Genomic DNA, 112135 nt, shown 5'->3' with positions numbered 1-112135 from the left:
CATGGACCACTACGAGCCGGACCTGCACGACGTCCCGCCGGGCGACCCGGCCGACACCACCACCCCGCAGGCGATCGGCACCGACCTACGGCTGCTCCTGCTCGGCACCGCCCTGCCCGCCCGCGAGCGCGCCCTGCTGACGGACTGGCTCTCCCGCAACGCCACCGACGTCGGCGCCCGACGCATCCGGGCGGGTCTGCCCGCCGGCTGGACGGCGGCCGACAAGACCGGCACGGGCGACTGGGGCCCCGCCAACGACGTCGCCGTGCTGCACCCGCCGCGCGCCGAGCCGATCGTCCTGGCCGTGCTGACCGACCGCCCCGGCCGCGGCACCGAGCCCTCCGACGCCCTGGTCGCCGAGGCCACCCGCAGGGCCCTCGCCGCCCTGGGGCGCTGACGCCCGCGCGGGCTATAACGGGGCCATGATCTATCACGCCGTACCGCACGCCGTCTGGCACACCGACACCGGCCGGCCGTACGCGCCCGCCTCCCTCGCCGAGGAGGGCTTCGTGCACTGCTCCCCGGACGAGGCGACGACGCTGGCCGTGGTCGACGCCTTCTACCGGGACGCGCCCCGGCCCCTGCTGGTGCTCGCCCTGGATGAGACGCGGCTGACCGCGCGGGTGGAGCGCGAGGCCGCCGCGCCCGCCCCGCCGCCCGGGGTGGCCGCGGACGTCCTGTTCCCGCACGTCTTCGGCCCGCTCGACCGGGCGGCGGTCGACCACGTCCTCCAGGTGCGGTGGGACGACGAGGGACGGGCGGTGGGGCTGGACCCGACCCGGTGACCGGATGCCCGGACGCTCGACCGGATGCCCGGGTGAGCGTCCGGACGATCGCGTGCGACCGTCGGCCACCTCCGGGCGCACGGCGCCCCCGTCAGTGGCCCGGCGTCCCCTCCCCGTCCGTGGCCGGGCGGGCCGTCGGGGCGACGGGCCGGGCCGGGGTGGGAGTGGCCGACGGGGCACGGGACGGGTCCGCGGGGGTGGGGCGCTCCCCGCGGTCGGGGACACCGGGGCGCGACGGCTCGGCGGAGGCGGTGGGACGGGGGGACTCGGCGGGCGCGTCGGACTGGCGGGGCGCCCGGGACGGGGCGGGCGCGGGAGTCGCCGGCGGGGCCGGGGACGCCGGACCCGGGTCGGGCGGAGCCATGGGAACCGTCGTCCTCGGGGCCGCCGGGGCGTCGGGCGCGGCGAGGCGCAGCGGCAGGGCGACCAGCGCGGCCACCGCGCAGCACACCCCCGCACCCGCCGCCGTGCGCAGCAGGCGCCGGCGGGCCGCCCTGCGCCGGACCACCGCGAACCGGCCGTCGGGCGCGCCGAGGTAGTCGGGCGAGGAGGGCCGCAGCAGCACCGCGAGGGGGTCGTCGGGACCGCACCGCTCGTCGCCCGGGTCGCCGTCAAGCCGTGTGGTCAAGGCTCCTCCTCAGATGGACGCGGAGCAGTTCGCGGGCCGCGTGCAGGTCGGCCTTGACGGTCCCTTCCTTGCGCCCGGTCAGCACGGACACCTCCCGGATCGGCATGTCAGCGTAGTAGTGCAGCAGGATCGGCACGCGCAGCCGTTCGGGCAGCGACTGCACGAGCATCCGCACCGACGGATCGGGCTGGTCCGGGTGCGGACGTACGGCGGCCTCCGAGGTGACGCGGTGCAGGGCCCGGCGTTCGCGCTCCAGCTTGCGCCAGTGGTCGCGGACGAGGTTGGCGGCGGTGACGTAGAGGAAGCCGCGGGGCTCCTCCACCTTCGTCCAGCGGGCCCACAGCCGGGTGAAGGCCTCCGAGGCGATCTCGTGGGCCGTCTCGTCGTCGTCGACGAGGCGGCGGCACCAGCCGGCCAGGCGCGGGTAGAGGGCGGCGAACAGGTCGGACGCCGCCTTCTCACGGGACCGTTTCAACGCTCTCCAGAAGTGGGGGAGTCGGTGCCGGCCGGCGCCGCGAACACGATCACGTTGCCGGCGTAGCCGTCACCGGTACGCGCGCCACCGCACGTGATCAGCCGCAGCTCGGGACGGTCCACGTTTCCGTAGACGTCGTCGACGGGGAACGCGTTCTTGGGGACGGTCCGGACCGCCGTGACGGCGAACCACGCCGCCGTGCCGTTCTCCAGGCGCGCCACGATCCGCTCGCCCCGGCGCAGCCGGGCCAGGTGCCGGAAGACGCCGTCGCCGTACGGGCCGACCGTGACGTGGCCGAGGATCACCGACGGGCCGGTGCTGCCGGGGGTGGGCGAGTGCCGGTACCAGCCGGCCCGGTCGTGGGCCGTCACCGGTGGCACCTCGACGGTGCCGTCGGCCGCCAGGCCCAGCCGGATGACGGGGGTGTCCACGCCGATCGCCGGGATCTGCAGCCGGACCGGCACCGACCGGGCCGCGCCGCGCCGCCGCCCGGCCGGCACCGGCGAGGACCCGGCCCGGGACCCGCCGCCGGCCCGGGACCCGGCGCCGGCCCGGGATCCGCTTCCGGCCCCGCCTCCGGCCTCCGCCTCGGGCCCGGCTGTGCTTCCGGCCCCGCCGGCGGCCTCGGAGGTCCCGGACCCACCGGCGCCCGCCGGCCGGGACGACCCGCCCCCGGGCCCGCCCGCCCCCGGCCCGCCGCACGCCGTCAGCAGCGACACCGCGGCAGCGGTCGTGAACGCGCGCCTGGAGAACGCGGTCATGCCCCGCTCGCCCGGCGGCGCCGTACGACGAGGACCGTGCCGCCGCCGAGGGCGAGCACCGCGGCGGCACCCGCGCCGGCCGCCGTGCCGGTACCGGCCGGGTCCGTGTCCGCCGTCGTGACCCCGGTGTCGGGCGCCCCGCTCGGCACGACCGGCACCTGCCGGTCGGCCGGTGCCCGGGTCGGCTCGGGCCGCGCCGGGGCGGGCCGTGCCGGGGTGGGAGCGGCCGACTCGTCCCGGGGCGCCGGCGCGGCGCTCTCGGCGGGCGCGGCGGTGGGCCGCTCCGCCGCCGGGACGGGGGAGGGGGAGGCCCCGCCCCCGTGGGCGAACGCGGGCCCCGAGCCCACGGCGACGGCGGTGCCGGCCAGGGCCAGCAGGCTGAGAACAGTTCGGCGCATCGAGTCGCACTCCTTCGTCGAGAACGGATCGTGCGCAGAGACGAGGCACCAGGACGCCGGGTTGTAAAGGGACGGCAAAGTCGCCGCGGGGCCCGGGGCCCGGGCCCGGGGCGCCACCCCGGGGGCGGCACGGCGAAAGCCCCGGCCGCCTGCCGCCGTGGCGGGGCGTCCGGGGCTTCCGGGTCGGCCGGTCGGGCGGCCGAGGGCTCGTGCCGCCCGCTCAGCGCGGGGTCGTGCCGAGCAGGTCGTGCTTCTCGTTCACGCCGTTGCGCAGTTCCGCCAGGGTCGTGCCCGTGGGGGCCTTCCTGGGCGTGGCGGCCGGCGGCTGGGTCTCGTCCTCGCAGGTCGTGCCGCGCGCCGGGACCGTGCCGTCGACGAGGTAGCCCGTCACGGCGTCCGTGGCGCAGGCGCTGCGCCCGAACGCGGTGTGCCCCTCGGCCCGGAACGTCAGCAGCCTGCCGTTGTCGAGCTGCCGGGACAGGGCCACGGCGTCCTGGTACGGGGTGTCCGGGTCGCCGGTGGTGCCGAGGACCAGGATCGGCGCGGACCCCTTCGCCCGGAAGGACCCGGCGTAGCGGCTGGGCTTGTCGCCGGTCCACTGGGCGCACGTGGTGGCGTGCTGGTGGTCGTAGAGCGGCGGGCCGTAGGCCAGGGCCGGGCCGAGCAGCGGGGACGCCTCGGCGTTGCGGGTGACCTGCCGCTTCAGCCGGTCCGGGCTGCGCGGGTAGTCCTTGTCGACGCACTCGACCGCGATGTTCGGGTTGAGGAAGTCGTAGCTGGCCGGGGACGGGGGCCGCAGCAGGAAGGACGTGGTGTCCCGCTGCTGCGCCTTGCGCAGGGCCTGACCGAGGGAGGGCCAGATGACCTTGCCCTCGTTGAGGTTGAACATCAGGCGGTAGACGAGGGTGTAGCCGTTGGCCTGGCCGCCGTTGGCGGTCGGCACGGGGTTCGCGTCGAGGTCCGCCTTGAGCTTCTCGAACGCGGCCCGCGGGTCGCCGTCGCCGAAGCCGCAGCCGGCCTGGTCCGTGCGGCACCAGTCGAGGAAGCGGCTCATCGCGCCGTCCAGGGCCCGGTACTGCGGGCGGTCGTAGGCGTAGGGCCGGTGCGCGTAGTGCTGCGGGTCGTAGGCGCCGTCGAGCACCAGGGCGCGGACCCGGTCGGGGAACATCGCCGCGTAGACGGTGCCGATGTAGCTGCCGAACGACCGCCCGTAGTAGGTGAGTTGCTCCTCGCCCAGGGCCTGGCGCAGCAGGTCGATGTCCTGGGCGACGTACCCGGTCCCGATGTACGGCCGCAGGTCGCCCGCCCGGTCCTGGCAGGCCTGGTCGAACGCGGCGCCCTGGCGCACGGCCTCCTCGTAGGCGCCCGGCCCGGGCACGCCCTTGGCGGCCCTGATGGCGGCGGTGTACGTCGCGTCGTCCCAGCACTCCACCTGCGCACTGCGGGCGACGCCCCGTACGTCGTACCCGAAGACGTCGAAGGAGTCCTTCAACCGGGCGGGCAGGTCGTCGTAGTTGTTGCGGACGAAGTCGACGCCGGAGTTGCCCGGTCCTCCCGGCTGGAGGAACAGGGTGCCCTGCTTCCGGCCCTGGTCGGGGGCCTTCTTGCGGATGACCGCGAGGGTGAGCTTCCGGCCCTGCGGATCGCGGTGGTCCAGCGGCACTGCGGCGTCGGCGCACTCGAAGCCGCCCTGGCAGTCGGACCAGGCCAGGTTCGGTACGGCGGGCTGCGCCGGTGCCGGGTCCGGCTGGACGGCCGTCGCCTGGACCCCGCTCCCGGCGACGACGAAGGCGGCCGCGGTGGCCAGGGCGATCCTGATGCGGGGGACGCGTCTGCGCCCCCCGGTGCCGGAACGGCCCGTCATGTGGTCGTGTGTGGTCACTCTTTCTGTTCCCCCTCGGACGGACGTGCCTGCGGGCATGTCCGGATGCCGACGTGTTTCCGCCGCATGTCTAGCCCAATCCGAGAGGGCGCGCGACCGGATCCGGCAACTCCTCGCAGGTATCTGCACATCTCCTGACCGGAGTTGAGCTTCCGGTCAGTCGCGGAGGGACGAAGTCCGGCCGCCGAAGCGGTCGGTGGCCGCCAGCACGGCGCGGGTCGTACGGCCGGACAGGCCGTGGCCCTCGTCGCCGATCAGCACCAGTTCGGCGTCCGGCCACTTCTGCGCCAGCCGCCACGCGACGTCCACGGGCCCGCTGATGTCCAGCCGCCCGTGGACGAGCACGCCGGGGATCCCGGCGAGCCTCCCCGCGTCGCGCAGCAGCACCCCGTCGTCCAGGAAGGCGGCGTGCCGCCAGTAGTGGGTGACGAGGCGGGCGAAGCGCATCCGGAAGCGCGGGTCCTCGAAGCGGGGGTCGGGCCGGTGCCCCGGGTGGGTGGAGACGTGCACGTCCTCCCACCGGCACCACTCCCGGGCGGCCCGCTCCCGTACGGCCGGATCGGGGTCGGCGAGCATCCGGGCGTAGGCGTCCACCAGGCTGCCGTCGCGCTCCGCCTCCGGTACGGCGTCCCGGAACCGGGCCCATGCGGCGGGGAAGATCCGCCCCATGTCCCGTGTCACCCAGTCCACTTCGCGGCGGGTGGTGTTCGTGACGCTGAACAGCACCATCTCGGAGACGGCCCCGGGGTGCCGCTGGGCGTAGGCGAGGGCGAGGGTCACGCCCCAGGAACCGCCGAGGACGAGCCACGTGTCGATGCCGAGGTGCCGTCGCAGCCGCTCGATGTCTGCGACGAGGTGGGATGTGGTGTTGGCGGCGAGCGAGGTGGCCGGGTCGGCGGCGTCGGGGGTGCTGCGGCCGCAGCCGCGCTGGTCGAACAGCACGATCCGGTACGTCCGCGGGTCGAACAGCCGGCGCCAGAACGGCCCCGCACCCGACCCGGGCCCGCCGTGCAGCACGAGGGCGGGCTTGCCCGCCGGATCGCCGCAGGTCTCCCAGTGGACGAGGTTGCCGTCGCCGACGTCGAGCATGCCCTGCTCGTACGGCTCGACGGGCGGATGGAGTTCCCCGCTCACGTCCCTCGCCCTCCCGCCCCGGCGGCGTCCTCGCCGCCCCTCCCGCCGACCTGACAGTGCTGTTAGATTAACAGCGTGACCGGTCACCCCGACCCCTGCGCCGTCGGCACGCTGCTGCGTCACGTCCTGGACCTGCTGGACGGCGACGTGGCCAGGGTCTACGCGGAGCAGGGCGTCCCCGAGTACCGCCCCCGCTTCTCCCCGGCGGTCCGGGCCCTGGTGGCCGAAGGCCCGCTGTCGGTGCGGGACTTGGCGGCGGCCACGGGCGTCACGCACTCGGCGGCGAGCCAGACGGCCGCCCAGATGGCCCGCGCGGGCCTGGTCACCCACACCCCCGACCCCGCCGACGGTCGCCGCCGGCTGGTGGGCCTCACCGCGAAGGCCCGGGCGCTGCTCCCGCGCATCGAGGCGGAATGGGAGGCGACGAGGACGGCGATGGCGGAGCTGGACGCGGAACTCTCCCTGCCGCTGGCCCGGGTGCTGACGGAGGTGGCGGAGGCGGTCACCCGCCGCCCGTTCCGCGACCGCATCGCCTCGGCGCAGGAGCGGCACGGCTGAGCGGCGGGCCGCCCAGGGCGTCGAGCGGGGTGACCGCGCCGGCGGGAGCGCTCATACCCACCTTTTTGTGCGTACTTGGCAGGGCGCGGCCCTGCGGGGAGTCTGGTGAGCGGAGGCCGCCGGCGCTGAGGGCACGAGGAAGGACGGAGGTGGGCAGCGCTCAGGACACCGGCCGGCCGGCGTCGGTGAGCCGTTCCAGGCGGCGGTGCCCCCAGTCGGACAACGGGGCCAGCGCGTCGGAGAGTTCGCGGCCGAACGCGGTCAGGGAGTAGACCGTCTTCGGCGGCAGCACGTCGTACACCCGCCGGTGCACCAGCCCGTCCTCCTCCATCTCCCGCAGCGCCTCGGTGAGCACCTTCTCGGTGAGGCCGGGCAGCTTGCGGCGCAGTTCCGCCGGCCGGTGCGCGCCCGACTCCAGCAGCCACAGCAGGGCCGTCTTCCACTTGCCGTCGATCACGGCGATCGCGGCGGTCACCCCGCACACGTCCGTGTCCTGGCGTCGGCGCGTCATCCGGACCCCGTTCCCGTTCCCAAGTTCCCGAGGAGTTCCCCCGTGTCCACGTACAGCACGTCCGCGTCCCCCGCGCATTCCGCCTCCCCGCTCCCCGCCCCCGACGGCGGCACCGTCACGGTCCTCGGCCTGGGGCCGATGGGCCGCGCCCTGGCCGGGGCGTTCCTGGCGGCGGGCCTGCGCACCACCGTCTGGAACCGCACCCCGGGCCGCGAACGCGACCTCCTCGAGCGGGGCGCGCGGGGTGCCGGGACGGTGGCGGAGGCGGTGTCGGCCAGTGCCGTGACCGTCGTCTGCGTGGTCGACTACGACGCCGCCGACGCCGTCCTGCGCCAGGACGGGGCCGCCGCCGCGCTCCGGGGCCGTACGGTCGTGAACCTGACCGCCGACACCCCGGCCCGGGCCCGCTCCACCGCCGCCTGGGCCGCCGCGCACGGCGTCCGCTACCTCGACGGCGCGATCATGACGCCGACCGACACCATCGGCACGGCCGGCGCGGTCCTGCTGTACAGCGGACCGCCGGACCTGTACGAGGAGACGGCCCCGGTGCGCAGGGCGCTGGGCGGCAGCCAGACCCACCTCGGCGAGGACGTGGGCCGGGCCGCCGCCTACGACATCGCCCTGCTGGACATCTTCTGGACGGCGATGGCGGGGTACGCGCACGCGGTGGCCCTGGCCCGGGCGGAGGGCGTCACCGCGAGCGAACTGGCGCCGTTCGCCCAGGGCATCGGGGCGATCCTGCCGCCGGTGTTCGCGCAGACCGCCGCGGACGCCGACGCCGGCACCTACAGCGGCGAGGGCAACCCGCTGACCTCGGCCGTGTCGTCGATGGCCCACATCGTGCACGTCTCGGAGGAGCACGGCATCGACGCGGGCGTCATGCGCGCGGCCGAGGGCATGGCCCGCCGCGCCGTCGGCCTCGGCCACGGCGGCGATGGCTTCCTCCGCGTCGCGGAGGTCATCGGCCGCCGGTGACGACGGGCGCGGTGCTCCCCTGCGCCACCGGCCGCCTCGCGACCGCCGAGCCGCCCGGGCCCCGGCCGGGGCCCGGGCCCGGGCTCAGCGGCGGCGCCGGCGGGACGGGCCGCCGCGGCGGGCGCCCTGGGCGGAGCCCGTGCGGGCGGGGCGGTTCGCGGCGGGCGGCGGGGTGAGGACGACCGGCACGCCGGACGGCTCCCGCGCGCCGGTGATGCGGCTCAGCTCCGCCTCGTCGGGGCGGACCCGGGTGACCTGCGGGGTGATGCCCGCGTCGGCCATCAGCCGGTTCATCTCGCGCCGCTGGTGCGGCAGGACCAGCGTCACGACGGTGCCGGACTCGCCGGCCCGGGCCGTACGGCCGCCGCGGTGCAGGTAGTCCTTGTGGTCGCCGGGCGGATCCACGTTGACCACGAGGTCCAGGTTGTCGACGTGGATGCCGCGGGCCGCCACGTTGGTCGCCACCAGGACCGTGACCTGTCCGTCCTTGAAGCGCTCCAGGGTCTTGGTGCGCTGCGACTGGGTCTTGCCGCCGTGCAGCGCCGAGGCGCGCACGCCGACCGCGAGCAGCTTCTTCGCCAGCCGGTCGGCGGCGTGCTTGGTGTCCAGGAACATGATCACCCGGCCGTCGCGGGCGGCGATCCGGGTCGTCGTGGCGTGCTTGTCGTCGTCCTCGACGTGCAGCAGGTGGTGATCCATCGTGCTGACCGCGCCCGCGGACGGGTCGACCGAGTGCACCACCGGGTCGTGCAGGTACGTGCGGACCAGCTTGTCGACGTTGCGGTCCAGGGTCGCCGAGAACAGCATCCGCTGACCTCCGGGACGCACCTGGTCGAGCAGCGCGGTGACCTGCGGCATGAAGCCCATGTCGGTCATCTGGTCGGCCTCGTCCAGCACGGTCACACCGACCTGGTCCAGCTTGCAGTCGCCCCGGTCCAGGAGGTCCTTCAGACGGCCGGGCGTGGCGACGACGACCTCGGCGCCGGAGCGCAGGGCGTGCGCCTGCCGGCCGATCGACAGGCCGCCGACCACCGTGGCGAGCCGGATGCGCAGCGCGCGGGCGAACGGGGTGAGGGCGTCGGTGACCTGCTGGGCCAGCTCCCGCGTGGGCACCAGGACCAGCGCCAGCGGCTGCCGCGGCTCGGCGCGCGTGCCGTCGATCCGGGCCAGCAGGGCGAGACCGAAGGCGAGCGTCTTGCCCGAGCCGGTGCGGCCGCGGCCGAGGACGTCCCGGCCGGCCAGCGAGTTCGGCAGGGTCGCCGCCTGGATCGGGAAGGGCGCGGTCATGCCCTCGGCGGCCAGCGCGGTGAGCAGCGGCGCGGGCAGGTCGAGGTCGGCGAACGCCTCGACGGCCGGGAGGGCGGGGGTGACGGTGACGGGAGCGGCGAACTCCCGGGTGCCGGCCGGGCGGCGGCCGCCGCCGGAGCGGGGCGCGGGGGCGCGGCCCGTGTTCTTGCGGGCGCGGTTCCCGTGGTCGCGGGAGCGGGTGGGATTGTTCCTGCGAGCGGTGCGGTCCATGGGGGAGCCTTCCTCGATGCGGCACGTATCGGGGAATGCACGACGGCGCCGGAGGGCCGCGGATTCGCAAGAGCGAGCCGGAACGGACGAAACGAACCGGGGCCCGCACCGCAGGGGTGCGGGCCCCGGTCAGGGCATGCGCGTCAGCGTCAGGCGGGAACGATGTTCTCGGCCTGCGGGCCCTTCTGGCCCTGCGTGACGTCGAAGGTCACCTTCTGGCCTTCCTGGAGCTCACGGAAGCCCGAGGTGGCGATGTTCGAGTAGTGGGCGAAGACGTCGGGGCCGCCGCCCTCCTGCTCGATGAAGCCGAAGCCCTTTTCCGAGTTGAACCACTTCACGGTGCCGGTAGCCATATGAATCTCCCTTGAGGGCAGTACTCAGATCCGCACCTCGCGGACCCGTAGTCGCCGAAATGATCACCCTGTGGAGAGATCCGAAAATCCTCGGAAACAAAAAGAGTGCTCGTCGACGGAGGTCGAAAGAGCACTCGAAGTCTCTGGGAACCAAAACTGCAACGTCATCGAAGGTAGCACAGGCGTCGGCACACGGCCCGGGTTTGTCGTACCCGTGGCTGATCCTCAACCCTGCTTCCCCTGGGGTCCGAGTACCGCGGATGGACGGCAGCCGTACGGCCAGGGGACGGCAGGCGAACGGACACGCCGGGCGGATGATCGACACCGGATCGGGGGTCGTTCCGCCGTGGCCGAATTCTGTATCGCGCCGGCCGCTGCGGGGCTGGGCGCCCCCGGTCACGGACGGCCGTACACCGCGACCATGATCTTCTCCGCGACCCGGTTCATGTCCTGACCCTTGGCGTCGGTGGAGTTGACGCTGTAGACGAGGGTGCGCGAGCCGTCGCGGGTGGAGCCGATCGCCGCGTTGTAGCCCCAGCGGCCGCCCGTCTTCCCCCACACCTCCCGGCCGCCGAGGACCGTCCTGGACAGCCCGGCGGAGTGGGCGGCGGGCCTGCCGGTCGCGGCGTCGGTGACGCGGGGCACCGTGAACATCTCCCGCAGCACCGGCCCGCGCACGACCCGCCCCCGGAAGAGGGCGGTGGTGAACCGCTCCAGGTCGGCGGTGGTCGAGACGATGTCCCCGGCCGCCCAGGCGTCCGTGGCCCCCCACACCGTCACGTCGCGCAGCCCGGTCGTGCCGTCGTCGAGGCGCATCCGCTGGTAGCCGTGGTTGTGCGGCCCCGTGATGCGCGGGTCGGCCCCCGGGAAGTACGTGCCCCGCAGCCCCAGCGGCCGGAGCACCCGGCGGGCGACCTGGTGCTCGTAGGTGTCCCCGGTGACGTGCTCGACGAGGAGGCCGGCGAGCGTGTACCCGATGTTGAGGTAGTGCTGCCGCTCGCCCGGTGCGAACTCGCGCTCCTTCGCCAGCGCCGCCCGCACCGTCTCCCGGGGGTCGTGGATCCGGAACCGGTCCGCGTACCGCTCCTCGACCGTCCCGCCCGGCACGCCGGCGGCCGGTATCCCGTGCGTGTGGTTCAGCAGCTGCCGCACGGTGACGCCCTCGTACGCCGCCGGGACCAGGCCGGGGAGGTAGGAGCGGACGCTGCGGCCGAGGTCCAGCCTCCCCTCGGCGGCCAGCTGGAGGACGACCGCGGCGGTGAACACCTTCGTCACCGACCCGGCGCGGAACCGCCCGGCGGGGTCGGCCGGGCGCCCGGACAGCAGGTCGTGCACCCCCGCACTGCCCTGCCAGGCGCCCTCCTCGCCCCGGACCCGGACGAGCGCCGCCGTCGCGTCGCCGTCCGGCAGACCGGCGAGGGCGGCCTCCAGGGCGGGGTACGGGGCGGAGCGCGGGGCCGGGGCGGCCGCCACGGCGGCGGGCGCGGACGCGGCGGCCGGCAGGGCGGGCGGTCCGGCCACCGCCCCGGCGACGAGGGCGGCGAGCAGGCTGATGCGGACGTTCACGGGCAACTCCGGTGCGGGGAAGCGGTGGTGTGGACGTCTCCATCCTGTGCACCGGCCGTCCCGCGCGGATCACCCGCGCGGGCGGTCCCGCCCGGTCACGTCCTCGCCGGCCAGGGGGAGGGGCCGCCCGTGCCGGGTCCCCCGGGCGGGGGATCCCCGGCCGTGACCAGGCCGGTCTCGTAGGCGCAGATCACGGCCTGGATCCGGTCGCGCAGACCGAGTTTGGCCAGCACGTTGCCCACGTGGGTCTTCACCGTGTGGTCGCTGACCACCAGCGCGGCGGCGATCTCGGCGTTCGACAGCCCCCGCGCGAGCAGCAGCAGCGTCTCCCGCTCCCGCCCGGTGAGCACGTCCAGCCGGGGATCGGCCCGCCGCGGCCGGGCGGCGGGCCGGGTGTACTGCTCCACCAGGCGCCGCGCCACCGACGGCGCGAGCAGCGAGTCGCCCCGGGCCACGACCCGCACCGCGTGCACCAGGTCGTCCCGCCGGACGTCCTTGAGCAGGAAGCCGCTCGCGCCCGCGTGCAGCGCCTCGTACACGTACTCGTCGGAGTCGAACGTCGTCAGCATGACGGTCCGGCAGCCGCCCGCCGCGCTGATCGCGCGGCAGGCCGCGATGCCGTCCACGCGTGGCATCCGGATGTCCAGCAGCGCCACGTCGGGCGCGTGCCGCCGTACCGCGTCGACGGCCGCGGCGCCGTCACCGGCCTCCGCGACGACCTCGATGTCCGGCTGCGCGTCCAGGATCATCGCGAAGCCGCTGCGCACGAGTTCCTGGTCGTCCGCGACGACCACCCGCAGGGTCATCGCCCCGCCTCCGCCACGGCGGCGGCCGGTGCCGGGATCCGGGCCCGCACCTCGAAGCCGCGGCCGTCCGGCCCCGGCCCGGCGACCGCGCTGCCCCCGTGGGCCGCCGCCCGCTCCCGGATCCCGGTCAGACCGTGCCCGCCGGCGGCGTGCCCGCGCGGCCCGCGCCCGTCGTCGGTGACCCGGACCTCCACGTCGGACGCGCCGTAGACCAGCCGGACGGTCGCGGTGTGCGCGCGGGCGTGCCGGACGGTGTTGGTGAGGGCCTCCTGCACCACGCGGTGGACGGTGGCGCCGACCGGCCCGGGCAGCGGCCGCACGGCCCCGGCCGTCTCGTGCACCACGTCCAGCCCGCTGCCGCGCACCCGGTCCAGCAGGGCGGGCAGGTCGGCGAGGCCGGGCTGGGGTGAGCGCGGGGAGCCGTCCGGGTCGTCGCCGTCGCGCAGGACGCCCAGCATGTGGCGCAGCTGCGCCATGGCCTCGCGTCCGGTGGCGGAGATGGCGTCGAAGGCGGCCTCGGCCCGCTCGGGCGCGGCCCGCACCGCCACGGGCCCGGCCTCCGCCTGCACGATCATCAGGCTCACGGCGTGGGAGAGGACGTCGTGCATCTCCCGTGCGATGCGGGCCCGTTCACGGGCCGCGGCCCGCTCGGCCTCCACGCGGTGCGCCCGCTGCCGGGTGTCGGTGAGGCGGCCGAAGGCGTAGGCGGCGGCCAGGACGAAGAAGGAGAAGGTCAGTTCGCGCAGCGAGCGGGTGTTGAACCACACGCCCACGGGCACGGCCACGGCCAGCACCAGCGCGGCGGTGGCCCGGGTGCGCGCGGGCGAGACGACCGCGATCGTGTACGCGACGACGAGCCCGGTGTACGGCAGGGGCTGCCCGGGCCCGTCCACGGTCAGCCGGTACAGCGCGTTGGCGGCCAGCACCGCGAACAGCACGGCGAGGGGCGCCCGCCGCCGCCACACCAGCGGTACGACGGTGAGGGTGCTCAGCCCGTAGGCGGCCCAGGTCGCCGGGGGCAGGCCGGCCGCCCGCGGCACCACGAACGGCAGGGTCATGGCGGCCTGGACGAGCAGGGCGACCCCGATGTCGACGAGCAGCGGACGGGACGCGGCGAGGACCCGTCCCCGCTGCCACCACCCGCGCACCATGCCCCGTACGCCCGTCACCTGTCACGACCCCCGTCCCGTGCCGGCCGCTCACACCGTAGCGGGGCGGGGCCGGTTCACGCCCCGGGTGCGCGGAAGGCGACCTGGCGGTGGGTGGCCTCGTCGATCTCGTCGAGGGTGAGCAGGGGGGTGGCGCGGGTGCGCAGCGCGCCGCTGGCCTTGACCGTGAGGCTGACGGCGGCCATGGAGACGGCGTCGGGGAAGTCCACGATGAGCACGATGTCGTCGCCGCCGAAGGAGAAGTACATCGCCTCGACCCGGCCCCCCAGCCCGGTCACGACCTGCTCGACGGCGTCCCGCCGCCCGCTCGCGCCTTCCCTGAGCAGCCCTCTGGTGCCCTCGGGCGTGTAGGTGGCCTGGATGAGGAACTTCGGCATGGAGGAACCGTCCTGCCCGTCGAAGGTGCGGTACGCCCCACCCTTCCCCGGCCCCCGCCCCCCGCTCACACCCCCGCCCCACGATTCACCCGTCGGCCCCCAGCCGGCTACCGCATCTGGGACAACCGGGGGCGGCGCGGGCGGGGTGACCTCTACGAGCTGTGCCCCGACGACCTCCTGACGGAGTTCGACGGACCGGCCGGGAGGAGCGCGGCGAGGGCGCCGGCCAGGGGGAGGACGAGCGCGGGGGCGCGCGGCGGCCGGGCGGTGAGGGCAGGGGTGACGGGGCGGTTGGCGGGCACGGTGTCGGGGTTTCTCTCGTCGGACGGGTCGCTCGCGCGGAGCGGGTGGGCGGTGGTGGCTACGGGATGAGGACGACCTTCCCGGCGACCGTGCCGGACTCGGCCAGCCGCAATGCCTCGGCGGCCCGCTCCAGGGGCAGGCGCGCGGCGACACGGGCACTGACCTCGCCGCGTCCCAGGGCGGCGAAGACCTGCGTGAGGTCGGCGTGCAGCCGGGCGCGGAAGCGGTCGCGGGACAGCGCCCGCCCGGCCCAGACGTTGTAGAAGCAGGCGCGGCGGCGGTTCGGCAGCGCGTTCCACAGCCACACCCGACCCAGCAGCTTCAGCACGGGCCACTGCTTGGAGCCCTCGGCGTCCCGGGTGGAGGCGCTGCCGTAGGAGACCAGCGTGCCGCCGGGGGCGAGGAGCCGCCAGGAGCCGACGATGCCGCGGCCGCCGACGTGGTCGAAGACGGCGTCGGCCCCCTGGGGCGCCAGCGCGCGGATGCGGGCGGCGAGGTCGTCCGCGCGGTAGTCGACGGGCAGGACGCCCTGGGCGCGCAGGGCCTCGTGATGGCGGGGGGACGCCGTGCCGATCACACGGGCCCCCGCCGCCAGGGCGAGCTGGACCAGCACGGAACCGACGCCGCCGTTCGCCCCGAGGACCACGACGGTGTGGCCGGCGCGCACGCGGGCCTTGCGGTGCAGCATCTGCCAGGCCGTGACGCCGTTGACGACCAGGGTCTCGGCCTCGGCCGCCCCGACCCCGGCGGGCACGGGCACCGCGTCGGCCGCGTCGGCCACGACGTGGCTCGCCCAGCCGCCGACCTTGACCAGGGCGGCGACCCGGGTCCCGGCCAGCGCGGGATCGACGCCCTCGCCGGTGGTCAGGACCGTGCCGACGAGGTCGTAGCCCGGGACGAACGGGAACGGCGGCTGGTCGTAGTAGCGGCCGCGCCGCATCTGCTGCTCGGCGAAGGAGACGCCGGTGGCCTCGGTGCGGATCAGCACCTGCCCGGGGCCGGGGGCGGGGACGGGACCGCGCCGCGTGACCAGTCCCTCGGGCTCGACCTTGCCCGGCAGGACGATCTCGACGAGTTCCCCGGTGCGGTTCATGACGGCCTCCGTACGGCTTGGGCTACTGCTTCTTGTGTTCGTTATAGGTTGTAACGCATTGCGGAAGTGAGTGTCAATAACGTGAGTGATAACCTCTCACCATGACGGAGGCAGAGAAGGGCGCGACGCCCCGCGAGCGGTACCGCGCCCAGGTCCGGGCGGAGATCAAGCAGCGCGCGTGGGAGCAGATCGCCACGGCCGGGGCGTCCGCGCTCTCCCTGAACGCGATCGCCAAGCAGATGGGCATGAGCGGTCCGGCGCTGTACCGCTACTTCGGCGGCCGGGACGAGCTGATCACCGCACTCGTCCGGGACGCGTACCGCAGCCTCGCCGACACGATCGGCGCGGCAGCCGCCGACGGGGGCGCCGACGTGACCGCCCTGGCCCACGCCCTGCGCGCATGGGCCCTGGCGGACCCGCAGCGCTACTTCCTCGTCTACGGCACGCCGATCCCCGGCTACCACGCGCCCGACGACATCACGGCGATCGCGTCGGAGATCATGGCCCACCTGCTGGACGCCTGCGCGGAGCCGCCGGCGGACGGCCCGGAGACCGGCTTCGCCGCCCACCTCGCCGACCACCGCGACTGGGCCGCGGACCACCCCGCCCCGCCCGCGGTCCTCCACCGGGCCCTGACCTTGTGGACCCGCCTGCACGGTGCCCTGTCCCTCGAACTGGCGGGCCACTTCACGGGCATGGGATTCGACCCGGCCCGGCTCTACGAGGCCGAAGTCGCCGCCCTCACGCACCGGACCCCGTCCGACGGCACCGCCTGAGGAACGACGGCGCAAACGTGGCCGGGGACGGGCCCTGCCCGCCTCCCGGGCTGGCCGGTTCGGCCGTTCCGCCCGGCACGGGGTGCTGGCACCCTGGCGAGCACCCGGCAACCGGCCGCCGGAGCCGGCCGGACCGGCCGGGGGGACAATTCCCGTCCAGGAGGAGCGGAAGGGAGTACCGGCATGATCGAGTGGAAGCCGCTGGGAGCCGGAGCCAGACCCGTGCCGCAGCCCGTGGCCACCCCGCTGGTCTGGGCCGGGGCGGGTGTCGGCGCCCTGCTGCTGGTGGCGGTCCTCAACACGGTGGCCGGGCCGGGCCGTCCGGACCTCGCCCTGGCCGCGCTGTCGCTGCTCGCCGCGGTACTGGGCCTGTGCGCCCGCTTCACGGCCGCCCCGGGCACGGCCCTGCTGTGCTGGCTGTTCCTCAACGGGTTCGCCATCCCGCCCGCCGGGGTGCTCACCTGGACCGGACACCGGGACACCCCCTGGCTGGTCTGCCTCTTCACCGCGGCCCTCGTCGGCACCGGCCTGGCCCGTCTCGTGCACGCCCGGGCCGCCTACCGCCGCCTCGCCCCCGCGCGCCCCGCACCGGGCGCCCGCGGCGCGGACGGCCCGTACGACGCCTGAAACCGCCCGGGTCCCCGGCCGGGCGGCGGGCACCGCACGGTCCCGGCCGGGGCGCACCCGAGCGCGGGAGCGCAGGCCACCGCCCCGTAAAGTGCCTCGAAGCCGTCCCCCGAGACCCGAGGAACCGAGCCGTGACCCGCGAACGCCCCGCCGACCCCGCCGCGCCGGCCGCCGTGACCGTCGTCGGGATCGGTGCCGATGGCTGGGCGGGACTCCCGGACGGCTCCCGTGCCGTGCTGCTCGACGCCGAGGTCCTCGTCGGCGGCCCCCGCCAGCTGGACCTGCTGCCGCCCGAGTGCGCCGGGAGACGCGTCGCCTGGCCCTCGCCGCTGCGCCCGGCCGTGCCCGGCCTGCTCGCCGCGCACGCCGGCCGCAGGATCGCCGTCCTGGCCAGCGGCGACCCCATGTTCCACGGCATCGGACGCACCCTCACCGAGGTGCACGGGCCCGTCCGCGTGCTGCCGCACCCCTCCTCGGTGTCCCACGCCTGCGCCCGGCTCGGCTGGCCCGTCGAGGAGACCGAGGTGGTCACACTGGTGGGCCGCCCGGCGGCCCGCCTCGCCGCCGCCCTGCACGAGGGGCGGCGCATCCTCGTCCTGAGCGCCGGCGCGGACACCCCCGCCGAGGTCGCGGCCCTGCTGCGCAACCGCGGCTTCGGGCCCAGCCGCCTGCGGGCGCTGGAGCAGCTCGGCGGCCCGGGGGAGCGGGTGAGCGGCCCCGTCACCGCCGACGGCTGGGCCCTCCCGCCCGGAGACCCCCTGAACATCGTCGCCGTGGAGTGCCGCCGCGCCCCGGACGCCCCGCGCCTGGGTGCCGTTCCGGGCCTGCCGGACGAGGCGTACGAGCACGACGGGCAGCTCACCAAGCGGCACGTCCGGGCCGTCACCCTGGGCGTTCTCGCCCCCGCCCCCGGCGAACTGCTGTGGGACGTCGGCGGCGGGTCGGGCTCCATCGCCGTCGAGTGGATGCGCACCCACCCCTCCTGCCGGGCGGTCAGCGTGGAGCGCGACCCGGTGCGGGCCGCGCGCATCGAGCGCAACGCCGAGCGGCTCGGCGTGCCCGGCCTGCGGGTCGTCACCGGTGCCGCGCCGGACGCGCTGGCCGAACTGCCGCCCCCGGACGCGGTGTTCATCGGCGGCGGGCTCACCGCGCCCGGGCTTCTCGACGCCTGCTGGGCGGCCCTGCCCGCCGGCGGGCGGCTCGTGGCCAACACCGTGACGCTGGAGTCGGAGGCGCTGCTCGCGGACGCCTGCCGGCGCCACGGCGGCGAGCTGGTGCGGCTCGCCGTGTCCCACGCGGTGCCCGTGGGCGGCTTCACCGGGTGGCGGCAGGCGATGCCGGTGACCCAGTGGGCCGTGCGCAAGGACGCGTAGGAACCCTCCGACCCTTCCAGGAGCAGACAGATGACCGTGTACTTCATCGGTGCCGGCCCCGGCGCCGCCGACCTGATCACGGTGCGCGGCGCCCGGACGCTCGCCGCCTGCCGGGTCTGCCTGTACGCGGGCAGCCTGGTGCCGCGCGAACTGCTGGCCGAGTGCCCGCCCGGCGCGCGCCTGGTGGACACCGCGCGGCTCGACCTGGACCAGATCACCGCCGAGCTGGTGCGCGCCCACGAGGAGGGCCACGACGTGGCCCGGCTGCACTCCGGGGACCCCTCGGTGTTCAGCGCGGTCGCCGAGCAGATGCGGCGGCTGGACGCGGCCGGGGTCCCCTACGAGGTGGTGCCCGGCGTGCCGGCCTTCGCCGCCGCCGCGGCCGCGCTGAAGCGGGAGCTGACGGTGCCGACCGTCGGCCAGACCGTCATCCTCACCCGCATCGCCCAGCAGGCCACCGCCATGCCCGAGGGCGAGGACCTGGCCACCCTCGGCCGCAGCGGCGCGCTCATCGTGCTGCACCTGGCCGCCCGGTACGTGGACCGCGTCGTGGCGGAGCTGCTGCCGCACTACGGCGCCGACTGCCCCGCCGCCGTCGTCGCCTACGCCTCCCGCCCCGAGGAACTGGTCCTGCGGGGCACGCTCGACGAGATCGCGGGGCAGGTGAAGGAGGCCGGGGTGCTGCGCACGGCCGTCATCATGGTCGGCCGCACCCTGGGCGCGGAGCACTTCCGCGACAGCCACCTGTACTCACCGGAACGCGACCGCCACACCTGCTGAGGCACCCGGGCGGAATCCGGGACGGCCGGGGGGACGGCCACGCGCGGAGTGCCGGCTCCGGGCCGCGGCCGGGATGCGGGAGCGGGTCGGGATTCGGGGTCGGGTGGGGGATCGGGCCGCAGGCAACGGCCGGGACGCCGGCCGGGGTTCAGGACCGGCCGGAGCCCGGGCCCGCCACCTCGCTGCGTCCCACCACCGTCCCGGCCCGGTCGATGCACAGGACGTCGACCGCCACCGGGGCGCCGCGCAGGACCGCCAGGGCCTCGTCGCGGGCCGTCGCCGCGACCAGGTCGCCCAGCGGGACCCCCGCCGCCTGGCACAACTGCAGGGCGGCGAGACCGGTGTTGGCGTCGGCGATCCGCGCGGCCAGCGCCTCGTCCGCCCCGCCCCGGCGGGCCAGCCCCGCCAGGAAGCCCTTGTCGACCTGGGAGCGGGCCGAGTGCAGGTCCAGGTGGCCCGCCGCCAGCTTGGACAGCTTGGCGAAGCCGCCGCAGAGGGTGAGCCGGTCCACGGGGTGGCGGCGGACGTACTTCAGCACCGCGCCCGCGAAGTCGCCCATGTCGAGCAGCGCGTCCAGGGGCAGCCCGTACTCGGCGACGACGGTCTTCTCCGAGGTCGAGCCCGTGCAGCCGGCCACGTGCCTGCGCCCCGCCGCCCGGGCCACGTCCACGCCGCGCCGGATGGAGTCGATCCACGCCGAGCAGGAGTACGGCACGACGATGCCGGTCGTGCCGAGGATGGACAGCCCGCCCAGGATGCCCAGCCGGGGGTTCCACGTGGAGCGGGCGATCTCCTCGCCGTGGTCGACGGAGAGCGTGATCTCCACGTCCCCGGTGCCGCCGTGCCGGCCGGCGACCTCCGCGACGTGGTCGCGCATCATCCGGCGCGGCACCGGGTTCACGGCCGGTTCGCCGACGGCCAGCGGCAGGCCCGGACGGGTGACCGTGCCCACCCCGGGGCCCGCCCGGAAGACCACCCCGGACCCCGCGGGCAGCAGCCGCACGGTCGACCGCACCAGCGCGCCGTGCGTGACGTCCGGGTCGTCACCGGCGTCCTTCACGACGCCCGCCATCGCCGACGCCCCGGTCAGCTCCTCCGCCGCCAGCGCGAACGCCGGGGTCTGCCCCTTGGGCAGGGTGATCGTCACCGGGTCGGGGAACTCGCCGGTGAGCAGGGCGGTGTACGCGGCCGTCGTCGCGGCGGTCGCGCAGGCACCGGTCGTCCAGCCGGCCCGCAGACCGGTGTGCTTGAGTTGGGCGCTGCGACCGCCCTCTGCCTGGCCGGTCACGGCCTGCTCCTCGGAAGGGACAGCACTGTCGTGCACGTACTCATTCTCGGCGGGACCACGGAGGCCCGCCGCCTCGCCGAGCTCCTCGCGGCGGGCGCGCCGCCCGGCACGCGGGTGACGAACTCCCTGGCCGGACGGGTCGCCGCGCCCCGGCTGCCGCCCGGCGAGGTGCGGGTGGGCGGGTTCGGCGGGGCCGAGGGGCTCGCCGCCTGGCTGCGCGAGCATGAGGTGGACGCGCTCATCGACGCCACGCACCCTTTCGCCGGGACGATCAGTTTCCACGCGGCGCGGGCCGCCGCCACCGCCCATGTTCCCCTGCTCGCGCTCCGGCGTCCCGGCTGGGTCCCCGTGCCGGGCGACGACTGGCACGAGGCCGCCTCCCTGGACGAGGCCGCGGCGCTGCTGCCCGCGCTGGGCCGGCGGGTGTTCCTCACCACCGGCCGGATGGGCCTGGCCGCCTTCGCGGACCTGGACGGCCCGTGGTTCCTCGTACGGTCCGTCGACCCGCCCGCGCCGCCGCACCCGCCCCGCATGGAGGTGCTGCTCGACCGGGGCCCGTTCACCCTCGACGGGGAACGCGCGCTGCTGCGCCGGCACCGGATCGACGTGGTGGTGACGAAGGACAGCGGGGGCACGGCCACGGCACCGAAACTGACCGCGGCGCGGGAGGCGGGCGTCCCCGTGGTGGTGGTCCGCAGACCTCCGGTCCCCGAGGACGTCCCGGTGGTCGCGGACGCCCCCGCGGCCGCCGCCTGGATCACCCGGCGGGCGGCCGGGGACCGCAACGACAGACCCTAGGTCGCCGGTGTCAGTCCTCCGGGTAGCGGCGGGGTGTCCAGGCGATCTCCTCGCCGTCGCCCCGGCGGACCACCCTGGTCTGCGTGGAGCCGACCAGCAGGATCGTGCGCATGTCGACCTCCTCCGGGACCAGTTCGCCGAGCGGGACGACGCGGACCCGCTCGCCGGGACCGCCGACGTCCCGGGCCACGACCACGGGCGTCTGCGGGTCCCGGTACTCCAGCAGCAGGTCGCGGGCCTTGCCCACCTGCCAGGTGCGGCTGCGCGAGCCCGGGTTGTACAGCGCCAGCACCAGGTCCGCCGAGGCCGCCGCGCGCAGCCGCTCGGCGATCACCTCCCACGGCTTGAGCCGGTCGGACAGGGAGAGGGTGGCGTAGTCGTGGCCGAGCGGCGCCCCGGCCCGGGCGGCGGCGGCGTTCGCCGCGGTCACCCCGGGCAGCACCCGCACCGGCACGTCCGCATACTCCTTCTGCGAGGCGACCTCCAGCACCGCCGTCGCCATCGCGAACACCCCGGGGTCGCCGCCGGAGACCACGGCCACCCGCCGCCCCCGCTGCGCCAGTTGCAGCGCGAACTCGGCACGCTCGGACTCGACCCGGTTGTCGGAGCCGTGCCGCCGCTGCCCGGGCCGCACCGGCACCCGGTCGAGGTAGGTGGTGTACCCGACGAGGTCGTCGGCGGCGGCGAGCGCCCCCCGCGACTCCGGCGTCAGCCACAGCGGCCCGGCGGGCCCGGTGCCCACCACGACGACCTCGCCCCGCTCCCGCGCGACGGGCTCGGCGTCGACCTGGCTCGGCAGCACCGCGACCGAGAAGTACGGCACCGACTCCGGGTCCACGTCGGCCAGTTCGGCCAGCCGCTCCCCGCCCATGGTGGCCCGCTCGACGTACCGCGTCCGCGCCAGCCGCCCCGAGGCCTCCAGCGCGCGCCGCACCTTGGGGAAGGTGCGGCCCAGCTTCATCACGACCGCCACGTCCGTCGCGGCGAGCCTGGCCGTCAGCTCCTCCTCGGGCAGCGTGCCCGGCAGGATCGTCAGCACCTCCTCGCCCTCGGCCAGCGGTGTGCCCAGCCGGGCCGCGGCGGCGGAGACCGAGGTGACGCCGGGGATCACCTCGGTGTCGTAGCGGCCGACGAGCCGCTTGTGCATGTGCATGTAGGAGCCGTAGAACAGCGGGTCGCCCTCGGCGAGGACCGCGACCGTGCGCCCGGCGTCCAGATGGGCCGCGAGCCGCTCGGACGCCTCGGCGTAGAAGTCGTCCATGGCGCCCTGGTAGCCGCCGGGATGGTCGGTGGTCTCGGTGGTGACCGGGTAGACCAGCTTCTCCTCGATGTGGTCGGCGCGGATGTGCCGCGCCGCGATCGAGCGGGCGATGGACCGCCCGTGCCGGGCGCTGTGATACGCGATCACGTCCGCCTCGGCGATGACCTCGACGGCCCGTACGGTCATCAGGGACGGGTCACCGGGGCCGAGCCCCACCCCGTACAGCTTCCCGCTCACTCTTCCTCACTCGCGATCGCGTTGAGCGCGGCGGCGGCGATGGCGCTGCCTCCGCGACGGCCCCGGACGACCAGGTGCTCCAGGCCGGACGGGTGCGCGGCCAGGGCCTCCTTGGACTCGGCGGCCCCGATGAACCCGACCGGGACACCGATGACGGCGGCGGGCTTCGGCGCCCCCGCGTCGATCATCTCCAGCAGCCGGAACAGCGCGGTGGGCGCGTTGCCCACGGCGACGACCGAGCCCTCCAGCCGGTCCCGCCACAGCTCCATCGCGGCGGCGCTGCGCGTGGTGCCCAGCTTCGCGGCGAGTTCGGGGACCGACGGGTCGGACAGGGTGCACAGCACGTCGTTGCCGGCGGGCAGCCGCTTGCGGGTCACGCCGCTGGCCACCATCTGCACGTCGCAGAAGATGGGCGCCCCGGCGCGCAGCGCCTCCCGGGCCCGGGCCACCACCGCGGGCGAGTAGGCCAGGTCCCGCACCAGGTCCACCATGCCGCAGGCGTGGATCATCCGGACCGCGACCTGGCTGACGTCGGCGGGCAGTCCCGCGAGGTCCGACTCCGCGCGGATGGTGGCGAAGGACCGGCGGTAGATGGCCGCGCCGTCCTTCTCGTAGTCGTACGTGGTCACGGTGGTGTTCTCGCTGCTCTCGGTCGTCGGCATACGGCTCATGGGGTGATCGCCGCCAGGGCGGTGGCGAGGTCGGACGGATCGTCCAGCAGGGCGGTGCGCGCCGGCCGGCCGGGCTCGGCGGCGGTCAGCTCGTAGCCGCCGCCGGGCGCGGCCACCACGTCGATCCGGCCGCCCCGGGGGTGCCCGCACCGGCGTTCGCAGCCCGACCAGTACAAGGGGAGGGCGGACCGGCCGGCGGCGGCCAGCGTGCGGGCGGCGTCGGCCCGGACGTCCGCCCGGGACCTGGCGCATCCGGGCCGGCCGATGCACGCCCCGACCCGCAGCCAGGGCGAGCCGGGATCGGTGACCAGGCCGGTGTCCGCCAGCCGGGACAGGGCGGCCGCCGGGTCGCCCGTACCGGCGGGCACGACCACCGAGCGCCACGGCGTGAGCCGCAGCTCCCCGTCGGCCACCTCCGTCACCTCCCGCCACTGCGCGGCCGTCAGACGGCCGAGGGGGACGTGCACGATCAGGGCGGACCCGACGGCCCCCGGCGACGGCGGCCCCGCGCCCTCGGCGGCCTCCCGCACCCCGTCCCGGAAGCCGACTCCCGACCCGGCCAGCCGGTCGCGGACCGCACGAAGCAACACCTCCCGCCCGCAAGGGAGTTCGTCCACCCGCCACACCCGGGCCCCACTGTCGCGCACGACGTCGACGAACGCCTCCGCCGCGAGCAGCGCGGCCCGCGCCGCGTCGTCCCCGGACACGTACAGCACCTCGTCGCCCGAACCCGGCGCGAGCACCGCCTCGTTGCCGGGCAGGGCCCGCACGGTCACGTCGGCGCCGAGCCCGGCCACGTCCCCGCGCCCGTCGTCGAGCGCGAACAGGAAACGGCCCGACAGCGCGGTCGCGGACACGCTCGCGCACAGCGCCGCGTCCAGTTCCGTCAGCCAGGACCGCACGTCCCGCGAGCCGCGCCCGTCCAGCCCCGACAGCGGCGAGGCGACGACGTTGCGCACCCGCTCGTGCGCGTACGACGGCAGCAGCCCGGCCGCGTCCAGCAGTTCGGCCAGTTCCGCTCCGCACGCCTCCCGCAGGCCGCGCAACTGCACGTTGCCGCGCGAGGTCAGATGCACCTCCCCGTCGCCCAGCCGCCCGGCCGCCTCCGCGAGGGCACGGGCCTGCGGGGCGGTGAGCACACCGCCGGGGACCCGGACCCGGGCCAGCGCCCCGTCGTCCGCCTCGTGCAGCCGCAGGGTGCCCGGGCATGCGTCACCGCGGACCCGTGAGGCCGCTGTGGCCTGGGGCGATGGACGGGGGGCAGCCGTGGACATGGCGGCGAGCATACCGACCATCACACCGGCTGTACGCTCTGCCCTTTTCCCCTGCCCCTTACTATGCTCGTCGGCGGATCATCAGGTCCGTCACCACCGCCACCACGGCGACCAGGGGAGGAAGCCCGGTGTGATTCCGGCGCGGTCCCGCCACTGTGAACCCGGCCACAACCCGGGCAAGTCAGGAACTCCCTTCCCCCGGCTCCCCCCTCCGCAGGAGCCAGGGCCCCACACCACCACCCGGGGCGCGGACACCCCGAGGAAGGCCGACGCCGCATGATCCTCCTGCTGTCGACGTCCGACACCGACCTGCTCAGCGCCCGTGCGGCGAACGGCCCGGTGCCCTACCGCTTCGCCAACCCCTCCCGCCTGCCCCTGGAGGACCTGCCCGGCCTCCTCGACGGCGCCGACCTCGTCGTCGTCCGCCTCCTCGGCGGCATCCGCGCCTGGCAGGACGGCCTCGACCTGCTCCTCGCCGACGGCCGCCCGGTGGTCGTCCTCACCGGTGAACAGGCCCCGGACGCCCAGCTGATGGCCGCCTCCACGGTCCCCGTCGGCATCGCCGCCGAGGCCCACGCCTACCTCGCCCACGGCGGCCCGGCCAACCTGGAGCAGCTCGCCCGCTTCCTGTCCGACACGGTCCTGCTCACCGGCCACGGCTTCGAGGCCCCGGCGGCCGCCCCGACCTGGGGCCCGCTGGAGCGCGAGGCCCGCCCCGGCGACGGCCCGACCGTCGCCGTGCTCTACTACCGCGCCCACCACATGAGCGGCAACACCGCGTTCGTCGCCGCCCTGTGCGACGCCGTCGAGGACGCGGGCGGGCGCCCCCTGCCGCTGTACGTGGCGTCCCTGCGGGCCCCCGAGCCCGAACTGGTCGACGCCCTGCGCTCCGCCGACGCCGTCGTCACCACCGTCCTCGCCGCCGGCGGCACCAAGCCGGCCACCGCCTCCGCGGGCGGGGACGACGAGTCCTGGGACGCGGGCGCGCTCGCCGCCCTGGACGTGCCGATCCTCCAGGCCCTGTGCCTGACCGGCTCCCGCGCCTCCTGGGAGGAGAACGACGAGGGCGTCTCCCCGCTCGACGCCGCCACCCAGATCGCCGTCCCCGAGTTCGACGGCCGCCTCATCACCGTCCCGTTCTCCTTCAAGGAGATCGACGCCGACGGCCTGCCCGCCTACGTGCCCGACCCGGAGCGCGCGGCCCGCGTCGCCGGCATCGCCGTACGCCACGCCCGGCTGAGGCACATCCCGGCCGCGGACAAGCGCCTGGCGCTGGTGCTGTCCGCCTACCCGACCAAGCACTCCCGCATCGGCAACGCGGTGGGCCTGGACACCCCCGCCAGCGCCGTCGCCCTGCTGCGCCGGCTGAAGGCGGAGGGCTACGACTTCGGCGACGCCGACATCCCCGGCCTGGTCTCCGGCGACGGCGACGAGCTGATCCGCGCCCTCATCGAGGCCGGCGGACACGACCAGGAGTGGCTCACCGAGGAGCAGCTCGCCCGCAACCCGGTGCGCATCCCGGCCGCCGACTACCGCCGCTGGTTCGCCACGCTGCCGAAGGAACTGCGCACGGCGGTCGAGGAGCACTGGGGCCCGGCGCCCGGCGAGATGTTCGTCGACCGCAGCAGCAACCCGGAGGGCGACATCGTCCTGGCCGCCCTGCGGTTCGGGAACCTGCTGATCCTCATCCAGCCGCCGCGCGGCTTCGGCGAGAACCCCATCGCCATCTACCACGACCCGGACCTGCCGCCGTCGCACCACTACCTCGCCGCCTACCGCTGGATCGCGGCCCGCGCCGAGGACGGCGGCTTCGGCGCCGACGCGATGATCCACCTCGGCAAGCACGGCAACCTGGAGTGGCTGCCCGGCAAGAACGCCGGCCTGTCCGCCGCCTGCGGCCCCGACGCGGCCCTCGGCGACCTGCCGCTGATCTACCCCTTCCTGGTCAACGACCCGGGCGAGGGCACCCAGGCCAAGCGCCGCGTGCACGCCACCCTCGTCGACCACCTCGTGCCGCCCATGGCCCGCGCCGACTCCTACGGCGACATCGCGCGCCTGGAGCAACTCCTCGACGAGTACGCCCAGATCTCCGCCATGGACCCGGCCAAGCTCCCCGCGATCCGCGCCCAGATCTGGACCCTCATCCAGGCCGCCCGGCTCGACCACGACCTCGGCCTGGAGGACCGCCCGGACGACGACGGCTTCGACGACTTCCTGCTGCACGTCGACGGCTGGCTCTGCGAGGTCAAGGACGCCCAGATCCGCGACGGCCTGCACGTCCTGGGCAACCCGCCGGCCGGCGCCGACCGCGTCAACCTCGTCCTGGCCATCCTGCGCGCCCGCCAGATCTGGGGCGGCACCACCGCCCTGCCCGGTCTGCGCGAGGCCCTCGGCCTGGACGAGTCCGCCGCGACCCGCACCACCGCCGACGCGGCCGAGGAGCAGGCCCGCGCCCTGGTCCAGGCCATGGAGGACGCGGACTGGGACCCGGCCGCCGTCCCCGCCGTGGTGGCAGCCGGAGTCGACGCCGGGCGCGCCGAACAGGTCGCGGCCATCCTGCGGTTCGCGGCCGACGAGGTCGTCCCCCGCCTGTCGGCCACCACCGGCGAGATCGACCACGCCGTGCACGCCCTGAACGGCGGCTTCGTCCCCGCGGGCCCGTCCGGCTCCCCGCTGCGCGGCCTGGTCAACGTCCTGCCGACCGGCCGCAACTTCTACTCCGTCGACCCCAAGGCCGTCCCCTCCCGCCTGGCCTGGGAGACCGGCCAGGCCCTCGCGGACTCCCTCCTGGAGCGCTACCGCACGGACAACGGCGAGTGGCCCACGTCCGTCGGCCTGTCCCTGTGGGGCACCAGCGCCATGCGCACCGCCGGCGACGACGTGGCCGAGGCCCTCGCCCTGCTGGGCGTGCGCCCCGTCTGGGACGACGCCTCCCGCCGCGTCACGGGCCTGGAGCCCGTCCCGTACGAGGAGCTGGGCCGCCCGCGCATCGACGTCACGCTGCGCATCTCCGGCTTCTTCCGCGACGCGTTCCCGCACACCGTGGGCCTGCTGGACGACGCGGTCCGCCTGGCCGCCTCCCTGGACGAACCGGCCGAGGCCAACCACGTGCGCGCCCACGTCCGGGCCGACCTCGCGGAGCACGGCGACGAACGCCGCGCCACCACCCGCATCTTCGGCTCCCGCCCCGGCACCTACGGCGCGGGCCTGCTGCAGCTGATCGACTCCCGCGACTGGCGCACCGACGCCGACCTCGCCGAGGTGTACACGGTGTGGGGCGGCTACGCCTACGGCCGTGAACTGGACGGCCGCCCGGCCCGGGAGGAGATGGAGACGGCGTACAAGAGGATCGCGGTCGCGGCGAAGAACACCGACACCCGCGAGCACGACATCGCCGACTCCGACGACTACTTCCAGTACCACGGCGGCATGGTCGCCACCGTCCGCGCGCTGCGCGGCACGGCGCCCGAGGCGTACATCGGCGACTCCACGCGGCCGGAGACGGTCCGCACCCGCACCCTGGTCGAGGAGACCTCGCGCGTCTTCCGCGCCCGGGTCGTCAACCCCAAGTGGATCGAGGCGATGCGCCGCCACGGCTACAAGGGCGCCTTCGAACTCGCCGCCACGGTCGACTACCTCTTCGGCTACGACGCCACGACCGGCGTGGTCGCCGACTGGATGTACGACAAGCTCACCGAGGCGTACGTCCTGGACCCGGCCAACCGCGAGTTCCTCCAGGAGGCCAACCCCTGGGCGCTGCACGGCATCGCCGAGCGGCTGCTGGAGGCGGAGTCGCGCGGCATGTGGGAGAAGCCGGACCCGGCGGTGCTGGACGCGCTGCGGCAGGTCTACCTGGAGACCGAGGGCGACCTGGAGGGCGAGGACTGAACCGGCCCGGGCGGCGGCACGCGCGTTGACGGTGGAGCGCCGGCACGCACCGGCGCCCGTCCGCCGCGCGGTCGTCGCGGGGCTGCTCTCGGCGCCGCGCTGGTGTTTTCGTCCGCTCCGCGGTCGTCGTCCCGCTGTTCTGGCGTGCCGTGCCGCTGCGTCAGGCGTTCAGCGGCGGTGCGCCGGGCCGAACGGCGTTCCGCGCCGCCCCGTTCGGTGGCCACGGGGCCGCTCGGCCGCGCCGCGCGTCAGCGCAGGGCCTGCACCGCGTACAGCGCGCCGACCGACGCGGCGAGGGTGCCGAGCAGGAGCCTCAGGGACCGCTCGGGCAGGCGGGGCTGGAGGCGGGCGCCGAGGTAGCCGCCCGTCAGGCCGCCCAGCCCGCAGGCGATCCCGAGCAGCCAGTCGGGCGCGATGTCCTCACCGCCGGTCAGCGACAGCAGGGCGTACGTGCCCGCGCCGGCCAGCGAGGTCACGAAGGTCGCGGCGAGCGCCGCCGGGGCGACCCGGGCCACGGGCATGCCCCGGCCCACCAGCAGCGGCCCGAGCAGGGAACCGCCGCCGATGCCGTACACGCCGCCGACCACGCCGACCGCCACGGCCATCGCGCTCACCGACCCGGCGGACGGCTCCCCGGACCCGCGCCGCCGGGCCGGGCGCAGCGTGCGCGCGACCAGCCACAGCCCGAGAGGGAGCAGCAGCACGGCGACCAGGATCCGGAAGACGGCCGGGCCGGGCAGCGCGAAGACGCGGACGACCGCGCCGAGGACGACGCCCGGCACGGTCCCCGCGACGAGCCGCCGGGTGAGCGGGCCGCCGAGCACCCCGTCCCGGCGGTAGCGCAGCAGCGCGCCGGGGCCGGCGACGACGTTGTACAGCAGGTTGGTCGGGGTGACGGCGGGGCTCGGCACGGCGAGCACGCTGAGCTGCACGGGCAGCAGGAACACCGCCCCGGAGACCCCGACGGGCGCGGTGACCAGCGAGATCACCACGCCGGCGGCGAACCCCAGTGCTCCGGTTCCCCACTCCACCGCGCCTCCCGCACCGACCGGGCGCCCGGGGCCGTGCGCGCCCGGGTCGTCCGGCCAGTATCGGCGGCGGTGCGCCGCGGCCCGCCGCCGGGAGGGGAGCCGTCGGACGGCGACCGCGCGCCGAGCTCGATACGCAGCACCGCGGGTCCGCAGGACTCCGTCCGCGGACCCGACCACTGTCACCCGTCCAGCCGGTGTCGGTTCCTCGCATCTGCGAGGTGCAATCTGTGAAGTCACCGTCTTGACCGGTGACGGAAGGCGTGCCACAGTCAGGGTGACGCACCAGTCGAGCCCCCTCGATCCGGACCACCCCCCTGCATGTACGAGGACCGCGGCCTGCCGGGGGTCGGCCGCAACGGCCCCAAGGGGCGCCCGTCGCCTTCGCCCGGGCGGTCGGCGATTTCGAACCACCTGCTCGACAGGTGACGCTCCGGCTTCACCCGCTCGCTCCACCGAGAAGGGAGTCCACGTCATGGACCAGCTCACCACCGACACCACCGGCACGGACATCGACGTAGGCGTCACCGGCACTGGCCCCGGCGACCGTGCCGCGGCGGCCCGCCGTGCTCGTTTCGGTTCGCTGCCGGCGCGCATCCGGACGGAGGACCTGGTCGAGGAGAGGCCCGCCGCCCCGAACGACCCGGCCAGGTACGGCCACGATCCCGAGGCGTCCTGGCGGGTCTTCGCGTGCCTCGCGGCCGACCTGGGTCTTTGATCCCCCGCCTTGCCACCGGCAACGCTCACCGGCCAGGATGGTGATGTGAACCTCGACCATGTCTTCGTGTGCGGGAACCCGGCCCTCGACTTCGCGGCCACGCTCCGGGCGCGCCGGACGGTGCGGTTCGAGATGTTCGCGACGCCGGACCGGCTGAACGCCTGGCACGTGGAGTCCGGCGTCGTCGACGCGGTCTCCCCGTGCCGCGAGGCGGACGTCGAGGAGGCGAAGACCGTACGGGAGGCGGTCTACCGGCTGGTCACGGCCCGCCGGCTCGGTGAGGAGTACGAGAAGACGGCGCTCACCGTGCTGAACAACGCGGCGCGCAAGCCGCCCGCCGTCCCGCAGCTCACCCCGGCGGGCCGGTGGACGCAGGCGACGCCCGAGGAGGCGCTGTCCACGGTGGCCCGGCTCGCCGTCGAGCTGCTGAGCGGCGAGGACGTGCCGCTGCTGAAGGAGTGCGGCAACCCGGAGTGCACCCGGGTCTACATCGACCGCTCACGCGGGATGCGCCGGCAGTGGTGCGGAATGGACTCCTGCGGCAACAAGATCAAGGCGGCGGCCTACCGGGCGCGCAAGAAGACAGCCGCGGCCCACTGACGGACCTGGTTCGGCCCGTCCGTGACCGCGGCTGCCGGGTGGTGCGGGGGGCGGCCGGTCTCCGGCCCGCGCCCGCCCGCGCACCCGGGTCTGCCGAGCGCTGCGTCAGCCGCCCACGTACCAGCTGAATCCGCCGTTGTTGGCGGCGACGGCGAGCAGGATCAGCCACAGGACCACGTCGACGACACCGAGGATGATGCCGGCCTTGGCCATGCCCGCGCCGTTGCCGGCGGAGCGGCGGGCGATGGCACCGAAGACGATGGCCAGCGGGCCCAGGATGATGTTCAGGAAGAACAGGCCGATGATGCCGCAGCACAGGCTCGCGATCGCCAGGCCGTTGGTGCGCGATCCGGACGCGGCGGAGGAACCACCATAAGTCGCCATTGGATACTCCCAGTTGTCGGTTGCACGGACCGAACGGGCCGCACTCTCCTCACTCTTGACGCCTTTCGAATGCCCCTGTGTGACGGTCCCATGTCCGTGGATCCTCACCTGTGGAGCCCGTGTGCTGCTCGGCCCCGAGGAGCATCCGAGGTATCCGAGGAGCACCCAAGAAGCACCTAAGGGGCACCGGCGACGATCCGTGCCGGTGCGGGATCTACGGGGCACTGCCGCCGAATGCACACCGCCGTTAGCATGTTCGAGCTTGCGATGGTGACACCATCGCTTCGCATCCGTCACACCAGCCGTTCGCATGCGGCGGCCCTCGGACCACAGCGGGAGCATCGCGCGTGTATTCGCGAATAGGCGGCACAGCTTCGTCGGACACGGGGCGGTACGGGCGCGCGGTGCTCTGGGGCACGGCCGCCGTGGTGGCACTCGGCTTCCTCACCGCGCTGGAGATCGCCGCCCGCCGGTACGGCGAACCGGGGCCGCTCACCACCCAGGCCGCGGCCCTGGTCCTCGCCCCCAAGCCGGGACCGCTGTACGGCGGCCTGGTGCTGATGATGGTGGTGCTCACCTGGCGGCAGCGGTTCCTCGCGGCCGGCGCGGCACTCGGCATCGACGCCGTCCTGCTGCTGGTGCGCTGGGCGGCCGGCGCGGAGGCGCCCGACGGCCACTCCGCGGGCACCGGCGCCCTGTGGGTGATGCTGGCCACGGCCTTCGTCGCCGTCACCCGCCGCACCGGCGAGGAACGCGTCCTGCTCCTGAAGGGCGTGGGTCTGGGCCTGCTCCTGGTGGCCGCCCGCAAGACCGGTGACACCTGGCTGTTCATCACCGCCAAGACCCGCCCGACCGTGCTCGACCAGTACGTCGCGACCGCCGACCACGCCCTGGGCAACCCGTCCTGGCTGGCGGGCCGGATCGTCGAGGCGACCCACCCGGTCAGCACACACGTCCTCCAGCTGGTCTACGCCCAGCTCGCCGTCGCGGCCGTCGTCGTCGCCGCGTACCAGCTGCGCCACGTCACCGTCGAACGCCGCTTCCCGAGCCACCACCTGGTCCGCACCTTCCTGCTGATCGGCCTCCTCGGACCCGCCGTCTACATGCTCTTCCCGGTCGTCGGACCCGTCTTCGCCTACGGCCCGGGCGCCTCGGGCACGGGCGGCGTCGAGTGGGCCGTGGCCGACCTGTGGCCGCACACGTCACCGCAGCTCACGGCCCCGCAGCCCATGACGTACGACGGGATCACCCCGCGCAACTGCATGCCCAGCCTGCACACGGCGTGGGCGGTCGCGATCTTCGTCCACACCCGCAAAGCGCCGCGGGCGCTGCGCTACGCCGGCACGTTCTGGCTGGTCACCACGCTCGCCGCGACCCTCGGCTTCGGCTACCACTACGGCGTCGACCTCATCGCCGGCGTGGTGTTCGCGCTCACCGTCGAGGCGGCCCTGCGTGCGACGCGGCACGGCTGGGACCGGCGCGGCGTCCAGCTCGTCGCCTACGGCTCGGTCGTCTTCGTCGCCCTGCTGCTGTCGTACCGCTACCTGCCGATGCAGCTGGCCCGCTACCCGGAGCTGTCCGGCCCCGTCCTCCTCCTGGCGATGCTGTCCGTCGTCCACGGCTACGTCCGCACCACCAGGAAGTGGGAGCCGGCCCCCGCCCCGGCCCCGCGCCCGGAACCCCAGCCGGAACCCGTCTGACGCGCCCCGCGCCGCGCCCCGGCTCCCGCTGGCCCCAAAAATCGAACACATGATTGAATTCGAGCATGCGAACGTTTCCCGACGACCTCGTCCGGGTGCAGCGGGAGTGGAGCGCCACCTACCGTCAGCTCGCCGACCGCCCCGGCCGCCCGGAACTGCGCCGGCGCCTGCACCGCCTCTCGGTCCGGGCGTTCTTCCACCCCTACTGGCGGCAGCGACGCCCCACCCCCGCGGCCTGGTGGGAACTGCGCGAACTGGCCCGCCGGCCCGCGGACACCTCCGCCCGGACCGCCCGATGACGCGCCGGCATGCGGGTGAACACGCCCAGGACGATCCTGAAGACATGGCCGGACCGATCCGGGTGATCGTGCACCCCCCGTCACCCACCGGGGGCCGGCGCGTGCGCGTGGACGGCGAGATCCTCGGCCTCGCCCACAACCTGGCCGACGTGGCGGAGTTCCTGCGCCGGGCCGGCCTGGACATAGAACCGTCGGACGTGGCGCGGGCCCCGTGGATCGACTGGCGCGGCGCGGGCCCGGACACCTGGGGCCCGGACCCGACGGCCTGACCCCGGCCGGCCTACGGACGGCGGGGGTCGGAGTCCCCGGGCAGGAACCCGTTCACGGCGACGCCGGTGATCCTCGCCCGCTCCTCCTGGGCGTGGATGCGCCGGGCCTGCTCGACGAGCAGCCCGTCGGCGTTCTCGGTCGGGCGGTTGCCGCGCCGCAGCAGCACGACGACGAGCACGGCCACGATCCCCGCAAGCCCACCGAACAGAAGGCCAATCTCCAGCACGACGCCTCCGACCGGTCCGGCGCCGCCCTGGACGACGGCGCAAGGGCTTCCTTCCCGGCGGACGGGACGGCCACGCCGGGACAAGCGAAGGCGCGACAGGCCGTCCGGCCCGCCGCACGGGGAGGTGTCCGCCGTCCTAGTCGGCGTCCTCGACACCGAGGTCGGCGCGCATGGCGTCCTTCTGCGCCCCCACGCACGGCCAGACCTGCTCGTGCAGCTCGTCCTCCAGCGCCTGCAGCTCGGCCGCGGCCCCGGACAGGGCGGGCGCTTGCTGCTTGATCTTCCGGTAGGCGCCGTTCAGCCGGTGCTTGGCCACACCGCAGGCGTTCAGCACGGGCCGTGGCGCGATCATCTGGGCTTCCGAGTAGCGGTCCCGGTAGGCCAGCCGGACGGCCTCCAACTCCGCCAGCGCCGCATCGACATCGCCGTCGTGCCGAAGGGCGTGCAGGTAGCTGTTCATGGTGGTCAGGAACTGCCGGGAAGCGGTGTTCAGCTCGATGTAGCACCGCCGCCTCGACTCGAGGCCCTCCCGCTGACGCACCTGGGCCTGCTCGGCCTGCAGCAGCGCCTCGGCGTGCTGCCGTTCCTCACGCCGCTGCTCGGCGGCGGCCCGCAACTCCAGCCGCTTGGTGCGATCGGCCCGGTTCTGCGTCAGCAACGCAGCGCCCAGGGTCCCCACCACACCCACCACGGCAACGACCAGTCCGGCCCAACTCCCGCCCACGGCCCCTGCCTTCCTCGCACGAAGACCCGCCAGAAGACTCAAAGCTAGCGCTTCGACGGCCGGCCGCGCCGCACCGATGCAGGCCGCGCGCGAACGGCCCACGTGTACACGGCCAGACCGAGTGCGCCCCGCACCATGGCATCGGCCCACGCCGGCCACAGCCGGCTCCAGGGGCCCCATCCAAGGCTCAGGAACACGACCAGGCCGAGGGCGCCCGCCACCAGAACCGCACAGGCGTACTGAACGAACGCCGTGCGACTCCCGCCCCACCACGCGCCCGCGAGCCCGGCCGGTATCTGCACGAGCACGTGGAAACCGAGGCAGGCGAGCGGCACGGCGAGGAGCAGAGCAAAGGGAGCGTCGCCGGTGGGATCACTGCCCGAGACCGCGTAACCGGCATCCACCATCCACAGCGGCGGCACCAGGAAGGTGAGCAGCAGGACGATCCCGCTCAGATGCATGGCCCCCAGGTGCCGCCAAGCGGACGGCGACGCGCCCGTACCACGCCCTCCCGGAACCGGTCGGACAGCCCTGACGCGCATCGTCCCCTCCCTCCCCCCGCCGCACACAACCGGTCCATTCACTCCTGACAGCGGCGCACGCCACAGTAGTCAGTGGTGGGCACTGCCGCATCGATGTACACCTGGACCACGTGGCGACGCGTGAACTCGGCCGGGATGCCGCCCTCAGCGCGGTCGACGACCTGCGGCGCTGGATGAGCCGAGGCCGTGTCGTCGTGCCGGAGATCACGGAGGACCACCTCGGTGCCGCCCAGTCGGTCCGCGTCCGCCACCGCGCGCTGGACCTCGACCTCGCCGACGCGGTGAACGTGGCGCTTGCCGCCGACTACGACACGGACGCGATCCTGACCCTCGACCGACGAGACTTCCGGGCCGTACGCCCGTTGGGCCGCCACAAGTCGTTCCGGGTACTCCCCGACGACCTTCCCCTCTGACGCGGCTCCCGCGGGCACGGATAGATGGTTGCAACTCCGCCTGCCGCAGGGGCTGGCTCGGTACATGCAGTCGCCGTCGGTGTGCTGTCTCGCATCGCATACGCGCAGTGCGACTGACGACGACGCTGACTTCCCGCCCGGCGACAGATCGAGCCGGACAACTTCGACAAGCTGCTCGCGGACTTCGACGCGTTCAACGGCCCGGCCGCCCTGAAGCCATGGCTGCCGAGCGCGCCCAGCTGGCCGACGGCGCATGCGAACGCCGGGGCAGCGGCGAGAGCGGTGCGCTGGCTAGCTGCTCACTGCCGAGCATCCACCGTACGAGCGGAGAAGGTCTGAGTCACCGCCCCGGAGGCATGGACCTTGAACTTGTGTCGCGTTCCCCTGATCACCGAGGCTGCCGGGTGGCGAGCCGGTAGATCACGTACGTGAGAGCCAGGATGAAGTCGACAGCCACCCACAGGCCGATGACCAGGCCCACCCCGATCGTCGTGCCGACGTCGTGCGCGTCGTTGCACAGATCCTGGTCGTCGCCTGTCAGACCACGGCACTCGGCGGGCGTGCCGTCGGCCGTCGTGGCGCCCCAGATGACCCAGGCCAGGAACAGCAGTTGGACCGCGAGGAAGACCCAGAAGAAGACGCGGCGCCGCTTCTCCGGAGGCGGGGCCACCGGCGGGTTCTCGTAAGTGGGTCGGCCCGGAGGTAAACCCTGGGGTGGTCCGGGCCACGCGGCGGGCGGGGGTCCGGAGCTTCGCGCACCGCGGGGACCCCACGACTGTGGTTCCGGAGCGCGACGGTTCTTGCTCATAGCGCGCCTCCTTGCCGCTGACTCCATGGTGCGCTCAGAACCGCAGGGCCGCTCGTCGGCAAGGTGAAGATCACGGCCACTCTGCCACTGGGTCAGAATGCATCGTCAGGCCGTCCAGCTCAGCGTCGGTGGCCTCCGGCCGTAGGCGAACGTCGAAGGTGTAGCCCTCGTCGCAGAACACCACGTCATGGTGCGTTGGCGGCTGCCTATCACTCGCGCGCCGGCCGCCCCTCAACCCCGCGCGCCGGTTCGGGCGCACGCTTTCCATCTGTGGTGGTGGGGTGGTGACGCTCACTCCTCCCCAGGCGGGATGAGGCGATCAGCGCTCTCGGCGTCGTCCACGTGTCCGTGAGCATCGACGGTGATGGGTGTTGCTCGTCCCTTCGCCGTGACCAGCCATGCAAGCACCTGCTCGGTCAACCGCCCGTTGTGCGGTCCCTCGTCGTGCCAATATGCGCGCCATCCGCCTCCTGGGATGGCTGCCACGACCTGGTCAGCTTGCTCAAGGTGGGAGAAGTCTGGGTAGTCGGTCACCGGGCGGCGCGTACCGCGCTTGGGATCGACCACAAGTGCATTGCCCGTTGCCTCGTCCCAGGCGTCCACGTGCACTGTCCGCCCGATCGTCGTCTCCGTGCCGGTGAAGATCGCGAGCCAGCCTGTCCCGTTGAAGTAGCGCATGCGGTCATCGTCCACGACTGTGGTCGGCCTCGACGCGGCAATGACCTTCTTCGATGCGCTGATGGGACTTCAGCTGGGAAGGCTCAGGTCTTCTGGAGGCGGTCACCGTTCTGACCTGCGGTGGGCCTGGAGAGGAGGTCCGGGCGGTTGCCCACTTGTTCCCCACTGCTCCCCTTGGTTCTCCGCGGGACCTGGCACGCATCCGTCACGTCCGTCCGGTGCCGCAACAGCCGCCGGCGAGGGACGAGTCATCCTCCTACGGCCCTACGATGCACGCCATGGTAACGTCCGATTCGGTACCGCTCATACGCGCCTGTTGGCTCTCATGGCTCGCGGTCGAGACCGTCGATCAGGCAAGGGTGGTGAAGGCCCTTGGCCTGACGGATGTACGGGAGACCACATGGGGCGACGCCGTGGAGCTCATCGACGAGGTGGCGCACGAGGAGGAGCAGCCGTTCTCCACAGTCGTCGTTACTCCATCCGTGCGGGGATGGACCCTGGTGATCGGACCGTACTTCGGCCTGCCCTATCCGCAGCAGACAACGCACGTCACTGACCTGTGCCGAGAGTTGAGCACGCACTTCGGCAAAGCTCAACTCTTTTTCCACAGTGAGCAGAACGATGGGGAGGCGTGGCTGATCGCCGAGCGCGGACGGATTGTCAGACGTTGGATAAGTGAGTACCCGGAGCTCGCCCTGGGCGAACCGTTCGGAGTCGAGCGACGACTCCTCGACGCTTACGGCCTCACGGGGAAGCCGGAGGAACTCGATCCCGACAGTGACCTGGCCGGCGACTGGGCGGCGACCTTCGGTGATTGCTGGGCGACGACGGTCGCAGAGGAAGCCAGCATCAACCCGACCACAGCTGCCGCCGACAAGTGGTCAGACAGCACCATGTTGGTGGCAGTCGCTCCCACTTTCGAGTAGGTGCACCGGCCAGCCACCGGAGGGGCAGTCTGGCGGCTGGCGACCCACACTGGAGGAGTTCGATCTCAGCTTGCTCTGGCTGCCCCTTCTCCCCGACACGACGGATGGACAGAGACGCTCGGTACGCCTCCGTCCGGCGCCGTTGATGCCAGCCGTGGAAATCGTGCCCTTGCCGAGTTCATCCCTTCCTACACCGTCGAGCCGGTCAAGCTTCGTCGCCCTGCACTTCGGAGGGCCGCCTGGTGGCGAACAAGAAGGGGAGGCGCCGCCGCTTCGGTGCGGTGCGGCAGTGAAGGTACCTGAGCCGCGGGGACTGGCGCGCCCCATACGCAGGAGCAGTCAACTTCCGCGTGTAGGTAGGAAAGTGGGTCGAGGAGCAGGAGCTGTCCGTGCGCACCGACGACCTGTACAGGCATCTCCTTCGCCTGTACATCCTCCCGACCTTCGGCCCGCTCGACCTGGATGAGATCACCGCTCCCCGCGTCCGCGAATGGCGAGTGGAGCGACTCCGCACCACCGGGCCAAAGACAGCCGTAGTCCAGGCCGTACTGTCTCCTCAAGGCCATCCTGGAGAAGGCCGTGGACGACGACCTGATCCGCGTAATCCGTGCCGGATCAAGGGCGCGGGCAAGGAGTCGGCCGCCGAACGGCGTATCGCCACCGTTGCCCAGGTCGATGCTCTCGCCGACGCCATCGGCATCCGTTGGCGCCTCATGGTCTACCTGGGCGCGTATGGTCCGATGCCGCCGGAGGAACTGGCCGGCCTTCGCCACACCAGACACACCCTGTCGACCCGCTCCGGCGCCACCCTCAAGGACACGATGGTGTGTGCCGGGCAGTCCTCCGAGAAGGCCGCGCTGATCTATCAGCACTCCGACTAGGAGCGGAAGCGGGAGGTGGCGGCCGGGCTCGACGACCTGGTGCGGGTCGAGCGTGCGAAGTGCCACACGGACGACCCCGCGCACCACAGTGAGGACGCTGCCGAGAGCTAATGGTGCGGTTGTGGTGCATGACCGGTCCACCGGTCTAGATAACAAAGAACCCCCAGGTCTCTGACCTGGGGGTTTCACATGGAGCGGGTGACGAGAATCGAACTCGCGCTCTCAGCTTGGGAAGCTCGGGTTTCTTGGGGGCGGTTGTGACGCTGAGCTGCGGCGGAGCCGTGTTGGAGTCCTCGTCGGACCCGGGGCGACTTCCCGCTGTTCCCCGTGGTTCCCCGCAGGATCTGGCACGCGAATGGCACGGGCCCTTCGCCTCGTACGTCCCTCCGCGTAGCTGCGCCGGGAGTGTTGTCTGATCCTCAGCAGACGACAGTCAGCCACGACGGCGGGTGCGTCGACCGATCAGGCGCGCGTGTGTCTCGCCGCACCCCCACCGACCTCAGCCACGCTGCCATGTCGTCGACCAGAGCATGCGTCACCGTACGCGGTCGTTGTCACGCAGCTAGACACTCAAACGCTGAGTGCACCGGACGCGTGCGGGCGCCAGCGTCGTACCCACGCAGCCTCAGGGGCTACTCAGTTGAAGCCTCACCGTCGTCCTTGGTGCCGCTAAAATGCGGCTATCAGCCAGTGTGGGCGACGAAGCCAACTGTGAGAACGGGGACTCCTCGTGGCCGGTGTCAAGCTTTTCAAGATCCGCAAGCTAGGCGCAGGAGGGCAAGGCGAAGTCTGGCTTGCGCGCGAAGGCCAGTCGCGAGAGATTGTCGTTCTAAAGCGCCCGCTGGATAGTCTCGACGTCAGCGAGGGTAGCCCCGATCGCGCTAGATTCGAGCGAGAGGTTCGAATCCAGTCGACTCTCCGTCATGACGGCATTATGCCGATCCTGCGCATATATAAAACACCCACTGGGCCGCTCTTCACGATGCCGTACGCGGAAACGTCTCTGGAACAAGAACTTAGCAATGGGCCGCTAACGGAGACGGAAAGCGTCGACATCATTCTTACCATTGCTGACGCTGTGGACTTTGCGCACAGTGAAGGCGTTTTGCATCGCGACCTTAAGCCCGCCAACATTCTATATTTGAACGGCAGGTGGGTTGTTTCCGACTTTGGACTGTGTAGAGATGTAAATTCCGATAGTGCCACCATTACTCGATCTAGGACTGTCGTTGGCAGCGTCGCTTACATGGCGCCTGAGCAGTACGACGATGCGCATGAAGTGACCGAGAGTGCGGACATTCTATCCATTGGTCGCATCTTCTATCACTGTCTTACGGGTAGAGTTCCCTTCCCCTACTTTCGGAGTGAGCTGATCCCCGCAAAGTTTCGGTACCTGGTGACCAGGGCTGTGGCTGAGGATCCCTCTGCCAGGTATCAGACGGTGAGCGAATTCCGGCAAGAGCTGGAGCTACTCGTCACGGGCACGCCAGACCTGACCCCACCAATGGAGCGGGCGCGCGCCCTTAATGCGGAGTCTCTTGAGGGTGATTCGGAAGCCACACTCTCGCTGGCTCGGCTCCTGGTCGAAAAGGCGGACGATGAGGTTTTCTACAGGGATTTCGTTCCTGCTCTTTCCATCGAGACGCTGAGCGAGATTGAGGAGCATGCGCCGCAGGAGTTTCGGCAAATAGTCGCTGCCTTCGACCAGTTTTCCGAAGGTAGTCACCCGTTCAGCTACACTGACGCTATTGCTAAGTTTTTTCGCAACGTGGCATTCGTCGCGCCCGATGATGACTATGCGATTCGTCGGCGAGTGCTTCGTAGGATCCTCATTGTTGGCGCGAGTCACAATCGTTTCTTCGTCGGTGAGATGTTTGCTTCGATTGTCTCGAACATGAAAGAAGCCGAGGATATCTTGTTGGTTGCATCGCTCCTGCGCGAACATCCAAATGAGGCGCGATTTATGGGCTTCTATCTGCGGCAACACTCGCTGCCAACCGCAATCATGGCTGCCCTGCCTCCAGAATAGGATGCTCGACAGATAGACGTGCGAGACTGTATGTCGTAGGCGACTTTGAGAGGGAGTGCACTAACGTGACCAAAGGACTGGCAGGGCGGCTAGCGCATGGTCAGGACATCCTTCACCTTCTGCAAAGCGCGAGCGCATTCCATCATAGAGAGGTAATTGGTTCGGGCGTATTCAGATACTGATGCGAGATTTTTCACCTCAGTGCTATCTGGCCCAAGAATTACCATCGCAAGACTGAGTGCATCCGAAATGCGCGGTGAGAGCTGCTCTTCGTATGCGGCAATTCGCAACTGGCTATGCTTGATTATGTTTCGACTGACCTCCTCGAATGGAGATTTTGATGGCCATTCATTTGTTGGGTCGAAACTCTGCCAATAGGAGGAGAATCTAAGGATCTCAAGGCGTAGCGCCTCCAACTCGACAATCGCAGAGCCAACATGGTCGGCAGTAACCTTCGAGTCTCTGGACGCCGCCATTTCTGCATTGACTTTCCAGGCGTGTAGTCCGTCTACCGTGAAGGCGTCGGGGGAGTCGTCGATTACCTTCGAGCAGGTGTTGCACAGCCAGATTGCGTTCTCTGCCGATCGTCGCTGCTCCGGTGACATTGTGGCGTCGTACCTCGGCCCACCGGGGCTTGCGGCTCGAATGTGGGCTGCCACGCCAAGATTGAGAAATTTATCCACGTGGATGGGATCGGGTCTGTTCGTGAGCAATCGGCAAGTGGGATTACTGCACCGGTTCCCTGCCCGGTTGGCCACTGCCCTCTTTGTGGCGGCGAGGAAGTCGTCCCGGCTATTCCCGGCCATGCTTTCCTTTCACCTGACGTGATTTGGGGTATTGTTGAAAGTGAAGTCGATCATAGGGGTTCCCTGGCGTCGTTGTCTTCGTGCTGCTGTGATTGCCTAAAGCTGTGGAGCCGACCGCCCCAGCCACAGAGGGTGTCTCACACCCCATGCCCGCGGTCGCTGAGCGCGCCGCCGGGCGCGGCCAGCCGGGGCGCAGACAGGAGGCAGGCCGCGCCGCAGAGGCGGCGCGCGCCCGCGCCGTGCGCGGGCTCTTGAACCAGTAGAGAAAGTTGTAACTCAGTCTGTGGCGCGAGGGTTGAAGTCGTACGCGCAGACTGGGAGTTCTGCGTGTTGGCGATGGAGCAACGGCAGGAAGACTGCCGGCCGGATCGTCCAGGTGATGCGGGTGCTGGCGTGGGTTACAGAGACCATGCAGGGTTCCATGCGTAAGAGGGCTCGCCGCGTCTCGATGCGGCCGTCGTAGAGCCAGACCCAGGCCTCATCAAAGGCATCCGGGTCGAGTGCCGGTGAGATTGTGCGCAGGGCAACCGCGGCCCATCTGTCGGCCTGCGGTGCCGAGTAGGCATCGAAGGAGGCTCGGAGCGTCGGCCACCCTGTCTCGTCGTTGACGTCCTGCGTCCAGCACTCGCACCAGAAGCCCCTCTGAGGCTTGTCCATCAACACGGGTGTCCTCCGGGCTGAATGTCCGTGAAGAGCTCGGCGGTGACGGTGTAGCCGCTGTGGCTGCCGTGGACGACGATCCGGTGTGCGATGACGCTGACCATGCCTAAGCCGCGGCCGTGTACCGCATCCTCATTCGGCTGCTCGACCTTCGGGGCGGTACCTGTTCCTCCCTCGTCGGTGACGGACAGGGCAATCACCTGAGGGGACACCGCGAGCGCCAGATGGAAGCTGCCCGTCTGCATGCCGCTGGCGGTATGGAGGACCGCGTTCGCGCTCAGCTCGCTCACGATCAGCTCGGCGTCGTCGGCCAGGGGAGATCCGCGCAGGATGTCCCGGGTCCAGCGGCGGGCCCGGCTGACCTCTTCCGGGAAACCTGGGCAAGACAGTCCCCAGACCCGGGCTGTACTCGTATACTCGTGCATACAAGTTCCTTCATGCTGGTAGGCCGCCATGTGCAGCGGGTTTGGGCTAGACGAGTTTCACGCCGTCGTGGGCGCGGACGGCCGGCGGGGTCGTCGCGTCGAGTGCGTCAAGGACGCGGATCGCGTAGGCCTCGTCGGCGAGTTCGATGACCTCTTCGCGGGTGGCCCAGCGCAGTGCGCGGGTCTCGTCTCCGGTGGTGGGGGTGCCGTCGGCTGCCTGGCAGCGGAAGACGAGGGAGACGATCAGGCCCGTCATGTTCTTGTAGACGCCGGTCAAGGTTGCAGGGAGCTCGATCTTGATGCCGGTCTCTTCGAGAACTTCGCGCTGGAGGGCTTCGGGGATGGTTTCCTCACGTTCGAGGATTCCGCCCGGGGGCTCCCAGTGGCCGTTGTCGCGGCGCTTGATCAAGAGGGCCCGGCCTTGGTCGTCGGCGATGACCCCGGCGACGCTCACGGAGTGCGGGCGTTCTGTGCTCACGTTCCTCGGCCCTCTCGGCTGACTAGGCTCTCCACCGTAGCAACAACACTCGCCCACTCGTCTAGATACCTAAAGGAGTACGCGTGACGTCTCTACCGAGCATTCTCGGCGGCCTCGACCCGACCAGCGATCGTGCGGTCTTCCGGCAGATCGCCGACCAGCTGCGCGAGGCCATCGACCGTGGGCGATTCAAGGAGGGGGAGAAGCTGCCCTCCGAGGCTGAGCTGGTCGAGCACTACGGCGTTTCCCGGATGACGGTCCGCAACTCCTTCTCGGTTCTCCAGGGCGAGGGCCTGGTGCACGCCGAGCACGGCAAGGGCGTCTTCGTTCGGCCCCGGCCCCCGGTGCGGCGGCTCGCCTCGGACCGGTTCGCCCGGCGCCACCGCGAGCAGGGCAAGTCCGCGTTCATCGTGGAGGCCGACGCCGCCGGCAGTCACCCGAAGGTGGACAGTCTGGAGGTCAAGGAGGAGAAGGCCAGCCAGGACATCTCCACCCGCCTCGGCTCCGTGCGGCGCGTGCTCGCCCGGCGTCGTCGGTACCTGCTCGACGGACGGCCGGTCGAGTTCGCCACCTCGTACCTGCCGCTCGACATCGCTCGCGGGACGCAGATCGCCGAGCCGAATCCCGGCCCCGGCGGTATCTACGCCCGGCTTGAGGAGTTGGGCCACCAGCTCGACCACTTCGAGGAGGAGATCCGGGCCCGGATGCCCTCGCCGTCCGAGGTCAAGACGCTGCAACTCGCCTCTGGCGTGCCGGTGATCCACCTGATCCGCACGGCCTTCGACACTGCGGGGCGGGCCGTGGAGGTCTGTGACACGGTCATGGCGGCGGACGCTTACGTCCTCTCCTACCAGCTCCCGGCGAACTGATCGGCGGTGCACGAGGCCACTTTTCCGGACTCGTACACCTCGACACGCATACTCGTATAGACGAGTGGGCAAGTTGTGTGGTAAGGCGGTCACCGTTCCCGGCGCCACCGGGTCCGAAGACTACATCTCGTCTAGACGAGTAGATGGGAAAGAACCTTGCGCACCATCCGTGTGGAGACCTCGGCCGCGACGATCCTGCTGACCGAGGCGCCCGAACCCAAAGTCCGCGACCGGCAGACGGGCGAGATCGCCAAGGACGCCGTCAGCGGTGAGGCCCTGATGACGATCGGCGTCGTCTACATCGAGGAGGGGGAGTCGTCCCTGATCAAGGTGACCGTCCCGGAGAGCGGGGTGGCTGAAGGGCTCACCCTCGGTGCCCCGGTCTCTCTGCCGGGTCTGGTCGCCCGGCCGTGGGAGAGCGTCTTCAACGGGCAGCAGCGTCACGGCATCGCATTTCGCGCCGCCGCCGTCACTCCGGCTGCCTACCCGGCCTCCGTGGGGGCTGCGGCCTGATGACCGACCTGGCAACACTTCTGGAGGTGGGTGGTCCCGTCGCCGCGCTCGGCGGTGGGGCCGCCTACGCCCGGGCCAAGCACCCCGGGTGGACTGGTCCACCGTCGGCTTACCGATATCCACGGTCCGGCTCCTCAGCTCCTACAGCTCGGTCATGGAGGCGTGCGGTCCGACTGTGGCGCCCTCCCGGCTGCGGGTCCTGGCGGTCAAAGCCACCACCCGCCGTGAGGTCCGGCCCGTGCCGCCGCGTCGGGGGATCATCCGGCCGACCGCGACGGGGCTGCGGGTCCGCCTGCGGCTTGCCCCGGACCAGGAGCCCGCCGACGTGGCCGCCTCCGCCGAACGGCTGCGGCACGCCTGGGGCGTCCATGCCGTCTACGTGACCACGGTCAAGCCGGGGGTGGTGGAACTGCGGCTCGTCGGCTTCGACGTGTTGCGGAAGGTTCGTATGTCTCGCAAGCTCCACCCGGATTTGCTGCGGGTGCCGGTCGCACTGCGCGAGGACGCCACTCCGTTCGTGCGTGACTACCGCACCGTGCCGCACCAGCTCACCCTCGGTGCCACGCTGTCCGGCAAATCCATGTACCTGCGTCACCTCGTCGCCGGCCTCGCGCGTCAGCCCGTCGCCCTGGTCGGCATCGACTGCAAACGGGGCGTGGAACTGGCGCCCTTCGCCCCGCGCCTGTCGGCGCTCGCCACCGACCCGGAGCAGGCCGCCGAACTGCTGCCCGTGCTCATCAGGGAAATGGAGGACCGGTACGACCTGATCAAGGCCCGTCAGGGCATCGCGCCGAACACGCCGGACGAGGAGATCACCTCCGACATCTGGGGCCTGCCCGAGCACGAACGCCCGGTGCCCGTCGTGCTGTTCGTCGACGAGGTGGCCGAACTCTTCCTCGTCGCCACGAAGAAGGACGAGGAACGCCGGGACGAGATGGTCACCCAGCTCATCCGGCTCGCCCAGCTCGGCAGGGCCGCCGGCATCTACTTGGAGGTCTGCGGCCAGCGCTTCGGCGCCGAACTGGGCAAGGGCGCGACCATGTTGCGGGCCCAGTTGACCGGCCGCGTCTGCCACCGCGTCAACGACGAAGCCTCCGCGAAGATGGCGCTCGGCGACATCGCCCCCGAAGCGGTTGCCGCCGCCTGCGCCATCGCCCCCGAACGGCCCGGCCTCGCCGTTGCCGGTGACACCTCCGGCGGCTGGTCCCGCATCCGTACCCCGTACCTCTCCCTCGGCGACGCCGCCGAGACCTGCCGCGCGTCGGCCCACCTGGTTCCCGACCTGCCCGCGCTCAAGCCCTTCCGGCCCGACGTGCCCGTACGCCCGACCGTCGAGACTCCGGACCCGGTCGTACGCCCCCGGCCAGTGACCGACTGATTCTCGGCTGTACGCATCCCCGGTCGGCGTGACCGTCTCACGCCAAGCCCTTACCCCTCCCATGCCTGAATCCGAAAGGAGCCGCAGCATGCGTGCCCCCCTGGCCCGCGTCGACGCGGTGCTCGTCCAAGCGGTCATCGCCGCCGCGCTGTCCTTCGCCCACCTGCACGACGTCGCCTCGGCGGCCGGACAGGACGGGTGGAAGGCGTGGGCCTACCCGATCAGCGTCGACCTGCTGCTCGTCGCCGCCTGGCGCCGACTGCGCTCCGGGGAGGCGAAAGCGGCCGGGTGGTGCTGGTTCCTGATCGCCCTCGCCGCATCCCTCGGCGCGAACATCGCCACCGCCGGACTGCTCGACCTCGACCACGTACCGGCCTGGCTCCGCATCCTCGTCGCGGGCTGGCCCGCGGTCGCCTTCCTCGGCGGCACTCTCCTTGTCCACTCCCCGCCAGCCTCGCACGACGAGTCCGGTGACGCCGTGGACGGGGAGACGCCCCAGCACATCGAGGACCAGGAGGACGAGCCCGACCCCGCACCGGAACCCCTGACGCTTCCGGCAGCCGAGCCAGCACCGGCTCAGCCTCCAGCCCCGTCGCCGGTCGCCGTCCCGGCCGCCCTGGTCGAGCACGCCCGGAAAGTCGCCGCCGAGCACCACGCCCGCACCGGAACGGCCATCGACACTCCGACTCTGCGCGCCCGCCTCGGCGTTCCGCCGCCCATGGCCGACGCCATCGCCGCCCAGCTCTGAGAGGAGACCCACATGATCACCAACCGCCGTTTCCGCTCCGTCACTCGCATCGGCCCCGTTCAGGTCGGCACGTACTACGACGGTCGCGGCCGGGAGAAGCACACCGCCGCCTGCACGGCCCCGCGCTGTGGCTTCTCCGCTGACTACGACAGCCGCGCCGCCGCAGAGCTGGCCGCGCGTACCCACCGCTGCCCCGTCCGCTGAAAGGACCCGGAAACCGTGACTGTCAGCCTGCCGCTCGTCGTCGTCCTCGGCTTCTTCACCTGGGGAGCGGTCAAGTTCCTCGGGGTTCGCACGTGGATTGTCGTCCTGATCGCCCTCTTCGGCTTCTGGCTCTCGCACACGTTCATGGCTCCGGCCATCGAGTCCGGTACGCGCTCCGGCGTGGACATCGTAAACGGCTCACATAACTAGACGAGTAGGTAAGGAGAGCTTCGCTGTGTTCCTGCCCAAGTACCCCGAAAGTCCGACGCCGCCGCCCGCGTACCCGCACACCGTGGCCGACCAGACACCCGCGCGGCGTCCCGCCCCTCAGATCTCCGTCAGCACGGGAGCGGTCGCGGCCGCCCTCGTCGGCGGCGTCGTGCTGACCGCACTCCTGGCCGCCGTCGCCGTCACGGCCATCTCCGTGGCCGTCACCGCCGTGGTCCTGCGCTCGGTGCTCCGCGACCAGCACCGCCGCTGACACACCAGACCCCCGGGGCGGCCTCGATACCGCCAAGCATCCGCCACCCCGGGGGCCCTCTCCCTCCAGCCGAAACCAGAAGGAGAAGACATCATCACCCGCGCCACTCCGCCCCCGCTCCACGAACTCGGCGAACTGGCCGCCCTGGGCACCATGCCCGCACTCCTGCGCCAGCTCGCAGGCCTCGGCGGCTGCACCCACCCGATCCGCCTCGACGGCCACCGCACCGAGTACGACCTGAACACCCGCACCGGCGAGATCGGCAACGTCCTCCACCACCTCGACTCCTCCAGCCTGCCGGCCGGTCACCTCCTGGTCCGCTGCAACAACCGCCGCACCACCCGCTGCGCGGCCTGCGCCGAGGTCTACCGCCGCGACACCTTCCACCTGATCACCTCCGGGCTGCGCGGCGGCAAAGGCGTCCCCGAACGCGTCGCAGCACACCCGCGCGTCTTCGCCACCTTCACCGCGCCGAGCTTCGGCCCGGTCCACAACCGCCCCACCGGCCCGGCCGGTTCGATCCGCCGCTGCCGCTGCGGCACGCTCCACGACCAGGACGACCCCGCACTCGGCACCCCGCTCGACCCGGACACCTACGACTACGAAGCAGCCGTGCTCTGGAACGCCCACGCCGGTCCGCTGTGGCGGCGCTTCTCGACCTACCTGCGCCGGGAGGTCGCCAAGCGTGCCGGACTGACTCAACGGGCCTTTCGTGAGCACGCGCGGGTGTCCTTCGCCAAGGTCGCCGAGTACCAGAAGCGTGGAGCCGTCCACTTCCACGCCGTCATCCGCATCGACGGCCCCGAGGGCGGCGACACCCCGCCACCTGCCTGGGCCACCGCCGAGCTGCTGACCGATGCCATCCGGTCGGCTGCTGCCGCCGCTCGTGTGGACGGGCCGGTCATCGACGGCCGGGCTCACACCTTCGCCTTCGGCCGTCAGCTCGACGTGCGCACCATCCGCTCGACCGACTTCGACGGCGGCCAGGAGCTGACCGAGCGGCCCGTCGCCGCGTACATCGCCAAGTACGCCACCAAGGGCGCCGAGACCGCCACGGGAGCTCTGGACCGGCCGCTTAGGTTCCTCGCCGAACTCGCCCAGCTCGACATCAGCGACCACGCCCGCCGGCTCGTCCGCACCGCCTGGACCCTCGGCGCACGCAAAGACCTCGAACACCTCCGCCTGCGCGCCTGGGCCCACATGCTCGGCTTCCGCGGCCACTTCTCCACCAAGTCCCGCCGCTACTCCACCACTCTCGGCGCCCTCCGCCACGCCCGCGCCGAATGGCGCCGCGCACAAGCCCTGGAGGCGGCTGAGACCGACCCGGACACGACCCTCGTCCTCGCGCACTGGATCTACGCCGGGACCGGCCTCACCGACGCCGAAGCCTGGCTCGCCGAAACCATCGATCCCGCTCCCGGAACGGAAGGAGAGCCCACACGTGGCTGAGCGCTATCTATCGGTCGGGCAGGTCGCCGAACTGCTCGGCACCACGGTCCGCTTTCCTCGGCGACTCATCGAGGAGCGGCGTATCCGCTACGTCAAAGTCGGTCGGCACGTACGTATCCCAGAAAGCGCCCTTGCCGAGTTCATCTCGTCTCATACGGTCGAGCCGATCCGGCGGCCTCGCGCTCGCTACGGGAGGGCTGCCTGATGGCCAACAACCGAGGCAGACGGCGCCGCTTCGGAGCAATCAGGAAACTGCCGTCAGGCCGCTATCAGGCTCGCTATCCAGGACCTGACGGTGTGATGCGTCCCGCTCCCTTCACCTTCGAGACGACGGCGGACGCCGATGACTGGCTCGCCGAGAAGCAGACCGAGATCCGCCGTGGCGAGTGGCGTGACCCCGATGCGGGCGCGGTGAGTTTCCGGGCCTACGCGGAGAAGTGGGTGGAGGAACGGGAGCTCGCGCCGCTGACGCAGGACCTCTACCGTTACCTCCTCGACAAGCACCTGTTCGCCTTCGCGGACTTGGACCTAGACGAGATCACCGCGCCCCGAGTCCGGGAGTGGCGGGCCGAACGGCTCCGGCTCACGGGCAAGACGATCACAGCCAAGGCGTACCGGCTCCTCAAGGCCATCATGGAGACGGCCGTGGATGACGAGCTGATCACACGCAACCCGTGCCGCATCAAGGGTGCGGGTAAGGAGAAGGCCGCCGAGCGTCGTATCGCCACCGTCGACCAGGTGGACGCCCTCGCCAACGCGGTGGGCATGCGGTGGCGGCTCATGGTCTACCTCGGCGCCTACGGTCCGCTCCGGCCCGAAGAGCTGGCCGGTCTCCGGCGCCGGGATGTCGACCTTGACCACTTACGGCTCCGAGTCCGCCTCGCCGAACCGGAGCGGATGAACGGGCGCCGCGTCCAGGGCGACACCAAGTCCGAGGCCGGCACCCGGACTGTGATTCTTCCCGCCTTCCTCCGCCTGGAGCTCCGCTGGCATCTGGAGTCCTACGCCGAGCCGGGCCCGGACGGGCTGCTCTTCGTCGGGGAGAAGGGGGCTCCCTTCCGGCGCAGCACCTTCGGGCGGAAGTGGCGGAAGGCCCGGGAGGTCGTCGGCATGTCGGAGGGGTTCCGGTTCTACGACCTGCGGCACACCGGGCACACCCTCTCCACCCGTTCCGGTGCCACCCTGAAGGACACGATGGTGCGCGCCGGACAGTCGTCCGAGAAGGCCGCGCTGATCTATCAGCACTCCGACGAGGAGCGACAGGAGGAGGTCGCCGCCGGCCTTGACGTCACAGTCCGGAAGGCCCGCGAGGATGCTGCCCGGAAGGCCGCCGAGAAGCGTTCTGGCACGGATCTGGCACGCGGCCAGTGATCACCCCGGACAGCAAAACGGCCCAGGTCTCTGACCTGGGCCTTCTTCGTGGAGCGGGTGACGAGAATCGAACTCGCGCTCTCAGCTTGGGAAGCTGATGTTCTACCATTAAACTACACCCGCGTAAGACGCCGATCGAGTCGGTGTCCGAGCGATCGCCACTTTACCTCATGTCAGGCCCCCGGTGTTGTTGCCGCGGGGCCTGAGGCCGTTTCAGGCATGGGATGCGGCTGCGGGGGAACGGAGTTGGGGCGTACGGTGGTGCGGTCGAAGAGGGCCCCGGTGGAACCGGAGTGCCGCCTGGAGGGCCGTCCCTTTGATCCCGTACTGTGGCTTTTGTCGTCGGGCGAGCAGCAGCCCGACGCGCCTCTTGGGGAAGGGACTCTTGGACTTGATGGAGCGCACCGTCGTCCGTTGTGCCGATGGGCACGTGTTCAGCACCGCTTCGTTCCCGATGCAGAAGGCCGAGCGACTCGGCCCCGGCCGGCTGCTTCGGTGTCCGCGCTGCGCGCGGCTGCGCAGCGTCGTGCCGGTGACCCTGCAGAAGCAGTAGCGACATGTAGCACCGGCGAGCAGTCGCGGCAGGCGGTGGCAGTCCGGTCGCAGTCGGAGTCGGAGTGGCCGGGTACGGCGCTGGCCGTAGCGGACAAAGGCAGGCATACAGCAGCACACAGGCGCGTGGAGTCGTCCGGTTGTGGGCGCTCCGCGCGCCTTGCGTATCCTCGGGGCGTGCTTCTCTCAGACAAGGACATCCGGGCCGAGATCGATGCCGGGCGGGTGCGTATCGATCCGTATGACGACGCGATGGTGCAGCCGTCGAGCATCGATGTGCGGCTGGACCGCTACTTCCGGGTGTTCGAGAACCACCGCTACCCCCACATCGACCCCGCCATCGAGCAGGCCGATCTGACCCGGCTGGTGGAGCCGGAGGGGGACGAGCCGTTCATCCTGCACCCCGGCGAGTTCGTCCTCGCCAGCACCTACGAGGTCATCACCCTGCCCGACGACCTCGCCTCCCGGCTGGAGGGCAAGAGCTCGCTCGGGCGGCTGGGCCTCGTGACGCACTCCACCGCCGGCTTCATCGACCCCGGCTTCAGCGGGCACGTCACCCTCGAGCTGTCCAACCTCGCCACCCTGCCCATCAAGCTCTGGCCGGGCATGAAGATCGGGCAGCTGTGCATGTTCCGGCTGACCTCGCCCGCCGACTTCCCGTACGGCAGCGAGCGGTACGGCTCGCGGTACCAGGGGCAGCGGGGGCCGACCGCCTCCCGGTCGTTCCTCAACTTCCACCGGACCCAGGTGTGAGCCGGCCGGTGATGAGCGACGCTGGCAAGAGGACGGGCGAGGGGATACCGGCATGAGTGACGTACGCGAGAACCTGACCTACGAGAAGTTCGGCGTCGCCGTGCGCGAGCTGGCGCAGACCATCGCCGACGACGGCTACGAGCCCGACATCGTGCTCAGCATCGCCCGCGGCGGCGTCTTCGTGGCCGGCGGGCTCGCCTACGCCCTGGACTGCAAGAACATCCACCTGGTCAACGTGGAGTTCTACACGGGCGTCGGCACCACCCTGGAGATGCCGGTCATGCTGGCTCCCGTGCCGAACGTGATCGACTTCTCGCGGAAGAAGGTGCTGATCACCGACGACGTCGCCGACACCGGCAAGACGCTCAAGCTGGTGCGCGACTTCTGCCTCGACACCGTCGCCGAGGTGCGCAGCGCCGTCGTCTACGAGAAGTCGCAGTCGCTCGTGAAGTGCGAGTACGTCTGGAAGCGGACCGACGAGTGGATCAACTTCCCGTGGTCGGTCGAGCCGCCCGTGGTGCGGCGGGCCGGGCAGGTGCTCGATGCCTGAGCGCCGCTGAGCGGCCCGGAACGAAGAAGGGGCTCCCCCCGGGGAGCCCCTTGCTGTGTCCGCGCGGGCGTCAGACCGTGCCCAGCTTCACGATCGACAGCAGCGCGATCAGCTGGATCGCCGACGCGCCCAGCGCCTTCGGCCAGGGCAGGTCGTGGGAGCGGCTCACCATGAGCGTGAGCAGCAGGCCGCCCCCGACCCAGGTGGCCCAGCCCAGCAGCTGCACGAACGTCGCGTCGCCGCCGGCGAACATCGCGAAGACCAGGCGCGGCGCGTCCGTGAGGGACATGATCAGCATGGACAGGCCGACCGTGGGCTGCCAGGCCCCGTCGCCGCCGAGCTGGCGGGCCAGGGTGTGGGTGACCACGCCCAGCACGAAGGCGCTGATCACCATCGCGACCGCCGTGGTCAGGACGATGGGGATGGCGTTCGAGAGGGTCGCGTTGATCGCGTCCTCGCGGGCGCCGTCGAAGCCGAAGACCGCGAGCAGGCCGTACAGGAACGTCACGACGAGGGCGGGGCCCCACATCGCGTAGTCCCGCATCTGCAGGAACGTCTGGTTCGGGGCGAGGACGATGCCCTTCAGCAGGGCCTTCCAGTGCAGCCGCGGGCCGACCGGGCCGGGCGCCGGGGCCGCGGAGCCGGCGCGGTAGGTGTCGCCCTGCGTGTAGGGGTCCTCGCCGACCGAGAAGGCCTGGGTGTGGCCCGGATTGTTGGCCGCGTACGGGTCCTGCGGACCCTGCGGGCCGTGCGGGTAGGCGCCGTCGCCGAAGTACTCCGGCTCACCGCCCTGCCCGCCGTAGCCGCCGCCGTGCCCGCCGTGGCCGGCGTTCGGCTGCGGCCAGCCCGGGCCGCCGCCGCTGCCGCCGCTGCCGTACGGCGGCTGCTGCTGCGGGTACGGCTGCGGCGCCTGCGGGTAGCCGTACGACGGCCCCTGCGGCGTCTGCTGCCCGTACGGAGGGTTGTGCGGTCGCGTCTGAGGAGCGCCGTTGTTCCGGCCGCGTCCGATCCTGAATCCAGCCACGTCTTCGAACGTACCTGGTCCCGCGCGGTGGCGTGCCGGGCCCGGGGTTCCGGGCCCGGCTTTGCGGCCGAGCTGTGACATCCCTTAAGGGGCAGGGGCCTTGGGCGTCGGTGGGGTGTCGGGGTTCCGCCGTACGGGGGTCGCCCGGGGCGCGCGGGTGCGGATCAGAGCATGTCCTGGCCGAGCCTCAGGTAGCCGGTGGTCGACATGCCGAGGGAGCCGGGGCCGAAGCTGACGGCGTTCTTCGTGGTGATGCCCGAGGCGGATCCGCGCAGGCTGTACACCGCGCCGGAGGGGTGGTTCTCGCCGTCGGAGCCGATCGACAGGTCCGCCTTGCCGTCGCCGGTGAGGTCGGACAGGCGGACGGCGGAGCCGAAGCGGTCGGCGGACTCGGCGGTGCCGGGGACGCCCTCGGTGTTCTGGGTGAACGACCGGGCTCCGGTGCCGGTCAGGCCGGCCGCCGAGCCGCGCAGCACGGTGACGCTGCCGGCGATCTTCGCGGAGCCGACGGTCTCGTGGATCGTGCCGACGGCCAGGTCGCCGTAGCCGTCGCCGTTCACGTCGGCGACGGAGAGGTCGTTGCCGAACCAGTCGCCCTCCTCGTCGGCGCCCGGGACCCCGGCGGTGTCCTGGTGGATCGTGGTCTGCGGGCGGGTGCGGACGCCGTCGGCGCTGCCGGGCCAGACGCTGACCGAGCCGCCGAGGCTGCGGCCGTCGCCGCCGTAGGCCGCGGTGACGACGTCGGCGAAGCCGTCCTTGTTCAGGTCGCCGACCGCGGCCAGCTCCCAGCCGCCGCTGACCAGGAACGCCTGCTCGGTGAGACCGGAGGCGGCGCCGAGGTAGACGAAGCTGCCGTCCTCGTACGTCGACGCCCTGCTGCCGGTGGCGACCAGGTCGTCGGTGCCGTCGCCGTCGATGTCGCCGGCGGCGAGGCTCTGGGCGCCGCGGATGCTGTTGCCGGGCTGGAGGCCGGTGGCCAGCTCCTGTCGGTCCTGGGCGCCCGCCGCCTTGGTGAAGGCGCGGTGGATCCAGACGTCGCTGCCGGTGCTGCCGGCCGCGAGGTCGGGGCGGTCGTCGCCGTCGAAGTCGCCGACCGCCAGGGACATGCCGTACTCGTCGTGGGCCGCCACGGCGGGGTCGGGGACGCTCTTGCCGCCGGACAGGCCGCTCCTGCCGCCCCAGACGACGGTGACGGAGCCGCCGTCCGCGTCGGAGCCGACGTCCTCGCCGACGCTGCCGATCACGAGGTCGGCGTAGCCGTCGGCGTTCAGGTCGCCGGAGGCGAGGGCCTTGCCGAAGCGGTCGCCCTGCTCGGCGGTGCCGGGGATGCCGGCGGTGTCCTGGGTGAGGACGGTGCGGCGGGCGGCGCTGATGCCGTTCGCCGAGCCGTAGGTGACGACGACGGCGCCGGCGTCGGTCCTGCCGCCGACGGGGGTGTAGGGGGCGGCGGTGGCCAGGTCGCGGTAGCCGTCGCCGTTGAAGTCGTCGGCGTACGTGGCGGGGGCGGCGAGGGCCGGTCCGGCGAGGAGCACCGGAGTGAGCCCGGCCGCCAGCACAGTGGCGGCGAGGGCGGCGGCTGTCTGCCTGCGCATGCGTGACCTTCCTGGTGGGGGGTGTGGGGGCGGGGGCGGGACCGGGGCCCGAACGACGGAAACGGTCGGACAGGCCCCGGCCCGGGAGGACGTACCGGAGGCGCGTCGCTCGCGGTCAGGAGTTCAGGGCCGTGCCGTAGCCCGGGGTGGCCGCCGTGGAGATGCCGGTCGTGGCGGGGCCGAAGCTCGTCGAGCCGGACGTCGTCGGGCCGGTGGCCGTGCCGCGCAGGAACCACACCGCGCCGTCGCCGGAGTTCTCGCCCGGCGCCGCGACCGACAGGTCGGCGCGCCGGTCGCCGGTGACGTCGGTGAGCGTGACGCGCTCGCCGAACCGGTCGCCCGCCTCCGAACTCCCGGGCACGCCCGAGGTGTTCTGCGTGTACGACACCGAGCCCTTGGTGGTGAGGCCGGACGCCGAGCCGTACAGCACGGTGACGGCTCCGGCGGACGCGTTCTCGCCCGCGGTGCCGACCACCAGGTCGGCGTGGCCGTCGCCGTTCACGTCGCCGAGCGCCACGTCGCTGCCGAACCGGTCGCCCTTCTCCGCGGCGCCGGGCACGCCCGGGGTGTCCTGCGTCAGGACGAGCGGGGCGCGGCCGGTGTCGGGGCCCTCGGGGCCGCCGTAGACGACGGTGACCTTGCCGCCGAGGGCGCCGCCCGGGTCGGCGGAGGTCTCGCGGTCGTTGCCCACGGCGATGTCGGCGTGACCGTCCTGGTCGATGTCGCCCACGGCGGAGACGAACCCGCCGGGCAGTTTCTGGAGCCAGTCGTTGTAGTTGCCGATCTTCAGGTCGGCGAGGCCGGTGGCGGCGGCGCCGTCGTGCGTGGTGCGGCCGTGCAGCACCACCCGGGGGTGGCCGTCCGCGGTGACGTCGCCCGAGGAGAGGTGGGTGACGCCCGCGGACGCGGACCACCAGGAGTTGCGGCTGCCCGAGGCCTCGCTGGAGGAACTCGTCCTGGTGAGCGGGCCGTGGACGAGGGTGAGGGTGATCGGGCCGGTGGAGCCGGACGCCACGTCGGGGTCGCCGTCGCCGTCGAAGTCGCCCGCGGCGAGGGTCCGGCCGTAGCGGTCGTAGTCGGTGTCGAACGGGCTGAGCAGGGAACGGCCGCCGCTCAGGCCCGAGGCGGAGCCCCAGATGACGGTGACGGTGCCGTTGTTGGTGTCGTAGGAGTCCTCGCCGGGGACGCCGACCAGCAGGTCGGCGTAGCCGTCGGTGTCGAGGTCCGCGGAGGCCAGGGCCGAGCCGAAGGCGTCGTCGGCCTCGGCCGCGCCGGGGATGCCGGCGGTGTTCTGGGTGAGCAGCGTGCGGGTGGAGGTCTTCGGCCCCCCGGTGCCGCCGTAGACGACGCTCACGGCGCCGGCCGCGGCCTTCCCGGAGACGGTGGCGCCGGGCGCGCCGATCGCGAGGTCGGCGCGGCCGTCGCCGTTGAAGTCCCAGGGGGCGGCGGCCGGGGCGGCGTGCGCGGTGGCGGTGTGGGTGAGCGGGGTGAGGGCCGCCGCGAGCAGGGCGGCGGCGAGACGGGTGCGCATGGGGATCACGGCCTCACTGGGGAGTCGTCGGGGCAGGGGGGTCACTGGGCGAGGACGGAACCGAGGCCGGCGCCGCCCCGCAGCCCGGCACCGGTGGCGGTGATGCCCTGCGCGCCGGTGGTGGTCGGGCCGGAGGCGGAGCCGCGCAGCGTCCACAGGCCGCCCGTGCCGTTCTCGCCGCTGACGCCGACGATCAGGTCCGCCTTGCCGTCCTTGGTGACGTCGGTGAGGTCGACCGCGGAGCCGAAGCGGTCCCCCTCCTCGGCGGTGCCGGGCACGCCGGCGGTGTCCTGGGTGTACGACTTCACGCCGGTCGCCGTCCTCAGGCCGGAGGCGGAGCCGAACAGCACGGTGACCGAGCCGGCGTCCCGCGCGGAGCCGACGTCCTCGCCGTGCGCGGAGACCACCACGTCGGCGTAGCCGTCGCCGTTGATGTCGCCGGTGTCCACCGCCGAGCCGAAGGCGTCGTCGGTCTCCGCCGCGCCGGGCACGCCCGCCGTGTCCTGGTGGACGACGGTCGGCTGCTGCGCCGGGTCGGGTCCGTTCGGGCCGCCGTACCAGACGGTGATCTGGCCGCCCTTGTGGCCGCCGGGCTTCAGGTCGAACGGGTCCGTCGGGTCGCCGAGGACCAGGTCGCCGAAGCCGTCGCGGTTGATGTCGCCGATCGCACCGGGATAGCCGTCCGCGTGCGTCAACTCGGCCATCTTGTACGACGTGCCGGTCCAGCGGAACCAGTTGATCTCGCCGCCGGTGTCGCCGTCCACGTTGAACGGGTAGACGCGCTCGGCCGTGCCGTCGCCGGTGAGGTCGCCCGCGATCACCTCGAACGTGGTGCCGACCTCGCCCACGCGGAAGTGGCTCACCGGGCCGCCGGTGCGCGTGAAGGGGCCGTTGTACAGGCGGGTGTGGCTCTGGCCGGTCAGGGTGACGTCCGTGTCGCCGTCGCCGTCGAAGTCGCCGGTGGCGATGCCCCGGGAGAAGTTGCCGAACTCGGCGAGCGTGCTGGGCTGCGGCAGGCCCTTGCCGCTGGTCAGGCCGGACGCGCTCCCCCACAGGACGGTGCCGGAGCCGACGCCGTCGCGGTCGCCGACGCTCTCGTTGGAGGCGCCGACGACGAGGTCGGAGTAGCCGTCCCGGTCCAGGTCGCCCGCGGCGAGCGCGGAGCCGAACAGGTCGGCCGCCTCGGCGGTGCCGGGTACGCCCGCGGAGTTCTGCGTGATGACGGCCTTGCGGGTGGCCGAGACGCCCGACGAGGAGCCGTACAGCACGACCACGGCTCCGGCGCAGGAGGCCGTGCCGACGTCGGCGCACGGGGCGCCGGCCGCGAAGTCGCGGTAGCCGTCGCCGTTGAAGTCCCCGGCGAGTTTGGAGGGGGCGGCCGAGGCGGGGCCGGCGGTGGTGAGCAGGCCGGTGGTGAGGGTGGCGGCCAGCAGGAGGGTGCGCTTGCGCAAGGGAGTGCTCCGGTGAGTCCGGTGGATCCGGTGAGTGGGGAGCCGGGCCCGCGCGGCCCGGCCCCGAAGGGGTGGAGGGACGGCTCAGTCGCCGAAGTTCGCGCCGAAGTCGGGGTAGCCGGTCGTGGAGACGCCCGTCGCGGCGGGGCCGATCGCGCGGGATCCGGTGGCGGTGATCTTCGTGCCGGTGGACGGCAGGTAGAGGACCGAGCCGTCGTAGGTGTTCTCGAAGGAGCCGGCCAGGAGGTCGGCGCGGCCGTCCCCGGTGACGTCGTCGAGCTTGACGTCGAGGCCCAGCATGTCGCCCTTCTCGTCCGAGCCGGGGACGCCCGCGGTGCTCTGCGCGAACGACTGCGCGCCGGAGGACGTGTTGACGCCGGCGTCCGAGCCGTACAGCACCACCAGCTGCCCGGTGTCGGTGACGGAGCCGATGTTCTCGCCCGCGACGCCGATCACGAGGTCCTGCTTGCCGTCGCCGTTGACGTCGCCCAGGTCCAGCTCGTAGCCGAAGTAGTCGTTCTTCTCCGAACTGCCGGGGACGTTCCCGGTGTCCTGGGTGATGCCGGTGGTGGAGCTGACGCCGTCCGCGGCGCCGTAGGTGATCCACACCTTGCCGCCGTCGGCGGCGCCGGGGAACTCCACCCCGTCGTCGGCCTTGTTCCAGAACATGCCGCTGACGATGTCGCCGAAGCCGTCGCCGTTGATGTCGCCGATGCCGGTGATGGGGCCGGCCTTCAGCTGCCGGGCCCCGGAGGCCGACAGGCCCGAACTCGTGCCCAGCAGAAGGTAGTTGGCGCGCCAGTAATTGTCGGTGTCCGGCTCGAAGCCGTCGATGACGAGGTCGGTGCGGCGGTCGCCGTTGACGTCGCCGGCGGTCAGGTTGATCGCCCCGGTGCCCTCGCCCGAGGCGTACACGGGCGCCTTCACGGCGGAGCGGCCCCCGACGGCGGTGCCGGTGGGGCTGATGCCGCCCTTGAGCACGTGGATGACGTCGGATGTGGTGCCGACGGCCAGGTCGGCCTTGCCGTCGCCGTCGAAGTCGCCGGCGGCGAGCTTGCGGCCCCAGCGGTCGTGCTTGGTCGGGGCCGCGTCCGGGATCGTGACGCCCTTGCCGGTGATGCCCTGCGCCGAGCCCCACAGGACCGCGACGGTGCCGCCGTCCTTGTCGCTGCCGACGTCCTCCATGGGGGCGGAGACGGCGACGTCGTCGTAGCCGTCGCCGTTGAAGTCGGCGTAGGCGCTGTCGGCGCTGAAGACGTCCCCGGCCTCGGCGGTGCCCGGGCTGCCGGTGGTGTTCTGGCTGATCACCGACCGCTTCGAGGAGTTCACGCCGCTCTCGGTGCCGTACAGGACGACGAGCTGGCCGGCGTCCTTCTTGCCGTTCACGTACGCGCCGACGGCGGAGAACACCACGTCGCCGATGCCGTCGTGGTTGAAGTCGGCCTGCGGGGTGTGCGTCGAGTCGGCGGCGGCCGCGGTGCCGGCGGTGGCCGTCAGCAGCGTGCCGGTCAGCGCCGCGGCGACGGCGGTCGCGAGGGCGAGACGCAGGCCGTGGCGGCGGCGGGGCCGGGCGAGCGCGAGCGGGCGCCCGGCGGGGCGCTCGTGCTGGTGCATGCGGATCTCCAGCTGCATGCGGGGGACGTCGCGCGGACGTCCGCAGTCGATGTGGGGCCGGTACCGTCCGGTTCGCCGCGAGTTGTCCGGGCGTTCACGGGCGGTCGGCGATCAGGAGACCCACACGGGGGCGTAAGGGTTGTACGTGAGTCCGGTCAATGTCCGGGACCGGAGGGACACGGGACCGGCGGGACACGGGACCGGCGGGACACGGGACCGGCGGGACACGGGACCGGCGGGACACGGGACCGGCACGCCCCGGGGCACGGGCGCACTCGTCGACGCAGGAAAAATAGCGTCATGACGAGCACCAAGGTACGTACCACCGCACTGATCACGCCCGTCGAGCAGGAAGCTCAGGACGAAGCGAAGGCCCTGGCTCGTGAGGGGCGTACCGCCAAGGCCGTCCGGCGGTTGCGCAAGGACTCAGGACTCGGTCTGTCCGCGGCTCCCGTGGCATTGGACCTGCTCAGCCAGGGACACGCGCTGCCCACCACCTATGGCGAAGCGCTGGAGAGCCTGCGGGCACTCGATGCGCCTCTGGTCGCCGAGATGGCCGATCTGCTGGGCAGCGGCGACCGTGACGCGGCGATCAGACTGCTCCGGGAGCGGACCGACATCGATCTCGCCGGGGGGTACCACCTCGCCATGGAACTGAGCGGCCGGCCCGACGGCCGTTGAGGACTCGGCCGACCACTGCTGAAGTGGTCGGCTCCGAGCGGACAGAACCGCAGGAAGCCCCGCCGTCCACGGCGGGGCTTCCTCGTTCGGGGTGTGAGGTGCGGGAGGGGGCGGTTACTTCACCGGCTCCGGCTCCGGGGCGTTCTCGGAGTCCGACGTGCCCGCCGGCGGCTCGCCGTCGTCGTCGGAGTCGTCCGCGTCCGCGGACTCCGCCGGGACCGGCGTCTTCACCGAGTCCAGGAGCAGCTGGGCGACGTCGACGACCGTGATGGACTCCTTGGCCTTGCCGTCGTTCTTCTTGCCGTTGACCGAGTCGGTCAGCATGACCAGGCAGAACGGGCAGGCCGTCGAGACGATGTCGGGGTTGACCGACAGGGCCTCGTCCACGCGCTCGTTGTTGATGCGCTTGCCGATGCGCTCTTCCATCCACATCCGCGCGCCACCCGCGCCGCAGCAGAAGCCCCGCTCCTTGTGGCGGTGCATCTCCTCGTTGCGGACACCGGGGACGGCGGCGATGATCTCGCGCGGCGGCGTGTAGATCTTGTTGTGGCGGCCCAGGTAGCACGGGTCGTGGTACGTGATGATGCCCTCGACCGGCGTGACCGGGATGAGCCTGCCCTCGTCCACCAGGTGCTGCAGCAGCTGCGTGTGGTGGATGACCTCGTAGTCGCCGCCGAGCTGCGGGTACTCGTTGCCGATCGTGTTGAGGCAGTGCGGGCAGGTGGCGACGATCTTCTTCGCGGACTTCGGCTTCGCCGACTCGGGCGTCACCTTGCCCTCGTCGTCCATCTCCTCGCCGAACGCCATGTTCAGGGCCATGACGTTCTCCATGCCGAGCTCCTGGAACAGGGGCTCGTTGCCCAGGCGGCGGGCGGAGTCACCGGTGCACTTCTCGTCGCCGCCCATGATCGCGAACTTGACGCCCGCGATGTGCAGCAGCTCCGCGAAGGCCTTCGTGGTCTTCTTGGCGCGGTCCTCCAGGGCGCCGGCGCAGCCCACCCAGTACAGGTACTCGACCTCGGTCAGGTCCTCGATGTCCTTGCCGATGACCGGGACTTCGAAGTCGACCTCCTTGAGCCATTCCAGGCGCTGCTTCTTCGCCAGGCCCCAGGGGTTGCCCTTCTTCTCCAGGTTCTTGAGCATCGTGCCCGCCTCGGACGGGAACGCCGACTCGATCATCACCTGGTAGCGGCGCATGTCGACGATGTGGTCGACGTGCTCGATGTCCACGGGGCACTGCTCGACGCAGGCACCGCAGGTGGTGCAGGACCACAGGACGTCCGGGTCGATGACGCCGTTGTCCTCGAGCGTGCCGATCAGGGGGCGCTCGGCCTCGGCCAGGGCCGACGCCGGGACGCCGGCCAGCTGCTCCTCGGGCGCCTTCTCCTCGCCCTCCATCGTCTTGCCGCCGCCGGCCAGCAGGTAGGGCGCCTTGGCGTGCGCGTGGTCGCGCAGCGACATGATCAGCAGCTTGGGGGAGAGGGGCTTGCCCGTGTTCCAGGCGGGGCACTGCGACTGGCAGCGGCCGCACTCGGTGCAGGTGGAGAAGTCCAGCAGGCCCTTCCAGGAGAACTGCTCGACCTGGGAGACGCCGAAGACGTCGTCGTCGCCCGGGTCGGTGAAGTCGATCGGCTTGCCGCCCGAGGTCATCGGCTGGAGCGCGCCGAGGGCGGTGCCGCCGCCGGACTCGCGCTTGAACCAGATGTTCGGGAAGGCCAGGAAGCGGTGCCAGGCCACGCCCATGTTGGTGTTGAGCGACACCACGATCATCCAGATGAACGAGGTGCTGATCTTGATCATGGCGGCCAGGTAGACCAGGTTCTGCAGCGTCGTGACCGACAGGCCCTTGAAGGCGAGGACCAGCGGGTACGAGGCGAAGTAGGAGGCCTCGTAGTGGTCGACGTGGTGGAGCGCGCCCTCCAGGCCCCGCAGGACGTAGATCGCCAGGCCGATGGTGAGGATGACGTACTCGACGAAGTAGGCCTGGCCGGCCTTGGAGCCCGCGAAGCGGGACTTGCGGCCGGGCCGGTTCGGCAGGTTCGCCAGGCGGATCGCGATGAGCACCGCGATGCCCAGGACCGTCATCACGCCGATGAACTCGATGTACAGCTCGAACGGCAGGAACGTGCCGATGACCGGGAGCACCCAGTCGGCCTGGAACAGCTGGCCGAAGGCCTGGGCCAGGGTCGGCGGCAGCGTCAGGAAGCCGACCGCGACGAACCAGTGCGCGACGCCGACGATGCCCCACCGGTTCATGCGCGTATGGCCGAGGAACTCCTTCACCAGCGTCACGCTGCGCTGGTAGGGGTTGTCGGTCCGGGTACCGGCGGGCACGGGCTGGCCCAGCTTGAAGTACCGGACGAACTGGCCGATCGCGCGTGCGAGCAGCGCGACGCCGACCACGGTCAGTACCAGCGACACGATGATCGCGGCGAGTTGCATGGGGGCTCCTCGGGCCTGCGAGGGGTTTCGTCGGGGTGACCTGTCGTTCTTCAGGCCTACCCGAAATTACTAAGCGGTAACTTATGCAGTCCGTCTGAGACTACCCCTATCTTCCGCCGCACTGTAGCCGGGTGGGCAGTGATCTGAATCGCTGAGGGTTGCCTCAGAACCCGCACGGATGCCGTCGTGTTATTCGTACCGAATTGTCATAGTGGCGCCTAACTTATATCCGTGCTCTACGGGATCGCCGCCGCCGCCATCGCCCTGCTGCTCACCGCGCTGCTCGCGGCCGCCCTCAGAGGCCCCGCCCTGCGGCTGCGGCTGATCGAGCGGCGGTCCCGGCGGGCGGTGCCGCTGTCCGGGGGAGTGGCCGTCGTCGCGGTCACCTTGACGGTCGTGGCGGTCGGGGACCGGTCTTCAGGCGGGAGCGGCACCGGCGGGCTGCTCGCCGCCGGCGGCGCGGTCGCGCTCCTCGGGCTCGCCGACGACGTGTGGCGGCTGCGGCGGCGGGTCCTCGCCGGCGGTACGGCGGTCGCGGCCCTGTGTGTGGCGCCGTACGCGGAGGCGGGGGTGGCGACCGCGCTGCTCGGGGCCGTGTGGGTCGTCGGGGTGACGATGGGCCTGAGGGGGCTCGACCACGCCGACGGGCTCGCCGGGGCCGTCGGGGTCCTCGCCGCCTTCGGTGTGGCCGCCTGCGCCGCCGTCGACGTCATGGACGGCGTCGCGGGGCTGGCGAGCGTGCTGGCCGCCGCGCTGACCGGGTTCCTGCTGCACAACTGGCATCCCGCGCGCGCGGGCCTCGGCAGCTGCGGGTCCATGGCCGCCGGTTTCGTGATCGCCGCGGGCGCCGTGCAGGTCCGCGCGGGGTTCGGTGTGGCCGAGAGCGCCGGGGTGCTGTTCGCGCTGAGCGCCCTCGCGGCAGCCGACGCCCTGCTCGTCCTGGCGGCGCGGCGGCCGTTCGGACGGGCCGGGGGGCGCGGCGGGCCGGACCACCTCGCCCACCGGCTGCGCCGGCTCGGGCTGACCGTGCCGGGCGTCACTGTGCTGCTCGGCCTCCTCGCGTTCTGCGGGGTGCTCACCGGGGTACTCGCCCATGCCGGGTGGATCGGGGCGGGTGCCCTGTGGTGGGTGGTGGGAGCGACCCTCCTGGTCGCGTTCGCTCTTTCGCGTGTCCCTGTGCACGAGCCTCGACGCAGCGTATCGTCGCAGGTCGGAGCGCCATTGCGTGTAAGGAACGGATAAGAGTTGAGCCCACTCGACTCAGCTCTGTTGACCGGTCGCGGGCCGTCGTGCACACTTGAGTCCGTTGCACTCAAGTCAGCTGGAGGAACCAACCATGGCACGTGCGGTCGGCATCGACCTGGGCACGACTAACTCCGTCGTCAGCGTTCTGGAGGGCGGCGAGCCCACCGTCATCACCAACGCCGAGGGCGCCAGGACCACGCCGTCCGTCGTCGCCTTCGCCAAGAACGGTGAGGTGCTCGTCGGCGAGGTCGCCAAGCGCCAGGCGGTCACGAACGTGGACCGGACCATCCGGTCCGTCAAGCGCCACATGGGCACCGACTGGAAGATCGAGCTGGACGGCAAGCCCTTCAACCCGCAGCAGATCAGCGCCTTCGTGCTGCAGAAGCTGAAGCGGGACGCCGAGGCCTACCTGGGCGAGAAGGTGACCGACGCGGTCATCACCGTCCCGGCGTACTTCAACGACTCCGAGCGCCAGGCCACAAAGGAGGCCGGCGAGATCGCCGGCCTGAACGTCCTGCGCATCGTCAACGAGCCCACCGCGGCCGCCCTGGCCTACGGCCTCGACAAGGACGACCAGACCATCCTGGTCTTCGACCTCGGTGGCGGTACGTTCGACGTCTCGCTGCTGGAGATCGGCGACGGCGTCGTCGAGGTGAAGGCCACCAACGGTGACAACCACCTCGGTGGTGACGACTGGGACCAGCGCGTCGTCGACTACCTCGTCCAGCAGTTCCAGGCCGGCCACGGCGTGGACCTGGGCAAGGACAAGATGGCCCTGCAGCGTCTGCGCGAGGCCGCCGAGAAGGCGAAGATCGAGCTGTCCTCGTCCACCGAGACCTCGATCAACCTGCCCTACATCACCGCCTCCGCCGAGGGCCCCCTGCACCTCGACGAGAAGCTCACCCGCGCCCAGTTCCAGCAGCTGACCGCGGACCTCCTGGAGCGCTGCAAGACGCCGTTCCACAACGTCATCAAGGACGCCGGCATCTCCATCAGCGAGATCGACCACGTCGTCCTCGTCGGCGGCTCGACCCGTATGCCCGCCGTCGCCGAGCTCGTCAAGGAGCTGACCGGCGGCAAGGACGCCAACAAGGGCGTCAACCCGGACGAGGTCGTCGCCATCGGCGCCGCCCTGCAGGCCGGTGTCCTCAAGGGCGAGGTCAAGGACGTCCTGCTCCTCGACGTCACCCCGCTGTCCCTCGGCATCGAGACCAAGGGCGGCATCATGACCAAGCTCATCGAGCGGAACACGACGATCCCGACCAAGCGGTCCGAGATCTTCACCACCGCCGAGGACAACCAGCCGTCCGTGCAGATCCAGGTCTACCAGGGCGAGCGCGAGATCGCGGCGTACAACAAGAAGCTCGGGATGTTCGAGCTGACCGGTCTGCCCCCGGCGCCCCGCGGCGTCCCGCAGATCGAGGTGTCCTTCGACATCGACGCCAACGGCATCATGCACGTGACCGCCAAGGACCTCGGCACGGGCAAGGAGCAGAAGATGACCGTCACCGGCGGCTCCTCGCTGCCGAAGGACGAGGTCGACCGCATGCGCGAGGAGGCCGAGCGCTACGCGGAGGAGGACCACAAGCGCCGCGAGGCCGCCGAGACCCGCAACCAGGGCGAGCAGCTCGTCTACCAGACCGAGAAGTTCCTCAAGGACAACGAGGACAAGGTCCCGGGCGAGATCAAGACCGAGGTCGAGGAGGCCGTCGCCGAGCTGAAGGAGAAGCTCAAGGGCGAGGACACCGCCGAGATCCGCACCGCCACGGAGAAGGTCGCCGCCGTCTCCCAGAAGCTGGGCCAGGCCATGTACGCCGACGCCCAGGGCGCCCAGGCCGCCGGCGGTGCCTCCGCCGGCGCGGGTGCCGGTGACGCCAAGGCCGACGACGACGTCGTCGACGCCGAGATCGTCGACGAGGACCGCAAGGACGGTGCCGCGTGACGGAGGAGACCCCGGGCTTCGACGAGCAGCAGCCCGACGTCCCTTCCGGCGCGACCTCCGACGACGCCGAGCCGAAGGCCGCCTCCCCCTCCGCGGAGGAGGGGGCGGCCCCGGCCGGGGACACGGGCCAGGACGCCGGTCTGGTGGCCCAGCTGGACCAGGTGCGCACCGCTCTCGGTGAGCGCACCGCGGACCTCCAGCGCCTCCAGGCCGAGTACCAGAACTACCGCCGCCGGGTCGAGCGCGACCGGATCGCGGTCAAGGAGATCGCCGTGGCGAACCTCCTGACCGAGCTCCTGCCCGTGCTCGACGACATCGGCCGCGCACGCGAACACGGCGAACTGGTCGGCGGCTTCAAGTCCGTCGCCGAGTCGCTGGAGAGCACCGCGGCGAAGATGGGCCTGCAGCAGTTCGGCAAGGAGGGCGAGCCCTTCGACCCGACGATCCACGAAGCCCTGATGCACAGCTACGCCCCGGACGTCACCGAGACGACCTGCGTGGCGATCCTGCAGCCCGGGTACCGGATCGGCGAGCGCACCATCCGCCCCGCGCGGGTGGCCGTGGCCGAACCCCAGCCGGGGGCGCAGACGGTCAAGGCGGAGGAGTCCGCCGACGCCGACGACAAGGAGAGCGGTGGCCCGGACGAGGGCTGACGTCACGTACGAAGGGAAGGAGGGACGTCGAGGATGAGCACCAAGGACTTCATCGAGAAGGACTACTACAAGGTCCTCGGCGTCCCCAAGGACGCCACCGAGGCCGAGATCAAGAAGGCGTACCGGAAGCTCGCCCGCGAGTTCCACCCGGACGCCAACAAGGGAAACGTCAAGGCGGAGGAGCGCTTCAAGGAGATCTCCGAAGCCAACGACGTCCTCGGCGACCCCAAGAAGCGCAAGGAGTACGACGAGGCGCGCGCCCTCTTCGGCAGCGGCGGGTTCCGCCCGGGGCCGGGCGCGGGCGGCGGCTCCTTCAACTTCGACCTGGGCGACCTCTTCGGGGGCGCCCAGGGCGGGCAGGGTGCCGGCGGGTTCGGCGGCGGACTCGGTGACGTCTTCGGGGGCCTGTTCAACCGCGGCGGCGCGGGCCCGGGCTCGCGGACGCAGCCCCGGCGCGGCCAGGACATCGAGTCCGAGGTGACCCTCACCTTCACGGAGGCGATCGAGGGCGCGACCGTCCCGCTGCGGATGTCCTCGCAGTCGCCCTGCAAGGCCTGCTCGGGCACCGGCGACAAGAACGGCACGCCCCGCGTGTGCCCGACCTGCGTCGGCACCGGGCAGGTCGCCCGGGGCAGCGGCGGCGGGTTCTCCCTCACCGATCCCTGCCCCGACTGCAAGGGCCGGGGCCTGATCGCGGAGACCCCCTGCGACGTCTGCAAGGGCAGCGGCCGGGCCAAGTCCTCGCGGACCATGCAGGTGCGCATCCCCGCGGGCGTCAGCGACGGCCAGCGGATCCGGCTGCGCGGCAAGGGCGCGCCGGGCGAGCGCGGCGGTCCGGCGGGCGACCTGTACGTGGTCGTGCACGTCGACTCCCACCCGGTGTTCGGCCGCAAGGACGACAACCTCACCGTCACCGTCCCGGTGACCTTCACCGAGGCGGCCCTCGGCGGCGAGGTCCGGGTGCCGACGCTGGGCGGCCCGCCCGTCACGCTGAAGCTGCCCCCGGGCACGCCGAACGGCCGTACGATGCGGGCCCGGGGCAAGGGCGCGGTCCGCAAGGACGGAACTCGCGGCGACCTGCTGGTCACCGTCGAGGTGAGTGTTCCGAAGGACCTGTCGGGGAAGGCTCGTGACGCGCTCGAGGCGTATCGCGAGGCGACCGCGGACGAGGATCCGCGGGCGGAGCTGTTCCAGGCCGCGAAGGGAGCATGAGGCAGATGGACGGTCGTCGACGCAACCCGTATGAACTGACCGAGGAGACCCCGGTCTACGTCATCTCGGTGGCGGCCCAGCTGTCCGGCCTGCACCCGCAGACCCTGCGCCAGTACGACCGGCTCGGCCTGGTCTCGCCGGACCGCACGGCCGGCCGGGGCCGGCGCTACTCGGCCCGCGACATCGAACTGCTCCGCCAGGTGCAGCAGTTGTCGCAGGACGAGGGCATCAACCTGGCCGGAATCAAGCGCATCATCGAACTGGAGAACCAGGTCGCCGCGCTCCAGTCCCGCGTGGCCGAGCTGCAGGACGCGCTCGACGGCGCGGCGGCGACCATGCGCCAGCGGGAGGCGGCGGTGCACGCCTCCTACCGCCGTGACCTGGTGCCGTACCAGGAGGTCCAGCAGACCAGCGCACTGGTGGTGTGGCGGCCGAAGCGGCAGCAGCAGGCCGACTGAGGCGGCCGCGTCCGCTCAAGCACGCCGAAGGGACCGGGAGTTCACTCCTGGTCCCTTTCGCGTGCCTTGCGGAGGTTTCGCCCGTTCTCCTGCCGATGACCGTGTGGTGCAGGGCACTTGGAGATGATTCCGCAGAGTCTTCACAACTGCTGCGGAGCGTGGTGTTGCCATCTCGTTAAGTGGTTCCGCTTGACGCTGGGGGCGCGTCGGCGTTGGCTTTTCAGTCACATGGGCCACAAAGCTGTGCCCACGTCCGAAACACACGCGAAGTGAGCTCCCCGATGCGTCGTATCGCCATAACCGTGGCAGCCGCCACGATGTCCGTCACGCTGGCCGGTTGCGGCGTGCTCAACGCGAGCGGGAGCAGTGACGAGGCGAGCCCGGCCAAGGGCGACGACATCACGGTGGGCCTGCTGCTGCCGGAGAAGGCCAACACCCGGTACGAGACCTTCGACTACCCCATCATCAAGCGGAAGGTCGAGTCCCTCACCAACGACAAGGGGCGCGTCGAGTACGCGAACGCCGAGGCCAGCGCGGACAAGCAGGCCGACCAGATGCAGCAGATGATCGACGACGAGGTCGATGTGATCCTGCTCGACGCGGTCGACTCCCACGCCATCGCCAGTGGCGTGAAGAAGGCCAAGGAGGCCGGCATTCCGGTCATCGCCTACGACCGGCTGGCCGAGGGTCCGATCGACGCGTACATCTCCTTCGACAACGAACTCGTCGGCGAGGTGCAGGGCCGCACCCTGCTGGAGGCCATCGGCGAGGACGTCAGCATCTCCGACAAGATCGTGATGATGAACGGCTCGCCGACGGACCCGAACGCCAAGCAGTTCAAGGCCGGGGCGCTGTCCGAGCTGAACGGCAAGGTCACGATCGCGAAGTCCTACGACACCGAGGGCTGGAAGCCGGAGAACGCCCAGGCGAACATGGCCAAGGCCATCGCCGCCATCGGCAAGGACAACATCAAGGCCGTCTACTCGGCCAACGACAGCATGGCCGGCGGCATCGTCAACGCCCTGGAGGCCGCGGGCGTGACCAAGCTGCCGCCCATCACCGGGCAGGACGCGGAGCTGGCCGGGGTCCAGCGGATCGTCTCGGGCGAGCAGTACATGAGCGTGTACAAGCCCTACCCGCAGGAGGCCGAGAACGCCGCGGAGATGGCGGTCGCAAAGGTCCAGGGCCGGGACATCCAGTTCGCCGCCCTCACCCGCGACCGGGTCGACAGCCCCACGGACAAGGACATCCCGGCCCAGCTCGTGCCCGTGGTCGCGCTGACCCGGGAGAACATCAAGGACACGGTCGTCGCCGACGACATCTTCAAGCTGTCCGACATCTGCACGGGCAAGTACAAGTCGGACTGCGCGGCGGCGGGCCTGAAGTAGGCCGCCCCGCCCCCGCCCTCCCCAGGTTGTTGAAACGGGCCGTCAACGGGCATGCGGATACCGGATTCAAACGGGTGGAAACGAACCGCCGCCGGGACGGAGCCGTGTTGCGGAGCACCGTCCGGCCGCGCATAGTTGCCGCTGCGGCGAGACGGCGAACCGGGGGTGGGATGGGCGATGGCCGGGCACGGGGCGGAGGAGCATCCACATGGTGCCGACCGACTGTGCGAGGCCGGGGATCGCGTGTATTCCCGGGCCGTACGGCGGGGCCGGGTGCCGCGCCGGGACGCGGAACCGGTGCCCTGCCTGCTCGAACTCGCCCTGCTGCACCCCGACCCCGACGACATGGACTGGCTGGTGCCGACCTCCCCGCAGGAGGTCATGACCCGGCTGCTGCGCGGGATGTACGACGAGGTCAGCGCCAACCAGCGGCGGGTGGGCTCGGCCGTGGCCGCCGTCGAGTGGTACGCCGGACTGGGCCGGCAGGTCCGTCCCGCCCCGTCGGCCGGTGAGGGCTCGGCGATCCGGGTCCTGGACGGACTGGCCCGCATCCAGGCCGCGATGGACGAGGCGACCGAGGCGTGCACGACCGAGGTGCTCACCGTCCAGCCCGGCGGCATCCGCCGCGAGGCGGAGCTCTCCGAGGGCCTGCACCGCGCGCTGGCGCTGCGCGGCCGGGGCGTGCGGATGCGCGACCTGTACACGCACGTCGCCCGGCACGGGCAGGGGCTGCTGACGTACCTGGAGATCATGGGCGACGCGGTGGAGGCGCGCACGCTGGACGAGGTCATCGACCGGCTGATCCTGTTCGACCGGACCGTGGCGTTCGTCCCCGCCAACAGCGACCGCACGATGGCGCTGGAGCTGCGGCACCCCGCCCTGGTCGCCTACCTCGTCACGGTCTTCGAACGGCTCTGGCGCCTGGCGATCCCGCTGACCGCGCCGCTGCCCGACACGGGCATCGAGGGCATCTCCCACCGGGAGCAGTCCATCGCGGCGCTGCTGGCGGAGGGGCACCAGGACGCGGTCATCGCGGAACGGCTGGGCATCAGCGTGCGGACGTGCCGGGCGCACATCGCGCGTCTGTCGGAGACGCTGGGGGCGGCCAGCCGGACGCAACTGGGCGTGCGGATCGCCCAGGCGGGACTGGACGGGCCGCCGCGGGCGGCCGCCTCGCCGACGCTCAGTGTTCCCGCTCGAGGATCCCGGACCGCCCGATGAGGTAGCCGAGCTGCGCCCTGCTCCGGCTCCCCAGCGTCGCGGCGAGCTTGGCGATGTGGACCCGGGCGGTACGGACGTTCATCCCGAGCCGCTCGGCGATCACGGTGTCGGTGTGCCCCTCCACGAGCAGCGCGGCGATGGCGTGCTGCCGGGGGGTGACGCCGCCGGGGGAGGGCTGGGGGGCGGCTTCGGGATGCATGGGGGTGGCAAGGCGCCACAGTCGGTCGAAGGCGACGCCGAGGTACTGCACGAGCGCCGGGTGCCTGATCTCGAGGGCGAGCCTGCCGTCCTGGCCGGCCGGGACGAAGGCCACCGAGCCGTCGATGAGGACGAGGCGGTCGGGCACCTCGTCCAGCGTGCGTATCTGCACGTCGCCCTTCAGACGCTCGCAGCGGGCGGTGATCACCGGGAAGTGGCGCAGCGTGTGCGGGTAGAGGGTGCGGATCCGGCAGCCGCGGTCCAGTGCGGCCTGGTCGCGGCCCAGTGACGCGGTGTCGGCGACCTGACCGCGTTCGCCGGTGAGTCCGGCGCGGGGCTGGACGGTGACCACCTCGTCGGACGCCTCGGCCATGGCGTCGGTGATGGCACGGTTGATCCGTTCCGTGCCCTGGAGCAGCCGGAGCGTGCCGCTGCCGGGCGGCGGGGCCTGAGGGCCGGCGATCCGCATGAGCGAGCCGAACGTCTCGGCCAGCCGTGCCTCACGCCGCCGTTCGCTCGCGATCCGCTCCCCGGAGCCGCGCAGCAGCCGGTGCAGTGCGACGACCGGGGCGAGGGGCTCCAGGCGGGTGGGGTCGTCGAGGGCGGGGTGCAGCAGGCCCAGGTCGACGAGGCAGGGCGCGGCCCGGGCGTCCCCGGCCGGCACCGCCCCCTCACGCAGGGCGCGTTCGTACAGGTCCGCGCCCGCCGCGCACAGGTCGTCCTCGGCGTGCTCCGGGTGGCGTGCGCTCACGGTGCGGCCCCCGTGCGGTCCAGGATGCCGGACTGCGCTATGAGGAAGCCCAGTTGGGCCCGGCTCCCGCTGCCCAGGGCCGAGGCGAGCTTGGCGATGTGAGCCCGGCAGGTGCGCACGTTCATGCCCAGGCGCCGGGCGATGGCCTCGTCGACATGGCCTTCGACGAGGAGCTTCGCTATGGAGTGCTGGATTTCGGTGATGCCGTCGGGGGCGGTTTCGTAGGGGGCGCCGGCGCTCAGCGGTACCGCCCGGTCCCACATGAACTCGAAGACCTTGATCAGGTAGGAGACGAGACCGGGGTGGTGCAGTTCGAGAGCGACCTTCTGGTCGTCGCGGGTGGGAATGAAGGCGACGGTCTCGTCGCAGACGATGAGCCGCTCGACCAGCCCGTCGATGGTGCGGTACTCGACCTTGCCGTCGGTGAACTGGCTGGCGTAGGCGAGCCTCTCGGAGTTGTACCGCGCCGTGTGCGGATACAGCGTCCGGATGCGCACACCACGTTCGATCAGCGGGCGGTCGCGCTCCAGACCCTGGATCAGGCTGCGTTCGGGCCGGTGGCCGCTCGGCTGGATCGTGAGCATCTCGGTCTGGCACTGGGACGTGGCCAGGTTGAGCGCGGCGTTGATGCGTTCGCTGCCCTCCAGGACCGTGATGGAGTCGCTGCTCGTCATGGCCTGGGCGCTCAGCGCCATGAACGGGGCGAAGGCGTCGGACAGCTGGATCGACTCGCGCCTGCGCTCGGTGATCTCGCTCTCGATGGGATTGAGCCGCTGGGCAAGTGCCACGGCCGGGGGGATGGGGCGCAGCCAGTCCGGGTCGTCGGGATCCGGGTGGAGAAGGGCGAACTCCATCAGGCAGGGAGCCGCTTCCGTGTCGGTCCGCAGAATGCGCCCCGCACGCAGGGCGTTCGCGTACAGTCGGCCACCTTCCTCGCACATCTCGGTCACCACATGGGGATGTGTCACCTTGGTCCGATTCGTTGTCAAATCTCCACCCCCCAGGGTCCTGAACATGCAGGAACATGATGCATTGATTCTGTGGCCATGACGTGCCCGAATGAGCCATCGTCGTATTCGACGGGGGAAGAGGGGACCTTCAAGTGAGGACGAAGCCGACTATGCGTAACAGAATGCTTCGCTTGGGGCTTGTCGCCGCCTTCTCCGCCGTCGTGGCCTTCGGAACCGTGAGCGGCCTCTCGGGCCCGAACGGCGACGACCGGGCGGACAGTGTCTGGCCGGCGACCGCCAAGAGTCATGTCCTGGCCGACAGTGTGTGGCCGGCGGCGGCACAGTCCACCGTCGGTACCGCAGACGGAGCCGGGGGCTGATCGTGACCACTCCACCCGACGACCGCTCCTTCCGTCGTGAGATGGCCACCGCCTACCGCTCCGGCTGGCACTTCATCGACCTGGTCACCGCCATCCCCCACAGCGGTGACTCCCTGATGGTGACCGTGTTCGGAGAGCCGGTCGTCGTCACGCGGGACGAGGACGGAGACGTACGGGCCTACCGGTGCCTGCGGCGGCCTCGGGGGGCGCCGCAGCCCGTCCGGTGCGCCGTACGGTACGGAATGATCTTTGTGAACCTGGACCAGCGGGACCACCAGCAGGTGGAGGCCGACGCGCCTGTCCCGCGGACCATCTCTGCCACCCCCCGCAGTGCCTGACGCGATTCCCCCGTCGTAACAGATCGCTCAGGTGCTTCCCCCCGCAGCGGCGTCACCGTGACCTGAACACGGTGACGCCGCTGCAGTTTGCGGGGACATTTCCGGGTATCGCCCCCGGCGGCCCGCCGCACACCGTGGCCGGATCCGGCCGGTTCCCGGTGTGGACGTTCACTTCTCTCAACCCCGGCCCATCGCCCGCGTCAGCCGGATCTCGATGACCACCCGGGCCGGATTCGGCGACGGCGTCCGGCCGTAGCGCTCCGCGTACCGCCGCTCCGCCTCCGCGACCCGCTCCGGCTCCCGGCGCACGACGGCCCGGCCCTCCAGTGTCGCCCAGCGGCGGCCCTCCAGCTGGCACACCGCGACGGGCGCTCCTTCCTCCCCCGCGGCCAGCACGTTGCGCACCTTCCTGCTGGCCCCGTTGGCGATCACCCGAGCCAGACGGGCCTCGGGATCGTATGTGACCCCGACGGGTACTACGTGCGGTGTGCCGTCCGGGCGTGGGGTCGTCAGGGTGCACAGGTGCCGTTCCCGCCAGAAGCTGAGGTACGACGGATCGGGAGCGCCCGGATCCACGGAGTACTTGGTCGCCATGGACGGAACTTAACGCTCCTGCCCTCCCGGAATCGGCCTTGAGTGGAATAGACTCAACTTTGTGGACGTTGACCCAGTCAGTACGGACTGCCCGAGGAGACGCCGCACACCGCTGCACGCAAGGAGGAGAACGCGAACGTGGACGCCGAGCTGACCAACCGGAGCCGGGACGCGATCAACGCTGCCAGCAACCGGGCCGTGACCGAGGGGCACCCCGACCTCACCCCCGCCCACCTGCTCCTCGCGCTGCTCCAGGGGCAGGACAACGAGAACATCACCGACCTGCTCGCCGCGGTCGACGCCGACCAGGCCGCCGTGCGCTCCGGCGCCGAGCGCGTCCTCGCCGGGCTGCCCAGCGTCACCGGCTCGACCGTGGCGCCGCCCCAGCCCAACCGCGAGATGCTCGCCGTCGTCGCCGACGCGCAGTCCCGCGCCCAGGAGCTGGGCGACGAGTACCTGTCCACCGAGCACCTGCTGATCGGTATCGCCGCCAAGGGCGGCGCGGCCGGCGAGGTGCTCACCCGCCAGGGCGCCGACGCCAAGAAGCTGCAGGCCGCCTTCCAGAAGACACGAGGACAGCGCCGCGTGACCACCGCCGACCCCGAGGGCCAGTACAAGGCCCTGGAGAAGTTCGGGACCGACTTCACCGCCGCCGCGCGCGAAGGCAAGCTCGACCCGGTCATCGGCCGCGACCAGGAGATCCGCCGCGTGGTGCAGGTCCTGTCGCGGCGCACCAAGAACAACCCCGTGCTGATCGGTGAGCCCGGCGTCGGCAAGACCGCCGTCGTCGAGGGGCTCGCCCAGCGGATCGTCAAGGGCGACGTCCCCGAGTCGCTGAAGGACAAGCGGCTCGTCGCGCTCGACCTCGGCGCGATGGTCGCGGGCGCCAAGTACCGGGGCGAGTTCGAGGAGCGCCTGAAGACCGTCCTGGCCGAGATCAAGGACTCCGACGGGCAGATCATCACCTTCATCGACGAGCTGCACACCGTCGTGGGCGCCGGCGCCGGCGGCGACTCCGCCATGGATGCCGGCAACATGCTCAAGCCCATGCTCGCCCGCGGTGAACTGCGCATGGTCGGTGCGACGACCCTCGACGAGTACCGCGAGCGGATCGAGAAGGACCCCGCCCTGGAGCGCCGCTTCCAGCAGGTGCTGGTGGCCGAGCCGACCGTCGAGGACTCCATCGCGATCCTGCGCGGGCTCAAGGGCCGCTACGAGGCCCACCACAAGGTGCAGATCGCCGACAGCGCGCTCGTCGCCGCGGCCACCCTCTCCGACCGGTACATCACCTCCCGCTTCCTGCCCGACAAGGCCATCGACCTCGTCGACGAGGCGGCCTCCCGGCTGCGCATGGAGATCGACTCCTCACCCGTCGAGATCGACGAACTCCAGCGCGCCGTCGACCGGCTGAAGATGGAGGAGCTGGCGATCGGCAAGGAGACCGACGCGGCCTCCCGCGAGCGGCTGGACAAGCTGCGCCGCGACCTCGCCGACAAGGAGGAGGAGCTGCGCGGCCTGACCGCCCGCTGGGAGAAGGAGAAGCAGTCCCTCAACCGCGTCGGTGAGCTGAAGGAGCGCCTCGACGAGGTCCGCGGCCAGGCCGAACGCGCCCAGCGCGATGGCGACTTCGACACCGCCTCCAAGCTGCTCTACGGCGAGATCCCGGCCCTGGAGAAGGAGCTGGAGGCCGCCTCCGAGGCCGAGGAGGAGGTCGCCCGGGACACCATGGTCAAGGAGGAGGTCGGCGCCGACGACATCGCCGACGTCGTCGCCTCCTGGACCGGCATCCCCGCCGGGCGGCTGATGGAGGGCGAGACGCAGAAGCTGCTGCGCATGGAGGACGAGCTGGGCAAGCGGCTGATCGGGCAGAGCGAGGCCGTGCGGGCGGTGTCCGACGCCGTGCGCCGCTCGCGCGCCGGGATCGCCGACCCCGACCGGCCCACCGGGTCCTTCCTCTTCCTCGGCCCGACCGGTGTCGGCAAGACCGAACTGGCCAAGGCCCTCGCCGACTTCCTCTTCGACGACGAGCGGGCGATGGTCCGCATCGACATGTCGGAGTACAGCGAGAAGCACAGCGTGGCCCGCCTCGTCGGCGCCCCGCCCGGGTACGTCGGCTACGAGGAGGGCGGCCAGCTCACCGAGGCCGTGCGCAGGCGGCCGTACTCGGTGGTGCTGCTGGACGAGGTGGAGAAGGCCCACCCCGAGGTCTTCGACATCCTGCTGCAGGTGCTCGACGACGGGCGCCTGACCGACGGGCAGGGCCGCACGGTCGACTTCCGCAACACGATCCTGGTACTGACCTCCAACCTCGGCAGCCAGTATCTGGTCGACCCGCTGACCAGCGAGACGGAGAAGAAGGAGCAGGTGCTGGAGGTGGTCCGGGCCTCCTTCAAGCCGGAGTTCCTCAACCGCCTGGACGACCTGGTCGTCTTCTCGGCGCTGACCAAGCCCGAGCTGGAGCGCATCGCCAAGCTCCAGATCGACCGCCTGGCCAAGCGACTGGCCGAGCGGCGCCTGAGCCTGGACATCACGCCCGAGGCGCTGGCCTGGCTCGCCGAGGAGGGCCTGGACCCGGCGTACGGGGCCCGGCCGCTGCGGCGGCTGGTGCAGTCCGCCATCGGCGACCGGCTCGCCAAGGAGATCCTGTCCGGGGAGATCAAGGACGGCGACACCGTCCGGGTGGACCGGTTCGAGGACGGCCTGCTCGTGGGGCCCGCCGGCGCCGGCAAGACGCTGTAGGGCCGCAGCGGGGCCTGGACGTCACATCGTGAACGCCGAGAAGCGCACCAGCGCCGTCTCGGCGTTCTCGTTCTCCACGCGCACCTGCACCACGTGCGCCCCGGCCGTGCCCGGCAGCCCCTTCCCGCGGGTCACGTCCAGGCAGAGCGCGCCGCACACCCCGCCGCCCGTGCGGGGCTCCGGCGCGTCGGGGTACGTCGCGCGCAGCCAGCCGCGCACGTCGTCGCGGGGCATGCGCAGCACCGCGCTGTAGGACGTGTCGATGCCCCGCTGGACGGTGCAGTCGCGTACGTGCGCGCCGTCCGGGCGGGCGGCGGCCCCGAAGGCCAGGACCTCGGCGCAGGGGACCTCGGCCGCGGCGCCCGTACGCCCACCGTCGCGGTCGCGGTCGCCGTCGCTCCCGCCGTCGCCGGAGACGGCCCACAGGGCGATGCCCGCGACCAGGGCGGCCAGGACGATCACCGGCACCGCCACGATCGGCAGGACCAGCTCCCACCTGGTACGGCCTCGCCCCGGTGCCGCCATGACCACGCCCCCTTCGTCCGCCGCTCAGGGAGACGGTGCCGGGCGGGCGGAGGTTGTCCGTGCCCCGGCCGGTGACCGGATCGTGTCAGCCGAGGGCTGACAGGGCCTGTCGGGGCTTGCCACCCCCCTCCCCGCATGGGGGAGGATGGCGGAATCCGTACGAAGGGAAAATCACGGTGACCATCGACCCGTCCTCGATTCCGAACTTCGGGGGCCAGCCCGAGCCGCAGCCGCAAGGACCGGCGGGCCCCGTCGTCCCGGATCAGGACCTCGTGAAGCAGCTCCTCGACCAGATGGAGCTCAAGTACGTCGTCGACGACGAGGGAGACCTCGCGGCGCCGTGGGAGCAGTTCCGCACCTACTTCATGTTCCGTGGAGAGGGAGACCAGCAGGTCTTCTCCGTGCGGACCTTCTACGACCGGCCCCACGAGATCGAGGCCAAGCCGCAGATCCTGGAGTCCATCGACGACTGGAACCGCCGCACCCTGTGGCCCAAGGTCTACAGCCACACCCACGACGACGGCACGGTCCGCCTGATCGGCGAGGCCCAGATGCTGATCGGCATGGGCGTCAGCCTGGAGCACTTCGTCTCCTCGACGGTCAGCTGGGTGCGCGCCGCGATCGAGTTCGACAAGTGGCTCGTCGAGCAGCTCGGTCTGGAGCAGGAGATCAACGAGGCGGAGAAGCCCGAGGACGACGAGTAGTCCGCAAGCGACCTCCCACGGCGCGTCGGCACGTACGAGCAGGTACGTGCTGTACGCGCCGTTCTGCTTCCTCCGCGGGCCGGACCCCTGTCCGCGAGGGTCCGGCGGGCCGCTGACCTCCGGAAAGAACCGGGGACAGAACTCCCCGCCCACCCACCCTCCCGCGCCGGAGCGCGGGCGTCACCCGTCCGGGTGACCGGCTTGCGACGGCGGGTAACGGACCGTTACGTTCGCCGCGACAACCGCAGACAGATACGGCCCCCGGCCGGGACTGGCATCCCGAACGAGGGCCTGACCGATCAGGAAGAGTGCACTTCCCGATGGCTGACCCGCAGTCTAACGCGCGCCTGCGCGCCGACGCCGGAGCTCCGACCTCCGGTGTGATCCACGTCCGCACCCGGCTGACGGCCGACTTCACGGTGCTCTCCAACGCCCTCGCCCAGCGCCGCGGCAGCGCGGTCACGATCGGCGTCGCGGCGTACATCGCCTCCCTGCCCGACGGCACCCCCGTCAGCATCACCGCCCTCTGCGCGCACTTCAGCGAAGGCGAGATCCTCATCTCGCGCGCGCTGAGGGAACTGGAGGCCGCCGGATACCTGGAACGCCGCCGCGAGCGCACGCCCTCCGGGCACATCCGCACCCGGACGTACTTCTACGACGTGCCCGGCGGCCGAGACCCCGACGGCCCGCCTCGCCCGCCCGGTCCCCGGAAGCCGCCGGTCGTCCGTCGGGCCGCGCCTCCTGCCGCACCGTCGGCGGGCGGCCCCGAGGAGACGACCGGGGGCCGGGCGCCCGCCCTCGCCGACGCCGACCCGGAGGCGGTCGCCGTCCTGGCCGCCCTGCGCCGGGTCGACCCACGCCTCGTCCTGTCCGCCACAGGAGGCCGCCCGACTGGCCCCGGCGGTCACCGAGTGGCTGGCGGCCGGGGTCGGGCCGCGCGAGATCACCGAACTGCTGACCCTGCGCCTCCCCGACCGCTTCCGGGCCCGCCCGGCGAGCGTCCTTGCCTTCCGCCTCCGGGAAACACCCCTGCCCGCACCGCCCACACCGGCGGCCCGGCCGCACGTCCTGCCCTTCCAGACCTGCGACGGCTGCGAGCGCGCGTTCCGCGCGGCGACGCCCGGACACTGCCGCACCTGCCGTGACCTCGCGGGCGGGGAGCCGTTGCGGGCAGCCGGCTGAGAGGACCGTTCGGACTCCGCTCACGGCACGGCGGCGCCCGGTGCACCGAAGGCGGCCACCGAACCCGACCGCGACCAGCTCCCGCGCCCGGAGCCCGACGGGGACGCCCGCCGCGTCACCGGAACGCCGCCCCCAGTCGCTTCGCCGCCTCCTCCAGCACTGCGGTCCGCTTGCAGAAGGCGAAACGGACGAACGGGGCGCCCTCCTCGCGGTGGTCGTAGAAGACCGCGTTGGGGATGGCGACGACGCCGGCGCGCTCCGGCAGGGCCCGGCAGAAGGCGAAGCCGTCGCTCTCGCCGAGGGGGCGGATGTCGGTGGTGACGAAGTACGTGCCCGACGGGCGGAAGACCCGGAACCCGGCCTCCTCCAGGCCCGCCGCGAGCAGGTCCCGCTTGGCCAGCATGTCGGCGCGGAAGTCCGTGAAGTACGCCTCCGGCAGCGACAGCGCCTCGGCGATCGCGTACTGGAAGGGGCCCGCCGAGACGTAGGTCAGGTACTGCTTCGCCGAGCGCACCGCCGTCACCAGCTCCGGGGCCGCCGTCAGCCAGCCGACCTTCCAGCCGGTGAAGGAGTACGTCTTGCCGCTGCTGGAGATGGTCACCGTGCGCTCGCGCATCCCCGGGAACGTCGCGAGGGGCACGTGCTCGGCGTCGTCGAAGACCAGGTGCTCGTACACCTCGTCCGTCACCACCAGCAGATCGCGCTCGACGGCGAGTTCGGCGATCGCGGCCAGCTCGGCGCGGGTGAGGACCGTGCCGGTCGGGTTGTGCGGGGTGTTGACCAGCAGCAGCCGGGTGCGGTCGGTGACGGCGGCGCGCAGCTCGTCCAGGTCCAGGCGGAAGCGCCCCTCCTCGGTGTCCGCGCGCAGCGTCACCGGCACCCGGCGCCCGCCGGCCATCGCGATGCACGCCGCGTAGGAGTCGTAGTACGGCTCCAGGGCGACCACCTCGTCACCCGGCTCGACCAGGGCCAGCAGCGCGGCCGCGATGGCCTCGGTGGCGCCCGCGGTGACCAGGACCTCGGTGTCCGGGTCGAGGGACAGGCCGTAGCGGCGCTGCTGGTGGGCGGCGATCGCGGTGCGCAGCTCGGGGACGCCGGGGCCGGGCGGGTACTGGTTGCCGCGGCCGTCGCGCAGGGCCCGTACGGCCGCCTCCCTGACCTCCTCGGGCCCGTCGGTGTCCGGGAAGCCCTGGCCGAGGTTGATGGCCCCGGTGCTCAGGGCCAGCGCCGACATCTCGGCGAAGATCGTCGTCCCGAACTCGGCGAGCCGGCGGTTGAGGAGGGGGCGCGCGCTGGAGGTCATGCCGGCCATCCTGCGCCGAAGCTCTGGAGTTCCTCAACTCTGCTTTGGCGCGCGTGGCGGCCGGGCATCTCCCGGTCACGCAAGAGCGAGGCGCCCACGGGGGGCCGCTTCGGGGGAAACGGAAGGAGGGTGGCGCCATGTTCGTCGGCATCATCCTGGCGGTGATCGCGGTCCTGTTCGTCGGGGCGCTGGTGTCGCTCGCCCGCAGGGGCGGCTCCCGCCGTCCCGCGGGGACGCGGAGCGGGGCGCGGACGTCCCGCAGGTCGTCCAGCGACAGCGGCAGCACGAGCTGGTGGGCGGGCGGGGGAGACTCCGGCTCGTCCGGCGGCGGCGACAGCCGCCACTCGGGAAGCTCCTGCGGCGGAGGCTCGTCCTGCGGAGGCGGGTCGTCCTGCGGCGGAGGCGGTGGCTGCGGCGGCGGAGGCAGCTGACCGAGGCCGGCGCGGCACCCTCCCGGCGGGAGGACCGGCGCCGCACCCACCGCACGCGGGGTCCGCACCTGGGGCGGGCCCCGCGTCGCCATGTCCGGGCCCTGCACCCGCGGCGGGCCCGCGTCGCCGAAGCCGGGTGGGTTCGGGCCGCGCGCGGGGCGGAGGGCGTCCGGTCGGCCGCTCCCCGGAGGAGCGGTGTCTCGAACCTCTGACCCCGTGCGTCACAGGCGTGCGCGCGGCCCGTCCGTCCACGGGACCGTCCGGGCACGCCGGTACCGGCTCCGCACCGCCTCCCCGGCAACTACGGCTCCCGACCGGTCACTTCGGCGGTCCGCCGGGGCGTACGCGCGTCCGCTCCTCCCTGCTGTGTGCGCGGCGGCACCGCGCACCGGCGCACGCCTCCCCGGTGCAGGCGCACGCCGTTTGTTGAACAGTTGAGCTGTGCAGCCCTCTGAGGGATGGAAACCCTACGAACTTGGGTAAAAACGCTGTGACGGGGGCACGGTTCATGATTCCCTCTCAATCGACCGACACAGCCCCCCGGACGTTCTGCGGACACCTGCCGGGAACCGGCCGTCCGGGCTGACCGGGCCGACATCCTCCGGCGTGACCGGGGCGCCACGGACCCAACTCCCCTCCTCACTCTCCTTGTGTGCTTGCGGAGCCGATCGATGCTCACGACCCTGAACACCTCCTACACCGACACGCGCGCGGACGATCTCGCCTGGGCCCTGGGGCGCGAGCCGCTCCCGGCGCTGGCCACGCTCGACCTCGAACTGACGGGCATAAAAATGCAGTTGAGACTGCTCGGCGCGTCGCACCAGGTGGTACTGGAGGAGCGCGGCGGCATCCGCTCGGAGACGGTGGCGTGCATCCCGGGCAGCAGCGCCCCGCTCCCGCTCGGCGTCGCCAAGCGGGTGGGCGACTGGGAGTACGAGTTCGCGGCCCGGGTCGAGGTGCTCTCGCCCGGCTCCTTCGCGGGCCGGGCCCAGGAGTTGCTGGACCTGGTCTCCGACCACCCGCACGGCCTCGCCGGGGTCTTCCCCGGCAGCCCGCACGCCTTCACCGCACTGCTCGCCCAGCACCACGAGGGGCAGGTGCACTGGCGGACCTGGCACGCCTACCCGCAGGAAGGGCAGTTGGTCGCGACCCGGTCCCGGGTCGGGGTGCGCAGCCGGACGGCCGTCCCGGTGCTGTGACGGCCGCCGGCGAGAGGGACGGCAGACGCCGAGCGTGCCGAAACGCACCTCGTACCGCCGTCCGGCTGCCGTAAACCATCACCACTCCTGTGGGTGACGGCCCGCTGTCGGTGCGTGACGTAACGTCGCCAGGGTGATCGAGCCGCACGCGCCCGCCCCGCCCGGTTCCCCGCCGCCCTGGAGCGACTCGGGCGGCATGGCGGGCCCGGTGGAACCGGTGGGCCGCCCGGCCGATCCGCCGCGACTGCCCGTGCGGCCCGGGACCGGCCGGTTCCTCGTCCTCGCGGGCGTGTTCGTCTGTGCGGCCTGCGGACTCGTGTACGAGCTGGAACTGGTCGCCGTCGCCTCGTACTTGATGGGCGACTCCGTCACCCAGGCGTCCGTCGTGCTGTCGGTCATGGTCTTCGCGATGGGCCTCGGCTCCCTCGCCGCCAAACGGCTGCGCGGGCTGGCCGCGGCCGGGTTCGGCGCCGTCGAGGCCCTGCTCGCGCTGGTCGGCGGCGGCAGCGCGATGGCGCTGCACGCGGTGTTCGCCTGGAGCGGCGACGGGGGCGGCACGGGACCCGACGGGCCGCGCGGCCTCCTGGTCGCCTTCTCCCTCGCCACCGGGCTGCTCATCGGTGCCGAGATCCCGCTGCTGATGGAGCTGATCCAGCGCATCCGCCGCCAGGACCCCGGCGGGGCGGTCGCCGACCTGTTCGCCGCGGACTACGTCGGTGCCCTCGTCGGCGGACTGGCGTTCCCCTTCCTGCTGCTGCCGCTCCTCGGGCAGCTCACCGGCGCGCTCCTCACCGGTGCCGTCAACGCGGTGGTCGGCTGCGCCCTGGTGTGCGGCCTGTTCCGGCGGGACCTGACCCGGCGCGCCCGGCGGCTGCTGCTGCTCGCCAACGTCGTCGTCCTCGCGCTCCTGGCCACGGCCGCCCTTCTCGCCGACGACTTCGAACGGGCCGCACGCCACGCGGTGTACGGCGGCGACGTACGCGTGGCGCTGCGCAGCGGCGTGCAGGAGATCGTCCTGGCCGGGGGCACCCGCGGGCGGCCCCTGGACCTGTACCTCGACGGGCGGCTGCGGGCCGGCGGGCCCGACGGGCGGCGCCGGCCCGAGGCCCTGGTCCGTCCGGCGATGGCCGGGCCGCACGCGCGCGTGCTCGTCCTGGGCGGCGGGGACGGCCTGGCCGTCCGCGAGGTGCTGCGCCACCGGGGGGTGGAGCGGATCGACGTCGTCGAGGTCGACGCGGAGATGATCCGGCTGGCCCGGACCGACCCGGGCCTGTCCGCGCTGAACCGGCACGCCTTCGGTGACCGCCGTGTGCGCGTCACGATCGACGACGCCTTCGGCCGGCTGCGCGCCACACCCCCGGCGGCGTACGACGTGATCGTCTGCGACCTGCCCGACCCGGGCATCACGGCCGGCGCGAAGCTGTACTCGCAGGAGTTCTACGGCCTCGCGCGCCGCGCCCTGGCCCCCGGCGGCCGGCTGGTCGTGCACGCCGGGCCGGTCGCCGCCGGCCCGCGGGCCTTCTGGACCGTCGAGGCGTCCGTCCGCGCCGCCGGCCTGCGCACCGCCCCCTACGTCCTGGGCGCGCGCCGCGCCGGGCACGGCGCAGAGCCTGGCCGCTCCCGGCCGCCGGGCGACTGGGGGTTCGTCCTGGCCTCCCGTACCCGGCCGCGGCCGCGGATCGACCCGGACGGGCCGCGGCCCGGGGCGCTGACCCCCGCGGCGCTGCGGGCCGGGATCCGGCAGGTGCGCGCGACGCGGATCGGCGGGCTGCCCGCCTCGACCCTGCTGCACCCCCGGTACTGACGGGCCCCGCCGCCTCCCTCCGGTGCGGACCGGACGCGCGCCGGGGCCCGGGGCGCGGCGGGCCGGGAGGATACGCCTGGTGGGGGTGGATCGGGGGCGAATCCCCCGGGCGGGGGTGCGATCCGGCCCGTGCTGGGTAGAGTCCGTCGACATGGAGCACGAGGTGTTCGTTCCGGTCCCGGCCGAGCGGCTCAGGGGGGTGCTGGACGACCCCGCGCGGGTCGCCCGGGCCGTTCCCGGGCTCCAGCAGGACGCGGGCGCCGAGCCCGTCGCCGGCCGGCTGAAGGTCCGGGTCGGCAGCCACTCCGTCACCTACCGCGGTGCCGTACGGCTGTCCCGGCAGGACGACGGGTCGTACGCCGCCGACGGGAAGGCGGAGGAGGCGCGCGGCAGCGGCTCGGTGACGCTCGCGCTGCGGATCGCCCTGCGGGAGGCGGAGGACGGCTGCACGGTCGTCTTCGACGGCACGGCCTCCGCGGACGGCCGCATCAAGGAGCTCCCGGCGGACGCGGTGGACAGTGCCGTCACCCGGCTGCTGAACCGTTTCGCGGAGCACCTGGCCGAGGCCGCCCCCGAACCGCCGGCACAGCCCGGGCCGGCGGCGCCGCCCGTCCCCGGGGACCTCGCACCCCATGCCGCGGACGACCACGGGACGACCCCCGACGCGGACGACCCGCCACCGCCTCCCGCGGCAGCCGGCGCGGACACCGCGGGCCGGGAGGGCGACGACGAACCCGCCGGGCCCGGACTGACCGAGGAGCCCGGCCCAGCCTTCGGCGCGGACTTCCCGCCCTCCGCCCTCGAACCGGCGGAGGAGGACGACGACGAGGAGGACGGCATCGCCGAGGCCGCCCATGCCCGCCGGACCATGATCGGGCGCAGTGCCGAGGAGGTGGACCACGCCCCACCGCGCGGCCGGTACGCGCCCGTGCCCGCGCCGCAGACCGTGTCGCCCCCGGCCCCGCTGCGCTGGGCGGCCCCGGCGGCGGCCCTCGCCCTGGCCTCGGCCGTCGTCGCGGTCCGGGCCCTGCGCCGGCGCCGCTAGGGCGGTCGCTCGGAGCCAGGCCCTCTTGATCCACCCCAGTAGGGTCGTCCTGTGAGTGACGAAGAGATCACGCTGACCGCGGGTGACGCGGAGGCGACCGTGCAGCCGGGCAACGGCGGACGCATCGGAGGGCTGCGCATCGGCGGGGTGGAACTGCTGCGCCAGGGCGAGCGGTTCGGCTGCTTCCCGATGGTGCCGTGGTGCGGCCGCACCCGCCACGGCCGCTTCCTCGACGGCGCCGAGGTGCGGCAGCTGCCGCTGAACGCCCCGCCCCACGCCATCCACGGCACCGTCCGCGACACCGCCTGGCGCACCGCCCGCCGGACCGCGTCCGAGGCCGTCATCACCTGCGAGCTCACCGACCCCTGGCCGCACCCGGGCCGCGTCACCCAGGTCGTCGACCTCACCGGGGACTCCCTGACGCTGACCATCTCGGTGGAGACGTACGAGTCGTCCTTCCCGGCGCAGATCGGCTGGCACCCCTGGTTCCACCGCAACCTCGGCGGCGAGGACGTCAGGCTCGACTTCTCCCCCGCCTGGCAGGAGGAGCGCGGCGACGACCACCTGCCCACCGGGCACCGCGTCGACCCCAAGCCCGGGCCGTGGGACGACTGCTTCGGCATGCCCGGCGGCGTCGAGGCCACCTTGACCTGGCCCGGACAGCTGGAGCTGACCGTGTCCAGCCGGGCGGAGTGGGTCGTCGTCTACGACGAGCAGCGGGAGGCCGTGTGCGTCGAGCCGCAGACCGGCCCGCCGGACGGGCTCAACACCCTGCCGCGGCTGGTCACGCCGCTGGAACCGCTGGAGGCCACCACCACCTGGCGCTGGCGCCGCCTCTAAGCTGGGCGGCATGACGGACACACGCGGCGCGCTGCTGCAGCAGATCAAGGACAAGGCCGTGGTGCACGGCAAGGTGACCCTGTCGTCGGGTCTCGAAGCCGACTACTACGTGGACCTGCGCCGCGTCACCCTCGACGGCCAGGCCGCCCCGCTGGTCGGGCAGGTGCTGCTGGACCTGACCGCCGAGCTGGACTTCGACGCCGTCGGCGGGCTGACCATGGGCGCCGACCCGGTCGCGGCCGCCATGCTGCACGCGGCCGCCGCCCGCGGCAAGCGCCTGGACGCCTTCGTCGTGCGCAAGGCCGCCAAGGCGCACGGCCTTCAGCGCCGCGTCGAGGGCCCGGACATCGCCGGCCGCCGCGTGCTGGTCGTCGAGGACACCTCCACCACCGGCGGCTCCCCGCTCACCGCCGTGGAGGCCGTGCGCGAGGCCGGGGCCGAGGTCGTCGCCGTCGCGACCATCGTCGACCGGGCGACCGGTGCCGCGGAGAAGATCCAGGAGGGCGCCGGCGTGCCGTACCTGTACGCCTTCTCCAAGGACGAGCTGGGCCTGGACTGACCAGGGCGTGGACAGCGATCTGGACCTTCCGGCCGAGTCTGGAAAGATGGGCCCGACAATGACGTCGCACCCCAAGGTCTAGGTCAGGGCCGCAGACACCGCAGTACGTCAACCCGCAGATACAAGGAGCGGACGCATGCCCATCGCAACTCCCGAGGTCTACAACGAGATGCTGGACCGGGCGAAGGCAGGAAAGTTCGCCTACCCGGCCATCAACGTGACCTCCACCCAGACCCTGCACGCGGCCCTGCGCGGTTTCGCTGAGGCGGAGAGCGACGGCATCGTCCAGATCTCCACGGGTGGCGCCGAGTTCCTTGGCGGCCAGTACAGCAAGGACATGGTCACCGGCGCCGTCGCGCTGGCCGAGTTCGCGCACATCGTCGCCGAGAAGTACCCGGTGAACATCGCGCTGCACACCGACCACTGCCCGAAGGACAAGCTCGACGGGTACGTGCGCCCGCTGCTGGCCCTGTCGAAGAAGCGCGTCGACGCCGGTCTGACCCCGCTGTTCCAGTCGCACATGTGGGACGGTTCCGCCGAGACCCTCGCCGACAACCTCGCGATCGCGCAGGAGCTGCTGGAGCAGGCCCGCGCCGCGAAGATCATCCTCGAGGTCGAGATCACCCCGACCGGTGGCGAGGAGGACGGCGTCTCCCACGAGATCAACGACTCCCTGTACACCACGGTCGACGACGCGATCCGCACCGCCGAGGCCCTGGGCCTGGGCGAGAAGGGCCGCTACCTGCTCGCCGCGTCCTTCGGCAACGTGCACGGCGTGTACAAGCCGGGCAACGTCGTGCTGCGCCCCGAGCTGCTGAAGGAGCTGAACGAGGGCGTCGCCGCCAAGTTCGGCAAGAGCTCCCCGTTCGACTTCGTCTTCCACGGCGGCTCCGGCTCCACGGAGGAGGAGATCCGCACCGCGCTGGAGAACGGCGTCGTGAAGATGAACATCGACACGGACACCCAGTACGCCTTCACGCGCCCGGTCGCGGACCACATGTTCCGCAACTACGACGGCGTCCTGAAGGTCGACGGCGAGGTCGGCAACAAGAAGACCTACGACCCGCGCACCTGGGGCAAGCTGGCCGAGGCGTCCATGGCCGCCCGCGTGGTCGAGGCCTGCGGCAACCTGCGCTCGACCGGCACGAAGATCAAGTAGTTCCCGGTCCCGCTCGCGTCGAGCCCGGCACCCCCTCGGGTGCCGGGCTCTTCCGTATGCTCCCCTTATGCCCGACGTCCGGCTGTCCTCCCCGCAGGGCAAGTGGGTCCTGCTCACCACCGTCCTCGGCTCCGGCATGGCGATGCTGGACTCGACCGTCGTCAACGTCGCCCTGCCGCGCATCGGCAGCGACCTCGACGCGGACCTGGCCGTCCTGCAGTGGACCGTCAACGCGTACATGGTCACGCTCGCCGGGCTGATCCTGCTGGGCGGGGCGCTCGGGGACCGGTTCGGGCGGCGCAAGGTGTTCGTCGTCGGCGTGGTGTGGTTCGCGGCGGCGTCGCTGCTGTGCGGGATCGCGCCGAACGCGGGGGTCCTGATCGCCGCCCGGGCCCTGCAAGGGGTGGGCGGCGCGCTCCTGACGCCCGGGTCGCTGGCGCTGATCCAGGCGTCCTTCCATCCCGACGACCGGGGGCGGGCCGTGGGGCTGTGGTCCGGGTTCGGAGGGGTCGGCGCGGCCGTCGGGCCGTTCGTCGGGGGCTGGCTGGTGGACGGTCCGGGCTGGCGGTGGGTGTTCCTGCTGAACGTGCCGGTGGCGCTGGTGTGCGTGCCGGTGGCCCTGCGGCACGTCCCCGAGTCGGGCGGCGGCCCCGCCGGGCCGGAGGGCGCCGCAGGAGGGCGGGCGCACGGGGGGTTCGACGTGGCGGGGGCGGTGCTCGGGGCGCTGGCGCTCGCGCTGGTCACGTACGCCCTGATCAAGGCCCCGGAGGGCGGCGCGGTGGTGGCGGTGTCCGGGGCGGCCGGGCTGGCCGCGGCCGTCGCGTTCGTCCTGACCGAGCGGCGCCGGCCCGACCCGATGCTGCCGCCGGACATCTTCGCCTCCCGGCAGTTCACGGCCGTCAACCTGGTGACACTGTGCGTGTACGCGGCCCTCGGCGGCTTCTTCTTCCTCGCCGCGCTCCAGCTCCAGGTCGTCGTGGGCTACTCGGCCCTCGCCGCGGGTGCGGCGCTGCTGCCCACGACCGCGCTGATGCTGCTGCTGTCCGCACGCTCCGGGGAGCTGGCCGACCGCATCGGGCCGCGGATCCCGCTGACGGTGGGGCCGCTGCTGTGCGCGGCCGGGATGCTGCTGATGCTGCGGGCCGGGCCGGGCGCGTCCTACGCGCTCGACGTGCTGCCCGCGCTGCTGGTGCTCGGGCTGGGGATGGTGACGCTGGTGGCACCGCTGACGGCGGCGGTGCTCGGCTCGGTGAGCGTGGCCCGGGCCGGGCTGGCGTCCGGCGTCAACAACGCGGCGGCCCGTGCGGCGGGGCTGGTCGCGGTGGCGGCGCTGCCGCTGCTGACGGGGATGGGCGAGGAGGCGTACCGGGAGCCGGCGGCCTTCGACGCGGCCTTCGGACGGGCCATGGGGTGGTGCGCGGGGGCGCTGGTGGCGGGTGCGGCGGTGGCGGCCGCGGTGGTGCGCAGACCGCCGCCGGACTGCAGGCGGCCGGAGTGCCTGCGGCAGGGCGGCCTGACGGCCCCGCCCCTGGAGGGCGAACCGAGCCGGAAGAGGCTGGGGTAGGAAGAGGCCGGTGCGGTGCGCGGGCGGGCCGTGCGCGCGGAAGGGGCTCGGGCATCCGCGGGCGGTGCCGGGGGAGCGGACGGGAGCGGGGGCGGCGATGCCGCAGACTTGAGGCATGTCCATTCACGAGAACCTGCTCGGGGGCCCGCCCCCGACCCACCTGCCCGACGACCCCGGGCCGCGCGAGATGCTCGCGTCGGGCGCCGCGCCCGCCGAGGTCGCCGCCGCGCACCCCACCTCCTCGCTCGCCTGGGCGCAGCTCGCCGACGAGGCGTTCGAGCGGGGCGCGGCCGTGGAGTCGTACGCGTACGCCCGGACGGGCTACCACCGCGGTCTGGACTCCCTGCGCCGCAACGGCTGGAAGGGCCACGGCCCGGTGCCGTGGGAGCACGAGCCGAACCGCGGCTTCCTGCGCGCCCTGCACGCCCTCGCCCGCGCCGCGCAGGCGATCGGCGAGACGGAGGAGTACGAGCGCTGCTCGCAGTTCCTGAAGGACTCCTCGCCCACGGCGGCCCAGGTCCTGGGCTGACCGCCGCCCCGCGCCGGCATGAGGCCCGTCTCTCAGGAGGCGGGCCTTGCGGTTCCGGGGCACGATTGCGGAGGATTCCCGTGGGGACCGGGGCCCCCGTGCCGGCATCGGCAGGGGCGGACCGCTACCCGGAGTTATCTGCAGGAGACAGCGATGTCCCACGAGGCTCACGAGCCCGAGACCCCGCATCTCGACTTCCACGGCACGACGCCGTACGAGGACTACGTCAAGGCGGACGTGCTCACGCACCTCCAGCACACCCTCTCCGACGATCCCGGGGAGATGGTCTTCCTGGTGACGACCCAGGTGATGGAGCTGTGGTTCACGGTCATCGTCCACGAGTGGGAGACGGCGGCCCGCGCACTCAGGAGCGACGACGTGCCCACCGCCACGGCCGCGCTGAAGAGGTCGGTGCGCGAGCTGGAGGCGCTCAACGCGTCCTGGAAGCCGCTCGGCCAGCTCACGCCGGCCCAGTTCAACTCGTACCGCAGCGCCCTCGGTGAGGGCTCCGGCTTCCAGTCGGCGATGTACCGGCGCATGGAGTTCCTGCTCGGCGACAAGTCGGCGTCCATGCTCGTGCCGCACCGCGGGTCCCCGCGCGTGCACGCCGAGCTGGAGAAGGCGCTGCACGAGCCGAGCCTGTACGACGAGGTCGTGCGGCTGCTCGCCCGGCGCGGGTACGACATCCCCGAGGCGGTGCTGCGGCGCGACGTCGCGCGGCGCTACGAGCCGGCGCCGGAGGTGGAGGCCGCCTGGACGGCCGTGTACTCCGGTGACGAGAGCGACGAACTGGCCCGCCTGGGCGAGGCGTTGAGCGACGTGGCCGAGCTGGTGTGGCGCTGGCGCAACGACCACCTGGTCGCCACCCGCCGCGCGATGGGCGCCAAGACCGGCACGGGCGGCTCCGCCGGGGTGGCCTGGCTGGAGAAGCGCGCGCAGAAGAACGTGTTCCCCGAGCTGTGGACGGCGCGGTCCTATGTCTGAGCTGAGGGAGCGCGCGGAGAAGCTGGACGCCGCCGACGAACTGGCGCACAAGCGGGCCGCGTTCGTGCTGGACGACGTCGTCTACCTCGACGGCAACTCCCTGGGCGCGCTGCCGGCCGTGGTGCCCGGCCGGGTCGAGGACGTGGTCCGCCGTCAGTGGGGCGCCCTGCGCATCCGGTCCTGGGAGGAGAGCGGCTGGTGGACGGCGCCCGAGCGGATCGGCGACCGGATCGCCCCGCTGGTCGGGGCCGCGCCGGGGCAGATCGTGGTGGGCGACTCGACCAGCGTCAACGTGTTCAAGGCGCTGGTGGGCGCGGTGCGCCTGGCCGGTGAGGGCCGGGACGAGATCGTCGTGGACGCCACGACCTTCCCCACCGACGGGTACATCGCCGAGTCCGCCGCGCGGATGACCGGCTGCACCCTGCGGCCGGTGGCGCCCGCCGAGGTGCCGGGCGCGCTGGGCGGGCGGACGGCGGCGGTCCTGCTCAACCACGCGGACTACCGCACCGGCCGGCTGCACGACCTGCCGGCGCTGACGGCCGCCGTGCACGCGGCCGGGGCGATCGCGGTGTGGGACCTGTGCCACACGGCGGGCGCGCTGCCCGTGGAGCTGGACGGGCACGGGGTGGACCTCGCGGTCGGCTGCACCTACAAGTACCTGAACGGCGGGCCGGGTTCACCGGCCTTCCTGTACGTGCGCGCCGGGTTGCAGGACCGCTTCGACTCGCCGCTGCCCGGCTGGAACTCGCACGCCGAGCCGTTCGGGATGCGCTCGGGCTACGAACCGGCGGCCGGTGCCCTGCGCGGCCGGGTCGGCACGCCGGACATCCTCTCCATGCTCGCCCTGGAGGCGGCCCTGGAGGTGTGGGACGGGGTGTCCGTCGACGCGGTGCGGGCCAAGTCCCTCGCCCTGACGGACTTCTTCCTCGAATGCGTCGCGGAGTACGTGCCCGAGGGGCGGGTCGAGTGCCTGACCCCCCTGGCCCACGCGGAGCGCGGCAGCCAGATCGCGCTGCGCTGCCCCGACGCCGGGGATGTGATGAAGGCCCTGATCGAGCGGGGTGTGGTCGGCGACTTCCGGCCGCCGGACGTGCTGCGCTTCGGCTTCACCCCGCTGTACGTGGGCTTCGCCGAGGTGGAGCGGGCGGCGGGCGTGCTGGCCGGGACACTGGCGTGAGCCGCGGGGCCGGGGACCGCACCGCGCGGACCCGGCCCCACCGCCCGCCGCGGGCCTCTCCTTCCGGTCCTCACCGAGCGTGACATCCCCGTGTTCGCGCATGTCACGCGCCTGGTACCGTCCCGGCCAACGGCGCGACCGGCTCGACCGGTTCCGCCGTCGACGGCTCATCGCTGGAAGGGTGGAGCATGACGGACGACGTCGCGGCCGCACGGGCCGCCGCCGAGGAGAAGTCGGCTCTCTCCCACGCGCCCGTCGACCCCGACGCCACCGCGGCCTACGGCGGCCACCCCGACCAGGTGATCGACTTCTTCGCCCCGCGCGGTGAGGGCGGCCCGGGCGGTCCCGCCCCGGTCGTGGTGGTGCTGCACGGCGGTGCCTGGCGGGCGCCCTACGACCGGCGCCACGTCAGCCCGTTCGCCGCCTTCCTCGCCCGGCACGGGTTCGCCGTGGCCAGTGTCGAGTACCGGCGCGGCACCGCCGACGCCTCCGTCGCGGGCCGCTGGCCCGACACCCTCGACGACGTGGCCGCCGCGCTGGACGCCCTGCCCGCCCTGGTGCGGGAGAAGCTGCCGCAGGCCGATCCGCGCCGTACCGTCCTCACCGGCCACTCGGCGGGCGGGCACCTGGCCCTGTGGGGCGCGGCCCGGCACGTCCTGCCGGCCGGTTCGCCCTGGCGCAGCGGCGCCCCGGCGGCGCTGCGCGGGGTGGTCGCCCTCGCCCCGATCGCGGACCTCGCCGTCGCCGACGAGCTCGGCGTGTGCGACGGGGCCGTACGCCAACTCCTGGGCGGAGTCGAGCACTTCGCGGAGCGGCAGCCGCACGCGGACCCGGCGCTGCTGCTGCCCACCGGCATCGCCACCACCGTCGTGCAGGGCCGCGCGGATCTGGACGTGCCGCAGGCGGTCGCCGAGTCGTACGCGGACGCGGCGGCGAAGGCCGGCGAGATGGTCGGGGTGACGCTGCTGGAGGACGTGGGGCACTTCCCGCTGATCGACCCGGCGGCCGACGCCTGCGCGGTGGTGGTCGAGGAGATCGCCCAACTGGCCTGGTGAGCACGGCAGTCGGCGGACGGCTGCACAGCCTCCCCGGCCGGTCCCGGTCCTCCCCGTCATACCTGAGAGCTACCCCGCAGGTGAGTTCCGCGGCGGGACGCGGACGAGACCGCCGCGTCCGTACCTTCCCTTCCAGGCACGCCCGACCGCCGGGCGCGCAGGAGGGGGAGCGACCGTGGGACGCGCACAGGGGTACCGCCGCCGGGCCGGCCGATGGCGGCGGGCCGCGCTCGCGGCGCTGGTCGCGGCCGCGGTGGTGGTCCCCCTGTCCGGGGCCGGCCGTCCCCGGGTCCCCGCCCCGCCGCCCGCGGCCCTCCCGCCGCTCGGCGCGGCGACGCTCGACGTGGTGTACGCGGCCAACCGCGCCAACGCCGCCCAGGCGGCCCGTACGGCCGCCGCGCACCACGCCCGGCACCGGGCCGCCGCCGACCGGGCCCTGGCGGCCCCGGCCCGCCGGCTCCTGGCGTTCGACGGCCGCGGCCCCGGCCGGGTGACCGAGGTCCTGGGCGACCTCCGCCGCGCCGAGCGCGTCGCCGTCCTGGTCCCCGGGTCCGACACGGGCCTGGACACCTACGGCCGCTTCCGCGCCGCCGCCACCGCACTCCACGGGCAGCTCGCCGCGCGGGCCCGGGCGGGCGGCCCGCGCACGGCGGTGGTGGCCTGGCTGGGCTACGAGACGCCCGGCACGGTCAGCACGGCGGTCGCCACGACCGGCAGGGCGGAGCAGGCGGCCCCGCGGCTGCGCGCCCTCGTCGCGGACCTGCGCGCCGTGACGGGCGGCGCGGCCCGCGTCGCCCTGCTGTGCCACTCCTACGGCTCGGTCGTGTGCGGGCGGGCCGCGCCCGGCCTGCCGGTGGACGACATCGCGCTCGTCGGCAGCCCCGGCACCGGCGCGGACAGCGCCGCCGCCCTGCGCAGCCGGGCCCGGATCTGGGCGGCGCGCGGCGGCGACGACTGGGTGGAGCACGTCCCGCACCTCGACGCCGGCCTGTTCGGGACCACCGTGGGCTTCGGCACCGACCCCGTCTCACCGCAGTTCGGCGCCCGGGTCTTCGCGGCGGGCGACGGCGGCCACAGCGACTACTTCAGGCCCGCGACGGCCTCCCTGGCCAACCTGGCCCGGATCGTCCTGGGCGAGACCGAGGCGGTGACCCGTGGCTGACGTCCGGGCAGGAAGGAGCGGGCGGGCCCTGCACGCGGGCGCCGCCCGGATCGGCGCGGCCACGCCCGCGGGCCGGGACCGGGCCGTGGACGGCCTGCGCGCGGCCGCCGTCCTGGGGGTGGTCCTCGGGCACTGGCTGGTCACGGCGCTGGTGTCGGACGGCGGCACCCTGCGGACCGCGAGCCCGCTGCGGTACGCGCCCGCCCTGGCGCCCGTCTCCTGGGTCTTCCAGACCCTCGCCGTGTTCTTCCTGGTCGGCGGGCACGTCGCCACCCGCGGCCACGCCTCGGCCCGGGACCGCGGGGTGCCGTACCGCCGGTGGCTGGGGGCGCGGCTGGCCCGGCTGTTCACGCCCGTGGCCGCCGTCCTGATCCTGTGGACGGCCGCCGCCCTCGCCCTGCTGCTGTCGGGCGCCGAGTTCGGGACCGTCCGCACGCTGGTGAAGCTCGCCCTGTCCCCGCTGTGGTTCCTGGTGGTGTTCGCGGGCCTGACCGCGGCGACCCCGCTGCTGGCCCGGATCTCCCCGCTGTGGCCGCTGGCCGTCGTGCTCCACGTGGACCTGCTGCGCTTCGGCACGGGCGGTCCCTCCTGGCTGGGCTGGGCGAACGTGGCGGCGGGCTGGGCCGTGCCCTACACGCTCGGCGCGGCCTGGACCCGGGGCGAGCTGGAGGGCCGCCGCGCCGGCTGGGTCCTCCTCACCGGCGGGGCGGTGACGACCGCGGCCCTGGTCGCCCTCGCGGGCTACCCCGCGTCGATGGTCGGCGTCCCCGGGCAGGAGGTGTCCAACCTGGACCCGCCGACCCTGGCGGCGGTCACCTTCGGCCTGGCCCAGTGCGGCCTCGCCCTGCTGCTGCGCGGGCCGCTGCGCCGCGCCCTGCGCCGGCCCCTGGCCTGGGCGGCCGTGGCGCTGGTCAACCTGTCGGCGATGACCGTCTTCCTGTGGCACCAGACGGCCCTCATGGCCACCACCGCCACCGGCCTGCTCGCGGGCCGCCTCCCCGGGCTGCACACCGTGCCCGACGGCCCCGCCTGGGTCGCGGCCCGGCTGCTGTGGCTGCCGGTGTTCGCCCTGGCCCTCGCCCTGTGCCTGGCCGCGTTCCGGTCCTTCGAACGGGGCGGCGGGCCGGGCGGGACGGCACGGGTGGTGCGCGCGCACCGGCCCGCCGACCGGGGTGCGGCGGCACGGGCCCGCCATGTCTAGGCTGAGCCGTGTGACGGACATGGGGGTGGGCCGCGCGCTGCGGGCACGCGTCGACGGCTGGCTGCGGGCGCTGCGCGCGGACCTGTGGACGCTGCGCCCCGATCCGCTGCCGCCCTCCACCTGGTTGCGCTGGCTGCCGCACGGCCTGCTGTGCCTGGCCGCGTTCGGCGTCACGATCGCCTCCGCGCACGACCTCCAGAGCAGGCAGCTGGCCTTCGGGCCGGCCCTGCTGGTCGCCGTCGGGCAGGGTGGGGCCGTCGTCCTCGGCCTGTGGCGGCCGGTCCCGGCGTGGTGGCTGTCTCTGGGCGTGTTCGTGCTGTACGCCGCCGCGGTGCGGATCCGGGCGGGGACCGGCCTCGAGACCTACGCCTGGCCCTGGACCGCGGCGGCGATCGTCGCCGAACTGCTCGTGCTGCTGCTGCTGGCGCTGCGGGTGCCCACCCGCGCGGCGGTGGCGGCCCTGGCGGTGACCGCGCTGCTGACCTGGCTCGCCGAGAGCGCCGCGGCCGGGATGGAGCACGACGAGACCGGCGCGCTCCTGCTCTCCCTGGCCTGCATCGTCGTCATCGTCGGCACGGCCCTGCGCGGTCGCCGCGTGGCCCGCGCCCAGCTCGTGCAGCAGACCACGCTCACCGCCGAGGAGCGCACCCGGCGCACCCTGCTGGAGGAGCGCAGCCGCATCGCCCGGGAACTGCACGACGTGGTGGCCCACCACATGTCGGTCATCTCCATCCAGGCGCAGGTCGCCCCGCACCTCGTGCAGGACCCGCCCGAGGAGCTGAAGGAGAACCTCGCGGGCATCCGGCAGAACGCGCTGGACGCCCTGACCGAGCTGCGGCGGGTGCTGGGCGTGCTGCGCTCGGAGCACCCCGGGCCCGGGGACCCGCCGGCCGGCCCCGGCGAGGAGGCCGCCCCGCACGCCCCGCAGCCCACCCTCGACCGGCTCGACGCGCTGGTGGAGAACACACGGGCCGCCGGCCGCGAGGTCGCCACCGAGATCACCGGTGAGCGGCGCCCGCTGCCGCAGGGCGTGGAGCTGTCGGCCTACCGGATCGTGCAGGAGGCCCTCAGCAACGCCCTGCGGCACGCGCCGGGCGCCGCCATCACCGTCCGCCTGGACCACCGGCCCGACGGTCTGCGCGTGGAGGTCGTCAACGACCGCCCGGCCGCGCCCGCGCCGCCGTCCACCGGGGCGGGCCACGGCCTGCTCGGCATGCGCGAGCGCGTCGCCATGCTCGGCGGCACCATGACCGCGCACCGCCGGCCGGGGGGCGGGTTCGAGGTCACCGCGTTCCTCCCCGGCACCCCGCCCGCCGGCACCCCGGGCACCGGCCGCACCCCCGACCCCAGAAAGGCGCGATCATGACGAGCCGCACCGGCGACCCCATCCGGGTCCTCATCGCCGACGACCAGGCGATGGTCCGGCAGGGCTTCACCGTGCTGCTCGGCACCCAGCCCGACATCGAGGTCGTCGGCGACGCGTGCGACGGCGCCGAGGCCGTCACCCGTACCGCCGAGACCTCCCCGGACGTCGTCCTCATGGACATCCGCATGCCGGGTGTCGGCGGCATCGAGGCCACCGCGCGCATCACGGCCGAGCACCCCGGGGTGCGGGTGCTGGTCCTCACCACCTTCGACCTCGACGAGTACGTCTACGAGGCGCTGCGCGCCGGGGCCTCCGGGTTCCTGCTGAAGGACGCCTCCTCCGAGCAGCTCGCCGAGGCGGTCCGGGTGGTGGCGGGCGGGGAGGCCCTGCTCGCGCCGGTCGTCACGCGCAAGCTGATCGCCGAGTTCGCCCGGCTCGACGACCGTCCCCGCGCCCCGCTCAAGGACCGCGTCGGGGAGCTGACCGAGCGGGAGACCGAGGTGCTCGCCCTGATCGCGCGGGGCCTGTCGAACGCGGAGATCGCCCGGCACCTGTTCGTCGCCGAGCAGACCGTGAAGACGCACGTGGGACGCATCCTGGTGAAGCTCGGCCTGCGGGACCGGACGCAGGCGGCGGTGTTCGCCTACGAGTCGGGGCTGGTGCGGCCGTCGGGCTGCTGAGGGGACCGGGGCGGGCGCGTAGTACCTGAGAGGGACCCCCGGTGACCCCTCTCACTGGGGACGACCGCGACCCCCCGGTGGGCCTACCGTTCCGTACGTGACCGAGACGACTCACCTGCACCCCACGCCGCCGGGGGACGGGACGCCCTCGCGCAGCCCGGAGTACCGGGTGGCCGTGGACTCCCTGCGCGGACTGCGGCAGGACCTCTTCCACGACGCCTTCGCCTACCGGCCGCTGCCCCGCAGGAGCCCGGACGGCCGCTTCGTACGGCGCCTGCCGCGACGGCTGCGGGAGTACGCGACCTGGACCCCGCACGCGCTGATCGTCACCGCGGCCCTGTTCAGCCTGATGCTCGGGACCGCCGACGGCTCCGTGCTGTTCATCGCCCTGCTGACCGCGCTGCCGGTGCTGGCCACCATGGTCCGGCCGGTGGGGGCGTTCTGGCTCTCCATGGCCGCCACACCCGTCACCGGCACGCTCGGCGGCACCTGGAGCGACTGGCCCTGGCAGGCCGGCAGCTTCCTGTGCCACCTGACGGTCCTGACGGTCGTGGCGATACGCACCCGGCCCCGCACCGCCGGGTGGATGTGGGCGCTGACCGCGCTGTACGCGCTGATCGCGGACGCCGGTGTGGGCCCGAGCCACATGTACGGCACCAACTCGGCGCCCATGCTGATCCTGTCGGCCCTGATCCTGCTGTGCGTGACCGTGTGGCACACCCGCAAGGAGGCGGCGCAGGAGGTCACCGCCCAGCAGACGGTCACCGCGCACGAGCGGTCGAGGCGCACGCTGCTGGAGGAGCGCACCACGATCGCCCGCGAGCTGCACGACGTGGTGGCCCACCACATGTCGGTGGTCGCCATCCAGGCCGAGGCCGCCCCCTACCGGGTGGAGAACCCGCCGCCCGAGCTGGAGAAGGCGTTCGCCACCATCCGGGAGAACGCGGTGGCGGCCCTGACCGAGCTGCGCCGGGTCCTGGGCGTCGTGCGCGCCGAGGACTACGAGGCCCCCGACGCCCCGCAGCCGACGCTCGCCGACCTGGACGCGCTGCTGGCCAACGTGCGCGAGGCCGGACTCCCCGTGGACAAGGCGGTGACGGGCGCGGTGCGGGAGCTGCCGCAGGGCGTGGAGCTGTCGGCGTACCGGATCGTGCAGGAGGCCCTGAGCAACACCCTGCGCCACGCCCCCGGCTCGACCGCCCGGGTGGAGATCGGGTACGTGCTCGGCGGCCTGGGGCTGCGCGTGGTCAACGGCCCGCCGCCCGAGCCGGGCCTCATCAAGCCCTCGCCGGGCGCCGGGCACGGCATCACGGGCATGCGCGAGCGGGTGACGATGCTGAACGGCGAGATGACGGCGGGCCGCACGGACGACGGCGGGTACGAGGTGGCGGTGTTCCTGCCGGTCGCCCTGCCGGACGGGGACGAGGCATGACGATCCGCGTCCTGATCGCGGACGACCAGATGATGGTCCGCGAGGGCTTCTCGGTGCTGCTGAACGCGATGCCGGACATGGAGGTCGTCGGCGAGGCGGTCAACGGCCGGGAGGCCGTCGCCAAGGTCCGCGAACTCGCCCCGGACGTCGTGCTGATGGACATCCGCATGCCCGAGCTGAACGGCATCGAGGCGACCCGCGAGATCGTCGCGGCGGACAGCGCCGCGAAGGTGCTGGTGCTCACCACCTTCGACCTCGACGAGTACGTGTACCAGGCGCTGCGCGCGGGTGCCTCCGGCTTCCTGCTCAAGGACGCCTCGGCCCGCCAGCTCGCCGACGGCGTCCGCGTGGTGGCCTCCGGCGAGGCCCTGCTGGCGCCCTCGGTGACCCGGCGCCTGATCACCGAGTTCTCCAAGCTCTCCGAGACCCCGCGCCTGATGCCCTCCGCGCAGGCCGCGTACGGGGACCTCACCGAGCGGGAGACGGAGGTGCTGGTCCTCATCGCGCAGGGCCTGTCGAACGCGGAGATCGCCGGGCGGCTGGTAGTCGCCGAGTCGACGATCAAGACGCACGTCAGCCGGATCCTGGTGAAGCTGGGCCTGCGCGACCGCACCCAAGCGGCGGTGTTCGCCTACGAGGCCCGGCTGGTCACCCCGGGCTGACGGCCGGCCGGGGCGGCGGGGCGGCAGGCCGGTGGCGCCCCTGGTCAGAGTGGGGTGCGGCGGGCTAGCGTCCGTCCATGGCAGCTGTCTCCGACACCGGGTTCGACCCGTGGGACCCGGCGTTCCTGGCCGACCCCTACCCCGCCCTCGCCGAGCTGCGGGCCGCCGGCCGCGTGCACTGGTTCGAGCCCACGAACCAGTGGCTGGTCCCGCACCACGCGGACGTCTCGGCCCTGCTGCGCGACCGGCGCCTGGGCCGGACCTACCAGCACCGCTTCACGCACGAGGAGTTCGGCCGCAGCGCGCCCCCGGCGGAGCACGAGCCGTTCCACACCCTCAACGACCACGGCATGCTCGACCTGGAGCCGCCGGACCACACCCGGATCCGCCGCCTGGTGTCGAAGGCGTTCACCCCGCGCACGGTCGAGCGCCTCAAGCCGTACGTGCGGGCCCTGGCCGGCGAGCTGGTCTCCGCCCTGGCCGACGCGGGCGGCGGCGACCTGCTGACGGACGTCGCCGAGCCCCTGCCCGTCGCCGTCATCGCCGAGATGCTCGGCATCCCGGAGTCCGACCGTGCCCCGCTGCGGCCCTGGTCGGCGGACATCTGCGGCATGTACGAGCTGAACCCGTCCGAGGAGACGGCGGCCAGGGCGGTCCGCGCGTCGGTGGAGTTCTCCGCGTACCTGCGGGAACTCATCGCCGCGCGCCGCAAGGAACGCGGGGACGACCTCGTCTCGGGTCTCATCGCCGCCCACGACGAGGGGGACCGCCTCACCGAGCAGGAGATGATCTCCACCTGCGTGCTGCTGCTGAACGCGGGCCACGAGGCCACCGTCAACGCCACGGTCAACGGCTGGTACGCCCTGTTCCGCAACCCCGCCGAGCTGCGGCGGCTGCGCGCCGACCACTCGCTCGTCCCCAGCGCGGTCGAGGAGCTGATGCGCTACGACACCCCGCTCCAGCTCTTCGAGCGCTGGGTCCTGGACGACATCGAGATCGCCGGCACGACGATCCCGCGCGGTACCGAGATCGCCATGCTGTTCGGCTCCGCGAACCACGACCCGGCGGTCTTCGACCACCCCTCGGCGCTCGACCTGGGCCGCCGGGACAACCCGCACATCTCCTTCAGCGCCGGCATCCACTACTGCATCGGCGCCCCGCTGGCCCGCATCGAACTGGCCGCGTCGATGCAGGCCCTGCTGGAGCGGACGCCCACCCTGCGCCTGGCGCAGGAGCCGGCCCGCAAGCCGAACTTCGTGATCAGGGGACTGGAGGGACTGGCCGTCGAGGTGGGGTGAGCCGCCGCGGGGGAGCGGAAGGCGCCGCCGGCGGGCCCCGGCCGCCCCGCGCCTCACGCCCCCGACGGGACCGTCAGGCTCCACGCTCCCTCGCGGACCACCCAGGTGCGGGTGCGCACCGGGCCCGACACCTGGGTGTCCGCCCGGTAGCGGAAGTGCGCCCCGGACACCGTCACCGTGCGGCCCTCGGCCAGCAGCGGTGACGCCTCCGCGCCCACCGACACCGGCCGGACCTCCACCGACGCGACGCCCGAGGCGGACGGGGCCACCGACACCGCCTCCACCGGCTGGTTCAGGTCCACGAGGGTCTCCCCGTCCACCTCGACCCGCAGCCGGGACGGCCCGGGCTCCGGCGGGGACACGGGCCGGGAGGGGCGGGACGCCGGGACCAGGGTGCGCACCAGCGACTGGCAGGTCCGCAGCCACGGCCGCCCCGCGGCGTCCTCCGCGTCGGCCACCGGTTCCCGCACGCCCTCCCCGCCGGGCGGGGGCGACAGCGGCGGTATGCGCAGCGCGCCCAGCACCACCCCGTCGCTGTCGTCGACCATCAGGTCCATCCGCCGCTCGACCCCGTCGAGGACCGCCCGGGCCGCCGCCACCGTCCCGGTCGGCACCCCCAGGGACCGGGCCAGGGACAGCGCGTCGCCGACCGGCACCAGCGACAGCCCGCACGCCGCCAGCTCACGCTGCCGGTGCAGCACCGACACCGCCCGCAGCAGGGCCCGGTCGTCGCCCACCACCACCGGGCGCCGGGCACCGCGCCGGGCCAGCGCCCGGGCGAACTCCTCCGGGCCGTCCGGCAGGCACAGCTTCATGGCGGCACCCGCGCCGAGCACGTCCTTCGCGATCCGCACGGACTCGCCGTCCGACCTTCGGGCGACCGGGTCGACCACCACCAGCAGCTGCTCGGACGTCGTGGATGTCGCCACCTCGGCCATGCCTCGCTTCCTCGGGTAGCATCTTTGTGCAAGAGCCCCTTGCGCTATTGCGCCAGGGGCTTCGTCTATTCCGGGGCATCCGGTCCGACGGTTGGCGGCCAACGGTGGTCGCGGTGCACGCGGCGGAGACCTCCGCGTACGCCCTCGACCATGGACATGCCCCGCCCGGAAGGGGTGTACGCGCGTGCCCGCACTTGTGCTGCTCGGTGCTCAGTGGGGTGACGAAGGCAAGGGAAAGGCCACCGACCTGCTCGGTGGCTCGGTGGACTATGTGGTGCGTTACCAGGGCGGTAACAACGCAGGCCACACGGTGGTCGTGGGCGACCAGAAGTATGCCCTCCACCTCCTCCCTTCCGGAATCCTGTCCCCCGGCTGCACGCCGGTCATCGGCAACGGCGTCGTCGTCGACCCGTCGGTCCTGTTCTCCGAGCTGAACGGGCTGAACGAGCGAGGCGTCGACACGTCCAAGCTCCTGATCAGCGGTAACGCGCACATCATCACGCCGTACAACGTGACGGTGGACAAGGTGACCGAGCGCTTCCTCGGCAAGCGGAAGATCGGCACCACCGGACGCGGTATCGGCCCGACCTACGCCGACAAGATCAACCGCGTCGGCATCCGGGTCCAGGACCTGTACGACGAGTCGATCCTGACGCAGAAGGTCGAGGCGGCCCTCGACGTCAAGAACCAGATGCTCACCAAGCTCTACAACCGGCGGGCCATCGCCGTGGAGCAGGTGGTCGAGGAGCTGCTGGGCTACGCCGACAAGCTCGCGCCCTACGTCGCCGACACCGTGCTGGTCCTCAACCAGGCGCTGGACGAGGACAAGGTCGTGCTGTTCGAGGGCGGGCAGGGCACCCTGCTCGACATCGACCACGGCACGTACCCCTTCGTCACCTCGTCGAACCCGACCGCGGGCGGTGCCTGCACGGGTGCCGGCGTCGGCCCGACGAAGATCAGCCGGGTCATCGGCATCCTCAAGGCGTACACCACCCGCGTCGGCGCCGGCCCCTTCCCGACCGAGCTGTTCGACGAGGACGGCGAGGCGCTGCGGCGCATCGGCGGTGAGCGCGGTGTCACCACCGGCCGCGACCGCCGCTGCGGCTGGTTCGACGCGGTCATCGCCCGCTACGCGACCCGCGTGAACGGCCTGACGGACTTCTTCCTCACCAAGCTCGACGTCCTCACCGGCTGGGAGCAGATCCCGGTCTGCGTGGCCTACGAGATCGACGGCAGGCGCGTCGAGGAACTGCCCTACTCGCAGACCGACTTCCACCACGCCAAGCCGGTCTACGAGATGCTGCCGGGCTGGAGCGAGGACATCAGCAAGGCCAAGTCCTTCGGCGACCTGCCGAAGAACGCGCAGGCGTACGTGAAGGCGCTGGAGGAGATGTCCGGCGCGCCGATCTCCGCGATCGGCGTGGGCCCGGGCCGCGACGAGACGATCGAGATCAACTCGTTCCTCTGATCCGCTCCGCGTCCGCCGGCCGCTCCCCCTGCCCAGGGGGGCGGCCGGCGTTCTCTCCCGCCGGGTGACCCGCGGGCATCGGGCATAGGCTGGAGGCCACATCCCGCGTGCGTCGACACAGGAGAAGGTGAGTGCGATGCGCGTTCTGCTCAAGGCCTGCATGGACACGGAGAAGGCCAACGAGGCCATCCGCAACGGCACCCTGGGGAAGCTGATCCAGGAGTCCATGGAGCTGATCAGGCCCGAAGCGGCCTACTTCACCACCGATCACGGCAAGCGCACCGCCTACCTGGTCTTCGACATGCAGGAGAGTGCGCAGATGCCGGTGCTGAGCGAGCCCTTCTTCCTGGATCTCGGCGCGGAGATCACCTACACGCCCGTGATGAACATGGAGGACGTGCAGAAGGGCCTGTCCCAGCTGGGGCGCTGAGCGCGGCTCAGCTGAAGACGATCATCGAGCCCTGGGCGAGGCTGCGGGTCGCGGCCGCGTGCAGACCGAGCCAGACGTGCCGCTCCCGGGCGAAGGGGCTCGGGTCGTGGGGCGCCGGGACGGCGGGCTCCTCCAGCTCCGTCGGCGCGAGCGGCGGCTGGGGAGCGGCCGGCGGGTTGGCCGGGTCGATGCCGATCGCCGGGGCGACCACCTCCAGCTCCCGCAGCAGCGCGTGCGAGGAGCCCAGCGGGCCGCCGCCCGCGAGGAGGTCGTCGTCGGCGAGCGGGCTCGGGAAGTCGACCGGGACGTAGGCGCCCGCGTGGTCGTAGTGCCACACCAGGTGCGACTGCTGGGCCGTCGACTCGAACATCTCCAGCAACTGCTCGTAGTCGCCGCCCAGTTCGTCCACGGGCGTCACCGGCAGCCCGCACACCTGGAGCAGGTAGGCGCGGCGCAGGAAGTGCAGCGCGTCGTAGTCGAAGCCCGCGACCGGGGCGACCTCGCCGGACAGGCCCGGCATGTACTGGTACACCGGCACCGGCGGCAGCCCGGCCTCGGCGAGCACCTTGTTGTATTGCGCGAGTTCCTCGGCGAACGGGTTGTCCGGCGTGTGGCACAACACGTCGACGAGCGGTACCAGCCACAGGTCACAGGCCAAAGAAGGCTCCTCGCTCAGCACGGTCGTCGGGTAGCACGGTGGTCAAGAAGGGTAGCGGTGCGGCGCGGTCACGGCTCCCGCCGTGCATGTCCCATACCCATACGGACCGCCTCGACGCCGGTCACCGGGCGGTGAGCCGCTCGATCAGCGCGAGCGCGTGCGCGTCGCAGGCGGCGATGATCTCGCGGGCGGTGTCGTGGTCGCCCGCGATCAGCGCGTCGACCAGCTCGGTGTGCCCGGCCCACAGCGCGCCGCGCAGATCGGGCAGCCGGCGCAGGTGCTGCACCGCGCACACCCAGGTCTGCACGCGCAGCCGGTTCAGGAAGTCGGTGAGGTGGGGGTTGCCGAAGCAGGCGCCCAGCTCGCGCCAGAACCGCAGGTCGTACCCGATCAGGACGGTGAGGTCCCCGGCGGCGGCGGCCCGCTGCGCCTCCTCGCCGCGCCTGCGGACTCCGGCGACGACGGAGGCGGCCCGCGGGTCGTCGGGCCGCACGGCGTCGGGGCGCCCCGCGGCCAGCGCCAGGAACATCCCCTCGATGACCAGGCCGCGGGCCTCGACCATGCCGCGGAAGTCGTCGGCCGAGTACTCGTGGACCCGGAAGCCGCGGTGCTGGTCGGCGTCGAGCAGCCCCTGCGCGGAGAGGTCGACGAGCGCCTCGCGGACCGGTGTCGCGGACACCCCGTACTGCTCGGCGATCTCCTTGACCGTGAACTCCTGCCCCGGCTGGAGCCGTCCGGCCAGCACCTCGTCGCGGAGTGCTTCGGCGATCTGCTGGCGCAGGGTGCTGCGCGTCACGGCGCCGTTGCCGGTGCTGCCGGGCATGGTCAGGGCGTCTCCTCGTCGCGTGCGGATGGCGTGCTCGTCGTTGACTACGAGCACGCCACCTTACGCGTTCGAACGGCGTCCGAGGTTGTCGTCCCCTGACGGATTCGTGTCCGTTTGCGCCGTGTATTCGTCCGCGACGGACAGCGCCGCGTCCAGCGTCGCGAGCCCCTCCTTCAGCTCCGCCTCGCTGATGTTGCACGGGGGCACGACGTGCGTCCGGTTCATGTTCACGAACGGCCACAGACCGCCGCCCTTCGCGGCGGCGGCGAAGGCGGCCATCGGCGCGTTCGCCTCACCGGAGGCGTTGTACGCCACCAGCGGCTCCCGCGTCTCGCGGTCGCGCACCAGCTCCAGCGCCCAGAACATGCCGACGCCGCGCACCTCGCCCACGCTGGGGTGCCGCTCGGCCAGCGCCCGCAGCTCCGGCCCGAGCACGCTCTCGCCCAGCCGGGCCGCGTGCTCCACGACGCCCTCCTCGGCCATCACGCCGATCGTGGCGACGGCGGCGGCGCACGCCAGCGGGTGCCCCGAGTACGTGAGCCCGCCCGGGTAGGGCCGCCGGGCGAACGTCTCCGCGACGGCGCCGGAGATCGCCACGCCGCCCAGCGGCACGTACCCGCTGTTCACGCCCTTGGCGAAGGTCAGCAGGTCGGGCGTGACGCCGAACAGGTCCGCCGCGAACCACTCACCGGTCCGCCCGAAGCCCGCCATGACCTCGTCCAGGACGAAGACGATGCCGTACTTGTCGCACAGCTCGCGCACCCCGGCGAGGTAGCCGGGCGGCGGGACCATGATCCCGGCCGTGCCGGGGACGGTCTCCAGGATGATCGCGGCGATCGTCGAGGGCCCCTCGAAGCTGATCGTCGTCTCCAGGTGCTCCAGCGCCCGCGCGCACTCCTGCTCCTCGGTCTCGGCGTAGAAGCGGGAGCGGTACAGGTAGGGCGCCCAGAAGTGCACGACGCCGGCCGTGCCGCTGTCGGAGGCCCAGCGGCGCGGGTCGCCGGTGATGTTCACGGCCTGCTGGGTGCCGCCGTGGTAGGAGCGGTAGGCGGAGAGCACCTTGGGGCGGCCCGTGTGCAGCCGGGCCATCCGGATCGCGTGCTCGACGGCGTCGGCGCCGCCGTTGGTGAAGAAGATCTTGTCCAGGTCGCCCGGGGTCCGCTCGGCGATCAGCCGGGCCGCCTCCGAGCGCGCCTCCACCGCGAAGGCGGGCGCGAACGTCGTCATCCGCGCGGCCTGCTCCTGGATCGCGGCGACGACCTTGGGGTGCTGGTAGCCGATGTTCGTGTAGACGAGCCCGCTGGAGAAGTCCAGGTAGCGGCGGCCGTCGTAGTCCCAGAACCAGGACCCCTCGGCACCGGCGACGGCGAGCGGGTCGATGAGTTCCTGCGCGGACCAGGAGTGGAACACGTGGTCGCGGTCGGCGGCCTTGACGGCGGCGCCGGCCTCGGGATTCGGCTGAGGGGTCATGCGGGCGAGCGTAGGCGCGGGGGAGCGGGTGGTGACATCGGCGGCCTGTATGCCGTCGGCGGCTTTCCGCGACAGGTTGTCGAGGCGCGCCGGTGAGCATTGACAGCCTACTGTCGAAATGTAAGGATGCTGTCATCAGGCACTGGTCCGAGGAGGAACCGTGAACACCACCGCAGACCGCAAGCCCGTCCACCTCGCCGTCTACGACACCCTCGCCGACTGGGAGACCGGTCACGCCACGGCCCAGCTCGCCCGGGCGGGCCGGGAGATCCGCACGGTCGGACCGGCCACCGCCCCCGTGCGCAGCACCGGGGGACTGCGCATCCAGCCCGGCCTGGCCCTGCCCGACTTGCGCCCCGAGGACAGCGCGCTGCTGATCCTGCCGGGCGCGGACCTCTGGGACACCGGCGACGACCTGGCCCCCTTCGCGCGCACGGCCCGGGCCTTCCTCGACGCGGGCGTGCCCGTCGCGGCGATCTGCGGCGCCACCGCCGGACTCGCCCGCGAGGGCCTGCTCGACGACCGCGCCCACACCAGCGCCGTCTCCTTCTACCTGGCCGCGACCGGCTACGCGGGCGCCGGCCGCTACGTCGAGGCGGACGCCGTCACCGACCGCGGGCTGGTCACCGCCGGACCGACCGAGCCGGTCGCGTTCGCCCGGGAGGTCCTCGGGCTGCTCGGGGTCTACGAGGGCGAGGTGCTGGACGCCTGGTACCGGCTGTTCCACGACTCCGACACCGCGGCCTACGGGGTGCTGGAGAAGGCCGGGGCGCTGTGAGCCGTCGGCGGCAGGACCTGCTCAGCCGCGGTGCGCTCGGGGTGTTCCGGCTGAACGGCCAGTTCCTCGGCGTCGCGGAGGAACTGGCCCGGCCCGCCGGGCTCACCGCCGCCTGGTGGCAGGTGCTCGGCGCCGTCCTCGGTGAGCCGCTGCCCGTCTCCGGCATCGCCCGCGCCATGGGCATCACCCGGCAGAGCGTGCAGCGCGTCGCCGACCTGCTGGTGGAGCGGGGCCTCGCCGAGTACCGGCCCAACCCGGCGCACCGCCGCGCCAAGCTGCTCGCCCCGACCGGGGAGGGCCGGGCGGCCGTCGCCCGGATCGACCCGGGGCACGCGGGCTTCGCCGACCGGCTGGCCGAGGCGTTCGGGGAGGCGGAACTGGCCCGGGCGGTGGCGCTGCTGGAGCGGCTGTCGGAGGTGCTCGACCAGGTGGGGCCGCCCGAGCCCGGCGCCGGGGCCGGTGCGCCTGTTACGGAACCGTAGAGATCGCCCGGGCCGCCCCGGCCCGGGCCCGCACTATTCTCGATCCGTTGCTCACGTGTGGGGGGAAGGCGGCTGAGCGATGGAGAAGCTGGGGCCCGGGGACCTGCCGCGCATCGGCGCCTACCGGCTGCTCGCGCGGCTCGGTGCGGGAGGGATGGGGCACGTCTACCTGGCCCGCTCGGAGCGGGGCCGGACCGTCGCCGTGAAGCTCGTGCGCGAGGAACTCGCCGCGCAGGAGGAGTTCCGCGAGCGGTTCCGCCAGGAGGTGCGCTCCGCGCGGCGCGTCGGCGGGTACTGGACCGCGCCGGTGCTGGACGCGGACACCGAGGCCCCGGTGCCGTGGGTCGCCACCGGGTACGTCGCCGGGCCGAGCCTGCAGCAGGTCGTCGGGCACGACCACGGGGCCCTGCCCGAGCGGTCGGTGCGCATCCTCGCGGCCGGGCTCGCGCACGCGCTCAAGGACATCCACGCCGCCGGCATCGTCCACCGCGACCTCAAGCCGTCCAACGTGCTGGTGACCATCGACGGCCCGCGCGTCATCGACTTCGGCATCGCCCGCGCCCTGGAGACCGTCACGGACGGCGGGCTCACCCGCACCGGCGCGCTCGTCGGGTCGCCCGGGTTCATGGCGCCCGAGCAGGTGCGGGGCGACCGCATCACCCCGGCGTGCGACGTCTTCTGCCTCGGCTCCGTCCTCGCCTACGCCGCGACCGGCGCCCTGCCCTTCGGCAGCGCCAACAGCGGCGTCCACGCCCTGATGTTCCGCATCGCCCAGGAGGAGCCCGACCTGGAGGGCGTCCCGGAGGGCATCGCCGACCTGGTCCGCGACTGCCTGCGCAAGGACCCCGCCGCCCGGCCCACCCTGGACCACGTCCTGGAGCGCACCGGCGCCGACGACACCGTCGCCGACGGCCGCGCCCTCGACCCCTGGCTGCCGAGCGCGCTGGTGGCCCAGCTGGGCCGCCACGCGGTGCGGTTGCTGGACGCGGAGAACCCGGAGTCGGACACGGCGGCAAGGGCGCCCGCCGGCGGCCCGCCGGCCGGGGGGCAGGGCACGCCGGGCGGCCCGGACCCCGACGAACGCCCCGGCCGCGCCGTGCCCGCCGCCGGCGGGCGCCCGGCGCCCGGCCCGTCCCCCGAGCACGCCGCCGCGGCCGACGAAACGGCCCGGCCCGGCCTGCCTGCGGCCCCCGCGCTGCCCCCGGCCGCCGTGCCGCCCCCGCCGGGCCGGCCCGGCGACGGGCCGCACGTGAACCATCTGCCGACCCTGGTCGCCGGGCCGGGCACGGCACCGCCGCCCGGACAGGCCCCCGGCGCGGGCGCCCCGGCGCATCAGCAGGCGCACACGCCTCCACCGCCGTACCCCGCGTACGGCTACCCCCAGCAGCACCCGCAGCCCGGCGCCCCCGCGCACTCCGGCCACGGCGGGCTCGGCTCGACCCCGCCGTACGGTCCGCCCCCGTACGGCGGCACCCCGCCCTACGGCCCGCCGCAGCCCGAACAGCGCCGGGACGGCCGGTCCACCGCGCTGCTCGTCGTGATCGCCCTGGTCGTCGCGCTCGCCGCGGGCGGGTCGGTGTACGCCCTGATGCAGGGCGGCGACCACGACACGTCCGGCGGCGACCCGAGCCCCACCCGCAGCACCGGCGCACCCCCGACCACCCCGGGCCCCGGGCCGACGACCACGCAGCCGGACGTCTCCGCCTCCGCACAGGAGGGCACGATCCCGTCCGGGTACCTCGGCACCTGGACCACGACCATCGACAACGCCGACGGGCAGCACAGCCGTTCGCTCACCCTCCGGCAGGGCGAGCCGGGCGACACGGTGCTCTCCCTCGTGGCCGACGGGCCCACCCGGGGCGGCGGCTCCTACCACTGCGTGTTCGAGGGCGAACTGGTCACGGCTCCCGGGGCGGGCGGCACGCTGCGGATCGGCCCGTCGACGGTGACCGTCGGGCAGCCGCGCAGCGCCTGCACCCCGGGCGCCGCCACCGAGGTGACCCTCCTGCCGAACGGCACGCTGGAGCGCCGCAACACGAGCAGCGGGGAACGCCTGACCTACACCAGGCAGTAGCCGGACTCCCGTCCCGGGCACGGCTGCTGAACGTCCGGCGAACTCCGGCCGACGTGAGCCCGGCGCGGGCCCGGGCGGCCGTACGGTGACCTCCCCGCCGGTCGGGCGGGGACGGCGGGCGGGTCGGGCGGCACGGGGGCACCCACGGTGGAGTGGTTCAGCGCGGAGAACCTCGTGGCGGTGGCGACCGCCCTCCTCGGCATCGTCGCCTCGGGCGTCATGGTCTGGTACGAGCGCCGGGTGCCGCGGCGCACACGCATCGGGTACCGCGTCCAGATGGACAACGCCATCGGCGACGACGTGCGGTCGGGCCGGGCCAACCGCCGACTCGGCCTGTTCGACGAGGCCCCGGGCATGGCCGACGCGACCCTCGTGCTGCTGCGCATCGAGAACGACGGCTCGCAGGGCATCGGCCGCGACGACTACACCGGCCCCGAACTCCACGGTCTCACCGCCGTGTTCACCGGCCGGACCGTGCGCGGCGTCTCGGTCACCCAGCCGTCGGACACCGACCACCTGATGGACCACTTCACCGCCCCGCGCGGCTTCGCCTACGACGGCAACACCCTGCGCATCCCCCGGGTCCCGCTCAACCGCGGCGACCACTTCAAGCTGCTCGTCCTGCTGTCCGGCGGCGACGTCGGCGACGAGATCCGGCTGGTCGGCGGCCTGCGCGACGGCGAGGTGCACCCCAACCGCAGCGCCACGCCCGACGACAAGCCGCCGTTGTTCAGCCGGGCCGCGCGGCTGATCACCATCGCGCTCACCGCGAGCGTGGTCACCCTGGCGGCGATCGTCGTCGCGCGGGACGACAGCCCGGCGCCGATCGGCTGCGCGAGCGGCACGCTGACCCTCACCGGCTCGACGGCCTTCGCCCCCGTCCTGCGCGAGGCGGCCCGCGCCTACGAGCGGGACTGCGGCGGCGATCCCGCCATCCGCGTGGACACCCACGGCTCGACGGCCGGGATCCGGGAGCTCGCGGCGGCCGGGGCCCGGGCGCGGCGGGACGGCACCGGCTCCCCGCCGCTGGTGGCCCTGTCCGACGGGCCCAAGCCCCCGGGCCTGCCCGCACTGCGGGAGACCCGGGTCGCGGTGTCCGTGTTCGCGCTCGTGGTCAACGACGAGGTGGGCCTGACGAACCTGTCCACCGACGCCGTGCGGCGCCTGTACCGGGGGGAGATCCGCAACTGGCGGCAGCTCGGCGGCCCCGACCTGCCCGTGCGCCTGGTCAGCAGGGACGCGGGATCCGGGACGCGGCAGGTCCTGCAGCGCCGGGTGCTCGGCCGCGGCGAGACGGCCAACTCCTCGGTCGACTGCCTGCACAAGGACGACCCGACGGCCCCCGTCCCGCGCTGCGAACTCGACTCCACCGAACAGGTCCTGGCCACCGTCGCCGGCCTGCCCGGTGCCGTCGGCTACAGCGAACTCAACCTGGCCGCCCGGGCGAAGGGCCTGCACGCGCTGCGCCTCGACGGCGACCCGCCCTCCGTGGACGCCGTCGGGCACGGCACGAGCGACTACCCCTACCGCGAGATCGAGTACGCCTACACCTACGGCCGTCCTCCCGCCCACTCGCTCGCCGCCGGCTTCCTCGCCTACCTGTCCCGGGGCAACGGGCAGGACGTCGTGCGCACCCACGGCCACGTGCCCTGCTGGACCCCGGAGGGCCTGACGCTGTGCGCCCGGGACGGCGGCGGGCCCTGACCGGCGGCGCGGCGACCGGGACGGCCCCGGATCACCTCGGCTCGGGCGGCCGCTGGCGGGGCATGTTCGGCCGGGCGCCGCCCGCCGGCGGCACCACGAAGCGCCCGTTGACGCCCCCCGCCTCCACGGGGCGGCCGGGCCCCGGGAACACCACCGTCTGCAGGCAGGCCGCCGGGGCGCCGCCGGTGCGGAACTCGCCCATCCAGTCCGCCGTCTCCACCCGCACCAGCTCCGTGACGTCCTCGGAGAACCTGCGCAGCACCCCCAGGCACCGCTCGGCGGCCTCACCGGCCGTCCCCTCCGCCGGCCCCAGCACCTCCCGCACGCTCTCCGCCGCCCAGTCGAACTGCAGCGCCTGGAGCCGGCGCTGCACGGCCTGCGCGGTGGCCACGTCCCGCATCCAGCCCGACGTCACCCCGAAGTACCGGTCGACGGCCACGCACGCCACCCCCAGCAGCAGCGCCAGGCACCCCCAGGACGCGGTCCCGCCCGCCACGCCCGTCAGGTCCAGCAGGGGCAGCGCGACGCCGGTGACCGCCCCGGCCAGCGCGCCGCAGCGCAGCACCCGCGCGCAGCGCCGCTTCCACATCCGGTCCGCCAGGTACCAGGCCGCCGTCCCCAGCGCCCCCCGCTCCACCCACCGGTACAGCTCGTCCAGCCGGGCCGCCGGCTCCCCCCAGTCGCCGAGCGGGAAGGCCCGCCCGGTCAGGTCGTCCGGCCGCAACCGGGCCGCCGCCCCCTCGCCCCGCCCGTCCTGAGGCGGCCCCTCGGGCTGCATCTCCGGCTGACCCACCCGGCACTCCTCACTGACCACGAATGACCACGTACGGTTCACTCACCGATCACGCTGCGCGACGGACGGACGCCGCCTCCTGCCGCGCCCGACCCTTCCTACCCCCCAACGGGTGGCGAAGATGAAGCTTTCGCCGGTTTTCCGCCCGGAAGTATTCCTTGATCGGTTATGGGGCGCGAGAGGGACTCACTCGAAAGAGTGCTGGGGCAGCGGCAGGCCCGACCACGTAGGCTCGTGCCGAGCGGGAAAACCCGTACCGAGCAAGGAGCTGATCGTGATCCCCGGTGGTGGCCAGCCCAATATGCAGCAGCTGCTCCAGCAGGCCCAGAAGATGCAGCAGGACCTGGCGAAGGCGCAGGAGGAACTGGCGCAGACGGAGGTCGACGGGCAGGCCGGCGGCGGCCTGGTGACCGCGACCGTCACCGGCGCCGGTGAGCTGCGCGCCCTGAAGATCGACCCGAAGGCGGTGGACCCGGAGGACACCGAGACCCTCGCCGACCTCGTCGTGGCGGCCGTCCAGG

General features: G+C 73.0%; 112 protein-coding genes, 1 tRNA gene, 3 pseudogenes and 1 riboswitch (2 of these 117 running past the window's edge). Of the genes and pseudogenes, 70 read left to right on the top strand and 46 right to left on the bottom strand.

Annotated elements, in window-relative coordinates; genetic code table 11:
- Together bla and ACFYWG_RS25625 are read left to right on the top strand one after the other, a co-directional pair.
- On the top strand, positions 1-397 hold the 3' end of the coding sequence (gene bla, locus ACFYWG_RS25630; protein WP_389203815.1) for a class A beta-lactamase. 566 nt of this gene lie to the left of the window's left edge; 397 of the gene's 963 nt are visible here — the last part of the coding sequence; its start codon lies off the left edge, out of view; the stop codon is at positions 395-397.
- Between the two features lie 25 nt (positions 398-422).
- Positions 423-785 carry a DUF952 domain-containing protein gene (locus ACFYWG_RS25625; protein WP_376326564.1) on the top strand — a complete coding sequence of 121 codons (363 nt, stop codon included), beginning with the start codon at positions 423-425 and terminating at the stop codon, positions 783-785.
- 91 nt (positions 786-876) lie between these two features.
- Here ACFYWG_RS25625 and ACFYWG_RS25620 read toward each other — a convergent pair whose 3' ends face one another.
- From ACFYWG_RS25620 to pip, 6 genes are all read right to left on the bottom strand, one after another.
- Positions 877-1413 carry a hypothetical protein gene (locus ACFYWG_RS25620; protein WP_389203813.1) on the bottom strand — a complete coding sequence of 179 codons (537 nt, stop codon included), beginning with the start codon at positions 1411-1413 and terminating at the stop codon, positions 877-879.
- Positions 1397-1888: an RNA polymerase sigma factor gene (locus ACFYWG_RS25615; RefSeq protein ID WP_376326568.1), complete on the bottom strand. Its 492-nt coding sequence runs from the start codon at positions 1886-1888 to the stop codon at positions 1397-1399. Before ACFYWG_RS25615 ends, ACFYWG_RS25620 begins: the two co-directional genes overlap by 17 nt.
- Positions 1885-2649, bottom strand: a complete 765-nt coding sequence (locus ACFYWG_RS25610; RefSeq protein ID WP_389203810.1) for a class F sortase — start codon at positions 2647-2649, stop codon at positions 1885-1887. Before ACFYWG_RS25610 ends, ACFYWG_RS25615 begins: the two co-directional genes overlap by 4 nt.
- Positions 2646-3047: a sortase-dependent protein gene (locus tag ACFYWG_RS25605; RefSeq protein WP_385411843.1), complete on the bottom strand. Its 402-nt coding sequence runs from the start codon at positions 3045-3047 to the stop codon at positions 2646-2648. The genes ACFYWG_RS25610 and ACFYWG_RS25605 overlap by 4 nt, the downstream gene beginning before the upstream one ends.
- Positions 3048-3267: 220 nt before the next feature.
- Positions 3268-4911: an alpha/beta hydrolase gene (locus ACFYWG_RS25600; protein WP_383500050.1), complete on the bottom strand. Its 1644-nt coding sequence runs from the start codon at positions 4909-4911 to the stop codon at positions 3268-3270.
- Positions 4912-5085: 174 nt separating this feature from the next.
- The gene (pip, locus tag ACFYWG_RS25595) at positions 5086-6063 is read right to left on the bottom strand and encodes a prolyl aminopeptidase (protein ID WP_389203808.1); all 978 of its coding nucleotides are present in this window, start codon (positions 6061-6063) and stop codon (positions 5086-5088) included.
- 75 nt (positions 6064-6138) lie between these two features.
- Between pip and ACFYWG_RS25590 the strand changes: the two genes are divergently transcribed.
- Entirely contained in the window at positions 6139-6621 is a 483-nt protein-coding gene (locus ACFYWG_RS25590; RefSeq protein WP_385411849.1) for a MarR family winged helix-turn-helix transcriptional regulator, read from the top strand.
- A gap of 160 nt (positions 6622-6781) precedes the next feature.
- Here ACFYWG_RS25590 and ACFYWG_RS25585 read toward each other — a convergent pair whose 3' ends face one another.
- On the bottom strand, positions 6782-7132 hold the full coding sequence (locus ACFYWG_RS25585) for a winged helix-turn-helix transcriptional regulator (protein ID WP_376326576.1): 351 nt from the start codon (positions 7130-7132) through the stop codon (positions 6782-6784).
- Positions 7133-7174: 42 nt separating this feature from the next.
- Here ACFYWG_RS25585 and ACFYWG_RS25580 point away from each other — a divergent pair, with 42 nt between their 5' ends.
- Positions 7175-8107, top strand: a complete 933-nt coding sequence (locus tag ACFYWG_RS25580) for an NAD(P)-dependent oxidoreductase (RefSeq protein ID WP_389203805.1) — start codon at positions 7175-7177, stop codon at positions 8105-8107.
- A gap of 84 nt (positions 8108-8191) precedes the next feature.
- Here ACFYWG_RS25580 and ACFYWG_RS25575 read toward each other — a convergent pair whose 3' ends face one another.
- From ACFYWG_RS25575 to ACFYWG_RS25545, 7 genes are all read right to left on the bottom strand, one after another.
- Positions 8192-9625, bottom strand: a complete 1434-nt coding sequence (locus ACFYWG_RS25575) for a DEAD/DEAH box helicase (RefSeq protein WP_376326579.1) — start codon at positions 9623-9625, stop codon at positions 8192-8194.
- Between the two features lie 149 nt (positions 9626-9774).
- On the bottom strand, positions 9775-9978 hold the full coding sequence (locus ACFYWG_RS25570; protein ID WP_003991681.1) for a cold-shock protein: 204 nt from the start codon (positions 9976-9978) through the stop codon (positions 9775-9777).
- Between the two features lie 396 nt (positions 9979-10374).
- Positions 10375-11544: a serine hydrolase domain-containing protein gene (locus ACFYWG_RS25565; protein WP_389203803.1), complete on the bottom strand. Its 1170-nt coding sequence runs from the start codon at positions 11542-11544 to the stop codon at positions 10375-10377.
- Positions 11545-11639: 95 nt separating this feature from the next.
- A complete protein-coding gene (locus ACFYWG_RS25560) occupies positions 11640-12350 on the bottom strand; it encodes a response regulator (RefSeq protein WP_383499896.1) in 711 nt (236 codons plus the stop codon).
- The gene (locus ACFYWG_RS25555; protein ID WP_389203986.1) at positions 12347-13501 is read right to left on the bottom strand and encodes a sensor histidine kinase; all 1155 of its coding nucleotides are present in this window, start codon (positions 13499-13501) and stop codon (positions 12347-12349) included. Before ACFYWG_RS25555 ends, ACFYWG_RS25560 begins: the two co-directional genes overlap by 4 nt.
- Positions 13502-13575: 74 nt before the next feature.
- Positions 13576-13896 (bottom strand): GYD domain-containing protein, encoded by a 321-nt coding sequence (locus ACFYWG_RS25550; protein ID WP_376326585.1) that lies wholly within the window; start codon positions 13894-13896, stop codon positions 13576-13578.
- A gap of 361 nt (positions 13897-14257) precedes the next feature.
- The gene (locus ACFYWG_RS25545; RefSeq protein ID WP_389203800.1) at positions 14258-15292 is read right to left on the bottom strand and encodes a medium chain dehydrogenase/reductase family protein; all 1035 of its coding nucleotides are present in this window, start codon (positions 15290-15292) and stop codon (positions 14258-14260) included.
- A 101-nt stretch (positions 15293-15393) separates the two neighbouring features.
- Between ACFYWG_RS25545 and ACFYWG_RS25540 the strand changes: the two genes are divergently transcribed.
- From ACFYWG_RS25540 to cobM, 4 genes are all read left to right on the top strand, one after another.
- On the top strand, positions 15394-16068 hold the full coding sequence (locus tag ACFYWG_RS25540; RefSeq protein ID WP_389203798.1) for a TetR/AcrR family transcriptional regulator: 675 nt from the start codon (positions 15394-15396) through the stop codon (positions 16066-16068).
- A gap of 183 nt (positions 16069-16251) precedes the next feature.
- Positions 16252-16695 (top strand): hypothetical protein, encoded by a 444-nt coding sequence (locus ACFYWG_RS25535; protein WP_376326596.1) that lies wholly within the window; start codon positions 16252-16254, stop codon positions 16693-16695.
- 173 nt (positions 16696-16868) lie between these two features.
- Positions 16869-18068, top strand: coding sequence for a precorrin-6y C5,15-methyltransferase (decarboxylating) subunit CbiE (gene cbiE / locus ACFYWG_RS25530; RefSeq protein ID WP_389203985.1), 1200 nt, complete (start codon positions 16869-16871; stop codon positions 18066-18068).
- Positions 18069-18098: 30 nt separating this feature from the next.
- Entirely contained in the window at positions 18099-18848 is a 750-nt protein-coding gene (gene cobM / locus ACFYWG_RS25525) for a precorrin-4 C(11)-methyltransferase (RefSeq protein WP_376326599.1), read from the top strand.
- A gap of 148 nt (positions 18849-18996) precedes the next feature.
- Here cobM and ACFYWG_RS25520 read toward each other — a convergent pair whose 3' ends face one another.
- A complete protein-coding gene (locus ACFYWG_RS25520) occupies positions 18997-20136 on the bottom strand; it encodes a cobalt-precorrin-5B (C(1))-methyltransferase (RefSeq protein WP_389203795.1) in 1140 nt (379 codons plus the stop codon).
- 30 nt (positions 20137-20166) lie between these two features.
- On the opposite strand from ACFYWG_RS25520, the gene ACFYWG_RS25515 reads away from it, so the two are divergent.
- Entirely contained in the window at positions 20167-20934 is a 768-nt protein-coding gene (locus tag ACFYWG_RS25515; protein WP_389203793.1) for a cobalt-precorrin-6A reductase, read from the top strand.
- A 10-nt stretch (positions 20935-20944) separates the two neighbouring features.
- Here ACFYWG_RS25515 and ACFYWG_RS25510 read toward each other — a convergent pair whose 3' ends face one another.
- Genes ACFYWG_RS25510 through cobG form a run of 3 tightly spaced genes read right to left on the bottom strand, consistent with a single transcriptional unit; the run spans position 20945 to position 24389 of the window.
- Positions 20945-22432 (bottom strand): precorrin-2 C(20)-methyltransferase, encoded by a 1488-nt coding sequence (locus tag ACFYWG_RS25510; RefSeq protein ID WP_376326604.1) that lies wholly within the window; start codon positions 22430-22432, stop codon positions 20945-20947.
- Entirely contained in the window at positions 22429-23103 is a 675-nt protein-coding gene (locus ACFYWG_RS25505) for a precorrin-8X methylmutase (RefSeq protein ID WP_376326605.1), read from the bottom strand. Before ACFYWG_RS25505 ends, ACFYWG_RS25510 begins: the two co-directional genes overlap by 4 nt.
- Complete coding sequence (gene cobG, locus ACFYWG_RS25500) at positions 23100-24389, bottom strand: precorrin-3B synthase (RefSeq protein WP_389203984.1); 1290 nt, start codon at positions 24387-24389, stop codon at positions 23100-23102. Before cobG ends, ACFYWG_RS25505 begins: the two co-directional genes overlap by 4 nt.
- 105 nt (positions 24390-24494) lie before the next feature.
- Positions 24495-24568: riboswitch (cobalamin riboswitch) on the top strand.
- A gap of 85 nt (positions 24569-24653) precedes the next feature.
- Between cobG and cobN the strand changes: the two genes are divergently transcribed.
- Entirely contained in the window at positions 24654-28265 is a 3612-nt protein-coding gene (gene cobN, locus ACFYWG_RS25495; protein ID WP_389203790.1) for a cobaltochelatase subunit CobN, read from the top strand.
- Positions 28266-28513: 248 nt separating this feature from the next.
- On the opposite strand, the gene ACFYWG_RS25490 is transcribed toward cobN, so the two are convergent.
- Entirely contained in the window at positions 28514-29296 is a 783-nt protein-coding gene (locus ACFYWG_RS25490) for a TSUP family transporter (protein WP_389203788.1), read from the bottom strand.
- A 472-nt stretch (positions 29297-29768) separates the two neighbouring features.
- Here ACFYWG_RS25490 and ACFYWG_RS25485 point away from each other — a divergent pair, with 472 nt between their 5' ends.
- Positions 29769-30011 carry a hypothetical protein gene (locus ACFYWG_RS25485; RefSeq protein WP_389203786.1) on the top strand — a complete coding sequence of 81 codons (243 nt, stop codon included), beginning with the start codon at positions 29769-29771 and terminating at the stop codon, positions 30009-30011.
- Between the two features lie 45 nt (positions 30012-30056).
- Positions 30057-30611: a CGNR zinc finger domain-containing protein gene (locus tag ACFYWG_RS25480; protein WP_389203784.1), complete on the top strand. Its 555-nt coding sequence runs from the start codon at positions 30057-30059 to the stop codon at positions 30609-30611.
- A 105-nt stretch (positions 30612-30716) separates the two neighbouring features.
- Here ACFYWG_RS25480 and ACFYWG_RS25475 read toward each other — a convergent pair whose 3' ends face one another.
- A complete protein-coding gene (locus tag ACFYWG_RS25475; protein ID WP_376326614.1) occupies positions 30717-30995 on the bottom strand; it encodes a DUF4190 domain-containing protein in 279 nt (92 codons plus the stop codon).
- Between the two features lie 404 nt (positions 30996-31399).
- On the opposite strand from ACFYWG_RS25475, the gene ACFYWG_RS25470 reads away from it, so the two are divergent.
- The 3 genes from ACFYWG_RS25470 to ACFYWG_RS25460 all read left to right on the top strand — a co-directional run bounded on the left by ACFYWG_RS25470 (position 31400) and on the right by ACFYWG_RS25460 (position 33263).
- Complete coding sequence (locus tag ACFYWG_RS25470; protein ID WP_389203782.1) at positions 31400-32695, top strand: phosphatase PAP2 family protein; 1296 nt, start codon at positions 31400-31402, stop codon at positions 32693-32695.
- 65 nt (positions 32696-32760) lie between these two features.
- Positions 32761-32994: a hypothetical protein gene (locus tag ACFYWG_RS25465; protein ID WP_376326618.1), complete on the top strand. Its 234-nt coding sequence runs from the start codon at positions 32761-32763 to the stop codon at positions 32992-32994.
- 44 nt (positions 32995-33038) lie between these two features.
- Positions 33039-33263, top strand: coding sequence for a hypothetical protein (locus ACFYWG_RS25460; RefSeq protein ID WP_383499927.1), 225 nt, complete (start codon positions 33039-33041; stop codon positions 33261-33263).
- An 11-nt stretch (positions 33264-33274) separates the two neighbouring features.
- Here the strand turns inward: ACFYWG_RS25460 and ACFYWG_RS25455 are convergent, their stop codons facing one another.
- The 3 genes from ACFYWG_RS25455 to ACFYWG_RS25445 all read right to left on the bottom strand — a co-directional run bounded on the left by ACFYWG_RS25455 (position 33275) and on the right by ACFYWG_RS25445 (position 34675).
- A complete protein-coding gene (locus tag ACFYWG_RS25455) occupies positions 33275-33490 on the bottom strand; it encodes a hypothetical protein (RefSeq protein WP_385411893.1) in 216 nt (71 codons plus the stop codon).
- Positions 33491-33626: 136 nt separating this feature from the next.
- Positions 33627-34214 carry a hypothetical protein gene (locus tag ACFYWG_RS25450; RefSeq protein ID WP_385411896.1) on the bottom strand — a complete coding sequence of 196 codons (588 nt, stop codon included), beginning with the start codon at positions 34212-34214 and terminating at the stop codon, positions 33627-33629.
- A gap of 44 nt (positions 34215-34258) precedes the next feature.
- Complete coding sequence (locus tag ACFYWG_RS25445) at positions 34259-34675, bottom strand: hypothetical protein (RefSeq protein WP_389203777.1); 417 nt, start codon at positions 34673-34675, stop codon at positions 34259-34261.
- Positions 34676-34800: 125 nt separating this feature from the next.
- Here ACFYWG_RS25445 and ACFYWG_RS25440 point away from each other — a divergent pair, with 125 nt between their 5' ends.
- Positions 34801-35169 carry a PIN domain-containing protein gene (locus ACFYWG_RS25440; RefSeq protein ID WP_389203983.1) on the top strand — a complete coding sequence of 123 codons (369 nt, stop codon included), beginning with the start codon at positions 34801-34803 and terminating at the stop codon, positions 35167-35169.
- A 388-nt stretch (positions 35170-35557) separates the two neighbouring features.
- Here ACFYWG_RS25440 and ACFYWG_RS25435 read toward each other — a convergent pair whose 3' ends face one another.
- Both ACFYWG_RS25435 and ACFYWG_RS25430 read right to left on the bottom strand, forming a co-directional pair.
- Entirely contained in the window at positions 35558-35839 is a 282-nt protein-coding gene (locus tag ACFYWG_RS25435) for a hypothetical protein (RefSeq protein ID WP_389203774.1), read from the bottom strand.
- A 429-nt stretch (positions 35840-36268) separates the two neighbouring features.
- Positions 36269-36655, bottom strand: a complete 387-nt coding sequence (locus ACFYWG_RS25430; protein WP_389203771.1) for a hypothetical protein — start codon at positions 36653-36655, stop codon at positions 36269-36271.
- Positions 36656-36933: 278 nt separating this feature from the next.
- On the opposite strand from ACFYWG_RS25430, the gene ACFYWG_RS25425 reads away from it, so the two are divergent.
- From ACFYWG_RS25425 to ACFYWG_RS25415, 3 genes and pseudogenes are all read left to right on the top strand, one after another.
- The gene (locus ACFYWG_RS25425; protein ID WP_389203769.1) at positions 36934-37581 is read left to right on the top strand and encodes a hypothetical protein; all 648 of its coding nucleotides are present in this window, start codon (positions 36934-36936) and stop codon (positions 37579-37581) included.
- A 299-nt stretch (positions 37582-37880) separates the two neighbouring features.
- Positions 37881-38573, top strand: a pseudogene (locus ACFYWG_RS25420) (hypothetical protein).
- 619 nt (positions 38574-39192) lie between these two features.
- Positions 39193-40491 (top strand): serine/threonine-protein kinase, encoded by a 1299-nt coding sequence (locus ACFYWG_RS25415; protein WP_319065617.1) that lies wholly within the window; start codon positions 39193-39195, stop codon positions 40489-40491.
- A gap of 89 nt (positions 40492-40580) precedes the next feature.
- Here ACFYWG_RS25415 and ACFYWG_RS25410 read toward each other — a convergent pair whose 3' ends face one another.
- From ACFYWG_RS25410 to ACFYWG_RS25395, 4 genes are all read right to left on the bottom strand, one after another.
- Complete coding sequence (locus tag ACFYWG_RS25410) at positions 40581-41174, bottom strand: hypothetical protein (protein WP_389203766.1); 594 nt, start codon at positions 41172-41174, stop codon at positions 40581-40583.
- Between the two features lie 399 nt (positions 41175-41573).
- Complete coding sequence (locus tag ACFYWG_RS25405; RefSeq protein ID WP_389203764.1) at positions 41574-41954, bottom strand: hypothetical protein; 381 nt, start codon at positions 41952-41954, stop codon at positions 41574-41576.
- Complete coding sequence (locus ACFYWG_RS25400; protein ID WP_389203761.1) at positions 41954-42382, bottom strand: ATP-binding protein; 429 nt, start codon at positions 42380-42382, stop codon at positions 41954-41956. The genes ACFYWG_RS25405 and ACFYWG_RS25400 overlap by 1 nt, the downstream gene beginning before the upstream one ends.
- Before the next feature lie 46 nt (positions 42383-42428).
- Entirely contained in the window at positions 42429-42836 is a 408-nt protein-coding gene (locus ACFYWG_RS25395) for an NUDIX hydrolase (protein WP_389203982.1), read from the bottom strand.
- A 107-nt stretch (positions 42837-42943) separates the two neighbouring features.
- Between ACFYWG_RS25395 and ACFYWG_RS25390 the strand changes: the two genes are divergently transcribed.
- From ACFYWG_RS25390 to ACFYWG_RS25345, 10 genes and pseudogenes are all read left to right on the top strand, one after another.
- A complete protein-coding gene (locus ACFYWG_RS25390) occupies positions 42944-43729 on the top strand; it encodes a GntR family transcriptional regulator (RefSeq protein WP_101279784.1) in 786 nt (261 codons plus the stop codon).
- A 156-nt stretch (positions 43730-43885) separates the two neighbouring features.
- The gene (locus ACFYWG_RS25385) at positions 43886-44242 is read left to right on the top strand and encodes a hypothetical protein (protein ID WP_161367863.1); all 357 of its coding nucleotides are present in this window, start codon (positions 43886-43888) and stop codon (positions 44240-44242) included.
- Positions 44242-45620, top strand: a pseudogene (locus tag ACFYWG_RS25380) (FtsK/SpoIIIE domain-containing protein). The gene ACFYWG_RS25385 and the pseudogene ACFYWG_RS25380 overlap by 1 nt, the downstream one beginning before the upstream one ends.
- Positions 45621-45708: 88 nt before the next feature.
- The gene (locus ACFYWG_RS25375) at positions 45709-46368 is read left to right on the top strand and encodes a DUF2637 domain-containing protein (protein WP_389203758.1); all 660 of its coding nucleotides are present in this window, start codon (positions 45709-45711) and stop codon (positions 46366-46368) included.
- A 12-nt stretch (positions 46369-46380) separates the two neighbouring features.
- Positions 46381-46572 (top strand): mobile element transfer protein, encoded by a 192-nt coding sequence (locus ACFYWG_RS25370; protein ID WP_389203756.1) that lies wholly within the window; start codon positions 46381-46383, stop codon positions 46570-46572.
- A gap of 15 nt (positions 46573-46587) precedes the next feature.
- The gene (locus ACFYWG_RS25365) at positions 46588-46782 is read left to right on the top strand and encodes a hypothetical protein (RefSeq protein WP_389203754.1); all 195 of its coding nucleotides are present in this window, start codon (positions 46588-46590) and stop codon (positions 46780-46782) included.
- A 25-nt stretch (positions 46783-46807) separates the two neighbouring features.
- Positions 46808-47053, top strand: coding sequence for a SpdD protein (locus ACFYWG_RS25360; RefSeq protein WP_389203752.1), 246 nt, complete (start codon positions 46808-46810; stop codon positions 47051-47053).
- Between the two features lie 153 nt (positions 47054-47206).
- Positions 47207-48502, top strand: a complete 1296-nt coding sequence (locus tag ACFYWG_RS25355) for a replication initiator (RefSeq protein WP_389203750.1) — start codon at positions 47207-47209, stop codon at positions 48500-48502.
- Entirely contained in the window at positions 48495-48707 is a 213-nt protein-coding gene (locus tag ACFYWG_RS25350) for an excisionase family DNA-binding protein (RefSeq protein WP_094054607.1), read from the top strand. The genes ACFYWG_RS25355 and ACFYWG_RS25350 overlap by 8 nt, the downstream gene beginning before the upstream one ends.
- Positions 48707-49873 carry a tyrosine-type recombinase/integrase gene (locus ACFYWG_RS25345; RefSeq protein ID WP_389203748.1) on the top strand — a complete coding sequence of 389 codons (1167 nt, stop codon included), beginning with the start codon at positions 48707-48709 and terminating at the stop codon, positions 49871-49873. The genes ACFYWG_RS25350 and ACFYWG_RS25345 overlap by 1 nt, the downstream gene beginning before the upstream one ends.
- A 49-nt stretch (positions 49874-49922) precedes the next feature.
- Here ACFYWG_RS25345 and ACFYWG_RS25340 read toward each other — a convergent pair.
- Positions 49923-49996, bottom strand: a tRNA-Gly gene (locus ACFYWG_RS25340).
- A gap of 271 nt (positions 49997-50267) precedes the next feature.
- Between ACFYWG_RS25340 and ACFYWG_RS25335 the strand changes: the two genes are divergently transcribed.
- The 3 genes from ACFYWG_RS25335 to ACFYWG_RS25325 all read left to right on the top strand — a co-directional run bounded on the left by ACFYWG_RS25335 (position 50268) and on the right by ACFYWG_RS25325 (position 51728).
- Positions 50268-50426, top strand: coding sequence for a hypothetical protein (locus ACFYWG_RS25335; RefSeq protein ID WP_383499940.1), 159 nt, complete (start codon positions 50268-50270; stop codon positions 50424-50426).
- Positions 50427-50602: 176 nt separating this feature from the next.
- Positions 50603-51178, top strand: a complete 576-nt coding sequence (dcd, locus tag ACFYWG_RS25330; RefSeq protein WP_363117436.1) for a dCTP deaminase — start codon at positions 50603-50605, stop codon at positions 51176-51178.
- A 52-nt stretch (positions 51179-51230) separates the two neighbouring features.
- Positions 51231-51728, top strand: a complete 498-nt coding sequence (locus ACFYWG_RS25325) for a phosphoribosyltransferase (protein ID WP_383499943.1) — start codon at positions 51231-51233, stop codon at positions 51726-51728.
- 70 nt (positions 51729-51798) lie between these two features.
- Here the strand turns inward: ACFYWG_RS25325 and ACFYWG_RS25320 are convergent, their stop codons facing one another.
- From ACFYWG_RS25320 to ACFYWG_RS25300, 5 genes are all read right to left on the bottom strand, one after another.
- On the bottom strand, positions 51799-52833 hold the full coding sequence (locus ACFYWG_RS25320; RefSeq protein ID WP_389203745.1) for a Yip1 family protein: 1035 nt from the start codon (positions 52831-52833) through the stop codon (positions 51799-51801).
- Positions 52834-52916: 83 nt separating this feature from the next.
- A complete protein-coding gene (locus tag ACFYWG_RS25315) occupies positions 52917-54344 on the bottom strand; it encodes an FG-GAP-like repeat-containing protein (protein ID WP_383499949.1) in 1428 nt (475 codons plus the stop codon).
- A gap of 115 nt (positions 54345-54459) precedes the next feature.
- Positions 54460-55875 (bottom strand): FG-GAP repeat protein, encoded by a 1416-nt coding sequence (locus tag ACFYWG_RS25310; RefSeq protein WP_389203742.1) that lies wholly within the window; start codon positions 55873-55875, stop codon positions 54460-54462.
- A gap of 41 nt (positions 55876-55916) precedes the next feature.
- Positions 55917-57326, bottom strand: coding sequence for an FG-GAP-like repeat-containing protein (locus ACFYWG_RS25305; RefSeq protein ID WP_385411915.1), 1410 nt, complete (start codon positions 57324-57326; stop codon positions 55917-55919).
- An 84-nt stretch (positions 57327-57410) separates the two neighbouring features.
- On the bottom strand, positions 57411-58958 hold the full coding sequence (locus tag ACFYWG_RS25300; RefSeq protein WP_389203738.1) for a VCBS repeat-containing protein: 1548 nt from the start codon (positions 58956-58958) through the stop codon (positions 57411-57413).
- 282 nt (positions 58959-59240) lie between these two features.
- Between ACFYWG_RS25300 and ACFYWG_RS25295 the strand changes: the two genes are divergently transcribed.
- Positions 59241-59621 carry a hypothetical protein gene (locus tag ACFYWG_RS25295; protein WP_389203736.1) on the top strand — a complete coding sequence of 127 codons (381 nt, stop codon included), beginning with the start codon at positions 59241-59243 and terminating at the stop codon, positions 59619-59621.
- Positions 59622-59735: 114 nt separating this feature from the next.
- Here ACFYWG_RS25295 and ACFYWG_RS25290 read toward each other — a convergent pair whose 3' ends face one another.
- Complete coding sequence (locus ACFYWG_RS25290) at positions 59736-62063, bottom strand: (Fe-S)-binding protein (protein WP_389203734.1); 2328 nt, start codon at positions 62061-62063, stop codon at positions 59736-59738.
- A 231-nt stretch (positions 62064-62294) separates the two neighbouring features.
- On the opposite strand from ACFYWG_RS25290, the gene ACFYWG_RS25285 reads away from it, so the two are divergent.
- The 7 genes from ACFYWG_RS25285 (at position 62295) to ACFYWG_RS25255 (ending at position 70182) form a co-directional block, all read left to right on the top strand.
- Positions 62295-63305, top strand: coding sequence for an undecaprenyl/decaprenyl-phosphate alpha-N-acetylglucosaminyl 1-phosphate transferase (locus ACFYWG_RS25285; RefSeq protein ID WP_389203732.1), 1011 nt, complete (start codon positions 62295-62297; stop codon positions 63303-63305).
- A 94-nt stretch (positions 63306-63399) separates the two neighbouring features.
- Positions 63400-65250, top strand: a complete 1851-nt coding sequence (dnaK, locus tag ACFYWG_RS25280) for a molecular chaperone DnaK (protein ID WP_376326686.1) — start codon at positions 63400-63402, stop codon at positions 65248-65250.
- On the top strand, positions 65247-65903 hold the full coding sequence (grpE, locus tag ACFYWG_RS25275; protein ID WP_376326687.1) for a nucleotide exchange factor GrpE: 657 nt from the start codon (positions 65247-65249) through the stop codon (positions 65901-65903). Before dnaK ends, grpE begins: the two co-directional genes overlap by 4 nt.
- Before the next feature lie 33 nt (positions 65904-65936).
- A complete protein-coding gene (dnaJ, locus tag ACFYWG_RS25270; protein WP_376326689.1) occupies positions 65937-67115 on the top strand; it encodes a molecular chaperone DnaJ in 1179 nt (392 codons plus the stop codon).
- A 5-nt stretch (positions 67116-67120) separates the two neighbouring features.
- Positions 67121-67573: a heat shock protein transcriptional repressor HspR gene (locus tag ACFYWG_RS25265; RefSeq protein ID WP_376326691.1), complete on the top strand. Its 453-nt coding sequence runs from the start codon at positions 67121-67123 to the stop codon at positions 67571-67573.
- 281 nt (positions 67574-67854) lie between these two features.
- On the top strand, positions 67855-68961 hold the full coding sequence (locus ACFYWG_RS25260; RefSeq protein WP_376326693.1) for a sugar ABC transporter substrate-binding protein: 1107 nt from the start codon (positions 67855-67857) through the stop codon (positions 68959-68961).
- A gap of 177 nt (positions 68962-69138) precedes the next feature.
- Entirely contained in the window at positions 69139-70182 is a 1044-nt protein-coding gene (locus tag ACFYWG_RS25255; protein WP_376326695.1) for a LuxR C-terminal-related transcriptional regulator, read from the top strand.
- On the opposite strand, the gene ACFYWG_RS25250 is transcribed toward ACFYWG_RS25255, so the two are convergent.
- Positions 70145-71131, bottom strand: coding sequence for a helix-turn-helix transcriptional regulator (locus tag ACFYWG_RS25250; RefSeq protein ID WP_383499974.1), 987 nt, complete (start codon positions 71129-71131; stop codon positions 70145-70147). The two genes, ACFYWG_RS25255 and ACFYWG_RS25250, sit on opposite strands and share 38 nt — an antisense overlap.
- Entirely contained in the window at positions 71128-72147 is a 1020-nt protein-coding gene (locus ACFYWG_RS25245; protein WP_383499977.1) for a helix-turn-helix transcriptional regulator, read from the bottom strand. Before ACFYWG_RS25245 ends, ACFYWG_RS25250 begins: the two co-directional genes overlap by 4 nt.
- A 316-nt stretch (positions 72148-72463) precedes the next feature.
- Here ACFYWG_RS25245 and ACFYWG_RS25240 point away from each other — a divergent pair, with 316 nt between their 5' ends.
- On the top strand, positions 72464-72799 hold the full coding sequence (locus ACFYWG_RS25240; RefSeq protein WP_376326699.1) for a hypothetical protein: 336 nt from the start codon (positions 72464-72466) through the stop codon (positions 72797-72799).
- A 177-nt stretch (positions 72800-72976) separates the two neighbouring features.
- On the opposite strand, the gene ACFYWG_RS25235 is transcribed toward ACFYWG_RS25240, so the two are convergent.
- Entirely contained in the window at positions 72977-73393 is a 417-nt protein-coding gene (locus ACFYWG_RS25235; protein ID WP_376326700.1) for a pyridoxamine 5'-phosphate oxidase family protein, read from the bottom strand.
- Positions 73394-73531: 138 nt separating this feature from the next.
- On the opposite strand from ACFYWG_RS25235, the gene clpB reads away from it, so the two are divergent.
- A complete protein-coding gene (gene clpB / locus ACFYWG_RS25230; RefSeq protein WP_389203726.1) occupies positions 73532-76132 on the top strand; it encodes an ATP-dependent chaperone ClpB in 2601 nt (866 codons plus the stop codon).
- A 21-nt stretch (positions 76133-76153) separates the two neighbouring features.
- On the opposite strand, the gene ACFYWG_RS25225 is transcribed toward clpB, so the two are convergent.
- On the bottom strand, positions 76154-76657 hold the full coding sequence (locus ACFYWG_RS25225) for a hypothetical protein (protein WP_389203724.1): 504 nt from the start codon (positions 76655-76657) through the stop codon (positions 76154-76156).
- A gap of 176 nt (positions 76658-76833) precedes the next feature.
- On the opposite strand from ACFYWG_RS25225, the gene ACFYWG_RS25220 reads away from it, so the two are divergent.
- Entirely contained in the window at positions 76834-77361 is a 528-nt protein-coding gene (locus tag ACFYWG_RS25220; RefSeq protein WP_037765125.1) for a YbjN domain-containing protein, read from the top strand.
- A gap of 320 nt (positions 77362-77681) precedes the next feature.
- Positions 77682-78543: pseudogene (locus ACFYWG_RS25215) on the top strand (hypothetical protein).
- 115 nt (positions 78544-78658) lie between these two features.
- Here ACFYWG_RS25215 and ACFYWG_RS25210 read toward each other — a convergent pair.
- Positions 78659-79855: a pyridoxal phosphate-dependent aminotransferase gene (locus ACFYWG_RS25210; RefSeq protein WP_383499989.1), complete on the bottom strand. Its 1197-nt coding sequence runs from the start codon at positions 79853-79855 to the stop codon at positions 78659-78661.
- Positions 79856-79983: 128 nt separating this feature from the next.
- Between ACFYWG_RS25210 and ACFYWG_RS25205 the strand changes: the two genes are divergently transcribed.
- From ACFYWG_RS25205 to ACFYWG_RS25115, 19 genes are all read left to right on the top strand, one after another.
- A complete protein-coding gene (locus ACFYWG_RS25205) occupies positions 79984-80277 on the top strand; it encodes a hypothetical protein (RefSeq protein ID WP_376326709.1) in 294 nt (97 codons plus the stop codon).
- Between the two features lie 671 nt (positions 80278-80948).
- Positions 80949-81476: a DUF2617 family protein gene (locus ACFYWG_RS25200; RefSeq protein ID WP_376326711.1), complete on the top strand. Its 528-nt coding sequence runs from the start codon at positions 80949-80951 to the stop codon at positions 81474-81476.
- A 133-nt stretch (positions 81477-81609) separates the two neighbouring features.
- A complete protein-coding gene (locus ACFYWG_RS25195; RefSeq protein WP_389203721.1) occupies positions 81610-83280 on the top strand; it encodes a polyamine aminopropyltransferase in 1671 nt (556 codons plus the stop codon).
- Between the two features lie 151 nt (positions 83281-83431).
- Entirely contained in the window at positions 83432-84325 is an 894-nt protein-coding gene (locus ACFYWG_RS25190) for an SRPBCC domain-containing protein (RefSeq protein WP_385411946.1), read from the top strand.
- Positions 84326-84376: 51 nt separating this feature from the next.
- On the top strand, positions 84377-85165 hold the full coding sequence (locus ACFYWG_RS25185; RefSeq protein WP_383500000.1) for an aldose 1-epimerase: 789 nt from the start codon (positions 84377-84379) through the stop codon (positions 85163-85165).
- Positions 85166-85175: 10 nt separating this feature from the next.
- Positions 85176-85724, top strand: coding sequence for an orotate phosphoribosyltransferase (pyrE, locus tag ACFYWG_RS25180; protein ID WP_383500003.1), 549 nt, complete (start codon positions 85176-85178; stop codon positions 85722-85724).
- 136 nt (positions 85725-85860) lie between these two features.
- Complete coding sequence (gene fbaA / locus ACFYWG_RS25175) at positions 85861-86883, top strand: class II fructose-bisphosphate aldolase (protein WP_383500005.1); 1023 nt, start codon at positions 85861-85863, stop codon at positions 86881-86883.
- A gap of 67 nt (positions 86884-86950) precedes the next feature.
- Complete coding sequence (locus ACFYWG_RS25170) at positions 86951-88447, top strand: MFS transporter (RefSeq protein ID WP_389203718.1); 1497 nt, start codon at positions 86951-86953, stop codon at positions 88445-88447.
- A 115-nt stretch (positions 88448-88562) separates the two neighbouring features.
- Complete coding sequence (locus tag ACFYWG_RS25165; protein WP_376326722.1) at positions 88563-88976, top strand: DUF3151 domain-containing protein; 414 nt, start codon at positions 88563-88565, stop codon at positions 88974-88976.
- Positions 88977-89129: 153 nt separating this feature from the next.
- Positions 89130-89960 (top strand): tryptophan 2,3-dioxygenase family protein, encoded by an 831-nt coding sequence (locus tag ACFYWG_RS25160; protein WP_383500011.1) that lies wholly within the window; start codon positions 89130-89132, stop codon positions 89958-89960.
- The gene (kynU, locus tag ACFYWG_RS25155; protein WP_383500014.1) at positions 89953-91137 is read left to right on the top strand and encodes a kynureninase; all 1185 of its coding nucleotides are present in this window, start codon (positions 89953-89955) and stop codon (positions 91135-91137) included. The genes ACFYWG_RS25160 and kynU overlap by 8 nt, the downstream gene beginning before the upstream one ends.
- Positions 91138-91325: 188 nt before the next feature.
- Positions 91326-92192: an alpha/beta hydrolase gene (locus ACFYWG_RS25150; protein WP_376326727.1), complete on the top strand. Its 867-nt coding sequence runs from the start codon at positions 91326-91328 to the stop codon at positions 92190-92192.
- Between the two features lie 175 nt (positions 92193-92367).
- Entirely contained in the window at positions 92368-93354 is a 987-nt protein-coding gene (locus ACFYWG_RS25145; RefSeq protein ID WP_389203714.1) for an alpha/beta hydrolase, read from the top strand.
- Positions 93347-94555 carry an acyltransferase gene (locus tag ACFYWG_RS25140; protein ID WP_385411961.1) on the top strand — a complete coding sequence of 403 codons (1209 nt, stop codon included), beginning with the start codon at positions 93347-93349 and terminating at the stop codon, positions 94553-94555. The genes ACFYWG_RS25145 and ACFYWG_RS25140 overlap by 8 nt, the downstream gene beginning before the upstream one ends.
- Positions 94548-95921 (top strand): sensor histidine kinase, encoded by a 1374-nt coding sequence (locus ACFYWG_RS25135; protein ID WP_389203712.1) that lies wholly within the window; start codon positions 94548-94550, stop codon positions 95919-95921. Before ACFYWG_RS25140 ends, ACFYWG_RS25135 begins: the two co-directional genes overlap by 8 nt.
- Positions 95918-96601: a response regulator gene (locus ACFYWG_RS25130; RefSeq protein WP_389203710.1), complete on the top strand. Its 684-nt coding sequence runs from the start codon at positions 95918-95920 to the stop codon at positions 96599-96601. The genes ACFYWG_RS25135 and ACFYWG_RS25130 overlap by 4 nt, the downstream gene beginning before the upstream one ends.
- A 97-nt stretch (positions 96602-96698) precedes the next feature.
- Complete coding sequence (locus tag ACFYWG_RS25125) at positions 96699-98033, top strand: sensor histidine kinase (RefSeq protein ID WP_389203708.1); 1335 nt, start codon at positions 96699-96701, stop codon at positions 98031-98033.
- Entirely contained in the window at positions 98030-98695 is a 666-nt protein-coding gene (locus ACFYWG_RS25120) for a response regulator (RefSeq protein ID WP_369196656.1), read from the top strand. Before ACFYWG_RS25125 ends, ACFYWG_RS25120 begins: the two co-directional genes overlap by 4 nt.
- 77 nt (positions 98696-98772) lie before the next feature.
- Positions 98773-99993, top strand: a complete 1221-nt coding sequence (locus ACFYWG_RS25115; protein WP_389203705.1) for a cytochrome P450 — start codon at positions 98773-98775, stop codon at positions 99991-99993.
- Between the two features lie 53 nt (positions 99994-100046).
- Here ACFYWG_RS25115 and ACFYWG_RS25110 read toward each other — a convergent pair whose 3' ends face one another.
- Positions 100047-100931, bottom strand: a complete 885-nt coding sequence (locus tag ACFYWG_RS25110) for a diacylglycerol kinase (protein ID WP_389203703.1) — start codon at positions 100929-100931, stop codon at positions 100047-100049.
- Positions 100932-101115: 184 nt separating this feature from the next.
- Here ACFYWG_RS25110 and ACFYWG_RS25105 point away from each other — a divergent pair, with 184 nt between their 5' ends.
- Together ACFYWG_RS25105 and ACFYWG_RS25100 are read left to right on the top strand one after the other, a co-directional pair.
- Positions 101116-102399, top strand: coding sequence for an adenylosuccinate synthase (locus tag ACFYWG_RS25105; protein WP_376326734.1), 1284 nt, complete (start codon positions 101116-101118; stop codon positions 102397-102399).
- A 136-nt stretch (positions 102400-102535) separates the two neighbouring features.
- Positions 102536-102829, top strand: a complete 294-nt coding sequence (locus ACFYWG_RS25100) for a hypothetical protein (protein ID WP_385411978.1) — start codon at positions 102536-102538, stop codon at positions 102827-102829.
- A gap of 7 nt (positions 102830-102836) precedes the next feature.
- Here the strand turns inward: ACFYWG_RS25100 and ACFYWG_RS25095 are convergent, their stop codons facing one another.
- The 3 genes from ACFYWG_RS25095 to ACFYWG_RS25085 form a co-directional block, all read right to left on the bottom strand.
- Positions 102837-103487, bottom strand: coding sequence for a hypothetical protein (locus ACFYWG_RS25095; protein WP_376326737.1), 651 nt, complete (start codon positions 103485-103487; stop codon positions 102837-102839).
- Positions 103488-103608: 121 nt separating this feature from the next.
- The gene (locus tag ACFYWG_RS25090; protein WP_383500065.1) at positions 103609-104310 is read right to left on the bottom strand and encodes a GntR family transcriptional regulator; all 702 of its coding nucleotides are present in this window, start codon (positions 104308-104310) and stop codon (positions 103609-103611) included.
- A 63-nt stretch (positions 104311-104373) separates the two neighbouring features.
- A complete protein-coding gene (locus ACFYWG_RS25085) occupies positions 104374-105783 on the bottom strand; it encodes an aspartate aminotransferase family protein (RefSeq protein ID WP_389203700.1) in 1410 nt (469 codons plus the stop codon).
- Positions 105784-105943: 160 nt separating this feature from the next.
- Between ACFYWG_RS25085 and ACFYWG_RS25080 the strand changes: the two genes are divergently transcribed.
- The 4 genes from ACFYWG_RS25080 (at position 105944) to ACFYWG_RS25065 (ending at position 110821) form a co-directional block, all read left to right on the top strand.
- The gene (locus ACFYWG_RS25080) at positions 105944-106561 is read left to right on the top strand and encodes a DJ-1/PfpI family protein (protein ID WP_389203698.1); all 618 of its coding nucleotides are present in this window, start codon (positions 105944-105946) and stop codon (positions 106559-106561) included.
- The gene (locus tag ACFYWG_RS25075) at positions 106558-107043 is read left to right on the top strand and encodes a MarR family winged helix-turn-helix transcriptional regulator (protein WP_389203696.1); all 486 of its coding nucleotides are present in this window, start codon (positions 106558-106560) and stop codon (positions 107041-107043) included. The genes ACFYWG_RS25080 and ACFYWG_RS25075 overlap by 4 nt, the downstream gene beginning before the upstream one ends.
- Before the next feature lie 79 nt (positions 107044-107122).
- On the top strand, positions 107123-109117 hold the full coding sequence (locus ACFYWG_RS25070) for a serine/threonine-protein kinase (RefSeq protein ID WP_389203694.1): 1995 nt from the start codon (positions 107123-107125) through the stop codon (positions 109115-109117).
- 147 nt (positions 109118-109264) lie between these two features.
- The gene (locus ACFYWG_RS25065) at positions 109265-110821 is read left to right on the top strand and encodes a substrate-binding domain-containing protein (protein ID WP_389203692.1); all 1557 of its coding nucleotides are present in this window, start codon (positions 109265-109267) and stop codon (positions 110819-110821) included.
- A gap of 31 nt (positions 110822-110852) precedes the next feature.
- Here the strand turns inward: ACFYWG_RS25065 and ACFYWG_RS25060 are convergent, their stop codons facing one another.
- Entirely contained in the window at positions 110853-111614 is a 762-nt protein-coding gene (locus ACFYWG_RS25060; protein WP_376328168.1) for an SLATT domain-containing protein, read from the bottom strand.
- A 274-nt stretch (positions 111615-111888) separates the two neighbouring features.
- Here ACFYWG_RS25060 and ACFYWG_RS25055 point away from each other — a divergent pair, with 274 nt between their 5' ends.
- Positions 111889-112135, top strand: the 5' portion of a protein-coding gene (locus ACFYWG_RS25055; RefSeq protein WP_376328167.1) for a YbaB/EbfC family nucleoid-associated protein. Its footprint extends 95 nt past the window's final position; only the first 247 of its 342 coding nucleotides appear in the window; it begins with the start codon at positions 111889-111891; its stop codon lies off the right edge, out of view.

It is taken from the genome of Streptomyces sp. NPDC003456, from assembly GCF_042878735.1.
Taxonomy (GTDB): domain Bacteria; phylum Actinomycetota; class Actinomycetes; order Streptomycetales; family Streptomycetaceae; genus Streptomyces.
The sequence above is the reverse complement of the archived record's forward strand: the minus strand, read 5'-3'. Positions and strand labels throughout refer to the sequence as shown.

Bases quoted from the DNA above. Each gene is read 5' to 3' on its own strand.
- ACFYWG_RS25190 (WP_385411946.1), top strand. From the start codon at position 83,432: ATGGAGCACGAGGTGTTCGTTCCGGTCCCGGCCGAGCGGCTCAGGGGG.
- ACFYWG_RS25550 (WP_376326585.1), bottom strand. From the start codon at position 13,896: ATGCCGAAGTTCCTCATCCAGGCCACCTACACGCCCGAGGGCACCAGA.
- ACFYWG_RS25325 (WP_383499943.1), top strand. From the start codon at position 51,231: ATGAGTGACGTACGCGAGAACCTGACCTACGAGAAGTTCGGCGTCGCC.
- ACFYWG_RS25540 (WP_389203798.1), top strand. From the start codon at position 15,394: ATGACGGAGGCAGAGAAGGGCGCGACGCCCCGCGAGCGGTACCGCGCC.
- ACFYWG_RS25245 (WP_383499977.1), bottom strand. From the start codon at position 72,147: ATGTTCAGGACCCTGGGGGGTGGAGATTTGACAACGAATCGGACCAAG.
- ACFYWG_RS25585 (WP_376326576.1), bottom strand. From the start codon at position 7,132: ATGACGCGCCGACGCCAGGACACGGACGTGTGCGGGGTGACCGCCGCG.
- ACFYWG_RS25135 (WP_389203712.1), top strand. From the start codon at position 94,548: ATGTCTAGGCTGAGCCGTGTGACGGACATGGGGGTGGGCCGCGCGCTG.
- ACFYWG_RS25130 (WP_389203710.1), top strand. From the start codon at position 95,918: ATGACGAGCCGCACCGGCGACCCCATCCGGGTCCTCATCGCCGACGAC.
- ACFYWG_RS25400 (WP_389203761.1), bottom strand. From the start codon at position 42,382: ATGCACGAGTATACGAGTACAGCCCGGGTCTGGGGACTGTCTTGCCCA.
- ACFYWG_RS25260 (WP_376326693.1), top strand. From the start codon at position 67,855: ATGCGTCGTATCGCCATAACCGTGGCAGCCGCCACGATGTCCGTCACG.
- ACFYWG_RS25335 (WP_383499940.1), top strand. From the start codon at position 50,268: ATGGAGCGCACCGTCGTCCGTTGTGCCGATGGGCACGTGTTCAGCACC.
- ACFYWG_RS25160 (WP_383500011.1), top strand. From the start codon at position 89,130: ATGTCCCACGAGGCTCACGAGCCCGAGACCCCGCATCTCGACTTCCAC.
- ACFYWG_RS25600 (WP_383500050.1), bottom strand. From the start codon at position 4,911: ATGACGGGCCGTTCCGGCACCGGGGGGCGCAGACGCGTCCCCCGCATC.
- ACFYWG_RS25375 (WP_389203758.1), top strand. From the start codon at position 45,709: ATGCGTGCCCCCCTGGCCCGCGTCGACGCGGTGCTCGTCCAAGCGGTC.
- ACFYWG_RS25070 (WP_389203694.1), top strand. From the start codon at position 107,123: ATGGAGAAGCTGGGGCCCGGGGACCTGCCGCGCATCGGCGCCTACCGG.
- ACFYWG_RS25445 (WP_389203777.1), bottom strand. From the start codon at position 34,675: ATGCATCTGAGCGGGATCGTCCTGCTGCTCACCTTCCTGGTGCCGCCG.
- ACFYWG_RS25535 (WP_376326596.1), top strand. From the start codon at position 16,252: ATGATCGAGTGGAAGCCGCTGGGAGCCGGAGCCAGACCCGTGCCGCAG.
- ACFYWG_RS25100 (WP_385411978.1), top strand. From the start codon at position 102,536: ATGCGCGTTCTGCTCAAGGCCTGCATGGACACGGAGAAGGCCAACGAG.
- ACFYWG_RS25430 (WP_389203771.1), bottom strand. From the start codon at position 36,655: ATGCGCTACTTCAACGGGACAGGCTGGCTCGCGATCTTCACCGGCACG.
- ACFYWG_RS25110 (WP_389203703.1), bottom strand. From the start codon at position 100,931: ATGGCCGAGGTGGCGACATCCACGACGTCCGAGCAGCTGCTGGTGGTG.
- ACFYWG_RS25545 (WP_389203800.1), bottom strand. From the start codon at position 15,292: ATGAACCGCACCGGGGAACTCGTCGAGATCGTCCTGCCGGGCAAGGTC.
- ACFYWG_RS25085 (WP_389203700.1), bottom strand. From the start codon at position 105,783: ATGACCCCTCAGCCGAATCCCGAGGCCGGCGCCGCCGTCAAGGCCGCC.
- ACFYWG_RS25345 (WP_389203748.1), top strand. From the start codon at position 48,707: ATGGCCAACAACCGAGGCAGACGGCGCCGCTTCGGAGCAATCAGGAAA.
- dnaK (WP_376326686.1), top strand. From the start codon at position 63,400: ATGGCACGTGCGGTCGGCATCGACCTGGGCACGACTAACTCCGTCGTC.
- cobM (WP_376326599.1), top strand. From the start codon at position 18,099: ATGACCGTGTACTTCATCGGTGCCGGCCCCGGCGCCGCCGACCTGATC.
- ACFYWG_RS25205 (WP_376326709.1), top strand. From the start codon at position 79,984: ATGTTCGTCGGCATCATCCTGGCGGTGATCGCGGTCCTGTTCGTCGGG.
- dnaJ (WP_376326689.1), top strand. From the start codon at position 65,937: ATGAGCACCAAGGACTTCATCGAGAAGGACTACTACAAGGTCCTCGGC.
- ACFYWG_RS25605 (WP_385411843.1), bottom strand. From the start codon at position 3,047: ATGCGCCGAACTGTTCTCAGCCTGCTGGCCCTGGCCGGCACCGCCGTC.
- cobG (WP_389203984.1), bottom strand. From the start codon at position 24,389: ATGCTCGCCGCCATGTCCACGGCTGCCCCCCGTCCATCGCCCCAGGCC.
- ACFYWG_RS25370 (WP_389203756.1), top strand. From the start codon at position 46,381: ATGATCACCAACCGCCGTTTCCGCTCCGTCACTCGCATCGGCCCCGTT.
- ACFYWG_RS25300 (WP_389203738.1), bottom strand. From the start codon at position 58,958: ATGCAGCTGGAGATCCGCATGCACCAGCACGAGCGCCCCGCCGGGCGC.
- ACFYWG_RS25485 (WP_389203786.1), top strand. From the start codon at position 29,769: ATGGACCAGCTCACCACCGACACCACCGGCACGGACATCGACGTAGGC.
- ACFYWG_RS25315 (WP_383499949.1), bottom strand. From the start codon at position 54,344: ATGCGCAGGCAGACAGCCGCCGCCCTCGCCGCCACTGTGCTGGCGGCC.
- ACFYWG_RS25570 (WP_003991681.1), bottom strand. From the start codon at position 9,978: ATGGCTACCGGCACCGTGAAGTGGTTCAACTCGGAAAAGGGCTTCGGC.
- ACFYWG_RS25575 (WP_376326579.1), bottom strand. From the start codon at position 9,625: ATGGACCGCACCGCTCGCAGGAACAATCCCACCCGCTCCCGCGACCAC.
- ACFYWG_RS25235 (WP_376326700.1), bottom strand. From the start codon at position 73,393: ATGGCGACCAAGTACTCCGTGGATCCGGGCGCTCCCGATCCGTCGTAC.
- ACFYWG_RS25355 (WP_389203750.1), top strand. From the start codon at position 47,207: ATGCCCGCACTCCTGCGCCAGCTCGCAGGCCTCGGCGGCTGCACCCAC.
- ACFYWG_RS25265 (WP_376326691.1), top strand. From the start codon at position 67,121: ATGGACGGTCGTCGACGCAACCCGTATGAACTGACCGAGGAGACCCCG.
- ACFYWG_RS25460 (WP_383499927.1), top strand. From the start codon at position 33,039: ATGGCCGGACCGATCCGGGTGATCGTGCACCCCCCGTCACCCACCGGG.
- ACFYWG_RS25560 (WP_383499896.1), bottom strand. From the start codon at position 12,350: ATGACCCTGCGGGTGGTCGTCGCGGACGACCAGGAACTCGTGCGCAGC.
- ACFYWG_RS25320 (WP_389203745.1), bottom strand. From the start codon at position 52,833: ATGTCACAGCTCGGCCGCAAAGCCGGGCCCGGAACCCCGGGCCCGGCA.
- ACFYWG_RS25115 (WP_389203705.1), top strand. From the start codon at position 98,773: ATGGCAGCTGTCTCCGACACCGGGTTCGACCCGTGGGACCCGGCGTTC.
- pyrE (WP_383500003.1), top strand. From the start codon at position 85,176: ATGACGGACACACGCGGCGCGCTGCTGCAGCAGATCAAGGACAAGGCC.
- ACFYWG_RS25610 (WP_389203810.1), bottom strand. From the start codon at position 2,649: ATGACCGCGTTCTCCAGGCGCGCGTTCACGACCGCTGCCGCGGTGTCG.
- ACFYWG_RS25555 (WP_389203986.1), bottom strand. From the start codon at position 13,501: ATGGTGCGCGGGTGGTGGCAGCGGGGACGGGTCCTCGCCGCGTCCCGT.
- ACFYWG_RS25120 (WP_369196656.1), top strand. From the start codon at position 98,030: ATGACGATCCGCGTCCTGATCGCGGACGACCAGATGATGGTCCGCGAG.
- ACFYWG_RS25090 (WP_383500065.1), bottom strand. From the start codon at position 104,310: ATGCCCGGCAGCACCGGCAACGGCGCCGTGACGCGCAGCACCCTGCGC.
- cobN (WP_389203790.1), top strand. From the start codon at position 24,654: ATGATCCTCCTGCTGTCGACGTCCGACACCGACCTGCTCAGCGCCCGT.
- ACFYWG_RS25210 (WP_383499989.1), bottom strand. From the start codon at position 79,855: ATGGCCGGCATGACCTCCAGCGCGCGCCCCCTCCTCAACCGCCGGCTC.
- fbaA (WP_383500005.1), top strand. From the start codon at position 85,861: ATGCCCATCGCAACTCCCGAGGTCTACAACGAGATGCTGGACCGGGCG.
- ACFYWG_RS25150 (WP_376326727.1), top strand. From the start codon at position 91,326: ATGACGGACGACGTCGCGGCCGCACGGGCCGCCGCCGAGGAGAAGTCG.
- ACFYWG_RS25425 (WP_389203769.1), top strand. From the start codon at position 36,934: ATGGTAACGTCCGATTCGGTACCGCTCATACGCGCCTGTTGGCTCTCA.
- ACFYWG_RS25465 (WP_376326618.1), top strand. From the start codon at position 32,761: ATGCGAACGTTTCCCGACGACCTCGTCCGGGTGCAGCGGGAGTGGAGC.
- ACFYWG_RS25405 (WP_389203764.1), bottom strand. From the start codon at position 41,954: ATGGACAAGCCTCAGAGGGGCTTCTGGTGCGAGTGCTGGACGCAGGAC.
- ACFYWG_RS25625 (WP_376326564.1), top strand. From the start codon at position 423: ATGATCTATCACGCCGTACCGCACGCCGTCTGGCACACCGACACCGGC.
- ACFYWG_RS25165 (WP_376326722.1), top strand. From the start codon at position 88,563: ATGTCCATTCACGAGAACCTGCTCGGGGGCCCGCCCCCGACCCACCTG.
- ACFYWG_RS25505 (WP_376326605.1), bottom strand. From the start codon at position 23,103: ATGAGCCGTATGCCGACGACCGAGAGCAGCGAGAACACCACCGTGACC.
- ACFYWG_RS25225 (WP_389203724.1), bottom strand. From the start codon at position 76,657: ATGGCGGCACCGGGGCGAGGCCGTACCAGGTGGGAGCTGGTCCTGCCG.
- ACFYWG_RS25475 (WP_376326614.1), bottom strand. From the start codon at position 30,995: ATGGCGACTTATGGTGGTTCCTCCGCCGCGTCCGGATCGCGCACCAAC.
- ACFYWG_RS25255 (WP_376326695.1), top strand. From the start codon at position 69,139: ATGGCCGGGCACGGGGCGGAGGAGCATCCACATGGTGCCGACCGACTG.
- ACFYWG_RS25295 (WP_389203736.1), top strand. From the start codon at position 59,241: ATGACGAGCACCAAGGTACGTACCACCGCACTGATCACGCCCGTCGAG.
- ACFYWG_RS25290 (WP_389203734.1), bottom strand. From the start codon at position 62,063: ATGCAACTCGCCGCGATCATCGTGTCGCTGGTACTGACCGTGGTCGGC.
- kynU (WP_383500014.1), top strand. From the start codon at position 89,953: ATGTCTGAGCTGAGGGAGCGCGCGGAGAAGCTGGACGCCGCCGACGAA.
- ACFYWG_RS25310 (WP_389203742.1), bottom strand. From the start codon at position 55,875: ATGCGCACCCGTCTCGCCGCCGCCCTGCTCGCGGCGGCCCTCACCCCG.
- ACFYWG_RS25170 (WP_389203718.1), top strand. From the start codon at position 86,951: ATGCCCGACGTCCGGCTGTCCTCCCCGCAGGGCAAGTGGGTCCTGCTC.
- ACFYWG_RS25200 (WP_376326711.1), top strand. From the start codon at position 80,949: ATGCTCACGACCCTGAACACCTCCTACACCGACACGCGCGCGGACGAT.